At 71.6% G+C, this 112,880-nt stretch carries 105 protein-coding genes (2 of these 105 only partly in view); 66 read left to right on the forward strand and 39 right to left on the reverse strand.

What is annotated here, in order from left to right:
• The 4 genes in view from ACWDLG_RS15235 to ACWDLG_RS15250 are tightly spaced (at most 2 nt apart) and all read left to right on the forward strand, a layout consistent with a single transcriptional unit that may run on beyond the window.
• Window positions 1-667: the 3' portion of an ABC transporter permease gene (locus ACWDLG_RS15235; protein WP_449920099.1), read on the forward strand. It extends 476 nt beyond the left edge of the window; the window shows 667 of its 1,143 coding nt (coding positions 477-1,143); the start codon falls outside the window, past its left edge; the stop codon is at window positions 665-667.
• Window positions 664-1,962, forward strand: coding sequence for an ABC transporter permease (locus ACWDLG_RS15240; protein ID WP_449920102.1), 1,299 nt, complete (start codon window positions 664-666; stop codon window positions 1,960-1,962). Before ACWDLG_RS15235 ends, ACWDLG_RS15240 begins: the two co-directional genes overlap by 4 nt.
• Entirely contained in the window at window positions 1,959-2,354 is a 396-nt protein-coding gene (locus ACWDLG_RS15245) for a cytidine deaminase (RefSeq protein WP_449920104.1), read from the forward strand. Before ACWDLG_RS15240 ends, ACWDLG_RS15245 begins: the two co-directional genes overlap by 4 nt.
• A 2-nt stretch (window positions 2,355-2,356) precedes the next feature.
• The gene (locus ACWDLG_RS15250) at window positions 2,357-3,634 is read left to right on the forward strand and encodes a thymidine phosphorylase (RefSeq protein ID WP_449920575.1); all 1,278 of its coding nucleotides are present in this window, start codon (window positions 2,357-2,359) and stop codon (window positions 3,632-3,634) included.
• A 37-nt stretch (window positions 3,635-3,671) separates the two neighbouring features.
• Here ACWDLG_RS15250 and ACWDLG_RS15255 read toward each other — a convergent pair whose 3' ends face one another.
• From ACWDLG_RS15255 to ACWDLG_RS15265, 3 genes are all read right to left on the reverse strand, one after another.
• Window positions 3,672-4,511, reverse strand: a complete 840-nt coding sequence (locus ACWDLG_RS15255) for an MOSC domain-containing protein (RefSeq protein WP_449920106.1) — start codon at window positions 4,509-4,511, stop codon at window positions 3,672-3,674.
• Window positions 4,512-4,568: 57 nt separating this feature from the next.
• Window positions 4,569-5,387: an NmrA family NAD(P)-binding protein gene (locus ACWDLG_RS15260; RefSeq protein WP_449920109.1), complete on the reverse strand. Its 819-nt coding sequence runs from the start codon at window positions 5,385-5,387 to the stop codon at window positions 4,569-4,571.
• A gap of 90 nt (window positions 5,388-5,477) precedes the next feature.
• Entirely contained in the window at window positions 5,478-5,852 is a 375-nt protein-coding gene (locus ACWDLG_RS15265) for a MarR family winged helix-turn-helix transcriptional regulator (protein ID WP_449920112.1), read from the reverse strand.
• Window positions 5,853-5,939: 87 nt separating this feature from the next.
• Here ACWDLG_RS15265 and ACWDLG_RS15270 point away from each other — a divergent pair, with 87 nt between their 5' ends.
• Complete coding sequence (locus tag ACWDLG_RS15270) at window positions 5,940-7,358, forward strand: MFS transporter (protein WP_449920115.1); 1,419 nt, start codon at window positions 5,940-5,942, stop codon at window positions 7,356-7,358.
• Window positions 7,359-7,417: 59 nt separating this feature from the next.
• On the opposite strand, the gene ACWDLG_RS15275 is transcribed toward ACWDLG_RS15270, so the two are convergent.
• Window positions 7,418-7,963 (reverse strand): TetR/AcrR family transcriptional regulator, encoded by a 546-nt coding sequence (locus tag ACWDLG_RS15275; RefSeq protein ID WP_449920117.1) that lies wholly within the window; start codon window positions 7,961-7,963, stop codon window positions 7,418-7,420.
• Between the two features lie 49 nt (window positions 7,964-8,012).
• Here ACWDLG_RS15275 and ACWDLG_RS15280 point away from each other — a divergent pair, with 49 nt between their 5' ends.
• From ACWDLG_RS15280 to ACWDLG_RS15295, 4 genes are read left to right on the forward strand one after another with little or no spacing between them, the layout of a single operon-like run.
• Window positions 8,013-8,609: a flavodoxin family protein gene (locus ACWDLG_RS15280; RefSeq protein WP_449920120.1), complete on the forward strand. Its 597-nt coding sequence runs from the start codon at window positions 8,013-8,015 to the stop codon at window positions 8,607-8,609.
• Between the two features lie 2 nt (window positions 8,610-8,611).
• Window positions 8,612-9,637, forward strand: a complete 1,026-nt coding sequence (locus tag ACWDLG_RS15285) for an NAD(P)H-dependent flavin oxidoreductase (RefSeq protein ID WP_449920123.1) — start codon at window positions 8,612-8,614, stop codon at window positions 9,635-9,637.
• A 19-nt stretch (window positions 9,638-9,656) separates the two neighbouring features.
• A complete protein-coding gene (locus tag ACWDLG_RS15290; RefSeq protein ID WP_449920125.1) occupies window positions 9,657-10,259 on the forward strand; it encodes an AMIN-like domain-containing (lipo)protein in 603 nt (200 codons plus the stop codon).
• 5 nt (window positions 10,260-10,264) lie between these two features.
• Window positions 10,265-10,618: a cupin domain-containing protein gene (locus tag ACWDLG_RS15295; protein ID WP_379570950.1), complete on the forward strand. Its 354-nt coding sequence runs from the start codon at window positions 10,265-10,267 to the stop codon at window positions 10,616-10,618.
• Here the strand turns inward: ACWDLG_RS15295 and ACWDLG_RS15300 are convergent.
• The 3 genes from ACWDLG_RS15300 to ACWDLG_RS15310 all read right to left on the reverse strand — a co-directional run bounded on the left by ACWDLG_RS15300 (window position 10,534) and on the right by ACWDLG_RS15310 (window position 13,311).
• Window positions 10,534-12,663 (reverse strand): MMPL family transporter, encoded by a 2,130-nt coding sequence (locus ACWDLG_RS15300; RefSeq protein ID WP_449920129.1) that lies wholly within the window; start codon window positions 12,661-12,663, stop codon window positions 10,534-10,536. The genes ACWDLG_RS15295 and ACWDLG_RS15300 overlap by 85 nt on opposite strands.
• 121 nt (window positions 12,664-12,784) lie before the next feature.
• Entirely contained in the window at window positions 12,785-12,997 is a 213-nt protein-coding gene (locus tag ACWDLG_RS15305; protein WP_449920131.1) for a hypothetical protein, read from the reverse strand.
• A complete protein-coding gene (locus tag ACWDLG_RS15310; RefSeq protein ID WP_449920134.1) occupies window positions 12,994-13,311 on the reverse strand; it encodes an ArsR/SmtB family transcription factor in 318 nt (105 codons plus the stop codon). The genes ACWDLG_RS15305 and ACWDLG_RS15310 overlap by 4 nt, the downstream gene beginning before the upstream one ends.
• Window positions 13,312-13,390: 79 nt before the next feature.
• Between ACWDLG_RS15310 and ACWDLG_RS15315 the strand changes: the two genes are divergently transcribed.
• The 3 genes from ACWDLG_RS15315 (at window position 13,391) to ACWDLG_RS15325 (ending at window position 15,969) form a co-directional block, all read left to right on the forward strand.
• Complete coding sequence (locus tag ACWDLG_RS15315; RefSeq protein ID WP_354906200.1) at window positions 13,391-14,461, forward strand: adenosine deaminase; 1,071 nt, start codon at window positions 13,391-13,393, stop codon at window positions 14,459-14,461.
• Window positions 14,458-15,063 (forward strand): PH domain-containing protein, encoded by a 606-nt coding sequence (locus tag ACWDLG_RS15320; RefSeq protein WP_354906198.1) that lies wholly within the window; start codon window positions 14,458-14,460, stop codon window positions 15,061-15,063. The genes ACWDLG_RS15315 and ACWDLG_RS15320 overlap by 4 nt, the downstream gene beginning before the upstream one ends.
• 87 nt (window positions 15,064-15,150) lie before the next feature.
• Window positions 15,151-15,969, forward strand: a complete 819-nt coding sequence (locus tag ACWDLG_RS15325) for a MerR family transcriptional regulator (RefSeq protein ID WP_449920137.1) — start codon at window positions 15,151-15,153, stop codon at window positions 15,967-15,969.
• Window positions 15,970-15,973: 4 nt separating this feature from the next.
• On the opposite strand, the gene ACWDLG_RS15330 is transcribed toward ACWDLG_RS15325, so the two are convergent.
• From ACWDLG_RS15330 to ACWDLG_RS15345, 4 genes are read right to left on the reverse strand one after another with little or no spacing between them, the layout of a single operon-like run.
• Window positions 15,974-17,587, reverse strand: a complete 1,614-nt coding sequence (locus ACWDLG_RS15330; RefSeq protein WP_449920140.1) for a phospho-sugar mutase — start codon at window positions 17,585-17,587, stop codon at window positions 15,974-15,976.
• Window positions 17,584-18,378, reverse strand: coding sequence for a purine-nucleoside phosphorylase (locus tag ACWDLG_RS15335; RefSeq protein ID WP_354906193.1), 795 nt, complete (start codon window positions 18,376-18,378; stop codon window positions 17,584-17,586). Before ACWDLG_RS15335 ends, ACWDLG_RS15330 begins: the two co-directional genes overlap by 4 nt.
• A gap of 1 nt (window position 18,379) precedes the next feature.
• Window positions 18,380-19,684: a M20/M25/M40 family metallo-hydrolase gene (locus ACWDLG_RS15340; protein ID WP_449920143.1), complete on the reverse strand. Its 1,305-nt coding sequence runs from the start codon at window positions 19,682-19,684 to the stop codon at window positions 18,380-18,382.
• Entirely contained in the window at window positions 19,681-20,646 is a 966-nt protein-coding gene (locus ACWDLG_RS15345) for an Lrp/AsnC family transcriptional regulator (RefSeq protein ID WP_354906190.1), read from the reverse strand. Before ACWDLG_RS15345 ends, ACWDLG_RS15340 begins: the two co-directional genes overlap by 4 nt.
• 109 nt (window positions 20,647-20,755) lie before the next feature.
• On the opposite strand from ACWDLG_RS15345, the gene ACWDLG_RS15350 reads away from it, so the two are divergent.
• Window positions 20,756-22,057: an MFS transporter gene (locus tag ACWDLG_RS15350; protein ID WP_449920146.1), complete on the forward strand. Its 1,302-nt coding sequence runs from the start codon at window positions 20,756-20,758 to the stop codon at window positions 22,055-22,057.
• Here ACWDLG_RS15350 and ACWDLG_RS15355 read toward each other — a convergent pair whose 3' ends face one another.
• On the reverse strand, window positions 22,058-22,510 hold the full coding sequence (locus tag ACWDLG_RS15355; protein WP_354906187.1) for a gamma-glutamylcyclotransferase: 453 nt from the start codon (window positions 22,508-22,510) through the stop codon (window positions 22,058-22,060).
• A 58-nt stretch (window positions 22,511-22,568) separates the two neighbouring features.
• Here ACWDLG_RS15355 and ACWDLG_RS15360 point away from each other — a divergent pair, with 58 nt between their 5' ends.
• Window positions 22,569-23,963: an NAD(P)H-quinone dehydrogenase gene (locus ACWDLG_RS15360; RefSeq protein WP_449920148.1), complete on the forward strand. Its 1,395-nt coding sequence runs from the start codon at window positions 22,569-22,571 to the stop codon at window positions 23,961-23,963.
• Between the two features lie 40 nt (window positions 23,964-24,003).
• On the opposite strand, the gene ACWDLG_RS15365 is transcribed toward ACWDLG_RS15360, so the two are convergent.
• The 4 genes from ACWDLG_RS15365 to ACWDLG_RS15380 all read right to left on the reverse strand — a co-directional run bounded on the left by ACWDLG_RS15365 (window position 24,004) and on the right by ACWDLG_RS15380 (window position 29,155).
• Window positions 24,004-25,008 (reverse strand): pentapeptide repeat-containing protein, encoded by a 1,005-nt coding sequence (locus tag ACWDLG_RS15365; protein ID WP_449920150.1) that lies wholly within the window; start codon window positions 25,006-25,008, stop codon window positions 24,004-24,006.
• A 164-nt stretch (window positions 25,009-25,172) separates the two neighbouring features.
• Window positions 25,173-26,564, reverse strand: a complete 1,392-nt coding sequence (locus ACWDLG_RS15370; RefSeq protein ID WP_449920152.1) for a hypothetical protein — start codon at window positions 26,562-26,564, stop codon at window positions 25,173-25,175.
• Between the two features lie 72 nt (window positions 26,565-26,636).
• Window positions 26,637-28,382 (reverse strand): acetyl/propionyl/methylcrotonyl-CoA carboxylase subunit alpha, encoded by a 1,746-nt coding sequence (locus ACWDLG_RS15375; RefSeq protein WP_449920155.1) that lies wholly within the window; start codon window positions 28,380-28,382, stop codon window positions 26,637-26,639.
• Window positions 28,383-28,429: 47 nt separating this feature from the next.
• Window positions 28,430-29,155, reverse strand: a complete 726-nt coding sequence (locus ACWDLG_RS15380) for an SDR family oxidoreductase (protein ID WP_354906182.1) — start codon at window positions 29,153-29,155, stop codon at window positions 28,430-28,432.
• Window positions 29,156-29,277: 122 nt separating this feature from the next.
• On the opposite strand from ACWDLG_RS15380, the gene ACWDLG_RS15385 reads away from it, so the two are divergent.
• From ACWDLG_RS15385 to ACWDLG_RS15405, 5 genes are all read left to right on the forward strand, one after another.
• Complete coding sequence (locus ACWDLG_RS15385) at window positions 29,278-29,550, forward strand: WXG100 family type VII secretion target (protein WP_354906181.1); 273 nt, start codon at window positions 29,278-29,280, stop codon at window positions 29,548-29,550.
• Between the two features lie 202 nt (window positions 29,551-29,752).
• Window positions 29,753-30,889 (forward strand): type VII secretion-associated serine protease mycosin, encoded by a 1,137-nt coding sequence (mycP, locus tag ACWDLG_RS15390; RefSeq protein ID WP_449920158.1) that lies wholly within the window; start codon window positions 29,753-29,755, stop codon window positions 30,887-30,889.
• Between the two features lie 108 nt (window positions 30,890-30,997).
• Complete coding sequence (locus ACWDLG_RS15395; RefSeq protein ID WP_449920160.1) at window positions 30,998-33,181, forward strand: protein kinase domain-containing protein; 2,184 nt, start codon at window positions 30,998-31,000, stop codon at window positions 33,179-33,181.
• A 105-nt stretch (window positions 33,182-33,286) separates the two neighbouring features.
• Complete coding sequence (locus tag ACWDLG_RS15400) at window positions 33,287-33,664, forward strand: hypothetical protein (protein ID WP_449920162.1); 378 nt, start codon at window positions 33,287-33,289, stop codon at window positions 33,662-33,664.
• A gap of 41 nt (window positions 33,665-33,705) precedes the next feature.
• The gene (locus ACWDLG_RS15405) at window positions 33,706-34,620 is read left to right on the forward strand and encodes a hypothetical protein (protein WP_449920163.1); all 915 of its coding nucleotides are present in this window, start codon (window positions 33,706-33,708) and stop codon (window positions 34,618-34,620) included.
• Here the strand turns inward: ACWDLG_RS15405 and ACWDLG_RS15410 are convergent.
• Both ACWDLG_RS15410 and ACWDLG_RS15415 read right to left on the reverse strand, forming a co-directional pair.
• Complete coding sequence (locus ACWDLG_RS15410) at window positions 34,617-35,753, reverse strand: WXG100 family type VII secretion target (protein WP_449920164.1); 1,137 nt, start codon at window positions 35,751-35,753, stop codon at window positions 34,617-34,619. The genes ACWDLG_RS15405 and ACWDLG_RS15410 overlap by 4 nt on opposite strands.
• Window positions 35,750-36,184, reverse strand: a complete 435-nt coding sequence (locus ACWDLG_RS15415; protein WP_449920167.1) for a hypothetical protein — start codon at window positions 36,182-36,184, stop codon at window positions 35,750-35,752. The genes ACWDLG_RS15410 and ACWDLG_RS15415 overlap by 4 nt, the downstream gene beginning before the upstream one ends.
• Before the next feature lie 114 nt (window positions 36,185-36,298).
• Here ACWDLG_RS15415 and ACWDLG_RS15420 point away from each other — a divergent pair, with 114 nt between their 5' ends.
• The 3 genes from ACWDLG_RS15420 to ACWDLG_RS15430 are packed head-to-tail and all read left to right on the forward strand — an operon-like array spanning window position 36,299 to window position 44,082.
• Complete coding sequence (locus ACWDLG_RS15420; RefSeq protein ID WP_354906174.1) at window positions 36,299-36,589, forward strand: hypothetical protein; 291 nt, start codon at window positions 36,299-36,301, stop codon at window positions 36,587-36,589.
• Window positions 36,590-36,610: 21 nt separating this feature from the next.
• A complete protein-coding gene (locus tag ACWDLG_RS15425) occupies window positions 36,611-43,825 on the forward strand; it encodes a DUF3626 domain-containing protein (protein WP_449920169.1) in 7,215 nt (2,404 codons plus the stop codon).
• Entirely contained in the window at window positions 43,822-44,082 is a 261-nt protein-coding gene (locus ACWDLG_RS15430) for a hypothetical protein (RefSeq protein WP_449920172.1), read from the forward strand. The genes ACWDLG_RS15425 and ACWDLG_RS15430 overlap by 4 nt, the downstream gene beginning before the upstream one ends.
• Here the strand turns inward: ACWDLG_RS15430 and eccCa are convergent.
• A complete protein-coding gene (gene eccCa, locus ACWDLG_RS15435; protein WP_449920173.1) occupies window positions 44,070-48,059 on the reverse strand; it encodes a type VII secretion protein EccCa in 3,990 nt (1,329 codons plus the stop codon). The two genes, ACWDLG_RS15430 and eccCa, sit on opposite strands and share 13 nt — an antisense overlap.
• Before the next feature lie 39 nt (window positions 48,060-48,098).
• Here eccCa and eccD point away from each other — a divergent pair, with 39 nt between their 5' ends.
• Together eccD and ACWDLG_RS15445 are read left to right on the forward strand one after the other, a co-directional pair.
• Window positions 48,099-49,535 carry a type VII secretion integral membrane protein EccD gene (gene eccD, locus ACWDLG_RS15440; protein ID WP_449920175.1) on the forward strand — a complete coding sequence of 479 codons (1,437 nt, stop codon included), beginning with the start codon at window positions 48,099-48,101 and terminating at the stop codon, window positions 49,533-49,535.
• Between the two features lie 75 nt (window positions 49,536-49,610).
• Window positions 49,611-50,054 (forward strand): YbaB/EbfC family nucleoid-associated protein, encoded by a 444-nt coding sequence (locus ACWDLG_RS15445; RefSeq protein ID WP_354906168.1) that lies wholly within the window; start codon window positions 49,611-49,613, stop codon window positions 50,052-50,054.
• A 98-nt stretch (window positions 50,055-50,152) separates the two neighbouring features.
• Here the strand turns inward: ACWDLG_RS15445 and ACWDLG_RS15450 are convergent, their stop codons facing one another.
• Window positions 50,153-50,902, reverse strand: a complete 750-nt coding sequence (locus ACWDLG_RS15450; RefSeq protein WP_449920177.1) for a hypothetical protein — start codon at window positions 50,900-50,902, stop codon at window positions 50,153-50,155.
• Between the two features lie 405 nt (window positions 50,903-51,307).
• Here ACWDLG_RS15450 and ACWDLG_RS15455 point away from each other — a divergent pair, with 405 nt between their 5' ends.
• From ACWDLG_RS15455 to ACWDLG_RS15485, 7 genes are all read left to right on the forward strand, one after another.
• Window positions 51,308-52,204: a pentapeptide repeat-containing protein gene (locus tag ACWDLG_RS15455; RefSeq protein ID WP_449920577.1), complete on the forward strand. Its 897-nt coding sequence runs from the start codon at window positions 51,308-51,310 to the stop codon at window positions 52,202-52,204.
• Window positions 52,205-52,692: 488 nt separating this feature from the next.
• The gene (locus ACWDLG_RS15460; protein WP_449920180.1) at window positions 52,693-53,010 is read left to right on the forward strand and encodes a WXG100 family type VII secretion target; all 318 of its coding nucleotides are present in this window, start codon (window positions 52,693-52,695) and stop codon (window positions 53,008-53,010) included.
• Window positions 53,011-53,019: 9 nt separating this feature from the next.
• Window positions 53,020-53,385 carry a WXG100 family type VII secretion target gene (locus tag ACWDLG_RS15465; RefSeq protein WP_449920183.1) on the forward strand — a complete coding sequence of 122 codons (366 nt, stop codon included), beginning with the start codon at window positions 53,020-53,022 and terminating at the stop codon, window positions 53,383-53,385.
• A gap of 74 nt (window positions 53,386-53,459) precedes the next feature.
• Window positions 53,460-53,882 (forward strand): hypothetical protein, encoded by a 423-nt coding sequence (locus tag ACWDLG_RS15470; protein ID WP_449920185.1) that lies wholly within the window; start codon window positions 53,460-53,462, stop codon window positions 53,880-53,882.
• 24 nt (window positions 53,883-53,906) lie between these two features.
• Entirely contained in the window at window positions 53,907-55,388 is a 1,482-nt protein-coding gene (locus tag ACWDLG_RS15475; protein WP_449920188.1) for a hypothetical protein, read from the forward strand.
• Window positions 55,388-56,494, forward strand: coding sequence for a hypothetical protein (locus ACWDLG_RS15480; RefSeq protein ID WP_449920191.1), 1,107 nt, complete (start codon window positions 55,388-55,390; stop codon window positions 56,492-56,494). The genes ACWDLG_RS15475 and ACWDLG_RS15480 overlap by 1 nt, the downstream gene beginning before the upstream one ends.
• Before the next feature lie 2 nt (window positions 56,495-56,496).
• Entirely contained in the window at window positions 56,497-57,261 is a 765-nt protein-coding gene (locus ACWDLG_RS15485; RefSeq protein WP_449920193.1) for a hypothetical protein, read from the forward strand.
• A 17-nt stretch (window positions 57,262-57,278) separates the two neighbouring features.
• Here ACWDLG_RS15485 and ACWDLG_RS15490 read toward each other — a convergent pair whose 3' ends face one another.
• Together ACWDLG_RS15490 and ACWDLG_RS15495 are read right to left on the reverse strand one after the other, a co-directional pair.
• Complete coding sequence (locus ACWDLG_RS15490; protein WP_449920195.1) at window positions 57,279-58,598, reverse strand: LysM peptidoglycan-binding domain-containing protein; 1,320 nt, start codon at window positions 58,596-58,598, stop codon at window positions 57,279-57,281.
• Window positions 58,595-58,897 (reverse strand): hypothetical protein, encoded by a 303-nt coding sequence (locus tag ACWDLG_RS15495; protein WP_449920197.1) that lies wholly within the window; start codon window positions 58,895-58,897, stop codon window positions 58,595-58,597. The genes ACWDLG_RS15490 and ACWDLG_RS15495 overlap by 4 nt, the downstream gene beginning before the upstream one ends.
• A 90-nt stretch (window positions 58,898-58,987) precedes the next feature.
• On the opposite strand from ACWDLG_RS15495, the gene ACWDLG_RS15500 reads away from it, so the two are divergent.
• Window positions 58,988-59,656 carry a response regulator transcription factor gene (locus ACWDLG_RS15500; RefSeq protein ID WP_449920199.1) on the forward strand — a complete coding sequence of 223 codons (669 nt, stop codon included), beginning with the start codon at window positions 58,988-58,990 and terminating at the stop codon, window positions 59,654-59,656.
• Between the two features lies 1 nt (window position 59,657).
• Complete coding sequence (locus ACWDLG_RS15505) at window positions 59,658-61,052, forward strand: sensor histidine kinase (RefSeq protein WP_449920202.1); 1,395 nt, start codon at window positions 59,658-59,660, stop codon at window positions 61,050-61,052.
• Here ACWDLG_RS15505 and ACWDLG_RS15510 read toward each other — a convergent pair.
• Together ACWDLG_RS15510 and eccB are read right to left on the reverse strand one after the other, a co-directional pair.
• Window positions 60,976-61,923, reverse strand: coding sequence for a TAXI family TRAP transporter solute-binding subunit (locus ACWDLG_RS15510; RefSeq protein ID WP_449920204.1), 948 nt, complete (start codon window positions 61,921-61,923; stop codon window positions 60,976-60,978). The genes ACWDLG_RS15505 and ACWDLG_RS15510 overlap by 77 nt on opposite strands.
• A complete protein-coding gene (gene eccB, locus ACWDLG_RS15515; RefSeq protein WP_449920207.1) occupies window positions 61,907-63,337 on the reverse strand; it encodes a type VII secretion protein EccB in 1,431 nt (476 codons plus the stop codon). The genes ACWDLG_RS15510 and eccB overlap by 17 nt, the downstream gene beginning before the upstream one ends.
• An 88-nt stretch (window positions 63,338-63,425) precedes the next feature.
• Here eccB and ACWDLG_RS15520 point away from each other — a divergent pair, with 88 nt between their 5' ends.
• Both ACWDLG_RS15520 and ACWDLG_RS15525 read left to right on the forward strand, forming a co-directional pair.
• A complete protein-coding gene (locus tag ACWDLG_RS15520; RefSeq protein WP_449920209.1) occupies window positions 63,426-63,809 on the forward strand; it encodes a hypothetical protein in 384 nt (127 codons plus the stop codon).
• The gene (locus ACWDLG_RS15525) at window positions 63,809-65,182 is read left to right on the forward strand and encodes a hypothetical protein (RefSeq protein ID WP_449920211.1); all 1,374 of its coding nucleotides are present in this window, start codon (window positions 63,809-63,811) and stop codon (window positions 65,180-65,182) included. The genes ACWDLG_RS15520 and ACWDLG_RS15525 overlap by 1 nt, the downstream gene beginning before the upstream one ends.
• Here the strand turns inward: ACWDLG_RS15525 and ACWDLG_RS15530 are convergent.
• Window positions 65,179-69,645, reverse strand: coding sequence for an FtsK/SpoIIIE domain-containing protein (locus ACWDLG_RS15530; protein WP_449920213.1), 4,467 nt, complete (start codon window positions 69,643-69,645; stop codon window positions 65,179-65,181). The genes ACWDLG_RS15525 and ACWDLG_RS15530 overlap by 4 nt on opposite strands.
• A gap of 114 nt (window positions 69,646-69,759) precedes the next feature.
• Window positions 69,760-69,978 carry a hypothetical protein gene (locus ACWDLG_RS15535; RefSeq protein WP_449920215.1) on the reverse strand — a complete coding sequence of 73 codons (219 nt, stop codon included), beginning with the start codon at window positions 69,976-69,978 and terminating at the stop codon, window positions 69,760-69,762.
• Between the two features lie 238 nt (window positions 69,979-70,216).
• Between ACWDLG_RS15535 and ACWDLG_RS15540 the strand changes: the two genes are divergently transcribed.
• The 12 genes from ACWDLG_RS15540 (at window position 70,217) to ACWDLG_RS15595 (ending at window position 81,489) form a co-directional block, all read left to right on the forward strand.
• Entirely contained in the window at window positions 70,217-70,894 is a 678-nt protein-coding gene (locus ACWDLG_RS15540; RefSeq protein WP_449920216.1) for a hypothetical protein, read from the forward strand.
• Between the two features lies 1 nt (window position 70,895).
• Entirely contained in the window at window positions 70,896-71,630 is a 735-nt protein-coding gene (locus ACWDLG_RS15545) for a hypothetical protein (RefSeq protein WP_449920219.1), read from the forward strand.
• Entirely contained in the window at window positions 71,627-72,925 is a 1,299-nt protein-coding gene (locus ACWDLG_RS15550) for a CpaF family protein (RefSeq protein ID WP_449920222.1), read from the forward strand. The genes ACWDLG_RS15545 and ACWDLG_RS15550 overlap by 4 nt, the downstream gene beginning before the upstream one ends.
• Window positions 72,925-73,977 carry a type II secretion system F family protein gene (locus ACWDLG_RS15555; protein ID WP_449920224.1) on the forward strand — a complete coding sequence of 351 codons (1,053 nt, stop codon included), beginning with the start codon at window positions 72,925-72,927 and terminating at the stop codon, window positions 73,975-73,977. The genes ACWDLG_RS15550 and ACWDLG_RS15555 overlap by 1 nt, the downstream gene beginning before the upstream one ends.
• A complete protein-coding gene (locus tag ACWDLG_RS15560; RefSeq protein ID WP_449920226.1) occupies window positions 73,970-74,890 on the forward strand; it encodes a type II secretion system F family protein in 921 nt (306 codons plus the stop codon). Before ACWDLG_RS15555 ends, ACWDLG_RS15560 begins: the two co-directional genes overlap by 8 nt.
• The gene (locus ACWDLG_RS15565) at window positions 74,890-75,120 is read left to right on the forward strand and encodes a hypothetical protein (RefSeq protein ID WP_449920228.1); all 231 of its coding nucleotides are present in this window, start codon (window positions 74,890-74,892) and stop codon (window positions 75,118-75,120) included. The genes ACWDLG_RS15560 and ACWDLG_RS15565 overlap by 1 nt, the downstream gene beginning before the upstream one ends.
• Before the next feature lie 128 nt (window positions 75,121-75,248).
• Window positions 75,249-75,641 carry a TadE/TadG family type IV pilus assembly protein gene (locus ACWDLG_RS15570; RefSeq protein ID WP_449920231.1) on the forward strand — a complete coding sequence of 131 codons (393 nt, stop codon included), beginning with the start codon at window positions 75,249-75,251 and terminating at the stop codon, window positions 75,639-75,641.
• Complete coding sequence (locus tag ACWDLG_RS15575; protein ID WP_449920234.1) at window positions 75,638-76,036, forward strand: TadE/TadG family type IV pilus assembly protein; 399 nt, start codon at window positions 75,638-75,640, stop codon at window positions 76,034-76,036. Before ACWDLG_RS15570 ends, ACWDLG_RS15575 begins: the two co-directional genes overlap by 4 nt.
• Entirely contained in the window at window positions 76,033-76,467 is a 435-nt protein-coding gene (locus ACWDLG_RS15580; protein WP_449920236.1) for a TadE/TadG family type IV pilus assembly protein, read from the forward strand. The genes ACWDLG_RS15575 and ACWDLG_RS15580 overlap by 4 nt, the downstream gene beginning before the upstream one ends.
• A 495-nt stretch (window positions 76,468-76,962) precedes the next feature.
• A complete protein-coding gene (locus ACWDLG_RS15585) occupies window positions 76,963-79,923 on the forward strand; it encodes a hypothetical protein (RefSeq protein ID WP_449920238.1) in 2,961 nt (986 codons plus the stop codon).
• A gap of 61 nt (window positions 79,924-79,984) precedes the next feature.
• Window positions 79,985-80,572 (forward strand): hypothetical protein, encoded by a 588-nt coding sequence (locus ACWDLG_RS15590; protein ID WP_449920240.1) that lies wholly within the window; start codon window positions 79,985-79,987, stop codon window positions 80,570-80,572.
• Complete coding sequence (locus ACWDLG_RS15595; protein ID WP_449920243.1) at window positions 80,569-81,489, forward strand: hypothetical protein; 921 nt, start codon at window positions 80,569-80,571, stop codon at window positions 81,487-81,489. The genes ACWDLG_RS15590 and ACWDLG_RS15595 overlap by 4 nt, the downstream gene beginning before the upstream one ends.
• Before the next feature lie 64 nt (window positions 81,490-81,553).
• Here ACWDLG_RS15595 and ACWDLG_RS15600 read toward each other — a convergent pair whose 3' ends face one another.
• Complete coding sequence (locus ACWDLG_RS15600; RefSeq protein ID WP_449920246.1) at window positions 81,554-82,375, reverse strand: MarR family winged helix-turn-helix transcriptional regulator; 822 nt, start codon at window positions 82,373-82,375, stop codon at window positions 81,554-81,556.
• 72 nt (window positions 82,376-82,447) lie between these two features.
• Between ACWDLG_RS15600 and ACWDLG_RS15605 the strand changes: the two genes are divergently transcribed.
• The gene (locus tag ACWDLG_RS15605; protein WP_449920248.1) at window positions 82,448-83,089 is read left to right on the forward strand and encodes a hemerythrin domain-containing protein; all 642 of its coding nucleotides are present in this window, start codon (window positions 82,448-82,450) and stop codon (window positions 83,087-83,089) included.
• A gap of 90 nt (window positions 83,090-83,179) precedes the next feature.
• Window positions 83,180-84,151, forward strand: coding sequence for an ion transporter (locus ACWDLG_RS15610; protein WP_449920251.1), 972 nt, complete (start codon window positions 83,180-83,182; stop codon window positions 84,149-84,151).
• On the opposite strand, the gene ACWDLG_RS15615 is transcribed toward ACWDLG_RS15610, so the two are convergent.
• The 4 genes from ACWDLG_RS15615 to ACWDLG_RS15630 are packed head-to-tail and all read right to left on the reverse strand — an operon-like array spanning window position 84,124 to window position 87,867.
• Window positions 84,124-84,735 (reverse strand): AAA family ATPase, encoded by a 612-nt coding sequence (locus ACWDLG_RS15615; RefSeq protein ID WP_449920254.1) that lies wholly within the window; start codon window positions 84,733-84,735, stop codon window positions 84,124-84,126. The genes ACWDLG_RS15610 and ACWDLG_RS15615 overlap by 28 nt on opposite strands.
• 49 nt (window positions 84,736-84,784) lie before the next feature.
• Window positions 84,785-85,285, reverse strand: a complete 501-nt coding sequence (locus ACWDLG_RS15620) for a methylated-DNA--[protein]-cysteine S-methyltransferase (protein ID WP_354906122.1) — start codon at window positions 85,283-85,285, stop codon at window positions 84,785-84,787.
• On the reverse strand, window positions 85,282-86,649 hold the full coding sequence (locus ACWDLG_RS15625) for a DNA-3-methyladenine glycosylase 2 family protein (RefSeq protein WP_449920257.1): 1,368 nt from the start codon (window positions 86,647-86,649) through the stop codon (window positions 85,282-85,284). The genes ACWDLG_RS15620 and ACWDLG_RS15625 overlap by 4 nt, the downstream gene beginning before the upstream one ends.
• 9 nt (window positions 86,650-86,658) lie before the next feature.
• Window positions 86,659-87,867, reverse strand: a complete 1,209-nt coding sequence (locus ACWDLG_RS15630; protein WP_449920260.1) for an MFS transporter — start codon at window positions 87,865-87,867, stop codon at window positions 86,659-86,661.
• Between ACWDLG_RS15630 and ACWDLG_RS15635 the strand changes: the two genes are divergently transcribed.
• Window positions 87,855-88,880 carry an ArsR/SmtB family transcription factor gene (locus tag ACWDLG_RS15635; protein ID WP_449920262.1) on the forward strand — a complete coding sequence of 342 codons (1,026 nt, stop codon included), beginning with the start codon at window positions 87,855-87,857 and terminating at the stop codon, window positions 88,878-88,880. The two genes, ACWDLG_RS15630 and ACWDLG_RS15635, sit on opposite strands and share 13 nt — an antisense overlap.
• Before the next feature lie 114 nt (window positions 88,881-88,994).
• Here the strand turns inward: ACWDLG_RS15635 and ACWDLG_RS15640 are convergent, their stop codons facing one another.
• The 3 genes from ACWDLG_RS15640 to ACWDLG_RS15650 all read right to left on the reverse strand — a co-directional run bounded on the left by ACWDLG_RS15640 (window position 88,995) and on the right by ACWDLG_RS15650 (window position 91,840).
• Window positions 88,995-89,939, reverse strand: coding sequence for an NYN domain-containing protein (locus ACWDLG_RS15640; RefSeq protein ID WP_354906116.1), 945 nt, complete (start codon window positions 89,937-89,939; stop codon window positions 88,995-88,997).
• A 105-nt stretch (window positions 89,940-90,044) separates the two neighbouring features.
• Entirely contained in the window at window positions 90,045-90,245 is a 201-nt protein-coding gene (locus ACWDLG_RS15645; RefSeq protein WP_354906115.1) for an acyl-CoA carboxylase subunit epsilon, read from the reverse strand.
• Entirely contained in the window at window positions 90,242-91,840 is a 1,599-nt protein-coding gene (locus ACWDLG_RS15650) for an acyl-CoA carboxylase subunit beta (RefSeq protein ID WP_354906113.1), read from the reverse strand. The genes ACWDLG_RS15645 and ACWDLG_RS15650 overlap by 4 nt, the downstream gene beginning before the upstream one ends.
• A gap of 133 nt (window positions 91,841-91,973) precedes the next feature.
• On the opposite strand from ACWDLG_RS15650, the gene ACWDLG_RS15655 reads away from it, so the two are divergent.
• From ACWDLG_RS15655 to ACWDLG_RS15670, 4 genes are all read left to right on the forward strand, one after another.
• A complete protein-coding gene (locus ACWDLG_RS15655) occupies window positions 91,974-92,738 on the forward strand; it encodes an ABC transporter ATP-binding protein (protein WP_354906111.1) in 765 nt (254 codons plus the stop codon).
• Window positions 92,714-94,273: a hypothetical protein gene (locus ACWDLG_RS15660; RefSeq protein ID WP_449920266.1), complete on the forward strand. Its 1,560-nt coding sequence runs from the start codon at window positions 92,714-92,716 to the stop codon at window positions 94,271-94,273. Before ACWDLG_RS15655 ends, ACWDLG_RS15660 begins: the two co-directional genes overlap by 25 nt.
• Window positions 94,274-94,337: 64 nt before the next feature.
• The gene (locus ACWDLG_RS15665; RefSeq protein WP_449920269.1) at window positions 94,338-96,962 is read left to right on the forward strand and encodes a phosphoenolpyruvate carboxylase; all 2,625 of its coding nucleotides are present in this window, start codon (window positions 94,338-94,340) and stop codon (window positions 96,960-96,962) included.
• On the forward strand, window positions 96,959-97,390 hold the full coding sequence (locus tag ACWDLG_RS15670; RefSeq protein WP_449920272.1) for a GNAT family N-acetyltransferase: 432 nt from the start codon (window positions 96,959-96,961) through the stop codon (window positions 97,388-97,390). The genes ACWDLG_RS15665 and ACWDLG_RS15670 overlap by 4 nt, the downstream gene beginning before the upstream one ends.
• Before the next feature lie 196 nt (window positions 97,391-97,586).
• Here ACWDLG_RS15670 and ACWDLG_RS15675 read toward each other — a convergent pair whose 3' ends face one another.
• The 3 genes from ACWDLG_RS15675 to fdhD all read right to left on the reverse strand — a co-directional run bounded on the left by ACWDLG_RS15675 (window position 97,587) and on the right by fdhD (window position 100,250).
• On the reverse strand, window positions 97,587-98,726 hold the full coding sequence (locus ACWDLG_RS15675; protein WP_449920274.1) for a DUF418 domain-containing protein: 1,140 nt from the start codon (window positions 98,724-98,726) through the stop codon (window positions 97,587-97,589).
• Window positions 98,727-98,930: 204 nt separating this feature from the next.
• On the reverse strand, window positions 98,931-99,338 hold the full coding sequence (locus ACWDLG_RS15680; RefSeq protein WP_354906104.1) for a peptidase inhibitor family I36 protein: 408 nt from the start codon (window positions 99,336-99,338) through the stop codon (window positions 98,931-98,933).
• Between the two features lie 84 nt (window positions 99,339-99,422).
• Complete coding sequence (gene fdhD, locus ACWDLG_RS15685) at window positions 99,423-100,250, reverse strand: formate dehydrogenase accessory sulfurtransferase FdhD (protein WP_449920278.1); 828 nt, start codon at window positions 100,248-100,250, stop codon at window positions 99,423-99,425.
• Between the two features lie 168 nt (window positions 100,251-100,418).
• On the opposite strand from fdhD, the gene ACWDLG_RS15690 reads away from it, so the two are divergent.
• From ACWDLG_RS15690 to ACWDLG_RS15730, 9 genes are all read left to right on the forward strand, one after another.
• Window positions 100,419-101,264: a biotin--[acetyl-CoA-carboxylase] ligase gene (locus ACWDLG_RS15690; protein WP_449920281.1), complete on the forward strand. Its 846-nt coding sequence runs from the start codon at window positions 100,419-100,421 to the stop codon at window positions 101,262-101,264.
• A gap of 34 nt (window positions 101,265-101,298) precedes the next feature.
• Window positions 101,299-101,811: a PH domain-containing protein gene (locus ACWDLG_RS15695; RefSeq protein ID WP_449920284.1), complete on the forward strand. Its 513-nt coding sequence runs from the start codon at window positions 101,299-101,301 to the stop codon at window positions 101,809-101,811.
• Window positions 101,812-101,820: 9 nt separating this feature from the next.
• Window positions 101,821-102,777, forward strand: a complete 957-nt coding sequence (locus ACWDLG_RS15700; RefSeq protein ID WP_449920286.1) for an adenylate/guanylate cyclase domain-containing protein — start codon at window positions 101,821-101,823, stop codon at window positions 102,775-102,777.
• Window positions 102,778-102,793: 16 nt separating this feature from the next.
• Window positions 102,794-103,879: an S-(hydroxymethyl)mycothiol dehydrogenase gene (locus ACWDLG_RS15705; protein WP_449920288.1), complete on the forward strand. Its 1,086-nt coding sequence runs from the start codon at window positions 102,794-102,796 to the stop codon at window positions 103,877-103,879.
• On the forward strand, window positions 103,876-104,472 hold the full coding sequence (locus ACWDLG_RS15710) for an MBL fold metallo-hydrolase (protein ID WP_354906096.1): 597 nt from the start codon (window positions 103,876-103,878) through the stop codon (window positions 104,470-104,472). The genes ACWDLG_RS15705 and ACWDLG_RS15710 overlap by 4 nt, the downstream gene beginning before the upstream one ends.
• Before the next feature lie 337 nt (window positions 104,473-104,809).
• Complete coding sequence (locus ACWDLG_RS15715; RefSeq protein WP_354906094.1) at window positions 104,810-104,989, forward strand: (2Fe-2S)-binding protein; 180 nt, start codon at window positions 104,810-104,812, stop codon at window positions 104,987-104,989.
• An 18-nt stretch (window positions 104,990-105,007) separates the two neighbouring features.
• Window positions 105,008-105,487: a bacterioferritin gene (bfr, locus tag ACWDLG_RS15720; RefSeq protein ID WP_354906092.1), complete on the forward strand. Its 480-nt coding sequence runs from the start codon at window positions 105,008-105,010 to the stop codon at window positions 105,485-105,487.
• A 457-nt stretch (window positions 105,488-105,944) separates the two neighbouring features.
• Window positions 105,945-106,613, forward strand: a complete 669-nt coding sequence (locus ACWDLG_RS15725; protein ID WP_043620820.1) for a response regulator transcription factor — start codon at window positions 105,945-105,947, stop codon at window positions 106,611-106,613.
• Between the two features lie 3 nt (window positions 106,614-106,616).
• Window positions 106,617-107,891 (forward strand): ATP-binding protein, encoded by a 1,275-nt coding sequence (locus tag ACWDLG_RS15730; RefSeq protein WP_354906091.1) that lies wholly within the window; start codon window positions 106,617-106,619, stop codon window positions 107,889-107,891.
• A 232-nt stretch (window positions 107,892-108,123) separates the two neighbouring features.
• Here ACWDLG_RS15730 and ACWDLG_RS15735 read toward each other — a convergent pair whose 3' ends face one another.
• On the reverse strand, window positions 108,124-108,612 hold the full coding sequence (locus ACWDLG_RS15735; RefSeq protein ID WP_449920293.1) for a GtrA family protein: 489 nt from the start codon (window positions 108,610-108,612) through the stop codon (window positions 108,124-108,126).
• A gap of 312 nt (window positions 108,613-108,924) precedes the next feature.
• On the opposite strand from ACWDLG_RS15735, the gene ACWDLG_RS15740 reads away from it, so the two are divergent.
• Both ACWDLG_RS15740 and purE read left to right on the forward strand, forming a co-directional pair.
• Complete coding sequence (locus ACWDLG_RS15740; protein ID WP_449920296.1) at window positions 108,925-110,076, forward strand: 5-(carboxyamino)imidazole ribonucleotide synthase; 1,152 nt, start codon at window positions 108,925-108,927, stop codon at window positions 110,074-110,076.
• Window positions 110,073-110,570, forward strand: coding sequence for a 5-(carboxyamino)imidazole ribonucleotide mutase (gene purE, locus ACWDLG_RS15745; RefSeq protein ID WP_449920299.1), 498 nt, complete (start codon window positions 110,073-110,075; stop codon window positions 110,568-110,570). The genes ACWDLG_RS15740 and purE overlap by 4 nt, the downstream gene beginning before the upstream one ends.
• A gap of 231 nt (window positions 110,571-110,801) precedes the next feature.
• Here the strand turns inward: purE and ACWDLG_RS15750 are convergent, their stop codons facing one another.
• The gene (locus ACWDLG_RS15750) at window positions 110,802-112,115 is read right to left on the reverse strand and encodes a UDP-glucose dehydrogenase family protein (protein WP_449920301.1); all 1,314 of its coding nucleotides are present in this window, start codon (window positions 112,113-112,115) and stop codon (window positions 110,802-110,804) included.
• Window positions 112,116-112,239: 124 nt separating this feature from the next.
• On the opposite strand from ACWDLG_RS15750, the gene ACWDLG_RS15755 reads away from it, so the two are divergent.
• Window positions 112,240-112,880 carry the 5' portion of an acyl-CoA dehydrogenase family protein gene (locus ACWDLG_RS15755; RefSeq protein ID WP_449920303.1) on the forward strand. 514 nt of this gene lie beyond the right edge of the window, so only the first 641 of its 1,155 coding nucleotides appear in the window; its start codon is at window positions 112,240-112,242; its stop codon lies beyond the right edge, outside the window.

The raw sequence follows: 112,880 nt of genomic DNA on the forward strand, positions 1-112,880 counted from the left end.
CGCCTTCCTGGTGCGCGGGCCCTTCCAGGGGCCGCGGGCCGAGGGCCAGCTGACGGTGCAGACGGCCGACATCCCGCAGTCCGGCTGGTTCCCGGACGTCAACTTCCTGTTCACGATGTTCGGGCTGCCCGCGCCTCGTGGCGCGGGCCTGTGGGGCTTCCTCGGCGTGGCGGTCGTGCTCGGCATCGTGCTGTGGGTGGTGCTCGAACGCACCCGCTTCGGCTTCGACGTCAAGGCCAGCGGCCTGAACTCGATCGCCGCCCTCGCGTCGGGCGTCAAGCCGAAGAAGATGGTCATCTCGGCGATGGTGCTCTCCGGCGCCATCGCGGGGCTCATCGGCCTTCCCGAGATCCTCGGCCGCACCCACAACTACGGCACCAGCTTCACCGCCGGTCTCGGCTTCCTCGGCATCGCGGTCGCCCTGCTCGGCCGGAACAGGCCGGTCGGCATCGCGTTCGCCGCCCTGCTGTTCGGCTTCCTCGACCGGGCGCAGGGTCCGCTGCAGTTCGCGGACGTGCCGCCGTCGGTCATCATGATCATGCAGGGCACCATCGTGCTGCTGGTGGTCATCGCCAACGAGATCACCAGCAGGATGGCGCTCCGCCAGGAGGAACGGCGGGCCGCCCGCCAGCTCGCCACGACGAACCGCGTAGAGGTGGCCGCATGAGCGCCGTCGAGGCACGCAAGGTCAGGAAGTACCACCTCACGCTGATCGGCGTGGCGGTGCTCATCCTGCTGCTGTCCCTGGTGAGAGTCATCAGCGGCAAGGTCGACATCACCTCGTCCGGCACCTTCCAGGCGGCGCTGGTGCTGGCCGTACCCATCGGACTGGCCGGTCTGGGCGGGCTGTGGGCGGAGCGGGCCGGTGTGGTCAACATCGGTCTCGAGGGCATGATGGTGCTCGGCACCTGGTTCGCCGGCTGGGCCGGCTACCAGTGGGGCTGGCCCGCGGCCCTGCTCGCGGGCCTGGCGGCGGGAGCGGTCGGCGGCCTGCTGCACGCGATCGCCACGGTCGGCTTCGGCGTCGACCACATCATCAGCGGCGTCGCGATCAACCTGCTGGGCCCGGGCATCACCCGGTTCCTGTCCGAGGTCCTGTACGCCGAGGGCACGGCCGCCGCCGCCGCGGGAGCGGGCATCACCACCTCGCCCGCGCTGTCCTCCGAGCCGCCCGAGGTGAGCCTGCCCCTGTTCTCCTCGGGGCCCGACTGGCTCGGCGCGCTGGAGAACACGCACTGGTTTCTCATCTCGGACATCGCCGGCATCCTGCGCGGGCTCACCCACGACGTGGGCCTCCTGGTCATCGTGGCCGTCGCGCTGATCCCGCTGACCTATCTCGTGCTCTGGCACACGGCCTTCGGCCTCCGGCTGCGCTCGGCGGGCGAGAACCCGTGGGCGGCCGAGTCGCTGGGCGTGAACGTCTACCGCACCAAGTACGTCGCGACCGTCATCTCCGGCGCGATGGCCGGGCTCGGCGGCGTGTTCCTGGTCTTCTTCACCTCCAAGTACGTCGAGGGCCAGACGCAGGGCCGCGGCTTCATCGGCCTGGCCGCCATGATCTTCGGCAACTGGCGGCCCGGCGGGCTCGCGGCGGGCGCCTCGCTGTTCGGCTACGCCAACGGCCTGCAGCTGCGCAGCTCGGCGGCGGTGACCGGGTTCTTCCTGTTCGGCGCGATCCTGCTGTTCATCTACGTCGCCTACCGGATCAGGCAGCTGTTCCTGACCGGCCGCGAGACGCCGGCCGCGGCCGTCGCGGGGGCCAAGGACTACACCCTCATGGCGTTCGCCGCGGGCGGCGCGGTCGTGCTCATCTGGCTGTGGATCACCGTGGACCGCCTGCCGAACGAGTTCGTCTTCATCACCCCGCACGTCCTGACGCTGCTGGTCCTCCTGGTCGCCTCCCAGCGCCTGCGGATGCCCAAGGCGGACGGCGTGCGCTACCGCCGCGGGGAGCAGCATTGAGCATCGACTGGGACGCGCTCAGGGACGAGGCCACGCAGGCGATGCAGAACGCCTACGCGCCCTACTCCAAGTTCCCGGTGGGCGCCGCCGCCGTGGTCGACGACGGGCGTGTCGTCACCGGCTGCAACGTCGAGAACGCCTCCTACGGGCTCGGCCTGTGCGCCGAGTGCGGCCTCGTCTCGGCGCTGCACGCCACCGGCGGCGGCAGGCTGGTCGCCTTCACCTGCGTCGACGGCCACGGCGAGCTGCTCATGCCGTGCGGGCGCTGCCGCCAGTTGCTCTACGAGTTCGGCGGCGAGGAACTGCTGGTGGAGACGCCCGACGGACCCCGGCGGATGGGCGACATCCTGCCCTACGCCTTCGGACCCGACGACCTGTCCAGGGGGGCATGAGCATGGACGTCATCGACGTCATCGTCACCAAGCGGGGCCGCGGCGCGCTGACCACCGCGCAGATCGACTGGGTCATCGACGCCTACACCCGCGGCGACGTGGCCGACGAGCAGATGTCGGCTCTCGCGATGGCGATCCTGCTCAACGGCATGGACCGGCGCGAGATCGCCGACTGGACCCAGGCGATGATCCGCACCGGCGAGCGCATGGACTGGTCGGTGCTCGACCGCCCGACCGCGGACAAGCACTCCACCGGCGGCGTCGGCGACAAGATCACTCTGCCGCTCGCGCCGCTCGTGGCGGCGTGCGGCGCCTACGTCCCGCAGCTGTCGGGCCGCGGCCTCGGCCACACCGGCGGCACCCTGGACAAGCTGGAGTCGATCCCCGGCTGGCGGGCCTCGCTGTCCAACGGCGAGATGCTCGCCGTCCTGCGCGAGGCGGGCGCGGTCATCTGCGCGGCCGGCGCGGGGCTCGCCCCGGCCGACAAGAAGCTGTACGCCCTGCGCGACGTGACGGGAACCGTCGAGTCGATCCCGCTGATCGCTTCCTCGATCATGTCGAAGAAGATCGCCGAGGGGACCGGCTCGCTGGTCCTCGACGTCAAGGTGGGCTCCGGCGCGTTCATGAAGGACGTCGACTCGGCGCGCGAGCTGGCCGCCACCATGGTGTCGCTCGGCGCCGACGCGGGTGTGCGCACCGTCGCGCTGCTGACCGCGATGGACCGGCCGCTCGGCCTGGCCGTCGGCAACGCCCTGGAGGTCGCCGAGTCGGTCGAGGTCCTCGCCGGCGGCGGGCCCGCCGACGTGGTGGAGCTGACGGTACGGCTGGCCAGGGAGATGCTGGAGGCCGCGGGCGTGTCCGGCAAGGACCCCGCCGAGGCGTTGAAGGACGGCTCGGCGATGGACGCCTGGCGCCGCATGATCACCGCTCAGGGCGGCGACCCTGACGGGGTGCTGCCCAGGGCGGCCGAGACGATGACCGTGCAGTGTCCCGCCTCGGGCGTGCTGACCCGGCTGGACGCCTACGGGGTCGGGCTCGCCGCCTGGCGCCTGGGGGCGGGCCGGGCCCGCAAGGAGGACCCGGTCTCGTTCGGCGCGGGCATCACGCTGCACGCCAAGCCGGGCGACCTGGTCAGGGAGGGCCAGCCGCTGCTGACGCTGCACACGGACGAGACGGCCAGGTTCGCGCGGGCGCTGGAGGCGCTGGAGGGCGCCTACGAGGTCGGCCCGGCCTCCAGCCCGGAGCTGCTGCCCCTGGTCATCGACCGCATCACCGCCTGATCCCGCTGCCCCTCCCCGGCACGGCACCGGGGAGGGGTCAGAGCAGCCGGATCCGGTCGCCGACGCGGACCCGGCCGGGGCGGAGCACCTCGGCGTACGCGCCCACGCACGGCCGCGGCCCCATGCCCGGCAGCGGCTCGACCCTGTTGTGGACGGCGGGCACCTGGAGCGCGGAGGTGTCGCGGGGAAGCGGCCCGTGTTCGAGCGTGGGGACCGCGCACCGTGGCGTCGGGACGGTGACCCGCAGGACGACCTCGTCGCCGACGGCCACCTGCCTGCCGAGCCAGCCGTTCTCCACGTAGCCCTCGCCGCCCTCGCCTGCCGTACGGATGACCAGGTTGGGCCGGTAGCGGACGGCGTCGGCGGGCGCGCCGGTCGGTCCTGCGGCGCCGACGGCCGCGAGGGTGGAGGTGGCGAGCAGGTGGACGGGCGCGTAGTCGAAGAAGGTGCCGGGCGCCCCGCCGCCGAGCCTGCCCGGTTCGACGGCGACCTCGGCGGTGACGCCCGCGGCCAGCACCTCCTCGGGGACGGCCCGTTCCAGGGCGGCGCCCTCGGGCGGTGTGCCGGTGAGTGTCACCTTCCTGCCGACGGCCAGCGACAGCACCTCGTCGACGTCGGGGTCGTCGCTGTGCACGATCGTGCCGTCGGGCAGGGTGATCCTGGTACGGTCACCGTCCGTGACCGCCGACAGTGTGAGCATGCTCCGCCACAGGCGGGGGTTCTTGGGGCTGGCGACCTTTCCCGTCTCACGGTCGAGAAGGGCCAGGCGCCGGTCGCCGTCGAGCCCGAGCGAGGTGAGGGCGGCCTCGGCGACGTCCTCGCCGAGCAGGCCTTTGACGGGATGGCGGCGCATCCGTTCGATCGTGCCTAATTCCACGATCCTGTATTGTGCCATTAGTCATGACGGGATGAGCCCCGCCCCTTCCCTCAGGGCTCAGCGGAAGCTGTCGGCGTTCTCCGCGGCCCACTGCGCGAACGTCCGCGGGGCGCGGCCCGTGACGTCGAGCACCACGGAGTTGACGCGGTTGGCCTCCTCCGGGACGTTGCCGAAGACCTCGATCATGAAGTCGATCAACTCCTGCGGCGTCCCCTGCGCGGCCATCCGCTCCCTGGCCTGCTTCGGCGTCAGCTCGACGAACTCGATCTCCTTGCCGATCGCCGCGCCGATGATGCGGACCTTGTCGCGCGTGGTCAGCCGCTCGGGCCCGGTGAGGGGGTAGACCTTGCCCCCGTGGCCGTCCTCGACCAGGGCGGTGGCCGCCACGGCGGCGATGTCGGCCTCGTGCACCAGCGCCGTGGTGGCCTCGCCGAACGGCTCCCGCACCACGCCCTCGGCCCGTACGTCGTCGGTCCACTTCAGCAGGTTCGACATGAACTCGGTCGGCCGGATGTGCGTCCAGGCCAGATCGCTCTCCCTGAGGGCGGGCTCCAGCGTGCTCTCGTCCCAGCCGCCGAGCACGGTCACCCTGCGCACGCCGGCCTTCCTGGCCAGGTCGACGATCTCCTTGCCGTTCGGCAGCGGCGCGTAGTCGTCACCGCCGAAGTTGATCAGGTGGACGGCCGTCACGCCCTCGAAGGCGGCCTGCAGCGTGTCGGTGGCGGCCAGGTCGCCGCCCACGACCTCGACGCCCTCGGGGAAGGAGGCCTTGCCCGGGTTCCTGGTCAGGGCGCGTACGGCATGGCCGGCCTCGACGAGGTGGCTGACGATGTGGCGGCCGACGGTGCCGGTGGCTCCGGTCACGAGAATGGTCATCGCGTGCTCCCTGACGCTTCGGTTGCGGTGTCAGGAACAACAGTAGGAACCATCGCGGAAAGGACGGTTCCGCAATAGGGAGCCGATGCGTTAGGCGTTCGCGAAGACGTCGCAGAGGACCGCGCGGTGGGTCGGGCGGGCGGCGGCGTGGCGGCCGAGGCCCTCGTCGGTGATCCAGACGAAGACGCCGCGCCGGTCCATGTCGCAGACCCCGCGGCTGACCAGGCCGGCCTTCTCCAGGCGGGCCACGACGCGGGACAGGGCGCTCTGGCTCAGGTGCACCTCGTCGGCGAGCTCCTGCACGCGGAACTTCCGGCAGTCGGAGGAGACGATGCGATCGAGCACCTCGAACTCGCTGGCGCCGAGATCGTGCTTCTCGCCGAGCTCGCGCTCGAGCGCGCACTGCGCCTTCGCGTGCTTGGCCAGCACATCGTGCCAGGCCCTGACCACGGCCTCCTCGTTCATGACGCGGAGAATACCACCAGGTAAATATCTATGCAACCACATTAAATTCGCTTGCATCTAATGCAGGTGCATGTAGTCTCGGTGTCCATGTCCTCCACTTCTGCTCGTACTGCTGGGTGGGGCGCGCTCGCCGTGCTCTGCGCTGTGATCTTCCTTGACGCTCTTGACGTGTCGATGGTCGGTGTCGCCCTGCCGGCCATCCAGACGGATCTGGGGCTCTCTCCTTCGTCGTTGCAATGGGTGGTCAGCGGCTACGTGCTGGGATACGGCGGTCTTCTGCTTCTCGGGGGCAGGACCGCCGACCTGCTCGGGCGGCGCAGGGTGTTCCTGGTCGCGCTGGGCGTCTTCGCCGTGGCCTCGCTGCTCGGTGGCATCGTCGACGACGGCACGTTGCTGATCGTCGCCCGCTTCATCAAGGGCATGAGCGCGGCGTTCACCGCGCCGGCGGCGTTGTCGATCATCACGACGTCCTTTCCCGAGGGGCCCGAGCGCAACAGGGCGCTGAGCGTCTTCACCGCCTCGGGGGCCAGCGGGTTCTCCCTCGGCCTGGTGCTGTCCGGCCTGCTGACCGAGCTCGACTGGCGGGCGACGTTCCTGATGCCCGTGCCGGTCGCGATCCTCGCCCTGGTCGCCGCGCTCAAGGTGCTGCCCAAGGGCCACGAGGAGCGGGCCGAGGGCGGCTACGACCTGATCGGCGCGGTCCTGATCACGGCCTCGATGCTGCTGCTGGTGTTCACGGTGGTCCAGGCTCCGGAGGCGGGCTGGCTGTCGGTCCGCACCATCGGCTCGCTGCTGGCCTCCTTCGTCCTGCTCGGCCTGTTCGTCTTCGCCGAGCTGAGGGTCAAGCACCCGCTGGTGCGGCTCGGCCTGCTGCGCTCGGCTCCGATCGTGCGGGCCAACCTGGGCCTGGTCATCCTGTTCGGCTCCTACGTCGGCTTCCAGTTCGTGGCCATGCAGTACTTCCAGAACCTGCTGCACTGGTCGGCGATGCAGACCGCGCTCGCGTTCCTGCCCGCCGGTCTGCTCGTGGCGCTGACCTCCACCAAGATGGGCGACTTCGCCGACAGGTTCGGCACGGCCAAGCTCATCGTCATCGGCTCGGCCGCGCTGGCCGGCGGCTACGCCGTCTTCCTCGGGATCGACGAGAGCCCGAGCCTGGGCGGCCTGGTCATCCCCGGCATGGTGCTGCTGGGCATCGCCTTCGCGCTGTCCTTCCCGTCGCTCAACATCCAGGCGACCAACGGCGTGCACGACGACGAGCAGGGCCTTGCCTCCGGCCTGCTCAACACCTCGGGCCAGGTCGGCGGCGCGGTCGTGCTGGCCGTGGTCACGGCGGTGCTGACCTCCGGCTCGGCCGGCGGCATCACCATCGAGTCGCTCAAGACCTCGATCATCGTGCCGCTGATCCTGGCGGTGGTGGGCCTGCTGATCTCGGCCACGGGGCTGAGCTTCCGCCGGGCGCCCGCCGTCGAGGCCGACGAGGTCAAGGTCTACGAGACGGTCTGAGACGGTCCGCCCGTCCCGGCCGACAACGGCCTCCCCGCCGCGCGGGGAGGCCGTTCTCGTCATGTCATGAGCAGGCGCGCCTGCCGCCACAGGTCGTCCAGGACCGCGGGGTCGTTGGAGATCTTGGCGAAGAGCACCATGCCCTCCAGCTGGGCGACCAGCGCCCTGGCCGTGGCGCGCTCGGCGCCCGGCCCGAGCGCGCCGTGCACCAGGTCGACCTGCTCGTCGAAGATCTGCTCGAGCCTGGCCCTGACGACCTCGTCCTGGTTGCTCAGCTCCAGCGCCAGGTTGGCCAGCAGGCAGCCGTTGATGACGCCGCTGGTCTCCTTGGAGCGTCGCTGGGCCTCGGTCTGGTCGCGGAAGAGCTGTTCCAGCCCCGCGCCGGCGAGCGTGTCCACCCAGTCGGCCCGCTGCCTGCGCCAGTGCTCGTCGATCACCTCGAGCGTGAGCGCCTGCTTCGACTCGAAGAAGTGGTAGAAGCTGCCCTTCCTGACGTCGGCCTTCGCGCAGATCTCCGCGACGCCGATGCTGCCGTAGCCACGGCTGTGGATCAGCTCGCAGGCGGCGTCGAGAAGGCGCTCGCGGGCGTTGCTCTGTCGTCCCATGCGAGGAGCATACTTGAAAAATAGTTGACCGGTCGTCTACTGTGACCGCATGATCAAGGTTGCGATCGCGTATCACAGTGGCTCCGGCCACACCGCCCGCCAGGCCCGCGCAGTGGCGGCGGGCGTCGGCTCCGTTCCCGGCGCCACGGCCGACCTCCTGGAGGTGGCCGCCATGGACGACGGCCTGTGGCAGGCGCTGGCCGAGGCCGACGCCATCGTGTTCGGCTCGCCCACCTACATGGGCAGCCAGTCGGCGGCCTTCCAGGCCTTCGCGGAGGCCAGCTCCAAGGTCTGGGCCGAGATGGGCTGGCGGGACAAGGTCGGCGCGGCGTTCACCAACTCCGCCGGCGTCAACGGCGACAAGCTGCACACCCTGACGTCGATGGCGCTTCTGGCCGCCCAGCACGGCATGCACTGGGTGACGCTCGGGCTGCCGCCCGGCTGGCTCTACAGCTCGGCCGGTTCCCCCGAGGACCTCAACCGCCTCGGCGCCTTCATCGGCGCGATGGCCCAGTCCCCCTCCGACCTCGGCCCCGACGCGGCCCCGCTGGAGTCCGACCTGCGCACCGCCGAGCACCTCGGCTGCAGGGTGGCCACCACGGCCCTCCAGCTCGCCCACGGCCGGCGCGTTCAGGCGGTGGCGTGACCATGGGACGGTTGGAAGAGCTGCTCGGCCTCGACCACCCCGTCGTCCAGGGCCCGTTCGGCGGCGGCCTGTCGTCGGTGGCGCTGGCGGCCGCCGTCTCCAACGCCGGAGGCCTCGGCTCGTACGGCGGGCACATCCTGCCCCCCGACCGGCTCACCGCCCTCGTCGCCGAACTGAAGGCGGCGACGGACCGGTCCTTCGCCGTCAACCTCTGGGTCCCGCACCCCGAGGAGGAGGGCGCGGTCGCGACCGAGGCCGACGTGGAGCGGCTGCGGCCCTACTACGACGCGCTCGGCCTCACCCCGCCCACCCCGTCGCCCGCCCCCGACTTCACCGAGCAGGCCGCCGCCCTGCTGGACGCCGCCCCACCCGCGATCAGCTTCGTGATGGGCGTCCCGCCCGCCGAGGTGCTGGCCGAGGCCAGGCGCAAGGGCGTCGTGACGATCGGCACCGCCACGACCGTCGACGAGGCCGTCGCGCTGGAGGCGGCGGGGCTCGACGCGATCGTCGCCTCCGGCAGCGACGCGGGCGGCCACAGGGGAGCGTTCCTGCGGCCGGTACGCGAGTCGCTGGTCGGCACCTTCTCCCTGATCCCGCAGGTGGCCGACAAGGTCTCGGTCCCGGTCATCGCCGCGGGCGGGATCGCCGACCGGCGGGGCGTCGTGGCGGCGCTGGCCCTCGGCGCCGACGCCGTCCAGGTCGGCACCGGCTTCCTCGTCACCGAGGAGTCGGCGGTGGGGGAGGCGCACCTGCGGGCGCTGCTCGGCGACGAGGCCAGGGTGACCGTCCTGACCAGGCTCTTCTCCGGCCGTACGGCACGCACCATCCCCAACACGTTCGTCAGGGAGATGGCCGCCTTCGAGGACGTGGTGCCGCCCTATCCCGCGCAGAACCAGCTCATGCTGCCGATCCGCAGGGCGGGCGGCGCCGAGCACGCCAACCTGTGGTCGGGACAGGCCGCGCCGCTCGTCAGGAGGCACAAGGCCGCCGCGTACCTGTCCGATCTGGCCGGGCTTACCGCGGAGTGAGCCAGGGCATCTAGGAGGTATGCGGTCTTCGCGCGTTGGCGTCCTCGTGGTCGGGCTGGCCGTTCTGGCCGGATGTGGCACGGGCGCGCCGCCCACCGCCTCGGTGGCGCCCAGCGCCGGCCCTTCGGCCTCCACCGCCGCCGCCGGTGACACGTCCTCCGCCACGTCGGCTCCGAGCGCGGCCATGCCCGTGCCCACCGGCACCGCCGACGTCGAGGTGGAGGGCGATCCCGGTGAGGCCGTCCAGGTCAAGGCGGTCAGGTTCGCCGACCACGGATCCCTCGACAGGGTCGTCATCGACCTCGACGGCGACGTCGCCAACTACAGCGTCAGCTGGGTCGACGAACTGGTCCAGGACGGCTCGGGCGAGCCGATCGACGTGAAGGGCGGCGCCTACCTCCAGGTGACGCTCAAGCCCGCCCGCGCCCACACCGACAAGGGCGCGCCGACCTGGACCGGCGGGCCCGTCTTCCAGGCCGGGCTCGGCAACGTGCAGAACGTCGTCAAGACCGGCGACTTCGAGGGCGTGGTCGGCGTGGGCCTGGTGCTCGACCACCGGGCCCCGTTCTCGGTGGCGAAGCTGACCGGCCCCGATCGCCTGGTGATAGACGTGGCACACTGACAGGTGTGGTGAGAAAGATCGAAGGGGCGACCCGCATCCCCGTTCCCGGCGGCAAGGTCATCGACGAGCACATCGGCCGCGTCAACAGCGGCGACGAGGCCGTCTCCATCGCGCACATGACGGCGCCGCCAGGATGGGAGGAGCCCGCGCAGACGCCCGAGTTCACCGAGTACACGGTCGTGCTGCGCGGGACCGTCGTGATCGAGCACGCCGAAGGTGTCACGGAGGTTTCGGCGGGCCAGTCGTTCGTGTCCGAACCGGGGGAGAAGATCCGTTACAGCGTGGGGCCCGACGGCGCCGAGTACGTCGCGGTCTGCCTGCCGGCGTTCTCGCCCGACACCGCCAACCGCGACGAGTAGGGCCCCGGCCACCAGCTCCTCCTGCCCAGCAGCAGCAACGCCGCGGGCAGGATCAGCACGCGCACCACGACCGCGTCCAGCAGGACGGCGACAGCCAGGCTGAAGCCGATCTGCTTCATCTCGGCCAGGTGCAGGAAGACGAAGCTGGCGAACACCGTCACCATCACGACCGCCGCGCTCGTCACGACGCTCGCCGAGCGGGCGACGCCGTCGATGACCGCCTCCCTGGTCGTCAGGCCCCGCTCGACCGCCTCCTTGATCCTGCTGACGACGAACACCTGGTAGTCCATCGACAGCCCGAACAGGATGACCAGCAGGAACAGCGGCACCCGCGAGCCGACGGTGTGGAAGACCAGCGCGAGCACGCCCATGGAGGCGGACGCCGACAGCACGTTCAGCACGACCCCGATCGCCCCGATGACCACCGAGCGGAACACCGCCACCGTCATCACGAAGGTCACCACCAGCAGCGCCCCGCCGACCAGCGGCAGCTTGGCGTTCTGGTGGGCGAGGTAGTCGACGTCGCGGGCGATGTCCCCTGACACGTGCGCCTCGACGCCCTGGACGCCGCCGAGCGTCGCGGGCACGTGGACGCTCCTGAGGCGGTCGAGCGAGCGCGTCGCCTCGGCCGAACTGAGCCGGTACGGCGCGGCCAGGTCGAGCACCGCGACCGTGCCGTCCTCCGACGCGCGGGGCACGGGCTTCCCGGTGAACAGCGGGTCGTGCTGCGCCCGCCGTCCCAGCTCGCGAAGGGCGGCCGCCATCTCCTCCCGCCGGCCGGGTGCCGCCTTGGCCACGACCTGGTGGCGGATCCGCAGGTCGGGGAAGGCCGTCGTCAGCCGGTCGTAGGTCTGCAGGGCGGGGATCTCGCGCGAGTGGCTGTCCTTGTTGAGCACCCGCTGCTCCATGCCGAGGAGCGGCAGGGACAGCACCACCATGACCAGCGTGGAGACGGCCAGCGTGATCCCTGGACGCCTGGCGGCGGGTGTGAGGAGGGCGTTCCACAATCGCCCTTCACGCACCTTCCTCGTCCGCCCCCCGCTCCGCCGCCCGATGAGCACCAGCAGGGCGGGCAGCGCGGTCAGCGAGCTGACCACGGCGGCGAGGACGACCACGATCGTGCCGGTGGCCAGCGAGGAGAAGACCACGTCGGCGGCGAGGTAGAGGGTCGCGCTCGAGACGATCACCGCGATGCCCGAGACGACGATCATCCTGCCAGAGGTGGCGGCGGCCAGCTCGACCAGCGCCTCCGAACTGAGGCTGCCGCCCGCCTTCGCCCGCTCCTCGCGCTCGCGCTTGAGGTAGAACAGGGTGTAGTCGACGCCGACGGCCATGCCGATCAGCAGGATGACGTTGGTGCCCACACCCGCGTCCGGCGAGAGATGTGAGACCAGCATCGACAGGCCGACGGCTGCGGCGATCGACGAGAGCGCCAGCAGGAGCGGCACTCCCGCCATGACCACCGAGCCGAACACCACCAGCAGCGTGACCAGCGTGACGGGGAAGGTGATCGCCTCCGACAGCGCCAGGTCCGCGCCGCGCTGCTGATCCACGCCCTTGCCGATGGAGGCCGTGCCGGTCTGCTCGACGCGCAGCGCAGGATGGGCCTGCCGCACCGCCTCTGTCTGGGCGATGAGGGCGGCGACCTTGGCCTTGCCGTCCAGCTCGGCGCCCTTCATGGCGACCGAGACCAGGAGCGCCGCGCCGTCCGCCGACCTGACCGGCCTGGCGACGTCCTCGACCTCGGGCAGCGCCGCCATCCTGGCGGTGAGCTCGCGGGCGGCCGCGTCCGCCTCCTTGGCGGGGCCGGAGATCAGCACCCGCTCGACGGGTCTGTTCTCCAGGCCCGCGGCCTCGGCGATCGACTCGGCGCGGCCTGCCTCGCCGACGCGGTAGTCGGCGCTCGTGGCGGTCCTCGTGCCGACGGCCGAGCCGAGGGCCAGGCAGAGCGCCACGAACAGGAACCAGCAGCCGATCGCCCGCCACGGATGCGTGGCGCTCCACATCGCCGCTCTGACGGTCGGCGGTTTGCGTTCGAGCAGCATGAGCTGCTCTCCTTTCCTTGGAGGTTCGTGCGCGTTGAAGGCACGCCATAGCGGCGTGGGTCGCGCGACTTCCTGAACCGGGGCGGCGAGCGGCAACTCGCCGCCCCGGGCTTGTCCTGCGTCAGTCGACGCTGCGCAGGAGCTGTTCCACGGCGGCCACCCGGTCGGTCAGCTCGGCCAGCCTGGCGTTGGTCTGGTCGGCCAGCTCCCGGTAGCGCTGTTCGGCGGCCGTCTCGGCGCGCTGCCGTACGAGCCTGAAGTAGAACCCCAGGCTGCCCAGGGCGACCGCGCCGAGGGTCACCATGACCATGCCGGGGATGATGATTTCCTTCAAGCGGTCGGTCCTTCCTGGTCATCGGCTTGCAGCACGTCGAGGATCGTCCCCGCCGTCAGGTGGATGTCGAAGGGGAGCAGCCGGTAAAGCTTCATGGCCTTGCCGTCCAGGGACAGCTCCAGTTCCCCTGCGACCAGCCCGGCCTTCTCCATGCGTTCCAGGTGCATGTAGAGCAGCGGGCGCGAGATGCCCAGGCGCCTGGCCAGCTCGCTGACATGCACCCTGCCCTCTGCCAGCTCGGCCACGACCCGCAGGCGCAGCGGGTGGCCCACGGCGGCCAGCACCGCCAGCAGCTCTTCACTGGTCAGCGCCATCTCCTTTCACCTGTAAGAAAAGACTGACATGTGGAAGTGTGGCCGTCAAATGCCGGATGGGGAGCGATAGGATGACGAGATGAGCCAGCGACCCAGCCTTGCCGAGATCCGCCGGGCCCCGAAGGTGCTCCTGCACGACCACCTCGACGGTGGCCTGCGGGCGGAGACCATCGTCGATCTGGCCCGCGAGTCGGGCTACGACCGGCTGCCCACCACCGACCCTGACAACCTCAGGCAGTGGTTCGAGGAGGCCGCCGACTCCGGTTCGCTGGTGCGCTACCTGGAGACCTTCGACCACACGGTCGGGGTCATGCAGACCCGCGAGTCGCTGGTCAGGGTGGCCGCCGAGTGCGCCGAGGACCTGGCGGCCGACGGCGTCGTCTACGCCGAGGTGCGCTACGCGCCCGAGCAGCACACCACCACGGGGCTCAGTCTCGACCAGGTCGTGGAGGCGGTGCTCGAAGGCTTCCGGCAGGTGCCCGGCATCAAGGTCGGCACCCTGCTGACCGCGATGCGCCACCAGGCGCGCTCGATGGAGATCGCCGAGCTCGCCGTCCGCTACCGCGACGTCGGCGTGGTGGGCTTCGACATCGCCGGCGCCGAGGCCGGCTACCCGCCCACCCGGCACCTCGACGCGTTCGAATACCTCCAGCGGGAGAACGCCCACTTCACCATCCACGCCGGCGAGGCGTTCGGCCTGCCGTCGATCTGGCAGGCCATCCAGTGGTGCGGCGCCGACCGGCTCGGCCACGGCGTGCGGATCATCGACGACATCTCGGTGGCCGGCGACGGCACCGCCAAGCTCGGCCGGCTGGCCGCCTACGTCCGCGACAAGCGCATCCCGCTGGAGATGTGCCCGACCTCCAACCTGCAGACGGGGGCCGCCGCCTCGATCGCCGAGCACCCGATCGGGCTGCTGCGCAGCCTCCACTTCCGGGTGACGGTCAACACCGACAACCGGCTGATGAGCTCCACCACGGTCTCCCAGGAGTTCGCCAAGCTGGTCGAGGCGTTCGGCTACGGCTGGGACGACCTGCAGTGGTTCACGGTCAACGCGATGAAGTCGGCCTTCCTGCCCTTCGACGAGCGGCTCTCGCTCATCAACGGCGTCATCAAGCCGGGGTTCGCGCAGCTCAAGTGGCAGGCATGAAACAGACCTACCGCTCGGCGACCGCCTTCGTCCTCGGCTGGATCTGGCTCGCGTTCGTGGCGTTCAACGCCGTCGACCTGATCGTCCGCTACAGCGGCAAGTCGTCACTCGTGGCGGCGGCGGTGCTGGGCGTGCTGACCGCCGTCGTCTACGTCACGGCGTTGCGTCCCGCCACGATCCTCGTGGAGGACGGGCTGCGGGTGCGCAACCCGCTGCGCACCACGTTCCTGCCGTGGCCGGCGATCGACGACGTGCACGTCTCCCACACCATCAGCATCACCCACGGCGACGACGTGCTGCGCGCGTGGACACCGCAGGCCTCGGCGAGGGAGCGGGCCAAGGCCGGTCGCCGCGGCGCCCCCCGCCGGCAGCGCGGGCGCTTCCAGACCGAGCCCGTCCTGTCCAAGGGGGAGCAGGCCGCCCAGCAGGCCATGGCGGGCCGGACGCACGCCGACTGGGTGGCCGAGCAGATCACCGAGCGCGCCGAGAGCGCCAAGCGGCGCGGCGCGGCGCCCGGCCAGGTCCGCGCGGTCTGGGCGCCCGACGCGCTCGCGGCCTGCGCGGCCGCGCTGGTCCTGGTCGTGGTCGCCATCCTGCTCTGACCGCCGCGGGCTGATCTGACGTCGCGGGCTGACCGGACGTCGCGGGTTGACCCTGACACGGTGTGAGGCCCTACACCTGGAGCAGCCATGTTCAGCATCGGAGACTTCGCCAGGCTCGGCCTCGTGTCGGTGCGGATGCTGCGCCACTACGACGCCATCGGCCTGCTACGCCCCGCGCACGTCGACCCGGTCACCGGCTACCGCTCCTACCAGGCCGGGCAGCTGGCCAGGCTCAACCGCGTCGTCGCGCTCAAGGATCTCGGCTTCACCCTGGAGCAGGTGGGCTCGATCCTCGACGACAGGGTGAGCACCGAGGAACTGCACGGCATGGTACGGCTGCGCCGCGCCCAGCTGGCGGCGCGGATCAGCGCCGACCTGGCCAGGCTGCGCGGGGTGGAGGCGAGGCTCCGCGCCATCGAGAAGGAGGGCGCCATGAGCGCCGACGACGTCGTGGTCAAGAAGGTGGCGCCGGTCAGGGTGGCGCAGCTCAGCGCGCGGGCGGCCAGTTACGACACCGAGGACATCGGCCCCGTCATCAAGCCGCTCTACCGGCAGATCCGCGAACGCCTCGGTGCGGTCGGCGTGCCGATGCAGGGGCCCGGCATCGCCTACTACCTGGCCGAGGAGGACGGCTCGGTGACGGTGCACGCGACGTTCCCCGTCAACCTCGACGCGGGCGAGGTCCACGACTTCGAGGTCGTGGACCTGCCCGGCATCGAGACGGTCGCGACCATCATCCACCGGGGGCCGATGGAGAACGTCGGCCCGACCTTCCAGACGCTCGCCCACTGGGTCGAGGAGAACGGCTACCAGGCGCTCGGCCTGGCCCGCGAGGTCTCCCTGCACTGCCCGCCCGACATGGACGAGTGGGTGCACGAGCTGCAGATGGAGATCGCGAAGACCTGACGCCTCACAGCGCCAGGACCGAGCGCAGGTCCGCCTTGAGCGTCTCCAGGTCCGCCGCCGCCTCGGCGCGGGCGTCGGCGACCTCGCCCGTCACGGGGACGACGACCTCCAGGTAGCACTTGAGCTTCGGCTCGGTGCCCGAGGGCCGCACGACCACCCGGGCGCCCCCCGCCAGGTGGTAACGCAGGCCGTCGGTCGGCGGCAGCCCGCCCTCGCCCGCCGCCAGGTCGTCCCACGACTCCACGGTCCTGCCGCCCAGCGTCGCCGGCGGTGTCGCGCGCAACCGTGCCATGGCGCCGCCGATGAGCGCCAGGTCCGCCACGCGGAAGGACAGCTGCGACGTGGCGTGCAGGCCGTACCGCCTGGCCTGCTCGTCGAGCAGGTCGAGCAGCGTGCGCCCGGCGCGCTTGGCCGTGGCGGCGATGCCGGCGACGGTGAGCGCGGCGCCGATCCCGTCCTTGTCGTGGACGGGCAGGCCGTGCTCGCCGCCGACGCTGTGGCCGAGCGCCTCCTCGTAGCCGTAGACCAGCCCCTCACCAGCCCGCATGATCCACTTGAACCCGGTGAGCGTCTCGGCGTACCGCACGCCGTGCGCCTCGGCGATCTTGCCGAGCAGCGTCGAGGACACGATCGTGGTGGCCACCAGCCGGTCGCCGCGAGTGTGCGTGATCACGTGCTCGCCGAGCAGCGCGCCCACCTCGTCGCCCGTCAGCATCCTGAACCCGCCGCCGGCGAGCGGCACGCCCACCGCGCAGCGGTCGGCGTCGGGGTCGTTGGCCAGCACCAGGTCGGCCTCGATCTTCGCGGCCAGATCCAGCGCGAGGTCCATCGCGCCGGGCTCCTCCGGGTTGGGGAAGGCCACGGTGGGGAAGTCAGGGTCGGGGTCGCGCTGCTCGGCGACCGTCGCAGGCTCGTCGAAGCCGGTCCCGCGGAAGGCGCTGACAAGCGTCCGGTGGCCCACCCCGTGCATCGGCGTGTACGCGACGCGCAGGTCACGCGCCTCGCCCAGCGGCAGCTCGGCGAGCGCCGCCAGATAGGCCTCGACGACGGTCGCGTCGAGCACCTCGCCCTCGCCGAGCGGCAAGGAGCCGACGGGGGCGGCCGCGTCGATCGCGGCCGAGATCCAGCCGTCCACCGGCGGGACGATCTGCGACCCGTCACCCCAGTAGACCTTGTAGCCGTTGTCGCGGGGCGGGTTGTGGCTCGCCGTGACCGTCACACCCGCGTCGGCGCCCAGATGCCGTACGGCGAAGGCGAGCACGGGCGTGGGCAGCGGCTCGGGCAGCAACGAGGCGCGCAGCCCGGCGCCCGCCAGCACGGCAGCGGTGTCCCTGGCGAAGACGTCGGACTTGTGGCGGGCGTCGTAGCCGATGACCACGTGCTTGCCGGGGCCGAGCACGGCGGCCAGGCCGGCCGCGGCGCGCATCACGGTGACGCGGTTCATCCGGTTCGGGCCGGCGCCGAGCTCGCCGCGCAGGCCGGCCGTACCGAACTCGAGCTTGGCGCCGAAACGGTCGGTGAGCGCCGCGGGATCGTCGAGCAGGCTCTCCAGCTCCGCCCTGGTCTCGGGGTCAGGATCCTGGGCGAGCCAGGCCAGCGCCTGGTCCCTCAGCTTCACAGTTTGTCGACCACCTTGGCCAGCAGCACGCCCATCCGCGCCGCCGTGGCGCGGCCGACCTCGAGGACCTCCTCGTGGTTGAGCGGCTCGCCGACCAGGCCGGCGCCGGGGTTGGTGACCAGTGAGATGCCCAGCACCTCCGCGCCGCCCTCGCGCGCCGCGATGGCCTCCAGGACCGTGGACATGCCGACCATGTCGCCGCCGAGCGTGCGCAGCATCCTGATCTCGGCCGGCGTCTCGTAGGTCGGGCCGCGGAAGGCGACGTAGACGCCCTCCGCCAGCGACGGGTCGACCTCCCGGGCCAGCGTGCGCAGCCGCACGGAGTAGACCTCGGTGAGGTCGATGAAGGTGGCGCCGGTCAGCGGGTTGGCACCGGTCAGGTTGATGTGGTCGCTGATCAGAACCGGGTCGCCGACGTTCTGGGTCTCGGGCCGCAGCCCGCCGGCCGCGTTGGTGAGCACCACCGTGCGCACCCCGGCCGCCAATGCCGTGCGTACGCCGTGGACGACCGGCTCGACGCCGAGGCCCTCGTACAGGTGGGTGCGGCCGAGGAAGATCAGCGCGTGGCGCCCGGAGGGGGTGCGCACGACGCGGATCTTCCCGGCGTGGCCGGCCACGGCGGGCGGGGCGAAGCCCGGCAGGTCGGTCACCGGCAGCTCGACGAGCGTGTCGCCGATCGCGTCCGCGGCGGGCACCCAGCCCGATCCCATCACGAGCGCCACGTCGAAAACGTCGAGCCCGGTGGCCTTCCTCAGCGCGGCGGCGGCCTCCTGGGCGTGCACATAGGTCATCTCAGTAGTTTAGGAGGAGCCGGTCAAGCACCCGCACTCCGAACTGGAGCGACTCAACCGGGACACGCTCATCCACACCGTGGAACATCGCCGCGAAGTCCATGTCCTTCGGCAGACGCAGCGGAACGAACCCGAACCCGCGCACCCCCAGGTCGGCGAAGAAGGTCTTGTTGTCGGTGCCGCCCGACATGCAGTACGGCACCGCCCGCGCGGTCGGGTCCTCCGCCTTCAGCGCCGCGATCATCGCCTCGACCAGCGCGCCGTCGAACGTCGTCTCCAACGCGATGTCGTGCTGCACGAACTCGCGGCGCACGTTCGGGCCGAGCAGCTCGTCGACGGTCTTGAAGAAGTCGTCCTCGTAGCCGGGCAGGAAGCGACCGTCCACGACCGCGCTCGCCTGGCCGGGGATGACGTTGGCCTTGTAGCCCGCCCCCAGCATCGTCGGGTTGGTCGTGTGGTGCAGCGTCGCGCCGACGAAGCGGACCAGCGGGCCCAGCCTGTCCAGGACGGGACCCGGGTCCTCGGGGTCGAAGGGCAGGCCGAACGCCTCGGACACCTCGGTCAGGAACCGCCGCACGGTCGGAGTGAGCGTGATCGGCCACTCGTGGCCGCCCAGCCGCGCCACCGCCTTGGCCACCTCGGTCACCGCGTTGTCGGCGTTGAGCATGGAGCCGTGGCCGGCCGTGCCGTCGGCGACCAGCCGCATCCAGGCCAGGCCCTTCTGCGCCGTCTCGATGAGGTAGAGCCGCAGCGACGGGTCGACCTCCAGCGAGTAGCCGCCCACCTCGCTGATCGACTCGGTCACGCCGTCGAACAGGTCCCGGTGGTTGGCGGTGAGGTACTTGGCGCCGTAGACACCGCCCGCCTCCTCGTCGGCCACCCACGCGAAGACCAGGTCACGCCTGGGCCGCCGGCCCTCGCGGACCATCTGGCGCAGGACGGCCAGCATCATCGCGTCCATGTCCTTCATGTCGACCGCGCCGCGGCCCCAGATGTAGCCGTCGCGGACCTCGCCGGCGAACGGGTCGACGCTCCAGTCGGCGGCGTTGGCCGGCACCACGTCCAGGTGCCCGTGGACCAGCAGGGCGGGCAGGGACGGGTCGGTGCCCTCGATCCTGGTGACCACGTTGCCCCGGCCGGGAGCGCTCTCGCTGTAGTGGGCCTCGACGCCGACCTCGGCCAGCCGGGCCATGACGACCTCGGCGGCGGCGCGCTCGCCGGGTCCGCTCCCGTCGCCGTAGTTGCTGCTGTCCACGCGGATCAGCTCGGCGGTCAGCTCGGCGACTTCCAGTTCGGCGGGGGTCATGAGTACTCCAGGCTCTTGCGCAGGAATCCGCGCTTGTAGGCGCGGGTGATGAGGGTGACGTTGACGTCGGTGACGTCGTCCAGCGGGCCGACGACCTCCGTCAGGAACCGGTAGAGGTCGGCCTCGTGAGCGACCGCCACCTGGACGAGCATGGTGTAGGTGCCCGAGGTGGCCGCGCAGTAACGGACCCCGGGGTCGCCGGTGAGCCGCTCACCGACCTGGTCGAGGCCGTGCGGGCGGACCCGCAGCCACAGCTGCGCCTCGACGTCCAGGCCCAGCAGCGAGGGCTCGACCTCCGCTCGCAGCATCAGCAGCCGCCGCTCCAGCAGCGAGGCGACCCGGCGCCGGGCGGTCGGCACCGAGACGCCCAGCTCGTCGGCGATCGCGGTGAACCCGATCCGGCCGTCGCTGACCAGCAGCTCGGCCACCTCGCTCTCCAGCGGGGACAGCCCGTCGTGGTCGGGCAGCTCCACCGGCGGCGACGGGGGACGCAGCAGCGCCACCTCCTGCTCGGTGAGGTACGGCGCGTGCCACTCGGCCACCGTGCGGAAGGTGTGCAGCACCACCTGCGTCTGGGTGCCCGCGACGCCGTCGATGCCGTGCACCTCGACGTTGAGGATCTCGTGCAGCGCGGTCCTGCTGGGGGCGACGAGCTCGGCGCCGATGTCGGCCGCGCCGGTCACCGAGTAGACCGAACGCGTGTCGGGCCTGCTCGCCAGGGCGTCGGCGACCGCGGCCGCGGTGCCGGGCCGTACCTGGACGTGCAGGTGGACCGGACGGCCGTGGCCGGAGCGCAGGTCGTCGTAGATCGCTGTGACCTGTACCGCGCCCTCGGCGATCAGCCGTTGGAGCCGCCGGGCGACCGTGCGCTCGTGTTCGCCCACCGCCCTGCCGATCTCACCCCACGACGCGCGCGGGCTGACCTGCAGCGCGGCGACCAGGCGCCGGTCGAGAACGTCCACCTCGGGCTGTCTCCATGTCGGGTTTGTAAATATGTGGCGAGATATTTGACTGTTTCGGTCGTCCGGATGCACAGTAAGCCATCCCCGCACGCGAAGCAAAGGAGCCCCAGTGGCAACCCCCTCCCTTGAGCATTCGCCACTCGGCATCCCCCGAAGCCGCGGCCGCCAGCTCCTGGCGGCCAACGTCGGCAACGTGGTCGAGTGGTACGACTGGTACGCCTACAGCTTCCTGGCCGTGTACTTCTCCGAGCAGGTCTTCCCCAAGAACGACAACCCTCTCGTCCCCGTGCTGAGCGCGTTCGCGATCTTCGCTGTGGGCTTCTTCATGCGACCGCTCGGCGGCCTGCTGGTCGGCTCCTTCGCTGACAGGTTCGGCCGCAAGGCCGCGATGACGTTCACGATCGTGCTCATGGGCGCCGGCTCGCTCCTGCTGGCCGTCACCCCGACCTACACGGCCGCGGGCGTGCTGGCGCCGATCATCCTGACCCTCGCCAGGCTCATCCAGGGCCTGTCGGTCGGCGGCGAGTTCGCCGCCGCCACGACGTTCCTGGTCGAGTCGGCCCCTCCGGGCCGCAGAGGCCTGTTCTCCAGCTTCCAGTACGTCAGCACCACCATCGGCCAGCTCCTCGCCTCCGGCCTGGCCGCCCTGCTGGCGACCATGCTGGTCAAGGAGGACATGGACGCCTACGGCTGGCGCATCCCGTTCCTCATCGGCGCCGTCATCAGCCTGGTCGGCCTGTGGATCCGCAAGGGCGCCGACGAGACCTCCGCCGTGGCGCAGGAGATCCAGGAGGGCAGGGCCGAACGGCCCAAGCTCTTCGAGTTCCTGACCCGCTACCCGAGCAAGGCCGCCCTGATCGTCGGCATCACCGTGGCCGGCACCGTCGCCTACTACACCTGGACCACCTTCCTGCCCACCTACGCCCAGCAGAACGTCGGCTTCGACAAGGCCATGTCCCTGCAGGTCGGCACGATCTCGCTGCTGTTCTTCATGGTGCTGCAGCCCGTGCTCGGCATGCTGTCGGACCGGATCGGCCGCAGGCCGATGCTCATCGCCTTCGGCCTGGCCTTCACCCTGCTGCCGGTGCCGCTGCTCAGCGCGCTGTCGAACTCCTTCGCCAGCCTGCTGACCATCCAGCTCATCGGCATGGTCTTCCTCGGCTGCTTCACCTCGATCTCGGCCGCGGTGAACTCCGAGCTCTTCCCGACACGCGTGCGGGCCTCGGGTGCGGGCTTCCCGTACTCGCTGACCGTCGCCATCTTCGGCGGTACGGCGCCGCTGATCGGCACCGCGCTGAAGGACGCCGGCAACTCGGCACTGTTCCCCTGGTACATGTCGGCCCTTGCGTTGGTGTCGACCCTGGTCTACGTCTTCGCGCTGAAGGAGACCAAGGACCAGCCGCTGTCCTAGCTAGCCGCCCAGCGACGTGCAGGGCCTGCCGCGCAGGTCCTTCACGTAGTCGTCGGGGGCGCCTGCCTTCTCCGCCGCGTCGGCCAGGATGCCGAGGTAGCGGGCGGAGGGCAGGCCGCCCTCGTAGCTGTCGAGGACGTAGAACCAGGCGACGACCTCACCGTCGAGCGTCTGCACCCGCAGCCGCACCTTGTGGTAGAGGCCGCCGGCGGCGCCCTCCCACTGGTCGAGGGAGTTCTCGTCCCACTCGGGCACGTCGTAGAGGACGACGAAGACGTGCTCCTCGGGATCTTCCACGATCGTGGAGAGCGCGCCCTCCCAGCCGATGTCCTCCCCGCCGAACGTCAGGCGCCAGCCCTGCAACCAGCCGACGCCGCGCATCGGTGAGTGGGGGGCGCGCACGGCCATCTGCTTCGGGTCCATGTTGGAGCCATAGGCGGCGTAGACAGGCACAGCCACCAAGGGTAGCCCCGTTCGTCGGCGGGTTGCGAGATGCGGGACAATAGGACACGTGACAAGGATCGTGATCATCGGTGGCGGACCAGGTGGCTACGAAGCGGCCCTCGTGGCCGCGCAACTCGGCGCACAAGTCACGATGGTCGAAGAGGACGGCCCCGGCGGCGCGTGCGTGCTGACCGACTGCGTGCCGTCCAAGACCCTGATCGCGACCTCGGTCCGCAAGCAGGCGCTGCTCGACGCGCCGTCCCTGGGCGTCCACTACAGCGGCGGCTCCGACGGTGACGTCGGGGCGGCCGAAGTCGACATGCCGCTGGTCAACAAGCGGGTCAAGGAGCTGGCGCAGGCGCAGTCGGCCGACATCGGGACACGGGTCGCCGCCGAGGGCGTCGAGATCGTCAAGGCTCGCGGGCGCCTGGTCGACCCGCAGGTCGTGCGCGCGGGTGACCGTACGATCAGGGCCGACGTGGTGATCGTGGCGACGGGCGCCACCCCGCGCATCCTGCCGGGCGCCGAGCCCGACGGCGAGCGCATCCTCACCTGGCGGCAGCTCTACGACCTCGACGAGCTGCCCGAGCACCTCATCGTGGTCGGCTCCGGTGTCACGGGGGCCGAGTTCGCCGGCGCCTACCGCTCGCTCGGCTCCGAGGTCACGCTGGTCTCCTCCCGCGACCGCATGATGCCCAACGAGGACGCCGACGCGGCCGAGGCCCTCGAAGAGGTCTACCGGCGCCGCGGCATGAACGTCATGGGCCGCTCCCGCGCCGCGTCCGTCAAGCGCACCGCCGACGGCGTCGTGGTCACGCTGGAGGACGGGCGCACCGCCGAGGGCACCCACGCTCTGATGACGGTCGGCATGGTCCCCAACACCTCAGGACTCGGGCTCGAGGAGGCGGGCGTGACCCTCGACCGGGGCGGGTTCATCCAGGTCGACAAGGTGTCGCGGACCTCCGCTCCCGGCGTGTACGCCGCGGGCGACTGCACGGGCGTGCTCATGCTGGCCTCCGTCGCGGCCATGCAGGGCCGCATCGCCGTCTGGCACGCGCTCGGCGAGGCGGTGCAGCCGCTGCGGCTGGCGACCGTCGCCTCCAACATCTTCACCGACCCCGAGATCGCCTCCGTCGGCGTGTCGCAGAAGCAGATCGAGGCGGGGGAGATCGAGGCCAACGTCGTCAAGCTGCCGCTGTCGACCAACGCCCGGGCGAAGATGCAGGGCTTCAACGACGGCTTCGTCAAGCTCTTCTGCCGCCCGCACACCGGGATCGTGCTCGGCGGCGTCGTGGTGGCGCCCAGGGCCTCCGAGCTGATCCTCGCGGTGTCCGTCGCGGTGCAGCAGCGGCTCACGGTCGACCAGCTCGCCCACACCTTCGCGGTCTACCCGTCGCTGTCCGGGTCGATCACCGAGGCGGCGCGCAGGCTGATGCAGCCGACCGCCGCGATCGGCATCTGACACCCGGGCCGTCCGGCGGGCGTCCGGCGAGCGGGTGTGGTCAGGCGCGGTAGGCGCGCGGGCGCCGGGCGGCGCTCGCCCAGAGGGTGAGGGTGACGGCCAGCCCGAGAGAGCCGACGACCACCAGCACGAGCCCGACGGAGATCCTGGGCCCCGCCTGCGGCTGCGATTCGACGTCCAGGCGCATGGCGCTCTGCTCCTCGGGGGTCGGCGACGGCGTCGCCGTGGAGTAGCCCTTCACGCCCTCGGGAAGTGTCTTCGGCCTGCCGGTGGCGCCCGTCAGGTCGAGGTCGTCGGCGAAGGTGAAGTCGGCGTCCTGGACGTTGGCGCCGCGCAGGACGGCCCCGTCCATCTCGGCGGAGCTGAAACGCGCCTCGCGCAGGTCGGCGTCGCGGAAGACGGCGTTCGGCGCCTCGATCGAGATGAGCTCGGCCTCGTGCAGCTTCGCCTTCGTGAAGTCCGCCTTGCGGGCGTTGGCCTGACCGAGCTTGGCGTCGGCGAGGTCGGCGCCGACCAGCTTGGCCAGCGTGAGGTTCGACTGGCCGAGCACGGCCCTGGTGAGCCTGGCGCCGCTCAGGTTCGCTCGCGGGAACTGCGCCTGGGTGGCGCCCACGTCCACGAGGATCGCGTTCCGCAGGTCGGCGTAGTCGGCGTGCATCTGACCCAGGTCGGCCTCGCTCAGGTCGGCCTCCCTGAAGTCGGTGTACTTGGCGGTGACCTGGGTGAAGTCGGCCTGCTTCAGCGAGGCCCGCCGCAGGATCGCCCCCGTCAGGTCCTTCTGGGCGAGGTCGACGCCGTCGAGCTTGGCGCGCGTAAGGTCGGCGCAGCGCAGCGTCGAGGGCAGCGCGCGGCCCTTGGTGAAGTCGGCTCCGCGCAGGTTCACCCGGTCGCCGGGACGGCACGGCCCCGCCTGGGCGAGCGCGGGAGCAGCCGGCGCCAGCGCGAGAACGGGCACCAGAGCCACGGCGGTGCATAAGGCGAGGGCGATCAGACGGCACGGCAGAGCCACGGCGGTGCGCGGGGCGAGGGCGATCAGACGGCGCAACAGGGCCTCCTAGACACTGGCCCCGAGGTCTGCCAGGCGGGTGGTTTTGCCCCTACTTTACAAAGCGGACCCCCGTCCGCGCGCGGCGAGCCCGGCCGTGCACGCGAAAGCCCCCGGTGACGTTCACCGGGGGCCTTCGCTGTCAGATCAGGAGGCGGAGCCTGTCACCAGTCGCCGCCGCCGAAGTCGCCACCACCGAAGTCGCCGCCGCCGAAGTCACTCCAGCCGCCGCCGCCGCCGAAGTCGCCGCCACCGCCGAAGTCACCTCCGCCACCGAAGTCGCCGCCGCTCGCGTCGGAGTAGCCCTCGGCGTAGCCGGCGCCGTAGCCGCCGTAACCCCAGCCGCCGCCGAGCAGGCTGCCCATCATGGTGCCGACGAACATCATGGTCATGATGTCGCCGAAACCGCCGTAGTAGCCGTAGGCGTAGGGCTGGTAGGCGGGACCCGCGTCGTAGTACGGCCGGTACTGGCCGTTGACCATGACCTGGCGGGTCTGCGGGTCGTAGCCGCTCTCCACCGCCATGGCGTCGGCCGCGCAGGCGGGCACGTCGCGCGGGGCGCCGCCGGGCGGGGCCCAGCGCACATCGCGCACCGAGGGGCCGTGCTGCGGGTTGAAGAAGCAGGGCGCCCGCCGCTCGGGCACGGGCTGGTTGTTGACCTTGGCCTTCACCACGGCCAGCGCGTAGCGGCCGTCCTCGAGCGTCGTGGTGACGTCGCGGACCTGCTCGGCCTGCGTCACCGCGGCGAGCTGCGTCTTGGCCTTCTCGTAGGAGTCGAGGGCGGTCTGCCACTCGGTGATGTTCTGGCCGCCCTGGCCGGCGAGCTTGACGTCGGTGTCGAGCACGGTGATCTCCTCACCGAACTTGGTGACGTCCTCCTCGACGGTCGTCTTGACCGCGGCGAGCTCGGCGGCGCGCTGCGCGGCGAGCTTCTTCTTGCGGTTCTTGGAGTACAGGAAGTAGCCGCCACCGCCGGCGAGAGCCAGCACGCCGATGCCGATCAGCGCGCCCGTGCCCGAACCGCCGGAGCCGGCGGAGCTGCCCGAGTCGAGAGCGGAGGACTTGCCCTGAGCGGCCGCGTTGACGCGGTTGACGAAGTCGCTCATGCCGGTGACGACGTCGTCGTTGCTGCTCGTCGAGAGGTTGGCGAGCTGGCCGGCCAGCCCGCGCTTACCGAAGTTGGCCGCGGCGAGCAGCGAGTTGCCGTCGAGCACCGCGACCGCGTACTTGCCCGTCTTGCCCGCGGACTTCAGCCCGTTGCCGAGGGCGGGAAGGTAGGCGGCGGGGTCGGTGACGGTGCCGTCGGGGAAGGCAGCCACGTAGACGGGCGTGCCGGCGTCCTTCAGCGTGGAGCGGATCTCCGCCTGCTGGTCCGACGTCAGGGTGGCGCCGGAGCCGACGTACAGCCGGTCCTTCTGGTTCTTCCAGTAGGAAACCACCGTGTCGGCGTCGGGTGGAGCCGCGGCGTGCGCGGCGGGCGAAAACGCGAAGACAGCGAACAGACCGGCGATCAGAGCCGCGATCGCGGCCGTCGTCCGGCGCAGCGGATGGGTCATGGGCAGCAAGCCTCCTTCGTCCTTCAGGACGAATGAGCGGTTGGCAAAGTTCCTCTTCTGCGAAACTACCCGCTATGCGTCCTTGATCTCGCAGATGGTCGCGCCCGCGGTGACGGTCTGCCCCACGGTGGCGGCCAGGCCGGTGATCGTGCCGGACTTGTGGGCGGCGAGCGGCTGCTCCATCTTCATCGCCTCGAGCACCACCACCGTGTCGCCCTCCGCCACGCTGTCGCCGTCGGCGGCCACGATCTTGACGATCGTGCCCTGCATGGGGCTGACCAGCGCGTCGCCGCTCGCCGCCGCCTTCTTGGCGCCGCCGGCGGCACGCCGCGCCGGCTTGTTCGCGGCCGGCGCGCGGCTCCCTGAGGCCAACCCGGCGGGCAGTACGACCTCCAGGCGCTTGCCCCCGACCTCCACGGTCACCGTCTCCCTGGCGGCCGGCTCGGCGACCTCGGCGGCCCCCTCGTACGGCGGGATGCCGCCCGCCCACTCGGTCTCGATCCACCGGGTGTGGACGGAGAACGGCTCGGCCGTGAAGGCGGGGTCGTGCACCACCGCCCGGTGGAAGGGCAGCACGGTCGGCATGCCGTCGATCTCGAACTCGGCGAGGGCGCGGCGCGAGCGTTCGAGGGCCTCCTTGCGGGTGCGGCCCGTGACGATCAGCTTGGCGATCAGCGAGTCGAACGTCTGCGGAACGGTCATCCCGGCCTCGTAGCCCGCGTCGAGCCGCACGCCGGGCCCGGCAGGGGCGCGCATGGCGGTCAGCGTGCCGGGCGCGGGCAGGAAGTTCCTGCCCGGATCCTCGGCGTTGATCCGGAACTCGATCGAGTGGCCGCGCAGGACCGGGTCGTCGTAGCCGATCGCCTCGCCGGCGGCGACGCGGAACATCTCGCGCACCAGGTCGACGCCCGCGACCTCCTCGGTGACCGGGTGCTCGACCTGGAGGCGGGTGTTGACCTCGAGGAAGGAGATCGTGCCGTCCTGGCCGACGAGGAACTCACAGGTGCCGGCGCCGACGTAGCCGGCCTCGCGCAGGATCGCCTTGGAGCTGCTGTAGAGCAGCTCGACCTGCTCCTCGGACAGGAACGGCGCGGGCGCCTCCTCGACGAGCTTCTGGTGGCGCCGCTGCAGCGAGCAGTCGCGGGTGCTGACCACGACGACGTTGCCGTGGGAGTCGGCCAGGCACTGGGTCTCGACGTGGCGCGGGCGGTCGAGGTAGCGCTCGACGAAGCACTCGCCGCGGCCGAACGCCGTGACGGCCTCGCGGACCGCCGAGTCGTACAGGTCGGGGATCTCCTCGAGGGTCCTGGCGACCTTGAGGCCGCGGCCGCCGCCGCCGTACGCGGCCTTGATCGCGATGGGCAGGCCGTGCTCCTCGGCGAACGCGGCGACCTCCTCGACGCCCGCGACCGGGTCCTTGGTGCCCGCGACCAGGGGCGCGCCGACCTTCTGCGCGATGTGCCTGGCCTGCACCTTGTCGCCGAGCGCGGCGATGGCGGCCGGCGGCGGGCCGATCCAGACCAGCCCGGCGTCGATGACGGCCTGGGCGAAGGCGGCGTTCTCGGCGAGGAAGCCGTAGCCGGGATGGACGGCGTCCGCGCCGGTCTCCGCGGCGACGCGCAGCAGCTTGTCGATGTCGAGGTAGGTCTCGGCGGGTGACTGGCCGCCCAGCGCGTGGGCCTCTCCGGCGACCTTGACGTGGAGCGCGTCGAGATCCTGCTCGGCGTAGACGGCGACGCTGGCCAGGCCGGCGTCCTCACACGCCCTGGCGATCCGGACGGCGATCTCGCCACGGTTGGCGATCAGAACTTTCCGCACCGACGTCTTTCCTTTCTCCACCGGCCTGCAAAGGAGTCTAGGGGCGGTCACCTGCCCAGGTACGCGCCACCGTTCACATGGAGGACCTGCCCGGTGAAGTGGCCCGCGCCGGGGGAGGCGAGGAAGAGCACCGTCTGCGCGATGTCGTCAGGGGTGCCCGCGCGGCCGTTGCGGGTGCTGTCCACCCGGTGCCTGACGCCCTCGGGGGTCAGCCGGCCGCGGAAGAACTCGGTGTCGAGGACCAGCCCAGGGGCCACGACGTTGGCGGTGCCCCTGGAGCCCAGCTCCGCCGCCAGGTCGGCGGTCCACGACTCGAGGGCGGCCTTGGCCGCGCCGTACGAGCCTGAGCCGGTGCCGCGCGCCGCGATGGAGCCGAGCGAGATGATCCTGCCGCCCTTGACCAGGCGGGGCAGGAGGGCGGTGGTGACCAGGACTGCCGACAGCAGGTTGGCGTTGAGGTTGGCCCACCAGGCCTCCGCCAGGTCCATCAGGTCGTCCTCGCGCTTCTGCCTGTCGAGGTTGGTGTTGCCGCCCGCGTTGTTGACCAGCACGTCGACGGTGCTGGGCAGGTGCGGCAGCGCCTCCTGCACGGCGACGGGGCTGGCGGCGTTGAAGGCGACGTAGGAGGCGCCGCCCCCGAGCCTCTCGGCGGCCTCCTTCAGCACGTGCTCACGGCGACCGGTGATGGTGACCCTGTCGCCCTGGGCGGCGAACGCGGCCGCGATGGCGTAGCCGATGCCGGTTCCGCCGCCGGTGACCACGACCTCGCGCATGGTTGTCCCCCTTATATCCGAACAATCCTCTGGAGGACCATAGCCGCTCGGCATAACGGAGGGCGACGGCGGGGCCGGATGCCTATCGTGAGGGCGCCCGTCGGTCGATCCTGGAGGAGCGTATGACGCACAACTTGCTCGGTGGCAACCCTGCGGAGATGCAGCAGATGGCCACCCAGTTCACCCAGCAGGCCGAGGCGGTGCGCAGCACGATGGCGGTGCTGGACCGGGAGGCGGCCAAGGTCGGCACCGCCTGGACGGGGCCGGGGGCCGAGCGGTTCGGCGGGGCGTGGCAGAACTACCGGGCCGCGTTCCAGCGGATGTCGGAGGAGCTGCAGGAGGCGGCTCGGGTGATCAACACCTATCGCGGCAACATCGAGTCGGCCACCCGCTGACCCCGCTGCCCTCTCGGACACTCCGGCCCGGCGGACAGGTGACTGCCGGGCCGGGGCCTTCTCGCGGAGCGTTTTCAGGGGCGTTTTCAGGGGCGTTCCTGTGCGCGGGCGGGGGTCTTTCCGGTTTTTCCTGGAGGGTCTTCGCCGGTTCTGCCGGAAACGGCTACAGCGCGGCAAAAGGGGCAGGCTAGGCTCTGACTCCGTGATCGGAAGGGTCCTTTTCGCGCTCAGCGTGGCGATGACGTTCACGCTCGTGCCGGTCGCCGCCCAGGCCGCCCCTGCCAGATGCGAGGAGAGGCTGGACGAGGGCCTGACCGAGATCGGCACACCGTGGGCGCTGACCCGCCTCGACCCGCGAAGGGTCTGGCATCTCACCAGGGGCGCGAACGTCACGGTCGCGGTGATCGACAGCGGCGTCGCGCGGCATCCGCTGATCCCGCTCCGCAAGGAGATCGACTACAGCGGCACGGGCAACGGCGACTGCGTGGGCCACGGCACCGCGGTGGCGGGCATCATCGCCGGCCGCTACCGCGGCGACTTCCCCTTCTACGGCGTGGCCCCCGACGTCAGGCTCGTGTCGCTCAAGCAGACCAACAAGAAGACCGGCGACGTCGGCGTCCTCGTCCGGACCATCAAGGACGCGGCCGACATGGGCGTCAAAGTGATCAACATCTCCACTCAGACCACCGACCAGCCGGACCTGAGGGCGGCGGTCTACTACGCCCTCGACAAGGACGTCGTGATCGTGGCAGCCGCGGGCAACTCCGACCCCAAGGAGAAGGACAGCAAGGAGTACCCCGCCGCCTACGAGGGTGTGCTGTCGGTGGGTTCGGTGTCGGCGCAGGGCCAGCGTTCCGACTTCTCCAACACCGAGTCCAAGGTCGATGTCATGGCGCCGGGCCAGGACGTCACCAGTACGTGGCCCGACGGGCTCCTGATGGAGGGGCTCGACGGGACCAGTTTCGCCGCGCCGTACGTGGCCGGGGTGGCCGCGCTGGTGCGCTCTCGTTACCCCAGCCTCACCCAGGAGCAGGTACGGCGGCGCATCGAGGTGACCGCGGACGGCGCGCTCGGCGTCGGCACGGGAGCGGGCATCGTCAACCCGTTGCTGGCCGTCACGGCGGTGCTGCCGGCCGAGCAGGTGGAGCTGGCCCCTCCGCTGCCGCCGCCGCTGCCGAAGGACGCCGTGGCGAAGGTGCCCCCGGTCGACGGACGGGTGATCACGGTGGCCGCGATCGTTGCGGCGTCGGCGCTGGCACTCGCGGGCGCGATCATGGCCGTGCGGCTGGTCATGCCGTTGGGCAGAGCCAGGCGCTGGCGGGCCGGCCGGCCGAATTGATTACGACTTGACGGTGAACTGTCAGGATATGCGGCGAAACTATCGTTACGGGTGGGGCAAATTTGGTTCAATGTGCTCCGATCATGATTTGTCGTTGAAAGGTGGATCATGGACGCCTTGTCGCCGGGAGACCCGGAGCGCTTCGGTGACTACGCCATCGTCGGACGGCTGGGCGAGGGCCCGCGCGGCGTGGTCTACCTTGGGCGCGAGTCCGATGACGGAGAACTGCGCGCCATCAAGCCGCTGACCGGCGAGTCCGCGGAAGACAGCGAGACCCTCGACCGGTTGCGCAGCGTCAAGCGGATCTCCAGCGCCTACGTGGCCCGCGTGTTCGACGTGGGAGTCGAGGACGGCACGCCGTACGTGGTGCGCGAGCACATCGAGGGCCGCACGCTGGCGGAGACCGTCGAAGAAGAAGGCCCGCTCACGGATGACGCGCTCGAGCGGGTCGCCGTCGGCGTGCTCACCGCGCTGACCTCAGCGCATCTGGCGGGGGTCACCCACAGGGGCCTCACCCCGCACAACGTCATCCTCAGCGCGGACGGCCCGCGCGTGACCGACGCGGCCATCGGCGAGCCCGCCGGCGAGCTCGGTTACCGCTCGCCCGAGCAGCTGAAGGAGCTGCGGTACGGCCCGCCGTCCGACGTCTTCTCGTGGGCGGCGACCGTGGTGTACGCGGCCACGGGGCGGGCGCCGTTCGAGCACGAGACGCAGGCCGTGCTGAACGAGAAGCCCGACGTGGGCCCGCTGCCCCAGCCGCTGCGCAGGGTCGTGGTGTCGGCGCTGTCGAAGGAGGTCGCCAAGCGGCCGACCACCTACACCGCGCTGCTGCAGCTCCTGGGGGACAAGAACGCCGACAAGCTCGTGGCGGGCGCGCCCCTGCCCGCGGTGGTCGTCCCCGACCCCGCGCCGCCCCTGGAGGGCACGCTCAGGCTGCCGATGTACCGGACGCCAGAGCCCGAGCCCGCCGCGGCACCGCCTGTGCCGGCCGCGCCCCAGGCGTGGGGCCCGCCGCCGGCCGAGGCGCCGGAGCAGCCCGCGCCGCCGCAGGGCCCGCACCCTGTCGTCTCGGTGCCGGCGCAGGCGCCGCCGCCGAACCGCAGGCCGTTCCCCGTGGGTCTGGTCGCCGCGATGGCGGCGGTCGTGACGATCTCCGCGGTCGGGCTGTGGGGTGCCAACCGGTACGCGGGCACGCAGACCATCACCGCGGTGGCGGCTGAGGGCAGGCAGCCCGCCGACGCCGTACCGAGCCCGAACGGCGAGAGCGCGGTCACCACCTCAGGTAACGGGGTCGGGCAGCCGCAGCCCCAGCCGCAGGGCACGCAGCAGGGCCAGGGCCAGGGTCAGGGCCAGGGCAAGGTGGCGGTGCCGTGGGCCAAGACGCCGGCGCCGGACTCGACGGACGTCATGCCGTTCGAGCTGCCGACCGACGACCCGAACAGCCCGCTGCCCGAGCCGGAGCTGACCTCGGTCAGCTCGCCGGCGCCCGTGCCGACCCAGAACATCGCCGTGCCGCCCCAGACGGTCGCGCCCGTGCCCAGCCCGGCGGTGACGGTGACGGTCGAGCCCACGCGCAAGGCCGAGGACAAGCGCGAGGACAAGCGGGAGGACAAGCCCGAGCACAAGCCCACCAAGACAAAGGAGGGCGAGCCCGAGCCGCCGGCGGACGAGCGTCCGACGCCGACACCCGCCGAGGACCGGCGGCCGCCGCAGCAGGACCCGACGCCGACGCCGACCCGCACGGAGGAGCCGCCGAGCAGGACGCCGGAGCCGAAGCCGACGGAGACGAGGACGGCCGACCCCAGGCCCACCGAGCCGAGGCCGACGGTGACCGTGACCAAGCCGGCGGAGCCCCAGCCCACGGTGACGGTGACCAAACCGTCCGAGCCCAAGCCCACGGCGACGCCGACCAAACCGTCCGAGCCCCAGCCGACGCCGACCAAGCCTTCGGAGCCACCCGCCGAGACGACCAACCCGTACACGCCGGCCCAGGCCTGCGGCGGCGGCGGGTTCTACGTCCAGCGTCAGGCGAGCTTCGCCGGTGGCACGACCTACCAGCTGTACAGCGACAGCACCGGCTACAACTGTGTGGTCACCATGAAGACCGCCAAGATCGGTCAGCTGACCAGCGTCAGCGCGACCCTGGAGGTTCAGGGCAAGTCTCCCGTCACCGACAGCGGCTCGTACAAGTACTACGCGGTCGCCAAGGCGTACGGGAAGGGCAGCTGCGTGAAGTTCTCCGGCAGCACGGACCAGGGCAGCACCAGCTCCGGTTTCGCCAACTGCGGGTGAGCCGCCTGATACACGTAAGTAACCAGAGCTCGACTTCTGCGAAATGAACCGGGCGGATCATGGCCGAAAGGCGTGATCCGCCCGATTCATTTCCTGGGAGATCCTATGAGCGAGCCGCCACAGCTGGACGCGGACTTATCCCAGCACACCGTCGCCGCAACCACCTTCCGCGACATCGGCGCCGACTTCGTCGCGGCCGTGAACCACGCCGTCAGGGAACTGGAGGAGCTCGGCAACTGGCCGATCGAGGAGGAGTCGGATCGGAAGTTCGCCGAGTGGTACGCGCCCAAGCGCGTGGAGATGATGAAGCTGCTCGGCCAGTTCGGGCTGGCCTACGGCGACGTCGGCGACAAGCTGTCCATCATGCGGGACAACGTGGCGGTGGCCGACTGGGCCAGCGCCGACGACATGACGGTCCAGGACGTCCCCGTCTACGAGCTGCCGGACCTGCAGGGCTTCATGCCGAAGGGCCCGATGCCGTGATCGCCGCCGCCTTTCCCGTCAACCGCCTGATGATGACGTTCATGGCAGGCACCGCAGGCACGCTGGTGGGCCTGCGCGTGTGGGCGGGAGTCGTCGCCCCCGAGGCCTCGCCGGACAAGCTGCGCCGCGCCGCGCAGATCTTCGACGAGCTCGCCGACGCGATCGACGGAGGCGACGACCCGAAGAGCGGGCTCGCCTACCGGGCCGACCAGGCCTACGCCTCGGTGGTCAAGGACAACACGGGCGCCGGGATCGACTCTTTCTCCACCGTCTACAACACCAACATCAGGCCGCTGCCCGCCGCTTTCGTGGCCGACCTGCGGGTCGTGGCGATGGTCTGCACGGCCTACGCCAAGATCGTCGACGATGTGCGCCGCCGCTTCGCCGAGGTCGAGAACGACCTGCTGCAGATGGTGTGGATGGTCATGTTCCAGCCGATGACCACGTGGCTGTACGCCGTGGCCACCGTCAGGATCGTCAAGCTGATCAAGACGGCGCGGCTGCTCAAGGCCCTCTTCGGGGCGAACGCGGCCAAGATCTTCAGCGCGGGGTTCCCCTCGTACGCGCTGACCACTCTCGTCTACGCGACGGTGGACGGCATCGCCTACGCCGGTGGTTCCGTCGGCATCAAGGCCATGGTCAACCTCGCCCACGGCCAGCCGGTCGGCTCGGCGAAGGAGAACGGCGCCGAGTTCATGCGGATCTGGGCGGGCAACACTGGTTATGTCCTGGGTTACGACGCCGCCAAGTTCCCTCTGCGGAACCTGCCGTCCAGCCGTCTCACCGAGTTGTACGCCAGGCTGGCCGGCTCCGGCCTCGGCTACACCCCCACCTACAACCTGTCCGACGGCACGGACGGCCCGATCGCCACCACGCCCGAGGAGTGGGCGGGCAAGATCGAGGGACACGGGCTGCGCGCGCTGATCTTCCCGCCCGGCTGGCTGCCCGGCCGCTAGTACGGCCGGTAGCCGCCGCCCCGCTCCAGGGACGCGATGCCCGGATGGTGGGCCAGGTCGCCGTAGCGCTGGTAGGTGTAGAGGACGCCGGCGATGATGTTGTCGACCGGCTCCAGGATCCGCTTGTGGCCCGGCAGGCTGTGGGTGTCGAAGGTGGGCGGGATCGTCTGCATGAGCCCCTGTGAAGGCACGCCGTTGCGGGCGTTGATGTCCCAGTTGTTGATCGCGCTCGGGTTGCCGCCGGACTCGTGGTGGATGATCGTCCAGATCCGCTCGATGTCCTTGGGGTCGTTGGGGTCGAGGTCGCTCACGTCGATGCCGCGCCTGCGCATGATGCCGGCCATCTCCTCCGATCTGATGACCCGCAACGCCTCCTTGATCCACTCGACCACCTGGGCGCGCGGCGCGGGCACGTCACCCGCCGAGGAGACGCCACCTCCGCCGTAGCCGCCACCGCCACCGCTGCCGCCCGCGCCCCCGCCGCCCGTCGTGCCGGCGCCCGCGAGGTCGGTGGTCCGGCTCAGGTCGGTGCGCGTCCACTGTGTCTTGGTCCCGTTGCCGGGGACGAAGTCACGCTCGAGCGGGTTCTTGATGTTCTTGAACGTCTCCTTGCGCAGCTTCAGGGCGTTGCCGATGGCGGTCCTGGCGTCGTTGACGGCGGTGTTCGCCTTCGTGACCTCGCTCTCGGCATCGGACACCGCCTTGGTGCCTATGTCCGTCAACCCCTTGGTCACGCCGTCCGGGTCGTCGGGGTTGAGCTTGGCCCAGTCGCGCCTGTACTCGCCCGCGCGGACGAGCAGGTCCTCGCGGATCCACCTGACCTTGCCCTCCACGGTCTCGAGCACACCGGCCGCCGCCTCCACGGCGTTGGCGCAGCCCGCCAGCGCGTCGTGCATCCCGTCGCCGGCCTTGCCGTAGCCCTCCATGTACGACTGGAAGGAGGTCGCCGAATCGCCGTGCCACACCCGGCCCACTTCCACGACGGCCTTGCCGAGCTTGCCGGTCTCGTCCAGGGCCTCACTGGCGATCGTCCGCCATTGCGAGGCCATCGTGCGGATCGCCCCTGGGTCGCAGGTGACCTTGGTCACCAGCGCGTCGAGCTTGGCCAGGCCGGGAACGCTCGCGTCGCTCATGGCTGGTCGGCCGCGCGGATGTTCGCCTGCACCTTGTCGAGGGCGCGCTCGACGCCCCCCAGCTTCTCCCTCGCCTCGCCGAGTTCGCCGGTGATGTGGTCGCGCCAGATGGCGTCGATGTCCGCCGCCAGGTTCTGCGAGTTGTCGTACTTGCCGAAGATGTCGGCGTCGGTCACCTTGCTGGGCGGCGGCGTCTTGTCGGGCAGAATGTCGGCGGGAATGAGCACCTTGGCCGCGTTCGCCGCGACACCGGCGCATTCGTCCAAGGCTTGGAAGTAGACATCGAGACCCGCCACCGGCTGCGCCTCCCCGAGATGCGTATCTGGACAAGATCGAGCATAGCGGTCAGGGAGTTTCGTCAACATTCGCGCAGAGAAGCCGTTGTCCGAGGTCGTCCCCGCGGACGAGCCCGAGCCGATCGTCGTGCGCACCTGACCCGGCGAGCTCGCGGCGGGACGAGGACCTGTGCGGAATTCTCGACCGGCTTCGTCGAGAGTCTGGCAGTATTGCCCGCTAATGAGTCTTATGTGGTCGATGGGGCTGGTGTGACAGGCTTCACCGTTCGTTGGAACAGTGTCAGGCGACGCGGCTCCGACGCGAGGGAGGAGGCCGCGTTCATCAGGGACGTCAGGGACAAGGTGCTGGCCGCCTTCGCCGAGGCCGGCCGTCCGATGGGTCACGACCGGTACGGAGCCGAGGTGGAGAAGGCCTACCCCGCGATGCGCGACGGCATCCTCGACGCCCTCAAGAACTACGCCGACGAGGTGGAGCGCTCCGGCGACGGGCTGAAGGGCACCTCGCACACCTACGAGACGGCCGAGCGGCCCGAGGCCTGATCGCCGGTGTGGCTCGACGGTGTGCCCATCCCGGGGTTCGCGCGGCCGTGGATCGGCTGGGTGGTCGGCATGGACTGGCCCCAGGGCGACGAGAAGGCCCTGTTCCGGCTCGCCGACGCGCTCGTGGCGGCGCTCTACGAGGTGGTCGGCGGCCCGGACGGTGACCCGTCGAGGAGCCTGCTGGGCAGACGGCCGCCCGACGCGGACGAATGGGACGGCGACGCGCTGCAGGCCTTCGTCAAGCACGTCCTGACCACGACGCGGGGACACCAGGCCGACGCCGTCAACCGCCTGGCCGCCATGGCGCTCGCCCTGAACGATCTCGGGGTCCAGCTCGAGTACACCAAGCGCATGATCAAGTTGACCGTCGTGCTGCTGGTCGTGCAGATCGGCGCGGTGATCCTGCTGCTCGGCACCCCGCTGGCCGGGCCCACGTTCAAGTGGATCGGCTTCCGGGCGCTGCTGAGCCGCGCCGTGATCGCGCAACTGGCCAAGCGGCTGCTGTTCTGCTGCGGGCTCTTCGGCACGATCATGGGCGTGATGGACTACGCCATCCAGGCGAGCCAGTCACGCAGGGACCACGTCGACGTCGGCCAGGTCCTCACGTCCGCGGGCACCGGGGCGCTGTCCGGGGCGCTCATGGGCCTCGGCGCCGGGCTGCTGCCGACCCGGTCGATGCTGATCTTCATGGCCCAGTCGGGCGTGGTCGGCGGCATCACCGCGCTCGTCACGGAGGTGTGGAGCGCGGTCGGCAGCGGCCGGCCCGTGGACTGGAAGCTGGTGGCGGAGGGGCTGACCTCCGGCTTCGTCGGCGGCATCGACCGCACCGGCGCGGGCGGCGGCGCGCACTCCGGCCCCGGCAAGACCGGCGCCCACCTCTTTCCCCCCGACGTTCCCACCGACGGTACGGCGGGGCCGGCCGCGAGCTCGCTCGACGGCGTCGCCGCGGCGACCAAGCGCCTCGACGAGGACGGCCCGGCCACCTCGAAGCCGGCCGCCGATCCCTTCCTGGACGGCATGCGCACGGCGGCGCACGAGACGGACCGCGTGGCCGATGGCGACATGACCACCCTGGCGCGGGCCACGACCGACCGGGCGGCCGACGGGGCGCGGGCCGTGGGCGGGCAGGCGGCGGACGTCGCGCGAGCCGTACCCGACGAGATCAGGACGAGCCCGCACCGCGCGGACGACGGGACCCAGCCCGCGCCCCCGGTCAGGAGCGACCAGGTCCGCCCGCCTGTCCGCGCCGAGACGGCTGCCCGTGCGGAAGCCCCCGCGCGTGCGGAGGCTCGTGCGGAGACGCCTGCCCGGGGCGAGGCCGGGACGGCGTCGAGACCGGCGGCCGTGCCGGAGCGTGGGGCCGGGGGCGAGGTGACCCACGAACGGGCCGGACGCGCGGACGCCGATCCGGATCCCGGCGGCAGGCCGGACGCGCGCCCCGAGCGGACGGGCAGGCCGTCCGGCGACCCCGAACGGCCCTTCACGCATGCCAGGTCGACGGACCGGGGCGACGGCCCCGCCTCGCACGGCGACGGGTCCGCCGGCCGTACCGAGTCGACCGGGAGCCGGGGCGAGGGGGCGGGCCCGCGGACGCCGGAGAGCGGTGGCGGGGCCCGCGCGGACGGGCCCGTCACCCGGATGGCCGAGAGCACCGGCGCCCACGCCGACGGGCCGGTGGCGCGAGCAGGCGAGACCTCCTCCGCGATGGCGGAGCGCAGGCCCGAGCCGGCCAACCGGATCGAGGGCCTGATCAACTGGAGCACCACCCGCGCCGAGCCGCCACCGTCGTGGCACGGCATGACGCAGGAGCAGTTCGCCGCGCTGGCCGCCAAGGGCACCGTCGGCGACCCCGTCGTGCTGTCCAGCGGCACGGAGTCGGTCAAGGTCGAGCGGGTCACGCTGACCGACGGAGGACCGGCGGCCAGGAAGGAGACCGCCACCACCGAGATGCGCGACGCCGAGCACCTGTCCTCGATGCTCCTGCGCTCGCTGGGTCTGGACGTGCCCCCGACCCACCTCGTCGACGAGCACACGCTGATCACCGGCTGGGTCGAGGGCGAGCGGCCGGAACTCCGCTGGCACGGGGACCGCTGGGAGCTGCCCGAGCACGTCATGCACAGCCGTGACGCCGTGCTCATGGGCCTGGGCGACGCGCTCATCGGCAACTACGACCGGGCGCACGGCGACGGCATGCGGGTCGGCGACGACGGCCGTCTCCGCGGCTTCGACCACGACAAGACCTTCCGGCCGATGATGCCCGATCCGAACAGCCCGCTGACGAGGCTGTTCTTCCGGGAGGTGGAACCGGGCAGGTTCGACTGGGCACCGAACCCGATGTCGGTGCGGGACATGGCCACCCTCAAGGCCGCGGTCGAACGGTTACGGCCGGAGTTCGAACGCCTGGGCAGGGGCGACTGGTTCGCCAACGTCCAGTTCGTCCTGGACAAGGTGGCCGAGCACGCGGGCGGCGCCGACTCGGTGCTCAAGGCCCCGGTGGACAGGCCGTTCTTCTGGGCGGCCGACGAGGATCTCGCCGCGCGGGCGCGCGCCCATCGCGCGGTCACCGACCTGTCGACGGACCTGAGCCGTCCCCTGGTGGACCCGCGCGAGCAGCTCGCCGCGAGGACCGGGCGCGGGAGCGCGGGGGACCGGTTCGTCAACGGCGACGAGGGGTTCGCGGAGCTGGTCGTCCACCGCGACGGTTCGGAGGCGCTGGTCCTCCGTGACGAAGCCGCGAGGCGCGCAGAGGCCGAGGCGCTGCTGCGCGACGCCCTCGGCCTGGACGGCCCCGCCGTCCTCAGGATCGACGACGACACGGTCCACCAGGCATACGGCAGTGACCGGCTCAGGGCCGCCGTCCAGTCGGGCGTGCGGAACTCCCTCGTGATCGACACCATGCGGGGCCTCGAGGAGGTCGTCGAGTTCAACGACGGCACGTTCGCCATCCGCCGCGAGTTCGACGACATCGAGACGGCCGACCGGGCGGAACTGGCCGCGCTCGAGCTCGGCGCGGTCAAGGACGGCACGTCGGGGGTGTACCGGGCGGACACGACCGTCATGTACGAGCACCGGCTGGGCGCGAACCAGGGAGAGCTGGCCAGACGCGGCCTCCACACGCTGCTGATGGCCGACGGCCCCATTCCCGCCGAGCTGTTCCAGCGGATGGTGGCCGACAATCCGCTGCTTGAGCGGATCAGCGGGGACAAGGGGTTGTGGTCCCAGCGCGACATCGACGCGGTCACCACGAAGCTTCAGGAGCTCGGCCCCGAATTCGCCAGGCGCGGCCTGGCCGACCTGCACGAGCGGATCAGCGACAACTGGGCCGGCCTCGCGCGGCCTGCGCAGGACGCGCCCGTCCCGCTGGGTTCCCTGGACCACGGCCCCCGCCTGGTGCCCGACTACTCCGGTACGCCGTGGCGCCCGCCGGACCAGCCGATCCCCGCCCTGCCGCACCTGCTGGAGGGCACCAACCTGCGGCAGGTCAACGAGCTGGCGCACGGCGGCGATCCGCTGGCCGACGCGATGCTGCGCCAGGCCAGTGCCGAGCTGGCCCTCCTGCCGCGACAGGAGGGGACCGTCACGGTCAGGGTGCCGGAGGAGTGGGTCCCCGCGAACCTCGCGCCGGGCGCGGAGTTCGCCTTCAAGGGCATCCTGGAGGGCGTCGACGACCCCCGCTTCCTCGGCGACGAGCCGCGTACCGTGCGCCTGACCATCCGGGCCGGCGACTACGTGGCGGCGGAAGCGCTGTCCGGCCGGCCCCACCACGCGCTGTTCCGCGTCGACGCGCCCTTCAAGGTGCTCGCGTTGCAGGAGTTCTCCCACGGGGAGCGGCACTACTTCCTCGTCCAGGCGCCCGACGGGATGGGCACCGCCGCCTTCGCCGAGCCGGTCCACCGGGCCACGCCCGAACTGAGCCCGGCCGCCCGGCACCATTACGACCACCACCGGGTGGAGACGGGGGCGGGTATCTGGCTGCGCGATCCGGCCTTCTCCCACGACATGGGGATCGAGCGGTCCGCTCTAGAGGTGCGCTCCATCGACGGTGCCTACTACGTGGACGGACACGGCGGCCCTGACGGGCTGATGGTCGGCGGCAGGACCGTCAGGGCCGAGGATCTGGCGGCGATCATCCTGAACGATTCCTTTCTCCAACACGACGATCTGGTCATCCTCGCCAACTGCAACGTGGGCGCCCACACCTACGCGCAGGAGGTGGCCAGGCTCACCGGCCATGTCGTGGTGGCGGCCGACTCGCGGGTCAGGGTGGGCCCCTACGGCGACATGTTCGCGATGGACGCCGAGCACGGCGCCCTGGGCGGTCGCGGGAACCTGCGGATCTTCCTGCCGGACGACGTCGTGCCGCCCACCGCCTGGGAGCGGGTCAAGTCGGCGGTGCGCGGGTTCTTCGGCGTCGACGACTCGGTGACGCGTTCGGCCGAGCCGTACGCGCGGACGCTGGAGGGCGTCAGGGCCGGCATCGCGGGCTACGAGAGGTTCGCGGCCCGGGTGGAGGCCATGGTCCGCGACCTTCCCGAGAGCTCGCCGTTCCGGCGGCTGGCGATCGAGGAACTGGTGGCCCTGCACACCTACGCCAACGGGCTCGACGCGCCCATCGACAGGGCGATGGGCGACCCGAGGCTGCTGCCGCCGTACGAGGAGCACGTGCGCGGCATCCTCGGCGCGCTCGACACGCTGGGGGAGTACCAGGCGCCGTTCACCGGGCAGGCCCACCTCAGCGTGGTGCTGTCCGAGGCCGACAGAGCGGCCTACACGCAGGGGGCGGTCGTCTCCGACCCCAGGTTCACCACCGCCTACCGCGAGCCGCGCGAGCCCGTCGCGGTGCCCGGCCGCGTGGACTTCGTCATCACCTCCAGGACGGCCCACGACATCAGCGTCGCCGCCGGCGACCCCGCCGAAGGCAGGCTGATCTTCCGGCCGGACACCGAGTTCCGCGTGGACCGGGTCGACGGTGACACCGTCTACGTCAGCGAGGTGGCCAGGTCGGGCGACGGCTGGGTGCCCTGCGCGTGCGCGGAGGGCACCCACTGGGGCACCAACGGCGCCGCCGGGCTGCTGCTGCTCAGCAAGGGCGGCGACGGCGAGACGTACGTGCTCATGCAGCACCGCGCCGCCACCTCCGACGGCGGCGGCACCTGGTCGCTGCTCGGCGGTGCCAGGGACCTGAACGAGGGCGCCGTGGCCGCCGCGCTGCGGGAGGCCGCCGAGGAGAGCACGCTGGACCCCGCCACGGTGCGGATCCACGGCCGCCACGTCAACGACCACGGCGGCTGGTCCTACGAGACGGTCATCGCCACCCTGCCCGAACCGGTGGACATCAGGCCGTCCTCGTGGGAGTCGCAGGGCATCCGGTGGGTACGGCTCGACGAGCTGGCCACCCTCGACCTGCATCCAGGCTTCGCCGAGAGCTGGCCGGACGTGCAGGCGGAGAGCCACCGGGCCATCGACTGGGACACGGCCGCGCCCAGGGACGTGTCGCGCACCCTCTACCGCCACGACAAACTTCCGGCCGGCGACGTCGACGCCCTCCTGGCCAGGTTCGCCGAGGAGGGCGTCTCAGGAGAGCTCGTCCGCGGGAACAGCCGGCTGCCGGGGGAGGGCGTGCCGGTCGAGAGCGTCATCCGCACCGCCTCGGGTGACACGCTGCCGCCCGGCACGGCGCTGCGGGTGATCGCGGTGGAGCGCGACGCGACCATGCCGGACGGCAGGCGGGGGATCAGGCTCTACCTGACGGAGGGGAACGCCCCGGCCCGCGTGCCGGACCTGAGCCACCGGGTGCTCAGCGTGGACCAGCAGCGCTTCACCGCCGCGACACGGACGGAGTCGCCGGTGGGCGTCGGCTTCAGAGTCTTCGGCGACCTGGAGGACGCGGCCGTGACCAACAGGATGGCGGGGGCACGTCCGGTCGAGGGCGCGGTCACGGTCGGCATCAGGTCGGACTACCACGCCTTCCGGGTGGGCGACGTCCCGGTCCCGGTCAGGGACCTGGCCACCATGCTGGCGCTGGACCCGCGGCTGGTGGCCGAGCCCGGCGCCGCGATCGTGCTGAGGGGGCCGCACGCCGCCCACGACAAGCTGCTCATCCAGGAGCTGGCGGACCTGACGGGCCGCGTCGTGATCGCCTTCGAGGACCCCACCAGGCGGTGGCCGACGGACGGGGCCGCGAAGATCTTCCTTCCGGAGGCGGACCAGCCGGCCCCCGCGCACCCGCACCAGCCGGTCCCGGCGGGAGACCCGCCCACCCTCGGCGGGCTGGGTGCGGAGTGGCCGGAGGGACCGGCTCCGGTGCGGCCTGCACCCGACCTCCAGACGGTCAGGGAGTTCGCCCGCCTTCGCGAGCTGAGCAGCACAACGTACAACCTCGACTTCCAGGGCAGGACCGACACCGTCGAGTACGCCAGGGCGGTCGCCGAACGCGACTGGCTGGAGGCCAGGCTGGCCGAACGGATGCGGGATCGCGCCGAGGCCGCCTACATCGACCAGCACGCCGCCATCCTCCTCGAGACCAGGGCGCTGGCCGACGAGCTGGGCATGGACGTCGAACGGCTGCGCGCGCACCTTCGCGACGAGCTGGTCACCATGCTGGCGGACCGGCCGATCTCGATGCGGGTCAGCCCAGAGACGCTGCGGGCCGTACTGGCCGAGGGGCGGTTCAAGACGCAGTTCGAGGTCGCGAGCTCGGGCGGGGTCTACGACAACGTCCTGCGCTCCGCCTACGAGGAGAGCTGGTTCGGCTATCCCGCCGACCTGACCCCCGAACTGCGGCCGGTCTACGGCTACGTCAACCTGTACGAGCGGATCTCCGACCCGTCCCTGATCGGGATGGGCACCACGAACCGGGTGTCCGAGTACGGTGAGGTCCAGGTCACCCTGCGCCCCGAGGTCAGGGACAGGTCGACCTTCTGCGTCGGCGACTCCATCGAGGTCACCGAGACCGCGGTGCCCAGCAGGATCAACGACCCACGCCCCGAGTCGTACGCCGCGGCTCCCCTCCGCGGGTTCGACCCCGCGAAGGAACCGCTACGCGGTGTGCGGCGGGACTACGCGGGTCTGGACTGGCAGAACAACGCCTACGTCGAGGCGCAGATGCACGGCGGCGTGAGGGTGAGCGACATCAGCCATGTCGTCTTCACCGTCCGGCCCGACGCCGGCCTGGTGGCGGCGCTGGAGGCGGCGGGCATCGACTGGTACTACGTCTATCCCGGGAGTACGCGATGATCAGAACGGTGGGTCGCAGGTCCGACGGGGCGATCCTGGTGGCGCTCGGCGAGGCGGCGGTGATCCTGCCGCCCGGCACGCACGTGCTGCCGCTGGCCTCCGCGCTGGCGCACGCCGAGTGGGAGCCGGTCGACGAGCAGCCCCCCGACCTCCCCGCGCGCCTGGTCGAGGCGCTGACGAGGAAGGACGGGGAGCTGCGCGCGGCCGTCAGCCCGTTCATCCGCGAGCTCATGGAGCGGCGGCGTCAGGGGAGGTAGGCGGTCTGGATCAGCCGCGCGCCGGACTTCCGGTCGACGAAGTAGCCACGGCCGACCGGCAGCGGCTGCGGGCGGATGTTGCCGAAGACGTAGCCCTCGTCCTTGTTGCCGGACATGACCAGCGCGGGGCTCGCCATGTCCTTGATCTTGGTGATGATCGGGTCGAACATCGCCCTGCCGACGCCGCCCATCTGCCGCGACATGATCAGGTGCAGGCCGATGTCGCGGGCCTGCGGGAGCAGGTCGGCCAGCGGCTGCAGCGGGTTGTTCGAGGTGGCGACCAGGTCGTAGTCGTCGACCACGATGTACAGGTCCGAACCCTGCCACCAGCTGCGGGACCGCAGCTGCTCGGGCGTCAGGTCGGCGGGCGGCAGACGCTTCAGCAGCGCCTGCCTGGCGTCGTTGATCAGGCCGGCGGCGGCGGCGCTCGACGCGGCGTAGCCGATCCGGTGCTCGGTGGCCGCCGAGTCGAGCAGCGACCTGCGGTAGTCGATCACGATCATCATCGCCTCGCGCGGCGTCTGCCTGGACACCACGCTCTCGGCGATGAGCCGCAGCAGGTTCGACTTCCCGCTCTCGGTGTCGCCCACCACGATGAAGTGCGGATCGGCCTCCAGGTCGAGCAGGACGGGCGCGAGCATGGCCTCGTCGATGCCGATCGGGATGAGCTTGCGCCCCGTCTCCTCGATCCCGGGCAGCATCTCGGCGGGCAGCACCGAGGGCAGCAGCCGCACGCCCGGCGCCGGGGGACCCTGCCAGGCATCCCTGACCGTCTGCACCAGCGCGCGCACGCCCACCGACAGGTCCTCGGCGCTCTGCACGCCGTCGATCCTCGGCAGCGCGGACAGGAAGTGCATGCCTTCCTTGGTGAGCCCGCGTCCGGGCGTCCCCTCCGGTACGGCGAGCGCCGTCTTGCGGTTGATCTCCGACTCGTAGGCGTCGCCCAGCTTGAGCTCGATCCTGGTGCCGAACAGGTCGCGGATACCCGGCCGGAACTCCGACCACTTGTTGGTGGCGGCCACGATGTGGATGCCGTAGCCGAGGCCGCGCCCCGCCAGGTCGGTGATCGTCGGCTCCAGCGAGTCGAACTCCTGCCTGATGGTCAGCCAGCCGTCCACGACGAGGAAGATGTCGCCCCAGCCGTCGCCCTCGAACGAGCCCTCGGCGACCATCCGGCGATAGGTGGCGATCGAGTCGATGCCGTGGTCGGCGAACATGCGCTCGCGCTGCTGGAGGACTGTGGCGACCTCGGCGACCGTCCGGCGGACGCGGTCGGCGTCGAGGCGGCTGGCCACGCCGCCGATGTGCGGCAGGCCGTCGAGGCCCGCGAGCGAGCCGCCACCGAAGTCGAGGCAGTAGAACTGCACCTCGCGGGGGGTGTGCGTGAGCGCCATGCTGGTGATGAGCGTGCGCAGCACCGTGCTCTTGCCGCTCTGCGTGCCGCCCGCGACGCCGACGTGTCCCGACGCGCCCGACAGGTCCAGCCAGAACGGGTCACGCCGCTGCTCGAACGGCTTGTCGATGATGCCGATCACGGCGTGGAGCCTGCCGCGGCCCGACCAGTCGGTGGTCGACAGCCCGTAGGCGGGCGTGACCGACAGCGGCGGGAGCAGCTGCGCCAGGGTCGGCGCCTGGCCGAGCGGCGGCAGCCAGATGCGGTGCGCGGCGGGCCCCCGGTCGTGCAGCCGTCCCACCATGATGTCGAGCAGGCTGACCTGCGGCGTCTTCTCCTCCGCCGCGGCCAGCTCCTTGGGGGGCGTCTCCACCACGGGGACGGGCACGAAGGCCGGGCCGTACTCCACGACCTCGCGGACGGGCCCGCCGGCGGCGGAGGCCGCCGACTGGTAGGGGTCCGGCTGGTAGGGACCGGAGACGTAGGCGGCCTTGAACCGCGTCATGCCGGTGGTGTCGAACTTCAGGTAGCCGTTGCCGGGCGCGGACGGCAGCTCGTAGGCGTCGGCGACGCCGAGCACGACGCGGCTCTCCATGGCGGAGAAGGTGCGCAGACCGATCCGGTAGGACAGATGCGTGTCCAGGCCGCGCAGCCGGCCCTCCTCCAGCCGCTGGGAGGCGAGCAGCAGGTGGACGCCGAGCGAACGGCCGAGCCGGCCGATCATCACGAACAGGTCGATGAACTCGGGCTTGGCCGACAGCAGCTCGCTGAACTCGTCGAGCACGACGAACAGCGTGGGCATCGGCGCCAGCTCCGCGCCCTGCTCCCTGGCCCGCTCGTAGTCGCGCAGCGAGGCGTAGTTGCCGGCCGCGCGCAGCAGCTCCTGGCGGCGGACCATCTCGCCGTGCAACGCGTCGTGCATGCGGTCGACCAGCGGCAGCTCGTCCTCGAGGTTGGTGATGACCGCCGAGACGTGCGAGAGCGACTCGAGGCCGAGGAAGGTCGCGCCACCCTTGAAGTCGACCAGGACGAAGTTGAGGATCTCGGAGGAGTGCGTGACGGCCAGGCCGAGCACCAGCGTGCGCAGCAGCTCGCTCTTGCCGGAACCGGTGGCGCCGATGACCAGGCCGTGCGGGCCCATGCCGCCCTGCGCCGACTCCTTGATGTCGAGCTCCACCACGCGGCCGTCGGCGCCGAGGCCGATCGGCACGCGCAGCCGGTTGCGGCCCGCCCGTGGCCGCCAGGTGTGCTCGGTGTCGAGCCTGGTCGGATCGCCGACGCCGAGCAGGTCGGTGAGCGTGGTGTTGATCGACAGCACGTCCTGCGACTCGCCCCCTGCGGACCCCGACGAGAGCCTGAGCGGTGCCAGCTGCCTGGCCAGCCCCTCGCACATCAGGTAGTCGAGCTGGTCGGGATCGCCGAGACGGGTGCTGGTCGCCTTGCCTGCGTGGTCCAGCTTGATCATGTGGAAGGCGTCGCCCTGGATGTCCAGCCGCAGCATCGCCTTCTCCTCCACCAGCCCCGCGGCGTCGGACAGGTCGATCAGCGTCACACCCTGGATGGCGTCCATGCCGAGCTGGGAGTCGTGCGGCACGTACCCGCCGTCCACGATCACCACGTGGTACGGCAGGGAGTCGGCGGGCGCGCCCGGCTTGAACCTGGCCCGCTCCTTCAGCTCCCCCCCGACCAGCCGGTCGAGCTCGCTGAGATTCTCGGCCATCAGCCTGACCTGCCCCGCCAGGTCGGTCTGGTCGGGATGCAGGGCGTGCGGGAGCCACTTGACCCAGTCCCAGTGCGCCATCGACTCCTTGCCCGCGCAGACCAGGATCCGCAGGTCGTCGGGGGAGTGGAAGACGACCATCTGCGCGATCATCGCCCTGACCAGCCCGCGGATCGCCTGCTGGTCACCGCTCAGCTTGATGCGGGCGAAGGAGCCGAGCGCCACGGAGACGGGCAGCTCGGAGACCGTCGCATGCGCCCTGACGAACCGCCGCAGCGCGCCGGCCGTCAGGGCGTCGAGGTCCTCGACCGGCTTGGAGTCCGGCGGGATGAGCTGGATGGCCAGCTTCTGCATGCCGGTGCCGAGCCGTACGGTGCCGAAGTCGGGGTCGCGCGGCCGGCGCTCCCACAGGCGTGGGCTCATGGCGATCCACCAGAGCGAGTCGGGCGCGGGGCCGCTCCACTCCAGCGCCTCGCGCTGCTGCCTGGCGGCCCTGCGGGCCTTCCTGCGGACCTGTGACAGGTAACGGAAGTAGTCGCGGCGCAGGCCGTTGAGCCGGTGCTTGCGCTCGCCCGACTGCCTGCCGAGCTGCCCGATGGTCATGCCCATCATGGAAAAGGCGAACAGGCCGCTGGCCACGTACATGAGCGGGTTGGAATTTCCTCCCGCGGTGAACATCAACCCCATCGCCGCCCCGCCGGCCACCATCGGCAGGTAGGTCAGAACCCCCATGAAGCCTTGACCCTGGACTTCGGGGATCTCGGGTGGGCTTTCGAGCAGGACCTCGCCACGAGGTGGCTTGGGGCTGGCACGGCGTTCGGGCCGTCGCACAATCACGATGCTCACACGGCAATTTCTTACCATCAATGCGGGTCTTTCCGCTTGCCCGATATGTTTCCTTCCGTGAAGTCGCTTGCTCATGGACCATCCCCGCAAGGCCCGATGCAGCAGGGCGCTCTCGCGCAGATCCCCGCGCCGATGCCGGCCTTGTGCCACGTCACAATCGTCGGCCCGCGCAAGAGAGCCGATCTCGCGCTGCCCGCGGACATCCCGCTGCCGCACGTCCTGCCCGGCCTCCTCCGCGCGATGGACGAAGTGGGCGGCGAGGCCACGTCCGCCGCGGGATGGATGCTGCAGCGCCTCGGCGGCGCGCCGCTCGACATCGGCCAGAGCCTCGGCGCCCTCGGCGTCCTCGACGGCGAGGTGCTCTACCTCAGGCCGCGCGACGCCGTCCTGCCGCCGGCCCTCTACGACGACGTCGCCGACGTGGTCGCGGGCGGGGTCAAGGAGGGGGCGGGCAAGTGGACGCCCGACCACACCCGCCTGGCGGGCACCAGCGCCGCGTGCGGGCTGCTGGTCATGGGGGCGCTCGCGCTCTACGCGGCCGGTCCGCCGTGGACGATCAGGGCGATCGTCGCGGGCGTGCTGGCGCTGCTGCTCCTGGTGACGGGCGCGGTCATGTCGCGCGCGATCGGCGACTCGAAGGTGGGCGCGCCGATCGGATGGGCGGCGCTGCCGTACGGGTTCCTGGCGGGCCTGCTGGCCCCCGGCGGCGCAGGCTTCTCCGCGCCCAACCTGCTCGCCGCCTTCGCCTGCACGGCGCTGGTGGCCGCCTTCGGCGGCGCGCTGACCGCCGACGGCCAGTCCGGATTCCTCGGTACGGCCATCGCCTCGGTCACCGGGGCGGCGGGAGCGGCGGTCGTCATGATCTGGGGCACCTCGCCCGCGGGCGTGGCGGCGGTGTCGGCGACCGTCCTGCTGGCCTTCACCCCGCTCATCCCCACGCTGTCCTTCCGGATGGCGAAGCTGCCGCTGCCGAACATGCCGACGACCGCGGAGGAGCTGCGCAACGACAACCAGCTTCTCGACGCCACGCAGGTCAAGGAGCGCACCGCCAAGGCGCAGTCCTTCGTGACCAGCCTGATCGCCGCGGCGTGCCTGGTGGCGATGGGCGCGCTGTTCCTGCTGGTCATGGAGGGCGGGTGGGCCGCGAGGGTCATGGTCGTGGTGCTCGCGCTGACCCTGATCATGCGGGCGCGGGTCTTCCACGGGCTGGGCCAGCGGATCTGGCTGCTCGTGTCAGGACTGGCCGGGCTCGCGGCGCTGGGGTTGTCCGTGAGCGCCGGCATGGGCGACATCGCGGCCGTCGCCGTGGGCGTCGGGCTGCTGTGGGTCGCGCTCGTCGCGGCCGGACTCGGGACCTGGCTGCCCACGGGCAAGCCCTCGCCGTTCTGGGGCCGCGCGGGCGACATCGTGGACCTCATGCTGATCGCGGCGCTGTTCCCGCTCGCGCTCGGCGTCCTCGACGTCTACACGTGGGTGCGCGGCCTCTCGGGCTGAGCGTTTCCATGATTGCGGAGTAAACCGGCAACCGATACGTTGCTGGACGTTTCCCCCTCCAGGACGGAGTAGCCAGTGCAGGACTTCGGGGACTTCGCGAACCTCGACATCGACAAGCTCCTCAAGACCGCCGACGAGCAGTTCGCGCGCGTCGAGGAGATGCAGAAGACCATGGGCGAGCTCGTGGGCCGGGCGCAGGACGAGGACGGCCTGGTCAGCGCGGAGTACACCAGCGCCGGCCTGACCGGGCTCGAACTGCACCCCAAGGCCATGCGGCTGAGCTCGGGCGAACTGGCGGAGAAGGTCAAGGCCGTCGTCCAGGACGCGACGGCCGACCTGCAGCGTCAGGTCAACGAGACGATGGGGGAGGTCTTCGGCGAGGACGAGAACCCCATGAAGTTCATCAACAACCCGGACGCCGCCCTGGAGCAGGTCAAGAACGCCGAGGCCGCCTACAACAGGACGTTCGAAGACGTGATGGGCGAACTCGACAAGATCCGCCGCCGCCTCGACCTCTAGAGCCGTGCGGGATGGGGGAACGACCAGGGTGTTGACGATCAGCTCGCGAAGGCGGACCTCAACACCCTTCTCGCCGCGTTCCGAGGGCCGGCGGGGTGCTATGCCTGCGCCGGTGCCTTCTCGTTCAGCTTCTTCTCCCAGTTCGCCTCAGGCAGATTGAACGTGGCCTCGCCGCCGCCGTGGGGATCGTTGACCTTGGTGTCGAGCTGTGCGGCATTCGCGATGTGCCACGCTTCACCGGCGGCGAAGATCGCTGCGGCTGCGGAGATCACAATCACTCTTTTGTTGAGTAGGTTGAGAGCGATTTGCTCCAGCGTCGCGTTGGCGAGCCAGCCCTTGATTCCGGCCGCCGCCGTCCCGACCCCGGGCAGCGCCTTGATGGCCAGCAACACCATGGCGATGGTGAGGGCAGTGGTTGCGAGGGTCAGCGCTGCGTAGGCCATGACCTTGCCCTCGAGGCTGGTCTGACCGACAGTGCCGGACCTGCTCGTGCAGATCGCCTTATCTCTTTCGGCGTCCTTGAGAAACGCCTCGACGTTCTTTTTGAACTCTTCCTTGTCCTCGCTGGTCCAGTCCGCAGGCGGCTTGGCGTTCAGGGCCTTCGTCAATGCCGCGGTGGCCGTGTCCAGCAGCTTGACGGTCTCGTCCCATTTCTCGGTCAGCGCCTTCTGCTTTTCAGGTTCGCAGGCCAATGTCTCGATGGCGCCAGGAAGGCCGAAAGCAGCCTTCGGATTCATCTTGATCGCCGCGTTTGCCGAGGATCTCGGGTTCGGCCCGAATTTCATGTTGATGAGGGCGGCGAACGTGGCGAGTGTCGCTGCTGTGTGATAGACGCTGAGATAGCCCATTGGCTCAGCCCTTCTTGTACTCGCTGGCGTTGTCGGCGCCCTCCCAGACCAGGCCGGACTTCTTCAACGCGGTGTTCCAACGGCCAAGGAGCTCGACGCCGGAGTTCGTGTATTTAGCCGCCGCGTCGCGCGAGCTGTCGTGCTGCATCCGCATGGGTGTGCCCGCGAGGCCGAAGGTCATGAGGTCGACATGATTGCCCTTGAGCATGTCGTGGACCTTCTTCATATGGGGAGCGGCTTCATTGATCACGATGTTGGCCACATTGTTGTAGTCCTCCTTGGAGACGACCTTGGTCTGGCCGTCCGAGCCCCCTTTGTTCTTGCCGTCGTCCTTGTTCTTGCCGTCGTCCTTGTTCTGGTTGCCGTTCTTCGGGTTGTCCTTCTTTCCGTCGGGGTTTCCCGTCCCTGGGGGGTTGCCGCTGGGCCCTCCGCCACCGCTGGGCCCTCCGCCGCCTCCGCTGGGGCCGCCGCCACCGCCACCCGGGATGTTCGGCGTCTCCGGGGCAGGGGTGTCCCCGGTACCGTCGCCTTCCCCGGGCTTTTCCTCGCCGGGCTTCTCTTCGCCCGGCTTTTCCTCACCGGGCTTCTCTTCGCCCGGCTTCTCTTCACCGGGCTTCTCTTCACCGGGCTTCTCTTCGCCCGGCTTCTCTTCACCGGGCTTCTCTTCGCCCGGCTTCTCTTCACCGGGCTTCTCTTCACCGGGCTTTTCCTCGCCCGGCTTTTCCTCGCCCGGCTTCTCTTCGCCCGGCTTGTCGTCGCCTGGTTTGTTGTCGCCGGGCTTGTCGCCGCCCGGGTTCATGGGGTCTCCGCCGGGGTTGGTCGGGTCGCCGGTCCCGTTGTCACCGGGGGTCTCGCCGGGCTGCTGGTCCGAGCCGTCGCCGCCGGAGTTCCCCTGGTCGGAGTCGTTCTGTCCTGAGCCGTCGCCGTTGCCGTCGCCGCCGTTGCCGTCCTGGTCGCCCTGGCTGTCGGAGCCGGTGTCCGGGTCGTCGATGTCGTCCAGGCCGCCCTCGAGATCGGCGGGGTCGGCGTCGCCGCTGCCCTCGACGTAGCCGTCGTCCCCGGACGGGTCGACGCCGGCTTCGTCGGCCGGGTCCCAGGCGGGATCTCCCTCGGCCGCCTCGGGCTCGACGAGCCCCGGCTCGGTGTCCTCCGGCTCGCCCGGGTCGACGGCGCCGGAGTCGGTGGCCTCGCCCGAGCCGTCGGGCTGACCGGACGGGCCGGACTGGGCGGGATCGCTGGAGGCCAGTTCCGTCTCGGCCGCGCTCGACCCTTCCAGGTCGGCCGGCGCGGCGGGGCCCGTGACGGGCGCGCCGCTCGTGTCGACGGGCGACGAGGGCGCCGGTTCGCCGAACGCTATGGTTGCACCGCTCGCGCCCCGCGCGTCGTCGATGTCCCGTAAGCGATCAGGCTCGGCGGCCAGCCCCCAGTTCAGAAGGCTGTCCATGCTGCGTTGTTCGCTCACCCGGCCTCCGTCCCCCGGCTTTCAGTGATCCGAAACAGTAGCTCAAGTCGGGGCACTCCGGGCAGGCGGAGGGGCCGATCGTCCTTTTCGTTGACTCCGAATCGACAGCCGGGGTCAATGGCCCGCAATCCACCTACCTGCGCGTTTGCCGCCGAGCCGCCGTGTCGTTATCGAGCTGTGATCTGCATGCTTGTTAGTTATGTTGCGACGGGGGTCCTATGTGCCCTTTGATGTTGGATGCGGTGATCGCTCCCCGTCTCTTGACGGCTGAGGCCGTAAGGGGGGTGGCACTGCTCTTGCACAGGGCCACACGGCACAGGAGGTACCAGTGGCGGACATCGACTTCTATCAGGCGAGCAAAAGCCAGCTCGTTCGGGCCAGGGACCTCGTGGTCGCCGCGCACGAGGAGATGGAGGGCCTGCGCCAGGCCGTCATCATGACGGGCGAGAACCTCGCGACCGGCTGGGCGGGCAAGGCGGCGCAGACGTTCGGCCAGGCCATGATCGGCTGGGACGACAACATGATTCTCGTCCGCGACGACCTCTTCACCGTCGCCGAGAGGCTGGGCGCGAACGCCGAGACCTATCAGAAGGCGGACGACGAAGCCGACGGCGCGAACTTCGTCCAGGGTCTCATCAACCGGTAGGAGATCATCATGCCTCAGCACAACGATATCGGCGCGCACGGAGCAAGCGACCGCGTCAAGGTCAACTTCGGGACGATGGACGTCGTCACCGGTGACCTCACGGCGATGGTGAACAGGTTCGAGCAGATCACCACCGACCTGCTGCGCGACCTCGCGCTGGTCCTCGGCACCGGCGACGGCCAGGACGAGAAGGGCGACGTCAACGCCTGGGCCGGTGGCGCGAAGACCTTCTTCGAGGAGAAGAAGGTCAAGTGGAACCAGCAGGCCGAGCAGATGCGCAACGAACTGCTCGCCGCCAAGAACCACGTCAACCAGGCCAGCGAGAACTACCAGATCGCCGAGCGCCACAACAAGGCCATGTGGTCGCAGTACTGAGGCCGGTCGACTCACCGGTCACCGCTTTCGGGTGGTGGCCGGATTTGTCGTCGTCATGAGGATGGAAGGGCATCATGGCAGGACCTGACGGCGGGTGGCCGGGTCTCAAGGGTGACGAGAACACCGTCGAGTTCAGCGTCGAGCGGATGCGCGCGATCGCCAAGGAGATGCGCGGCATCCTCACGGTCATGAACGGCAGGGGCATGGGCGGCCCGGCCAACCCCGGCGACCGGTACATGACCGGCGCCCTGGAGAGCGTTCAGGGGCACGCCAGGATCAGCCACAACGAGATCGGCAGCTGGTCCACGGCGAGCAGGTTCGCCCACGCGGTCGGCTCGACCGACCCGGACCCCGGCGGCGTGGTCAGTCTCGAAGGCAATTCGCGCGGCTTCGAAGCGGTCTACGCGAAGTTCGTCTCGACGTTCGAGAAGGTCGTGCAGGCGCTCGAGGACCACGCGGTCGAGTACGAGAAGAGCAACGTCTTCAACGGCGGCTGACGTCCGCCAATTGGAAGGTGCAGGGTGGCCAGCGAGTCGAACACCTACACGATCAAGACCGGCGAGGCTCCCGAAGCCGGTCAGGTGACGGCGTCCGCGGACCAGATCAAGGTCTGGCTGGACAACACCGATTCCGCTGCCGTGGTCCGGGCCGCCGACGCCTACTCCAGCGCCGCCTCGATGATCGGGCTGGCGAGGGAGTCGCTGATGGCCGCGGCCAAGGGGCTCAGCGAGATGTGGGGCGGCCCCACCGCCGCGCTCTTCCAGGCCGGGCTGCACAAGCTCGACACCACGGGCGACGAGCTGGCCACCAAGATGAAGGCGGTCTCGACGGCGCTCAGCGACTACGGCGGCACGCACCTTCCCGACGCGGTCACCAAGGTGAACGCCATCGAGCCGCTGCCCGGCACGTCTTCGGGCAGCTCGGAGCCCGCGCCGACGCCCACGGTCACCACCACGCCCAGTCCGACGTCGAAGCCCTCGGCGACCGCCACGCCCAAGCCCTCGCCGGGCCCGACGCCGCTCCCGCCGGGCTCGGACCCGGTGGCGGAGGCCAAGGCCAGGCGGGACGAGAAGGCGCGGCAGATCCTGGAGGATCTGAACAAGCAGATCGTCTCCCTCTACGCCCAGGTGCCGGACGAGGTCTCCTACGACCTGGAGATCCCGGCCCCGCCCAGCGCGACCGACGGATACCAGTCCACCAGCTACACCTCCCGGGACCGGTACCAGCCCGCCTTCAGGGGCGGCACCCCCGACGCGCCGGCCTTCGAGGACGGCGACACGCGACCCGGCACGGGTGGCGGTGTCGACCGGCCCGGCACCGGCGGATCCGGGCAGGGCCCTGGCACGGGCTCCGGTGAGGGTGACAGTGACGGTGACGGATCCACGCCGACGAACCCCGAGAAGCCGGGCACGCCCCCGGGTACCCCGCCGGGCACCGGCACTCCGCCGCCCGGAGGCGACCCGACCGTTCCCGGCGGCAACGGCGACCCCGGCACGGGGACGGGCCCGGGTGGCACGGGCAGGGGCGACGGCACCACGCCACCGGTGATCGGCCAGGACGACGGCTCCCGCCAGACGGAGACGGCCTCCTACAGGCCGCTCCAGACCCCCCCGACCACACCGTCGACCACGCCGACGACCACGCCGACGCTGACCACGCCGACGACGCCGTACACCCAGATCCCGGCGACCACGCCGCCCACCATCTCCACCACGCCGGGGCTGCCGAACACCGTCGTCGGGCCGACGAACGGCGCGCCCGGCGTTCCCTCGGTGATCGGCGGCGGGACCCTCGGCGGGCAGAACGCGGTGACCTCGGCGGCCGCCCGCGCCGGCTACGGCACGGGCATGCCGCACCTGATGGGCGGCTTGGGGGGCACCATCGGCGGCGGTGGCGAAAACGAGGAGAACACACACACGACGAACCTGCGGGAGGACCGCAACCCGTGGGCTTCCTCGCATGACGTGACCACGGACCTCCTCGGCAGGACGGGCGAGGCCTGATGGCTTCCCCCACCGGCCAGTGGCCGGAGATGACGACCGTGGGCGCGGTGAACCAGTCGCCGTCCTCCGGCATCCGCTTCGTCAAGGATCAGCTGAAGCCGACGTCGGCCGGTCTGGAGGACAACGCGGAGACGGCCGACGCGCTGGCCACGCGGACGAGCAGCGTCAGCATCTACTACCCCATGGCGCTCATGGGCGTGAAGAGCGCCCACGAGCAGGCCCGCGACCAGGAGGCCGAGTCGGCCAGGGTCGCCGGCGAGGCGCTCAAGACGTGGCGCACCGCGCTCACGATGGCCGACGCCAACTACCGCAAGTCGGATGAAGACAGCCAGTTCAAGCCGCCTGGCATCACCCCGGCGGGGCTCGGTGACCTCGGCGGTCTCGGGAATCTGGGCGGCCTGGGCAACCTTGGCGGCGCCGGCCTGAACCCGGGCGGCATCAACACCCCCGGTCTCGACCGGCCGGACCTCCACACGCCCAAGCTGCCGCTCGACGACCCGAACCTCAAGACCCCCGATCTCAAGACCCCTGACCTCAAGACTCCCGATCTCAAGACCCCCGATCTCAAGACCCCCGATCTCAAGACTCCGGACCTGAACAACCCGGATCTGAAGACGCCGGATCTCAGGACACCGGACCTCAACAGTCCCGACCTCAACCGGCCGGACCTCAAGACCCCGGACCTGAACAACCCGAACCTCAAGACCCCGGACCTGAACGACCCGCGGTCGACGGGCCTGGCGGACTACCAGCCGCCGAACCTGCAGACACCGAACCTGCGCACCCCTGAAGTCACGCCGACCACCTACACGGGCGACCCGACCGCGTCGTACGGCAGGACAGGCACGGGCATGGGGACGGGCACGGGTACCGGCACGGGGCCCGGCTCCGGCCTCGGTGGCGCGGGCGCCGGCCTGGGCGGCGCGCGTGGCCTCAACGGCGCGGGCGGCGCGCCGATGATGCCGATGATGCCGCCGATGGGCGCGGGCGGCGGCCAGGGCGACAACAAGGAAAGGGAAAGGGACACCTACGAGCTTCGCGAGGACGAGGGTGTCTGGATGGACCAGGACGGTATCGCGCCCCAGACGCTGACTCACGAGGTGTGACCATGGGACCCACTTTGACGCGCTACGTGACCGCGATCAGCATCATGGCGGGCGCCGCCTTGTGGATCAGGCGGCTGTGGGCGGGGGCGGTTCCCCTGGCGTTCGCGGCGTGCGCCGCGGACACCGAACCCATCGATGGTGGCGGGCGGGCGTACAAGTCCACGGAGAACGGCGGCGAGACGACGGAGATCGCCGCCGTGCGCGACGCGCTGGCCAAGTTCGAGAAGGACCTGCAGGAACGCGCCGAGTGGGAGGGCCCGGCCTGGGCCTCCTTCAAGCCGTACCTCGACGACTTCAAGAATGAATGGAACAAGAAGGGCGAACATCGCAACACCTTGGGCGAGGCGGTCGGCTCCCCCAAGGGGCTGATCGAGGCCGGCGCCTACCTCGCCGAGGTCACCTCTCTGGCCATGCTGTCTCTGGCCGTCTTCATGCGGGGGACGTGGGCGGCAGGCCCCGCGGGAGTGGTGGCGGGTGAGACGGCCGCGAGCACCGTGGGTCCGCAGATCGGCCGGATCTCCACCGGGGCGCTCAAGAAGATGACGCTCGTCGGCCTCGCCATCACCCCCATCGTGATGGCCGTCATGCAGCTCGGCCAGCAGCAGGCGGCGAAGTTCCAGGACATGAAGGCGATGCCCGCCTTCGACGCCCTCGGCCTGCAGTACGACAAGGCCTCGGGCCGCATCATGCCGAAGACGGTCGGCAACCAGACCTTGCCGGGGATGCCCCAGGGGTCGACGGGCCTGCCGGACACGTTCCCGGTCTGAGCACGGCGGGGCGGGCCTCAGCCGGGAATGGTGAGGACCTGCCCCACCCGCAGGACCGTCGGGTCGGGGCCGATCAGGTCGCGGTTGGCGTTGTAGATCTCCCGCCACCGGGAGCCGTCGCCCCACACCTTGTCGGCGACCTCCCACAGCGAGCCCTCGTTCACCGACCACCGGTCGACGGTGGGCCGCTCCCACGACGGCAGTTGCTCGGGCACGTCCGACGTGTGCAGCGGCCGCCACACCCGGAACACGGCCGTCGGCGTGAAGCCGAGCGCCTGCTTCTGCGCGTCGGGCCCCAGCTTGGCCAGCCACGGAAGCTTCGAGGTGGCCCAGTTGCGCGCCGCGACGAAGCTGCCGAAGGCCATGCCGGACTCGGCGACCGCCGTACCGCTCTTGGTCAGCGTGGCCGCCCAGGAGGCGGCCGAGCCGCCCTGGAACAGGCCCTTGCTGAACGGCCCTGCGATGGGCAGGAAGACGCCCGCGAGGGTGGCCGCCGTGGTGATGCGCCCTGCCTGCGCGAACGTGAGGGGGGAGAGGTTGAAGATGCTCTCGCCCTTCATTCCCTGCGCGGCCATCTGGGTGCCGATGACGCCGCCGTAGACCCAGGCGGAGGTCTTGGCGTAGGAGCTGAAGCTCGCCGAGGCCAGCTTGGTCATGACCTTGACGTCGAAGGGGCGCAGAGCGGCCGTCTTGAGCATGTTCCCGATCTTCGGCACGACGGTCAGCCGGCCGGCGAGCGGCAGCCTGGACAGGACCATTCCCGCGGCCTTGAGCAACCCAGAGAGCCGTTGCAGCAGCGCGACCGCGGCCATGACCAGCCTGGTGGTCCTGAGGTAGGCCAGGTAGGCGGCCCAGAGGGAGGCGGCCAGCCGCAGCGCGAAGAACAGCGCCGCCCAGAGCACGGCCGTCCTGACCAGCTCGACGATGGCCTGCTTGGTCATCTTGGTGGCGGAGAGGACGGCCTCGAGAACCTCCGCGACGCCGACGCAGCTCTGCTTGAGGGCGGCGCGGGCCTTCGGGTCGACGACCTTGCCCCACGCCGTTCTGAACTGGTCGGCGGCCCCGCCCTGCCACTCCTGCACGATCTTGGCCACCGCCGGGTCGATCGCCTGGTGCAGGCGATCGAGGTCGCGGTCGAGCTGGCGGTGGGCGCCGGCGGCCCCCATCAGGCGGTCCTCGATGCGGTCGTCGAACATCCGGGGCAGCGCGTGCCACATGGCGGCCAGCGTGCTGAACAGCGGCCCGGGATTGAGCACCGTGCCCGGATCGAAGTCCCAGCCCCACGAGGCGGGGTTCCAGTTCCAGGTGAACGGGTTGACGCTGGGCTCTCGCGTCATCGGGGCGCCGCCTTCTCGTAGGCGTCCTCGGACCGGTCGAGCGCGACGGCGATGAACTGCAGCGCCTGAAGGAGGTCGGACAGGTAGGTGTCCACGCTCTCGTAGCGTCCCGGCTCGCCGACGTAGGCGTCGGCGACCTCCTCGGCGCCCGGGGCGAGCCCGAAGTCCTGCCGGGTCAGCGCGGCCGGAGCGAAGGCGTGCCGCATCGCGGCGACGTCGTCCACCTGATCGGCACACACCCGCATGGCCCTGCGGAGCGAGTCCGGCAGGTAGGTGAACCCTTGTGAATCCTGCCCCACAAACACTCCTCATCCGTTTTACGGGGGAGGATAGGAACTCGAGTTAACGGTGGTGAAATATTCGGTGTCAGATTTGAGGAGTTGTTGAGCATGCGGATCCTGCTCGTCGAGGACGACGACAGGTTCGCCGACGCGCTCGCGACCGCGTTACGGCGGCACGGACACCATGTCGAGCGGGCCCGTTCGGCCGCCGAGGCGCAGGCCGCGGCGGAGGACGCGGCGCGGGAGCTCGTCCTGCTCGACCTCGGACTGCCCGACCTGGACGGGGTGGACCTCCTGCGCCGCCTGCGCGCCGACTCGCAGATCGGGATCATCGTGGTCACGGCGCGGGGCGAGGAGGCGCAGCGGGTGCGCGGCCTGCGCGCCGGGGCCGACGACTACATCGTCAAACCGTTCGGCGTGGCCGAGCTGGAGGCGCGGATGGAGGCGGTCATGCGCAGGGTGCGCAGCCACCGCCCCACCGCGCGCGGCACCAGCACGTACGGCCCGCTCGACGTGGACGAGGTCGGCCGCGCGGTCAGGGTGAACGGCGTCGACGTCCGCCTCACCCGCAAGGAGTTCGACCTGCTGAACGCCCTGGTCCGCGCCGACGGCGCGGTGATCGGCAGGGACGGCCTGCTGGCCGAGGTCTGGCAGACCACCTGGCAGGGCGGGGCGCGCACGCTCGAGGTCCACATCGCCAGCCTGCGCGCCAAGCTCGGCGACCCCGGCCTGATCGAGACCGTTCGCGGCATGGGCTACCGCATGCGAACGCTGTGACATGCGCCGCCGCCTGCTGATCAGCTACATGTCGCTGCTGGCGCTGTCGCTGGCCGTCCTCATGGTGCCGCTGGCGGTCAACCTGGCCGTGCGCGAGACGCACGAGTCGTTCATCGAGCAGCAGGGCGACACCCAGCGCTTCGCCTCGCAGGCCGACCCGGCGCTCGGCCCGGCCAAGAACGTGGGGCTACGGGCCGAGCTGATCCGCTACCACGAGCTGTTCGGCATCGGCGCCGCCGTCCTCGACGCGGAGGGCAAGATCGTCGCGGTGGCCCCGCCGACGCTGTCGCTCGGCGCGGCGCGCAGGCCCGTCGAGCGGGCCCTGTCGGCCGACCAGCGGCCCCCCGAGACGATCTGGCCGTGGCAGGCCGCCGACCTCGTCGTCGCGGTTCCGGTGATCCAGGAGGGCGAGGTGGTCGGCGCCGCGGTGACGATCGCGCCCACCGGCACGCTGCGCGCGCGGATCGCCGGTACCTGGGTGGTCCTGTTCGCCGGCTACCTGCTCGCCCTGGCGCTGACCTGGCTGGCGGCCAGACGGCTGGCCCGATGGACGCTCCGCCCGGTGCTCGAGCTCGACGCCGTCACCCACGACATCATCCACGGACGGCTGACCGCCAGGGTCGCCAGGATGGACGGACCACCGGAGCTGCGGCGCCTGGCACGCTCGTTCAACCGCATGGCCGACACCGTCACGGACCTGCTCGAACGCCAGCAGGCCTTCGTCTCGGACGCCAGCCACCAGCTGCGCACCCCGCTGGGCGTGCTGCGGCTGCGCGTGGAGAACCTGGCCGACCACCTGAACGAGAGCGGGCTGCGCGAGCACGCGCTCACGGTGGAGGAGACCGAGCGCCTCACCCGCATCCTGGAGGGGCTGCTGGCGCTGGCCACGGCGGAGCGCCACGACGGCCCCGGGCAGGTCGAGGTCGACGCGGAGGAGGTCGTGGACGGGCGTGTGGCGGCATGGCAGGGCCAGGGCGCGGTGCTGCGCCGTACGGGCGGGCTGGACGCGCCGGTCCTCGCGCTGCCCGAGGCGCTGGACCAGATCCTCGACGCGTTGATCGACAACGCGCTCAAGTTCGGCGCCCGCACGGTCACCGTCCACCTGGAGCGGGTGGCGGGACAGGCCGTGATCCGCGTGATGGACGACGGGCCCGGACTGCCGGAGGAGGAGCTCGCGCGGGCCACGGAGCGGTTCTGGCGCTCGGCCAGGCACCAGAACGTGGACGGCACGGGCCTCGGCCTGTCGATCGTCAACGTGCTGGCCGGTGCCTCGGGCGGCTGCGTCGAACTCCAGGCCCGCGAGCCCACGGGCCTGGAGGTCAGGATCTGCTTTCCCGGTAGTAGCGGATCGCGCCCTGATGCAGCGGCACGGGATGGGTGGCGAAAGCGGACCTGACGTTGAGCCTGCGCGCCTCCGGGTGTGCCCGCTCGAGCGCGTCCCTGTCGCTGAACAGCAGGCGCGTCAGGTCGTAGGCGAGGTCCTCGGCCATGCCCCGCCGGACGACCAGGTAGTCGGGCACGCCGATCGAGCCGCAGGCGGGCAGGCCGTACGTGGAGGCGGGGATGGTGCGCGGGCTGTAGAACTCGCCGTGCCTGCGCCGCATCGGCTCGGCGTGGTCGCGCAGGTCCACCAGGCGGACCAGCCGGCGCGCGGCCAGCTGGCTGATCGTCTGGGTGGGCAGCCCGCCGGAGAAGAAGAAGGCGTCGATCGACCCCGACGCCAGCGCCGCGGCCGACGATGCCAGGTCGAGCCGGTCGACCGCGCGTGGCCTGACCCTGGCGAGGGACAGCAGCCGCCTGGCGATGATCTCGGTGCCCGAGCCGGCGGCGCCGCACGAGACCCGCCGTCCGCGCAGGCCGGCGAGCGCCACGATGCCCGAGCCCGTACGCACCACCAGATGGAGGTAGTTGTCGTACAGCCTGGCCAGCGCGCGCACCGGCTGCGGCGCCTCGAACGGCGGCTCGCCGGCGACGGCGAGCGCGGCCGAGTCGGCCAGCGTGAAGGCCACGTCGGCCTGGCCGGCGGACACGAGCCTGAGGTTGTCCAGCGACGCGCCCGTGGCGATCACCTTCGGCCGCAGGCCGGAGCCCTCCGCGGCGATCGCCGAGGCCAGGCCCTCGCCGTAGTCGAAGTACACGCCGCCGCGCTGGCCCGTGGCGATCACCAGCGGCGTCGTCCCGTGCCCGCCCGCGCAGCCGGCCGGCGCGCCGAGCGGGGCCGCGAGCAGGGCGGCCAGCACCGCCCTGCGGCTACTGCCCGACCGCAACGGGGTTCAGCGCCTTGGCCGGATCGAGCGTCGGGCCGGGCGGGATGGCGTGGAGCAGATGGGTCGGCACCGGGGTCACGTCGGCGGCGTCGTAGCCGAGCTTGCCCACCAGGTCGCCCGACTGCAGCGGGAACTTGCGGCCCTGGTCGGTGATGAGCTCGTAGGTGTTGATCGCGGCCTGCTGGTTCTCTCCCGGCAGCAGCCCGGCCAGCGCGGCTCCGCCCGCAGGGAGGATCACCTGGTCGAAGTACTGCTCGCTGCCCGTCACCGCGGGCGGCTTGATGGTGATGGTGCTGCCGATCGTCAGCTTGGCCTTGACCGAGCCCTTGGCGGTGTCGGAGTAGACCGCGCACAGCGGCGACGTGCCCGGCACCGTGACGACCTTGGGGAGGGTTTGCGGCAGGCCGTTGCTCGTCCAGTTCTTCGTCGCCGACAGCCTGCTGTTGGCGGTGGCCGCGTCGATCTCGCGCTCGACGGCCCTGCCGCCGGGGTAGGCCGCCTTGATCCTGGTGTCCTGGAGGAACAGGCTCGCCTGGGTCTGGCTGATGGGCGCCAGGCCGTCGGACAGCAGGACGAACCACCGGTCGGGGCTGCCCGCGACGCCGGACGTGGTGAAGATCTGGCCGATCCTCGCGGTGCGCCCGTCCGGGCCCTTCGTCCGCCTGCCCAGGCCGTCGACGGCCGGCGCGCGGAAGTCGGGGCCGTCGGGGATGGCGTTCAGCCAGGAGGCCGGCACCTTCCGGGTGGCGCTCGCGCCCAGCGCCTGCAGGCCCTCGGGCCCCACCCGCATCTTCTGGTCGTTGAAGATCACGTATGCGGTCGGCCGGCCGGTGCGCCGGGCCTCCGCCACCACCATGGCGTCCGACCCGACCGGCCTTCCGCCCACCGGGATGCCGCCCAGCAGCGACACGAACTGCTTGCGGTCGCTCGACAGCGTGGGGTTGTCCATGACACAGGCCGACCACGGCCCCTTGACCAGCTTGTCCTTGGCCGGCAGGGAGTCGGGCAGGCCCGGGATGCCGACCATCGGGCCGCGCTCGAACGTCGCCAGCGAGGCGGCCTTCACGCTGCGCACCTGGACGTCCGTGCTGTCGAGCAGCAGCCGCGCGGAGACGTAGTTGGCGACGGGCAGCAACCTGCCCTGCTGCTGGCTGTAGACGAACGTGGCGCCGCTGTCCTCCTCGACGAGCAACTGCCCCGGGTCGGTGAGGTTGGTGGCGTGGCCCGGCTTGATCAGACCCCAGATCCCGAACCCGGCGACGACCAGCACCCCGATGAGCACGCCGCAGAACATCGCCACGTTCTGCCTGCGCATCGGCGACTCGGGGACGTCCGGTTCGGCCTGCAGGAGGGCCATGCCCATCCGCTGCATCATCAGCCGGTGGGCCTGGTAGAGATCCTTTCGGGTCTGCATGAAGGCCAGCATAGGAGGCTATGTCCAAGTTCCACATGACTTGGTCAGGTTCCACTACAGTCGAGATCACGATGACGGAGGTGGGCACATGGCAGAGCCAAGAGAAACGGTAAGCGTCGAGGACAGGTGGCCCGGTCTGGACCCGAAGCCCGGCGAGATCGACCTGACGTCGAAAGAGCAGCTTGTCAACATCCTCAAGGATCTGGCCGGTGCGCTGGAACGCCTCGAAGGACTGGAGGTCGGCTCGCTGCCCGACCTCAAGCGTCGTGCCCTGCTCATGAAGCCGGTCGTCATGGGGGGCTGGCCGGCGGGCGATGACTTCTTCGACGCGACCACCAATGCCTATACCTATGTCAGCCATATCTACGAGTCCATCAACTACAAGTTGCGAGCCGCGATCCAGAAGATCAACGACGGGGGCGGCCTCCTCGTGGACGTCGATGATCTGAACAAGGGGAGGCAGAGCGTCTGATGGTGGATGTCACGCCGAAGGAATACCCCGTCAAGGTCAAGGGCGCTGACTTCGAAGTCCACGGCGACCAGGCGGTGGAAAAGGTCAAGAGCATCATCGAGGGCCTGGACGCGCGCGCCATCGAGAAGGCCGGGGCCGCGTACCTCAGCGCCGGCACCATGCTGGCGCAGCTCATGAAGACGATCGAGGACGCCGCCTTCGCGATGGCGAAGATCTGGGGCGAGAAGTCGTCCGTCGACGCGCAGCAGTCCCTGCGCGCGATCTACGTCACCACGAAAAACCTGACGGGCTCCTGCAATGTGATAGGTCGTCAGCTCGAATCGCTCGGCAAGACCGTGATTCCCGCCTACCGCGATTACGGCGGGGATTACTCCTGGGCCGAGGGGCCCTCATGGACGCACGGCATCCCGGACCTCTGGGTCAACACCAAGGGCGACGGCGGCATGTGGTTCACCTCCGACAACGGCGCCGCCAAGGAGCATCTCAAGAACTTCCAGAAAGAACTCCAGACCATTCACGACCTGCTCCCGGAGTCGGTGCGCGAAGACCTGCCGGACATCACGCAGCAGAACGTACCGCCTCCCCAGATCACGCCCCCCAAGATCCCGAACCCCACCGTTCCGACGCCCAACTTCGCCAACACGGGCTACGACCCGAACACCGGTGGCTACAAGCCAGGGAACGGCGACTCCACGGGCAAGTGGCCGGACTACACCTTCCCTGACGGCAACGGGTCCGGCGGGAACGGGTCCGGCGGCAACGGCTCAGGCGGGAACGGGTCCGGTGGCAACGGGTCTGGTGGCAACGGGTCCGGCGGCAACGACCCGAAGTACCCCGACTACCCCGGATCGGGCGACGGCTCGTCCACTGCTCCTCCAGGCGGAAGCGGAGTCAACCCCGTGAAGCTGCCCCACGACCCCACAGCAGGTATGAACACTCCCGACGCGCGCACCACCGAACTGGCCGACTTCCAGCGGCCCAACTTCGACAACCCGTCGAACAACCAGCAGATCGACGCCCGCACCGGGCTGCCCACGAACACCGGCACGAACACCGGGACGAACACCGGCACGAACACTGGTACCGGCTCGAACACCGGCACCGGCACGGGAACGGGCACCGGCACGGGATCGGGAGCGGGATCGGGCGGCTACGGCTCGGTCGCCCCGGCGAGCGCGCGCGGCGCCAACGGCCTCGGCACGGGCATGCCGATGCCGCTGGGCGGCGGAGCGCCGCACGGCCAGCAGGCGCAGCAGAGCGACCACTCGACCTGGCTGCTCGAGGATGAGGACGTGTGGGGCGGCGCCGCCGACGGCGTCACCAACCACACCCTGGGCCACCAGAACCCCAACCCGAGCCAGCAACAGGTCTAGCCGGGCAGCGCCGCCTGGACGGGGGTGACGGTGCCGAGCGTCACCAGCAGCCCCCGTCCCGGCGGCCCGCCGACCGCGCCGCGCGGCAGCCGTACGGTGAACAGGTCGCCGTCGGCGGGGCTCTGCACCGACAGCAGCAGTCCCGTGCGCGACTTGCGGGTCTCGGCGACGAAGCCGCGGTAGGCGGTCGCCAGGTCGGCCGTCGCGCCCGCGATGATCAGGCCGTGCTCGCCGTCCCTGCCGGTTCTGAGCGTCTCCTCCAGGAGCTGTCCCAGGGGCGAGTCGGGGTTGACCAGCTCGGCGTCGTCGACGACCAGGACGTACCGGTCACGGCCGGACAGCAGCTCGCCCAGCCCGGCGGCGTCGCCGTCGAGGACGGCCAGCGCGCCCTCCAGACCGCGCAGCGGGCTGCGGCGGGGACAGACGGCGGCGACGGGCGTGCCGGTGGCGACCAGCGACCGGGCCGCGGTCAGCAGCGAGGAGGAGCGCCCCGACCGGGGCGGGCCGGCGATCACCGCGCCGGGGCCGTGCGCCAGCAGGTCCACGCCGACCGGGGCGAGCGCGTCGCCGCCCACCCCGAGCAGGGCCCACAGCGGACCCTTCGGCGCGGGGCCGAGCTCCAGGGCCTGGCTCGCGGTCACGCGCATCGGCAGCGCGTCGACGCGCAGCGGCGGCTCGCCCTCGGGCTCGCGGGCGCGGGCCAGCTTCTGCAGCGCGGCGACCTGCGCGGGACCTGACGGGTCGGGGTCGAGCAGCGCGATCTGGCTCTCCACGACGCCCTGCTCCCGCACGGACAGCGCGCGGCCCTGCGGCATCGCGGCGGGCAGGTCCTTCACCGGCAGCCCGGCCAGGCCGTAGTCGGCCGGATCGGCCAGGCGGAGGACCAGCCGCTCGTCGAAGACCGTCGACACCTGGCCGAGCAGCGCCGAACGGTCGCCCGTCACCACCGCTCGCAGCCCCACCGCCGGCCCCTCCCTGAGCAGCTGCAACAGCCCCTCGGTGAGCCTGCCGTAGTCGTAGCCCTCGAACGCGGCGACGTATCCCTCCCACCTGTCGAGCATCAGCACCAGCCACGGCAGCCGGTGGCCCGCCGCCCGGTACTCGGCCAGCGAGGCGTGACCCGCCTCGGCCAGCAGTTGCTGCCTGCGGCCGATCTCCTCGCGCAACCCGGCGAGCAGCCGTTCGACCCGGTCGAGCTGGTCGCGCGTCACGACCGCGCCGCAGTGCGGCAGCGCGACCAGCGGCAGCAGCGCGCCGGACCCGCAGTCGACGGCGTGGACGTGCACGTCGGCGGGGGAGTACCCGGCGGCGATGGCGCCCGCGATCGTGCGCAGCGCGGTGGACCGGCCGCTGCGCGCGGCGCCCGCGATCAGCAGGTGCCCGCCCCGCTCGAGGTCGAGCCGCAGCGGCCGCCGCGCCTGCGCCCACGGCAGGTCGCTCACCCCGAAGGCCAGCCCCTCCGGCCGATCGAGGACCACCTGCTCGGGCAGCGGCGGCAGCCACGGGCTCGGCTGCTCGGGCACGCCGGCCCGCTCCGCCGCCACCGCGATCGTGTCGGCCAGGATCGCCAGGTCGCTGATCGCCGGCCCCTCGAGGGGTTCGGGCGGCGGCGGCAGCGCCCTTCCCAGCGCGTGCCAGCCCAGCTCGACCGCCCGCAGCCGCGCCTGCGCGTCGCCGGGCGCCCGGCCGCCCACCCGCGCCGCCTGGACGGCGACCGCCGCCCCCGCGCCCGACCTGACGTAGCACCGGCCCGGCGTCGCCTTGGAGATGTGCGCGGCGTCGGGAAGGCCGATCACGTCGGCCGACTCGGCCGCCTCGGTCACCCTGAGCGCGATCCGCAGCGAGGTGTTGGCCTGGATCTCGGCCGTCACCACACCGGCCGGCCGCTGCGTGGCCAGGATCAGGTGGACGCCGAGCGACCGCCCCCTGCGCGCGATGTCGACCAGCCCCGCAACGAAGTCGGGCAGCTCGGCGACCAGCGCCGCGAACTCGTCGATGATCAGCACCAGGCGCGGCAGCGTGCCGTCGTGGTCGTCGATGTCCTTGACGCCCGCCTCCAGCAGCAGCCGCTCCCTGCGCCTGAGCTCGGCGGCCAGCGAGGTGAGGGCGCGCTGGGTGAGGTGGCCGTCGAGGTCGCTGACCATGCCGACAGTGTGCGGGAGCCTGGCGCAGTCCTTGAACGCCGCCCCGCCCTTGTAGTCGATCAGCACGAACGACAGCTGGTCGGGCCGGTTGCGCGCGGCCAGCGCGCAGATGAGGGTCTGCAGCAGCTCCGACTTGCCCGCGCCCGTCGTGCCGGCGACCAGGGCGTGGGGGCCGTCGGCGGCGAGGTCGACGGTGAACGGGCCCTCGGGTCCGACGCCGAGCACCGCCCGCGTGGTCGGCGCGGACCACTGGACCGGCGGGTCGAGCAGGTCGAGCAGGCGCACGGCCTCGGGCAGGCTGCCCGACGGGTCGTCGCGGGAGACGTCGCGAAGCGGCGACAGCGCCCTGGCCAGGCGCTCGCACCACGACGGCGGCACCCGGTCGGCGAGCGCGGCGCCGAGAGCGTCGAGGCCGCCGCCGCGCAGCCGTACCAGGCCGTCGGGGCCGCACGTGGCGACGGTCTCGCACTCCTCGGGCAGCAGCCGCTGCTCGTCGTCGACGGCCAGGGTGTACACGCCGGCGCGCGGGCCCTGCCGCAGCACCTGCGGCATGCCGGGCAGGCCGCGCAGCACCTGCGCGCCGTCGAGCACGACCAGCACGTCGTAGGGCCGTTCGTCGTAGGCGGGCCGCCGGTCGGCCGCCTCGGGGCCGCCCAGGTCGTCCCAGCCGGTCGGGACCTTCCCGAACTCGGGGATCGAGGTGCTGAGCCGTTCGTCGACCAGCGCGGTCAGCTCCGCCACCCGCCTGCCCGCCGACTCGGGGTCGGCGCCGACCAGCGCCACGCAGTCCTCGCCACGGTGCGGCGCGCAGTGCGGCAGCCAGCGGACCCAGCCCCACCGCTCCCGCGCGTCGGTGCTCGCCGAGAGCACCACGATCGCCAGGTCGCGCGGGCTGTGCAGCGCCGCCGCCTGGGCGACCAGCCAGGCCACCAGGCCGGCGGCCTCCTCGCGCGGCCCCGTGACGCCCGCGACCCCGAGCCTGCGCATCGGCAGCGCCACCGGCACCTTCTCGCACACCGGAACGGGGTACGGCACGTCGAAGTCCAGCTCGGCCGGCAGGTCGGCGAGCCCGACGCGCAGCCGGAGCGCGTCGGCGTCGTGGATCCTGCGCTCCCACAGCCGCCCGCGCGGCCCGGTCGCCGTCAACAGCACCTCGGCCGGGTCGGGGGCCGCCGCCCTCCTGGCCCGCTGGTCGTTCCTGCGGGCCAGCTCGACCTCCTCCTGGAAGAGGGCCAGCTCCTCGCGGTACCGCCTGACGGAGCGCTTGTGCTGCCTGCGCCCGTGGCGCCGCTCGCTCCACCACTGACCGACCATGATGAGCGGTGTCATGAGCGCGATGAGCAGGTAGTACCACTGGCCGGTGACCAGCATCATCGTCACGCCCAGCACCGCGGGCAGGAACGCGGCCAGCAGCTGCAGCCGCATCGTCTCCACGCGCCCTGGCTCCCGCGGCACCTCGAACCCGCGCGCCGTGTCGGGCCGCTTCAGCCGTGGCGGGCGGTTGTAGGACAGGCCGCCGTCGGGGTGCGGCGCCAGGTGCGCGTCGGCGGGCTCGATCGCGGTCAGCGTGAAGATCGAGGAGCCGGCGGTGAGGAAGGCGTGCTCGGGCCATTCGACGGCGGCCGTGACGGGCTCGCCGTCCAGCAGGATGCCGGGGGGCTCGCCCGCCGGCGGGGTATCCCGCAGCGCCAGCTCGTCGAGCTCCTCGGCGTACCTGCCTTTCGCCTTCTTCCTGGGCGGCTCGGCGGGCGGGCGTGGCGGTGGCTCGACGGTGATCTCGGCGGGGGTGATCCTCACGACCGCGGCCTCGGCGGCCAGCGCCGGATCCCGTACGGCCATCGCGCACGTGAGGTCGGCGCCGATGACGTGCACGCCCAGGCCCAGGCGGTGGACGGCGCCCGCGTCGGGGCCGCCGACGACCCTGACCTCGGCCACCCCGCCGGGCTCGGCCACCACGGTCAGGCCGGCCAGGCGGGGGTCGAGGGTGATCGTGTCGCCGTCACGCAGGACCGCTCGGGCGGGCGCCCTCGGGTCGGCGGGCCGGCCGTCGCGCCACACCGTCGGCCCCCCGAACCCGAGACCGGTGTCGCTCACCGGAGGGGCCGCCACGCGCGGCGCGTCACGCTGCCGGGGGATGCGGGGCGGTTCGCCGAGTCCGTACGGCGCGCGGCTCCTGGGCAGGCGGACCACCTTGGCCAGCGGCTCGCCGGGCGGCTCGGCCAGCGCCTCGGCCACCTGGGCGACCGTCGTGGCCGCGGTGCCCTCGATCACGACGTCACGGTCGCCGCGCTCGTCGAGCACGGTGAGCATGATCCGCATGTGCCGTCTCCTCGGGATCGGACCGGCGGCCACGCTAACGCGCGCCTGCCGTACCCGCCGCCCGGACGACGACATCGGCATGAATCCTCGCGGGACCCGACCCCGCGCCCCGGGTCAGGAAGGGGGGCGCCGGTGCGCCCGCGTGCGGTCCTTCAGCTCCTCGGCCTTCTCCTCCAGCAGCCCGGCGTACGCGTTCACCTCGGCCGTCACCTCGACCAGGTTCGACGCCGCGCGGTGCAGCCGCCCGACCACCCGCGAGGTCGCTGGAGCGCCGGCGACCCGCGCCACCCAACGCCGGCGGAGCCGGGTGAAGAACCCACCCATCCTGCTCATGTCGCCCAGCATCGCACAGTTTGAACAGGTTCAGGGTGACGGGCGCGTGAATTCTGTGACCAATGTGGTTGCTATCACTGAATAACGGGGCAATTCAAGTGACTTTAATGAACGGGTCTGGTTGACAGCCTCCCACCTGCGAAACGAGCATTAGTCCTCGCATTCGGGCCCCGCGCCAGGCCGGTAGATGCACATAATGGCCTGAATTCCGCAAATTCATCATGGGAGCCCCCCACCTATGAGGACCAGCGAAAAACCCGCCGCCAACGCGGCGGGACCCGCAGGCGCGCTCTCCAGCAGCACGTCACGCAAGCTCCCCGTGCCGCCCCGCGAGCGGAAACCCGCGCTCGCCGCGCTCGCCGTCCTCCTCATTCTCGGTGGCGCGCTGGCCACCACCCTGCTGGTGATGCGCAGCGGCGACCGCATTTCCGCGATCAGAGTCGTGCAACAGATCGGCGCGGGTCAGAAGATCTCCCCGAACGCGCTGGAAGAAGTGCAGATAGCCGATACGGGCATCGATTATGTGGCGTGGTCGCGGCGGTTCGCGGTGATCGAGACCTACGCGAGCGTGACCCTCCTGCCCGGCACCCTCCTCACCGACGAGATGACCGTCACCGCCAGCCAGGAGCTCGGCCCCGGCAAGGCGAAGGTGGGGCTCGCGCTCAAGCCGGGACAGGCGCCCGCCGGGCTGAAGGAGGGCGACCGCGTGCAGGTCATCCACGTGCCCGGCAGGTCGGCGACCGCGCAGGGCAGGGTGCTGGCCCCCAATGCCCTGGTCCACATCGTGGGCGCGCCCACCAGGTCAGGATCGGCCGGACTGGTCACGGTGATCGTCGACGCCACCGTGTCGCCGCAGATCGCCGCCTACGCCTCCAGCGGCGAGATCGCGGTGGCCGAGCTGCCGGGAGCGCGCTGACGTGGCGCTGATCGTGCTGGCCGCCGACAAGGGCGCGCCGGGCGTCACCACCGCGGCGACCGCGCTCGGCGCCGTCTGGCCGCGCGCCGTCCTGCTGGCCGAGTGCGACCTGGCCGGCGGCGACCTCGCCTACCGGCTGCCCGCCGCCGACGGCGGCATGCTCAACCCCGGCAGGGGCCTGCTCACCCTCGGCGCGACCGCCAGGCGCGGGCTCGAACCAGGGCAGATCCACGAGCACACGCAGAAGATCATCGGCGGGCTCGACGTCCTGGCCGGGCTGACCCACGGCGAGCAGGCGGCGGGGCTCACCTGGATGTGGGGGCCGCTCGGCCGCGCGCTGGCCGGCCTGCCGTACGCGGACGTGCTGGCCGACTGCGGCAGGCTCGGCGGCCACCCGCAAATGGACGAGCTGATCGCCGAGGCCGAACTCCTCGTGCTGTTCACCAGGGCCAGCCTCGACCACGTCGCCCACCTGCGCGAACGCCTCGCCGTCCGGCCCAGAGGGCCACAGGTCGGGGTGGTCGTCATCGCCGACCCGCGCAGCTACCGCGCCTCCGTCGACGAGGTGCGCAGGATCGTCGGCGGCCAGGCGGCGTTCGTGGCGGGGCTCGCGCACGACCCCAAGGGGGCCGAACTGCTGCGCGGCCAGTGGGGCGGCAGGCTCGACCGCTCCCTGCTCATCCGTACGGCCCGCGAGCTCGCCGGACGCCTGTCCGCCCAGGTGAGGGTGCCATGACGCTCGACCACGCGCTGGTGAAGCGCTTCCGCCAGGAGGTCGGCGACCGGCTGGCCCACCAGCGCCGCCTCGACCAGGCCAACGGCATGCCCGCGATGACCGGCGAGGACGAGCGGCAGTTCGCCAGGGCGCTGATCTCCCAGGTGCTGGAGGAGTTCGCGCGCGGCGAGATCGGCTCCGGCCGTACCCCTCCGACGCTGGAGGAGGAGGAGGCGCTGGCGGCCGGGATCCACGCCGCGCTGTTCGGCGTCGGCCGCCTCCAGCCGCTGCTCGACGACCCCGACGTCGAGAACATCGACATCAACGGCTGCGACCGCGTCTTCGTCGGCTACGCCGACGGCCAGGAGCTCACCCACGAGCCCGTCGCCGAGTCCGACGAGGAGCTGATCGAGCTCATCCAGATCCTGGCCGCCTACTCCGGGCTGTCCAGCCGGCCGTTCGACACCGCCAACCCGCAGCTCGACCTGCGCCTGCCCGACGGATCGCGGCTCTCGGCCGTCATGGACGTGACGGTCAGGCCAGCCGTGTCGATCCGGCGCGCCAGGCTCGGCAAGGTCTTCCTGTCCGACCTGGTGGGCAACGGCACGCTGAGCCCCGCCCTGGCGCGCTTCCTCACCGCCGCGGTCGCCGCCAGGAAGAACATCATGATCGCCGGGTCCACCAACGCGGGCAAGACGACGCTCCTGCGGGCCCTGGCCAACGAGATCCCCGCCGCCGAGCGGCTGATCACCGTCGAACGCGCGCTGGAGCTCGGCCTCGACCAGTTCCCCGACCTGCACCCCAACGTCGTCGCCTGCGAGCAGCGCCTGCCCAACGCCGAGGGCCAGGGCGAGATCACCATGGCCGAGCTGGTGCGCAGGTCGCTGCGGATGAACCCGTCCCGCGTGATCGTCGGCGAGGTGCTCGGCGACGAGATCGTCACCATGCTCAACGCCATGACGCAGGGCAACGACGGCTCCCTGTCGACCATCCACGCCAACTCCAGCATGGAGGTCTTCAACCGCATCGCCACCTACGCGCTCCAGGCCGCCGAACGGCTCCCGGTCGACGCCACCCACATGCTCATCGCCGGCGCGATCGACTTCGTCGTCTTCATCGAGAAGCGCAACGACTACGCCTCCGGCGGCACGCTGCGGCGCTTCGTCTCCAGCGTCAGGGAGGTGAACGGCGTCGACGGGCGCGTCCTGTCCAGCGAGATCTTCGCGGCAGGGCCGGACGGCTCCGCCGTACCGCACGCGCCCGTCTCCTGCCTCGACGAGCTCACCCCCCACGGCTACGTCCCGGGAGCATGGTGATGATCGGCCTCGACCCCCTGGCCATGTTCGCCGGCGCCGGCGCCGGCGGCGGCCTCTTCCTGCTGGTCCTCTCCATCCACGGCGTCCGCCCCCGCCCCCGGCCGGCCTCGCGCGGGCTGCTCCGCACGCTGTCCACGCGTACGGCGGTGGCCGCGGTCCTCGCCACGGTGATCCTGGCCGTCACCCAGTGGCCGGTGATGGCGGTGGGCGCCGCGCTGCTCGTCTTCGCCTGGCGCGGCCTGTCCGGCGGCGCGGCCTCCGAACGGGCCGCCATGGTGCGCCTGGAGGGCCTGGCAGCCTGGACCGAGTCACTGCGCGACACGATCGCCGGCGCCGCCGGACTGGAGCAGGCCATCCCCTCCTCGATCCGGGCCGCCGCGCCGATGCTGCGGCCCCACCTGCGGGCCATGGTCGACCGGCTGCACACGAGGATGGCGCTGCCGCAGGCCCTGCGGCTGTTCGCCGACGAGCTCGACGACCCCTCCGCCGACCTGGTCGTCGCGGCGCTCATCCTCAACGCCAGGCTGCGCGGGCCCGGCCTGCGCGACGTGCTGGGGGCGCTGGCGGTCTCGGCCAGGGAGGAGCTGGACATGCGCCGCCGGGTCGAGGCGGAGCGCCGCTCCACCCGCAGGTCCGTGCAGATCGTCGTGCTCACCGCGCTCGGGTTCGCGGCGGCGCTGGTGGTGTTCAACCCGTCCTACGTGGCCGAGTACCGCTCGTGGCTGGGCCAGGCGGTTCTCGTCGTGGTGGCGGGGCTGTTCGGGGCGGGGTTCGCGTGGATGCGGCGGCTGGCCCGCTTCGACAAGCCGACCCGCCTGCTCGCCCTCGACCCGCCCAAGCCCGCCGCGCACCGCCCGCCGAGCGCCTCGGACGCCTCAGGCGCCGCAGGCGACTCGGGGGTCGGCTCGGCCGGTCCGGTCGGTCCCGGTCCGGTCGGCCCGGTCGGTTCCGGCTCGGGCGGTGTCGGTCCCGGTCCGGGCGGTCCCGTCGGCTTGGGTGGCTTGGGCGGTCCGGGCGGCTCGCCGTACCTGAGAGGAGGCCTGGATGGTTGAGGGCGTGCTGGCCGGAGGGGCCCTCGGGCTCGGGGTCTTCCTCCTGACGCGGGCGATCTTCCCGGCCCGCCCCGGGCTCGTCGCCCGCCTGATGGCCCTCGACGCCGCCAGGCAGGACGCCGACGCCCCGCGGCTCCCGCTGATCCTGCCCGAGGAGGAGGTCAGCGCGTTCCGGCGCGGCCTCGGGGTACGGCTGGCCCGGTTCTACGCCACGCGGGGCTGGGAGGTCCGCTCGATCAAGGCCGACCTCGCGCTCGTCGGACGCTCGTTCGAGGGTTTCCTGGCCACCAAGGCGCTGCTGGCCGCCTCGGGGCTGCTCGCCTTCCCCGTGCTCGTCGGGTGGCTGACGCTGATGGAGTGGGGCGTCTCGCTGACCGTCCCGTTCTGGGCGGCGCTGGCGGTGTCGCTGGTCTTCTTCCTGCTGCCCGACCTGCAGATCAGACGCGACGCCGCGGCCAAGCGGCGCGACTTCCGCCACGTCGTCGGCGCGTTCCTCGACCTGGTCGCCATGAACCTGGCCGGCGGGCGCGGCGTCCCCGAGGCGCTCATGATGGCCGTCTCGGTCAGCGGCGAGTCGCCGAACTGGGCGATGTCCCGCATCAGGGAGGCGCTCAGCGGCGCGCGGATCGTCGGCATCACCCCGTGGCAGGCGCTCGGCCAGCTCGGCGAGGAGATCAACGTCGACGAGCTGCGCGACCTGTCGGCGGCGCTCGGGCTGGTCGCCGACGACGGCGCGAAGGTGCGCGCCTCCCTGACCGCCCGCGCCGCCACCCTGCGCCGCCGCGAGCTCGCCGAGATCGAGGGGCGGGCGGGCGAGCGGTCCCAGTCCATGCTCGTCGCCCAGCTCCTGCTGTGCGCCGGGTTCGTGATCTTTCTCAGTTTTCCCGCCGCGATGAAGATGTTGGGGTCCTGATGAACCATCCCTGGATCGTTTACCTGACGGCCTACCTCGGGGTTCGCCTGCACCGCGCCCGCACCGCCCCCACCCGCGGGGCGTCCGCCGTCGAGTGGGTGATCATCACCGCGATCATCGCGGGAGTGGCGCTCGGGCTCGCGACGCTCATCAAGACGCTGGTGGAGCAGAAGCAGTCCGACCTCCAGAACAGCTTCGGCGGCGGCGGCGGGTCCGGCGGCGACGAGTGAACCCTGGTGGCGCGAGGCGGCGGCGGGTCCGGCGCCGGCGAGTGCGCCCCGGTGGCGCGGGGCGGTGGCAGGTCCGGCGGCGACGCGTGAACCCCGGAGGCGTGGGGCGGCGGGAACGAGGGGCCACGGTGGTCGAGCTGGCGCTCGTCATGCCGGTCGTGCTCGCCGTGGTCCTGCTCATCGTGCAGGTCGCGCTCTGGTTCCACGGACGGCAGGTGGCCGACGCCGCCGCGCGGGAGGGGGCGAGGGTCGCCAGGTCGGCCCCGTTCGACTCGACGGGCTGGCAGGACGAGGCCGTCGCCAGAGCCGAGGACGTCGCGCGCGCCATCGGTCCTCGCATCCTCGGCGGCGCCGCCGCGTCGGCCGTACCGAGGGGGACCGACGAACGGTGGGTGACGGTGACGGGCAGCGCCGTCCAGGTGATCCCGCTGCTCCCCGACCTGTCGTTCACGATCACGGCGACGTCGGGTGGCCCGGTGGAGTGCTTCCGCCCCGACAACGGAGGCGAGGACTGCCGTTGAGCACGACGAACGCCGACAGCGGCTCGATGGCCGTGGAGACCGTGCTGCTGGCCCCGGTCTTCCTGTTGTTCCTGCTGTTCCTGGCGGGCGCGGGACGGCTGGTCGAGGCGCAGGGCGAGGTGAACGGCGCGGCCATGGACGCCGCGCGGGCCGCCTCCGTCCAGCGCACGCTCGATGCCGCCGAGGCCGCCGCCACGGACAGCGCCCGGTCGGCGCTGGAAGGCGAGTGCGACGCCCCGCGGGTCTCGCTGTCGGGAACCCGGTGGGAGGAGGGCGGCCATGTGCAGGCCGCCGTCACCTGCGAGCTGGACCTGGAGTTCCTGGGCTTCGGGGCCGGCAAACGGATGACCGGCACTTCGGTCGTCCCCCTGGAGCAGTTCAGGAGGGTCGAGTGAGCGGCGAGCGCGGGTCGATGTCGGTGTTCACCGTGCTGTTCTCGGTGGTGGTCTTCCTGCTGGCGGGCCTGCTCGTGGACGGCGGCGCGGCGATCAACGCCAGGCTGCGCGCCGCCGACGTGGCCGAGCAGGCGGCCAGGGCGGGCGCGGACCGGATCGACGTGGAGCACCTGCGCCAGACCGGCCAGGCCCGCCTGCTGGGCCAGGACGAGGTGTGCGCCCGTGCCGCGGAGGTGGTCGAGGCCTACTCCGCCGCCGCCTCCTCGGCCGCCTCCTCCGATGTACGGCCCGCCGCCTGCACGGTCACCGACGCGCAGACGCAGGTGACGGTCGCGGTACGGGTGCGGTGGACGGCGTACTTCCTCGGAGCGCTGGGCTTCCCAGGCGCGCAGATGGAGGGGCAGGCCACCGCCGCGCCCGACGCCCGCTGAACCAGACCCAACCACGTCACCCGCCGGCCCGGCCCGCGGCGGGTGACGACGCTGGATGTGAAGGAGGGAGAGGCCATGCCGACGCGAGAACCCGCGCGCGCGGACGGTCCCGCACACCCCGAAGACGGTACGGCCTCTGCCGCGCCCGGTCCCGCGAAACCAGCGGAGCGGCCGGTGCGACCGACCGACGACCTCGGACGTTCCTTGGGACCCGCGGAAGACCTCGGGCCGCCAGTGGGATCGGGGGACGCCCCCGGCCGGCCGGCGGGATCGGCGGATGGGTTGGGGCGGCAGACGAGACCGGCCGGCGATCCCGGCCGGCCGGTGCGCGGTTCGGAGGGTCCCCCGGGTGGTGCGGGGCGTCCCCTGGCTGGTGCCATGCGTCCTCCGGGTGGTGCCATGCGTCCTTCGGGTGGTGTCGGGCGTCCTTCGGGTGGTGTTGGGCGGCCGGCTGACCGGTCGAGGGGGGCCGGTCAGCGGCCGAGGCCCGCTCCCGTGCGCATCCCGTCGAAACGGACGCCCGGTGACATCGTCGCGGGGCTCGGCGCGCTCGTGGTGCTGGTCACGCTCGTGGGCGGCGTGCCGTACGCGCTGCTGACGCTGGCGGGCCCGCCGATCTCGCCAGAACTGCTCGACCTCGACCTCCTGACCAGCCAGGTCGGGCCCGGCACGGTCGTCGCGCTGATGGTGCTGCTGGTGTGGCTGGCCTGGTTCCAGCTGTTCGTGTGCGTGGTCGTCGAGGTCTACGGCGGGGTGCGCCGGGTCGGCATGCCGGCGCGCGTGCCGCTGTCGGGGGCGACGCAGGCGCTGGCCAACAGGCTGGTGTCGGCGGTGCTGCTGCTGTTCACGGCGGGGGCGGTGGTCGTGCCGGTGTCCGGGCTGGGCGCACCGGTCGCGCGGCCCGCGATGACCGCGGTGGCGTACGCGGCCCCGGTGCCCGAGGCGGAGACGGTCGCCTACAAGGCCAAGAAGGTCTACACCGTGCAGCCGCCGCACGGCAGGCACCACGAGAGCCTGTGGGAGATCGCGGAGAAGTGCCTGGGCGACGGGCGGCGATATCCGGAGATCTTCCAGCTGAACCAGCACAAGGAGCAGCCCGACGGGTCCCGCCTGCGGATGGCGGACCTGATCAGGCCGGGCTGGGTGCTGGACATGCCGGACGACGCGGTCAACGTGCACATCGTGCCCGCCGGGCAGTCGAGGGAGCGGACGCTGGAGGAGCACCCCGGCCCGCCCCGCGAGACGCCGGCCACGGTGGGGGAGAAGGCCGGACCCGGCCGCCAGGACTCACGGACCCAGCAGCCGAAACCCGAGGCCACCAAGCGGGCCGAGGCCACCAAGCAAGCAGAGGACGCCAAACGGGCCGAGGCGGCCAAGCAGGCAGAGGCCACCAAGCGGGCCGAGGCCAAGCAAGCAGAGGACGCCAAGCAGGCAGAGGCAGAGGACGCCAAGCGCGCGGAGGCGGCCGAGCAGGCGAGGGAGGCAAAGCAGGCGGAGGAGGCCAAGCGCGCCGAGGAGGCGAAGCGGGCGGCCAACGCCGAGCACGCGAAGGAGGCCGAGCGGGCGAACGAGGCCAAGCAGGCGGAGGCGGCCAACCAGGCGGAGGCGGCGAAGCGGGCTGACGAGGCCGCGCGAGCGAACGAGGCCAACCGGTCCGATCGCGCCGACCTGAATCCCGGGCTGGACCTCGTCGACTACCTCGCGGGCGCGTCACTGGCCGCCGCCGGTCTGCTGGTGATCCTCGGCGGCAGGCGGCGCCGCCAGCTCTGGCATCGCGCCTTCGGCCACCGCATCGCCCGCCCCCGCGACGACGCCGCCAAGGCCGAGGTGGCGCTCCGCCTCGGCGCCGACGCCCCCGGCGCCCGCATGCTGGACATCGGCCTGCGCCTGCTCGGCGCCGAGCTGGCCGCCCAGGACCGTGTCCCGCCCACCGTCTACGCCGCGCACCTGTCCGCCAGGACCCTCGACCTGTGGATCCATCCGGCCGGCCAGGACGCCCCCGAGCCGTGGGAGGCGCAGGACGGCGGGCAGGTCTGGCGGCTGGCCGCCCACGCGGGCAGGCTGCTGGAGGAGCAGCACGGCGGCGCGCCGTACCCGGGGCTGGTCTCGCTGGGCACGGACGGCGGCGGCCGCGTCCTCGTCGACCTGGAGGCCGCCCACGGGCTGATCAACATCCGCGGCCCGCACACCACCGCCGCCCTGGCCGCCCTGGCGGTCGAGCTGGCCACCAACAGGTGGTCGGACGAGATGCGGGTCACGCTGGTCGGCTTCGGCGAGGAGCTGACCGCGATCGCCCCTGGCCGGGTCAGGTCCGTGGGAAGCCTGTCGGAGGTCCTTCCGGAGCTGGAGAGGTCGGCAGCGCCGCGCCAGGAGGTGCTGACCGGGCGGGTCAACGGCCGCTCGCATCTGGCCCACTACCTGCTCAGCACCGTCGCGCCCACCCAGGAGGAGGCCCGCCGCCTGGCGTTGCTCGCCAGGAAGGACACGGCGGGCTTCGTGGTCACGGGGGAGGTGCCGCACGCCACCTGGACCATGGAGATCACCGAGGACGGCCGCGCCCGCGTCCCCGAGCTGGGCCTGGAGGTGACGGCGCAGCTGCTGCCCCGCCGCCACTACCACGCGCTGCTGGACCTGTTCGACACCGCCGGGCGCCACGAGGGCGAGGCGATGCCGGACCCCGAACCGCTGGAGGACCTGCACCCGCCCGCCGTCGAGATCAGGCTGCTCGGCCCGGTCGAGGTCATCGGCCCGGAGGCGATGGAGGAGGGGCGGATGGAGCTGGCCACCGAGCTGCTGGTCTACCTGGCCACGCACCCGGGCGGGGTCCATCCCGTCGTGCTCGGCGGCGTGCTGTGGCCGCGCGGCGTGCAGGCGCTGGTCCGCGACGCCACGATCGCGCGGGTTGCGCACTGGCTCGGCGAGGAGCACCTGCACACCGACGCGGCGGGCCGTCTCAGGCTCGGCCCGGAGGTGCGTACCGACTGGATGCTCTTCCGCGAGCTGGTCAGGCGCTCGCACGACGACCCGACCGCGCGCGCCGTCCTGCTGGAGAGGGCGCTCGGGCTGGTCAGGGGGCCGCTGCTGGCGGGCAGGCCGGCCGGCAGGTACGCGTGGCTGGCCGCCGACGAGCTGGAGTACGACGTGGCGGCGGCCGTCGCCGACGCCGCCCACCGGCTGTGCGAGGTCAGGCTGGCCCACGGCGACGCGGACGCGGCGGTGGCGGCGGTGCGGGCGGGACTGCTGCTCGCCGCCGACGACGAGGGCCTCTGGCGTGACCTGTTGCGCGCCACGCACGCCACGGCCGACCCGGTACGGCTGCGCGCCGTCGTCGAGGGCCTGACGCGCCGGGCCGCCTCGCACCCGTACGGCGGCGGCATGGCGCCCGAGACCGAGGCGCTCATCGACGACCTGCTTCCGTCATGGCGGATCCACGTGGTCAGGGAGTCGTCGGCATGACCCATACCGAAACCCGCACCTCATTGGCTCCCGGACGGCGGGGAGACCTAGCGTGATCCGCATGCGTGGGCTGATCGCACCGGTGGTCGCCGCCCTGCTCGGGGCCGGTTGCGCGGCCTCCGGCGGCGACCGGCCCTTCGCGCCGCGCCAGGCGGTCGCCCCCGCGACGGACGCCGCCGTCCCCTCGACCGTGACGATCCCGGTGGGGCCGAGGACGAAGGTGCTGGTGGAACGGCCCGCCACCGCCGACCCGCGGCAGGCCGCGCTGCTGACGGCGTTCACCGACATCTACGCCGGCATGTGGAAGGCGGTTCTCACCGGCGACGACGCCTACCTGGCGAGGGTGGCGGACCCTGGCGGCCGCGCGGCGCTCGACTGGGTGGAGAGCTTCGCCGGACGGTCGGTGCGCGGCACCGCGCGGATCTACGCGATGAACGTGACGGCCGTCATGGACGGCGGCGCCGAGGTCGCCGCCTGCGTGGACGAGACGCGCCTGCGGCTGCTGACGGGCAGGGGCGGCGTCGCCGTACCGACCCAGCCCGCCTGGACGCGCGCCGCCTACCTGCAGGCCATGATCCTCGCCCGGGGCGACGACGGCGTCTGGCGGGTCAAGGACTTCAGACACGGCAACGAAGGGTGCGCCCGATGAACCGCCTCCTCTCCGCCGCCGCCGCGGGACTCCTGCTGCTCGACCCGGGAGGTCCGCGCGGCGACGGCTTCCAGGACGGCCGGACGGCCGGCGTCCGCCTCGAGAACTCCAAGATCGTGATCACCGGGAACGGCGCCAGGGGCGGGAAGGGCGACGGCTACCAGCTCGACCGCCCCTGCTGGTACGAGCCGGGGCCGGACGCCTCGGAGATGTTCAGGACCCAGGAGGACGTCAGGGCCTACTGGTTCCGGATGCACCCCGACGGCACGGAGGCGCAGTTCCAGGCCTTCCTCAAGCAGTTCAAGGACAAGATCGGGCAGCCGGGCCGCTGGTGGACCCCCGCCTACAACGAGGCCGACGCGCGGGGCAGGGCCTGCTGGGGCGCGCTCGACCAGTTCGTGTGGGTGCCGCCGGGCACCACACCGCCGGCCGGCATCACGCTGGCCGAGCTGGTGGAGATCGCCAGGGCCGCGCTGACCGTGCCGGAGCCGCAGGTGCGGCTGAACCCCGACGCCAAGAGCTACGTCAACCTGCCGACCTGGGTGTGGCTCGGCGGGGTGGGGGAGAGCACGCGTTCGGTGACCGCGTCCATCCCTGGGGTGATGAGCGCGACCGTCACCGCTTCGCTCCAGGACATCAAGATCGACCCGGGCACGTCGCCGGACCGGGCCGAAGTGCGCGAGGACTGCGGGACGTCGGGCCGGCCGTACCGGAAGGGCGGCGAGTTCACCTGCGGCGTGCGCTACCTGCGGGCCTCCGTCGACCAGCCGCGGGAGGTGTACGTGCTGACGGTCACCACGGTCTGGCCCGTCGAGGTGGAGGACGACGTGGTGCCGTTCGCCTACGACCCGGTCGAGGTGGGCGCCAGTCGCGACGTCCCCGTCGGCGAGGTCCAGAGCACCGTCAGGCGCCGCTGACCGTGTGCACCGTCAGGCGTCGCTGACCGTGTGCACCGTCAGGCGTCGCTGACCGTGTGCGCCGTCAGGCGTCGCTGACCAGTTTCTGGAGGAGCTCGCGCAGTTCCCGCTCGGGCTCGGGGCCGCCGAGCAGCTCGCGTACCTGCGCCTGGAGCGCCTGCTGCGCCTCGCCGGCCGTGGCGAGCCGCCGCCTGCCGAGGTCGGTGAGATCCAGCGCGTAGCGGCGGCGGTCGTGCGGGTCTCTGCCGCGCGCCACGAGGCCCGCGTCGACCAGCTCGTTGACCACCTCCGCCGCGGCCGGTTCGGTGATCCCGAGGTGGCGGGCGAGCCGGTGCTGGGGGCAGGGCGCGAGCTCGTCGAGCCCGGCGAGGGGGCCGAAGTGCCTGGTCCGCAGCCCGCTGTCGGCCAGCAGGGCGTCGCCGAGCCGGCGCAGCCGGTAGTGCGCCTGGGTGATCAGGTACGCGGTGCTCTGGACCTGCTCGGGCTCGGGGAGCAGCAGGGTCAGCAGCTCGTTCAGCCGGGTGCGCTCGGCCGGCGTCAGGGCGGCGGTCACCTCGGCGTCGTGGGCGGCCGCGGCCTCGCGCATGCCTTTCAGCGCCTCGCGGCCCTTGGCGGTCAGGCGCAGCTCGTTGGAGCGGCGGTTGCGGAGGTTGCGGGTCCTGGTGACGTGGCCCGCCTCCTCCAGCGCGTCGACGAGCCGCACCATGATCGTCCGGTTGATGCCCAGCCGCTCCACCAGGTCCTGCTGCGAGCAGCCGTCCTGGTCGGCCAGGACGTCGAGCACCACGAACTCGCGCGAGCGCGACTCGCCGGCCAGCCGTACGGACGCCTGGCGCAGCAGGTTGCCGAGGGAGAGTTTGAGCAGGTCGGACAGCGTCGTGGACACGAGAATCATCATATCAGCACATTGATAGTTGGAATGTTGACAGTTAGGCATGTGTCGCTTTACGGTTCCGGCATGACGTACAAGCTGGACATGACGATGATGGTCACGGTGCACGACGCCCTCCGGCGCGAAGCGGAGCGCATCGCCCGCATCACCGCCCGCACGGACGACGACCCGCGGCGGCTGCTCGGCGCGGCCGTGGGCTGGGAGATGTTCAAGACCTACCTGCGGGTGCACCACACCACCGAGGACGACATGCTGTGGCCGGTGATGGAACGCGCCCTCGCCGGCCGGACCGACGAGCTGGCCCTCCTCGCCGCCATGGAGGCCGAGCACGCGCTCATCGACCCCCTCCTGGAGTCCTTCGACGCGGCCATCGCCGACCCCGACACGGGCCACGAACGGCTCGGCGACCTCGCCGACAGCCTGACCACGGTGCTCGGCGGCCACCTCCGGCACGAGGAGCGTGAGGCGCTCGCGGTGATCGACCTGAGCGTCACCGAGGAGCAGTGGCGGACCTTCGGCCAGGAGCACTCCAGGCGGATCGGCGCCGACGCGTCCCGCTACCTGCCCTGGGTGCTGGACAGCGCGGGCGAGGAGCGGACCGCGCTCATCCTCGGCCGCATGCCCGACCACATCCGGGCCGCCTACCGCGACGAGTGGCGTGCCGCCTACGACGCGTTGAAGATCTGGGAACCGTCCGGAAGACGATGATCGTCGGCACTCGCCCGCACCCCTACGATGATCATCGATTGGTGTCCTTCGTCCCTTGGGGGAGCGGTTCCGGTGTTTCGTCAGGAACGCGTGCGTGCGGTCCTCGAAAGCTCGCTCGTGCAGCGAGCGGTCATCCTGGTGATCGTGATCAACGCGATCACCATCGGATGCGAGACCAGTTCATTCCTGATGGAGCGGTTCGGGGGGCTGCTGCACACGATCGACAGGATCGCGCTGGCGATCTTCGCCGTCGAGATCGCCGCGCGCCTGTACGCCTACCGCAGGTCCTTCTTCGCCGACCCCTGGAACTGGTTCGACACCGTGATCGTGGCGGTCGCGCTGGTGCCCGCCTCCGGACCCACCTCGGTGCTCAGGGCGCTGCGCATCCTGCGGGCGCTGCGCCTGGTGTCGGCGGTGCCGAGCATGCGCCGCGTGGTCGGCGCCCTGCTCGCCGCGGTGCCGGGGATGGCCTCCATCATCGGCCTGCTGGTGCTGATGATCTACATCGCCGCGGTGATCGCGACCAAGCTCTTCGGCGAGATCGTGCCCGAGCGCTTCGACGAGCTGCCGCGCTCGCTGTTCACGCTGTTCCAGATCATGACGGGGGACGACTGGGGCAACGTGGCGCAGGAGGTGATGAAGGAGAAGCCGTGGGCGTGGCTCTTCTTCATCGTCTACATCCTGATGTCGACCTTCGTCGCGCTCAACCTGTTCATCGCGGTCGTCGTCAACGCCATGAACGACACCGAGCCGTCCGCCGCGGAGACGCGGACCCAGGTCGAGCTCGCGGCGGTCAAGGAGGAACTGGCCGTCCTGCACGCCAAACTCGACCAGCTGCTCCTGCGGCCGGAGCCCGAGCCCGCCACCGGCCCGCGCCGCCGGTCCCCGAAGACCGCCTCGGCCGTGGGTCCGGGCCGCCAGTCGCAGAAGACGGTCACCATCCAGGAGTCCCGCCGTCAGCCCTCGGAGACCGCCGCGGCAGGGGGTGCGCGTCGCCGATCCCCCGAGGCGGCCGCCGTCTCCGAGACGCGCCGTCAGCCGCCGGAGACCGCCAGCCCCTGATGGTCGCCGAAGTGGATGCCGATCAGCCGGTCGGCGTCCGCGCGGTCGAGCACGAGCGCGCCCGCCGCGGGGTCCGGGTCGCCCGCGCGCACCCGGTCGAGGAGCGCGCGCCAGTGGCGGCGGTGCCGGGTGAAGGTCGCGCCCGCCACGACCCTGCCCCTGGCGTACTGCCCGGCGAGAGCGACCTCAGGGGGCGCGTCGAGCAGCAGCAGGTGCAGCTGCGCGCGATGGCGGCGGGCCAGCCACGCGAAGCCCCGCAGCACGCGTGGCCCGCAGCCCCTGTTGTGCGCGATCACCGGGCCGCCCACGCGCAGGCCGCGGCTGATCCGCCACACGTGCGTGGCGAACACCACACCGGTGCGCACCGGTTTGGGCGCCCAGCGCAGCCTGCCGTCCCATCGGGCGCGTGACTGCTGCGAGTCGATCACCGTCACCGGCCCCGCGGTGAACGGGACGCGCTCGGTGCCGTCCATGCCGTACAGGCGGCGCAGGAGGGTCGTCTTGCCCGCGCCCGGCAGGCCGGTGACGATCACCAACGACTTGACTGGGTAGCGCAGGGTGCCGATCGCCCCGGGGACGGTCATGCGCGCCAGCATACGTCGCGCGATCAGTAACCGGCGCCGCGAGCGCCGGTCAGGCGCGCGACGACTCGTGCTCCAGCAGCCACTCCTTGACCGGCACGCCGTAGTAGTAGCCGCCGAACCCGCCCGTGCTGGGCAGCACCCGGTGGCAGGGCACGAACGGCGCGATCAGGTTCTGGGCGCAGGCCGACCCCGCCGCCCTGGCCGCGGTCCGGGGCAGCCCCGCCCGCTCGGCCAGCTCCGCGTACGACACCGTGGTCCCCGCCTTCACCTCGCGCAGCGCCTGGTGCAGCCGCTTGCGGGTGGGGGAGCCCGGCTGCTCGACGGGAACGGTGTCGAGGGCGTCGAGGTCGCCCGCCAGGTAGGCGCGTACCGCCTCCGCCGGGGCGCCGAGGTCGGCCACGACGTCGAGGCCGAGCGCCTGCAGCTCGGGCGAGAGCCGGGCGAACATGTCGGCGGGCTCGGCGGTGAACCCAGCGGCCACGATCACGCCGTCCCGCGCCAGCAGCGCGAGCGGGCCGGCAGGGGTGGGCAGCAGCTGTGCTTCGATCATGAAGAGCTCCAGAGGTGAAGGGCGGCGTAGGCCCGCCAGGGCCGCCACCGCTCGAGATGGTCCTGAGGGATGCCGAGCGCGGCCATGCGCTTGTCCAGGACGAGGTCGCCGGCCGGCCACGCGTCGGGGTCGCGCAGCGCGCGCAGGGAGATGTAGCCGGCCGTCCACGGGCCGATGCCCGGCACCGTGAGCAGCTCGGCGACCGCGTCGGCGGGGTCCTGGCCGCCGTCGAGGTCGATGGCGCCGGCGGCCACGCGGCCCGCCAGGTCCTTCAGCGTGGCCACGCGCCGGGTGGTCATGCCGAGCCCCGACAGGTCCATGTCGGCGAGTTGCGGTGCGGTGGGGAATCCGCCCGCCCTGTCGACGATCCTGCCGAGCAGCGTCCTTGCGCCCGCGACCGAGATCTGCTGGCCGACGATCGCCCGTACGGCCAGCTCGAACCCGTCGAACGCGCCAGGCACGCGCAGCCCGGGACGGGCGGCCACCAGCGGGGCCAGCGACGTCGCGCCGAGCGCCTCGCTGATCGCGGCGGGGTCGGCGTCGAGGTCGAGCAGCCTGCGGCAGCGCGCCACGAGCCTGGCCAGATGCCTGGTGTCGTCGAGCGACGCCTCGAGCAGGACGTGCCCGTCTCCCGGCGTCAGCGTGATCGAGCCGCCCCGCACCGCCCGGTGGTAGGAGCCGTGCTCGACGCGCTCCAGCCCGGGGACGGCACGCGCGGCCAGGAAGGCGAACAGCCCCTCCACGTCGTACGGCTCCCGCCAGTTCAGCCGGAGCCTGAGCGCCGCGGGGGCGCCGGGCCGGTGCGCGGTGGCGCGCATCTCCGACGGCGTGAAGCCGTAGGTCTCCTGCATGGTGGCGTTGAACTGCCGCACGCTGCCGAAGCCCGCCGCGAACGCCACCTCCGTCACCGGCAGCGCGGTCTCGGTCAGCAGCTGCTTGGCCAGCAGCAGCCGCTTGGTGCGGGCCACCGCCAGCGGGCCGACGCCCAGCTCGGCGACGAACAGCCGGTGCAGGTGCCGTTCGGTGATGTGCAGCCGCGTCGCCAGCCCCGCCACGCCGTGGTCGTCGGCCGCGCCGTCGTCGATCAGCCGCAGCGCCCGCCCCACGAGGTCGCCGCGCACGTCCCAGCCCGGGTCGCCGGGCGACAGCTCGGGGCGGCACCGCTTGCACGGCCGGAAGCCCGCGGCCTCGGCCGAGGCCGCGTGCCGGTAGAAGCGCACGTTGCGCGAAGCGGGGGTGCGCGCCGGGCAGATCGGCCGGCAGTAGATGCCGGTGGTCTTCACCGCCGTGTAGAAGCGCCCGTCGAACCTGGAGTCCCGCGCGGACACCGCGCGGTAGCAGGCGTCGAAGTCCAACGTTTCCATGCCACGACGCTATCCCCTGCTGGGTGCCCCCAACTGGCGGATTTCAGACCTTACCGTGATCAGCGGTGTCCACGACAGCGCGGTGAGGATCGCGCCTGCCCAGAGCGTGGCGCGCACCCCCCACAGCTCGCCGATGCCCGCCGCCAGCAGCCCGCCGAGCCCCACCGCGCCCATCAAAATCACCTGCATGATCGAGGTCATCCGGCCCAGCATGTGGTCGGGTGTGAGCTGCTGCCTGAAGCTCACCAGCAGCACGTTGTTCACCCCCGTCCGCACGGACTGGACGAAGAAGCCCGCGGCTGACAGCCAGATCCAGACGCCCTGGTCGAGCAGCGGCACCAGCAGGGAGAACGGCCCGGTCAGCACGCCAACCAGCCAGACCGCGCGGCCCTGGCCGAGCCACTTGGCGCACAGGTGCGCGCAGGCCGATCCCACCAGCGATCCCACCCCGCTGGCCGCCAGGAAGGCGCCGTACACCCACGCGGGGAAGCCGAGATCCCGCACCAGCAGCACCGGCAGCAGCACCGTGGCCAGCGGGAAGCCGAGGTTGGCCAGCGCCCCCTGGGCCGCGATCGGCACCAGTATCCGGTTGCCGAACAGGAACCGCAGGCCCTCGCGCAGCTGCCGCCCGACCGGCTCCCGTACGGCAGGCGGCGGCCCGGCCGCGGGGATCCCCCGCAGCCACAGGGCCGACCATACGTACGTCACCGCGTCGAGCAGCAGCACCAGCGGCGCGCCGAGCACCTGGGTGAGCAGGCCGGAGACGCTGCGTCCCGAGATGTACATCGCCGAGGCCGTCCCGACCAGCAGCGAGTTGGCGGAGGTGAGCCGGTCGCGGCCGACCAGCGCGGGCACCAGGCTGTGCGAGGCGACGTCGAAGAACAGGGTGCCGACGCCCGAGACGATCGCGACCAGGTACAGCTGCTCCATCGTCAGCGCGTCCAGCCACCAGGCCGCCGTGACCGAGACGAGCGCCGCCGCGCGGAGGAGGTCCATGGCCACCATGACGGGGCGCCGCCGTACCCTGTCGACCCATACGCCCGCGGGCAGGCCCATCACCAGCACGACCAGTGTCGCCAGCGAGCTGAGCAGGCCGACCTCGCCCGCGCTCGCGTCGAGCACGGTCACGGCCAGCAGCGGCAGCGCCACGTGGGAGAGCTGGGTGCCGAACTGGCTGCCGAACGCGGCCACGTACAGCCGCCGGAATGCGCGATCCATGCCTGGCACCCTGCCTGCGGCGATGGTCTAATGGCGATGGATTAAGGAGACAGCGAATCGAACTCACCTTCACCGTCCAGGACATCGCCAACACGCGCTTCGCCCTCTCGCCCCTGTGGGAGGTGGTCGCGAGCGTCAGGGTGGTGAAGGAGCCGGCGGGCGTCAACCGGCCGTGGGCCGAGCGGGTGCGCCGCCGGCTGGCCGACGTCGACTGGCGGCTGCTGTCGGACCTCGTGCCCGTGCCGACCATCTCGCTGGTCGCCTTCATCGCCCCGCCGCCCACCACCTCGGTGCCCGACCTGGAGCTGGAGCTGGCGGGCATGCTGGCGCGCGCCGCCGACGTCCGCGCCGAGCTCGACGCGTGGGACGTCCCCCGCACGCCGCGCCTGCGGGCCCTGTACGACGACCCCGAGAAGGGCCTGGACCGGCTGGCCGGCGAGATCAGGGCGTACTGGGCGGCGGCCATCGAGCCGTACTGGCCGCGCATCCGCACGCTCATGGAAGGCGACCTGCTCTACCGCGCCCGCATGCTGGCCGAGGGCGGCGTCCACCGGATGCTGTCCGACCTCGACGCGAACGTGAGCTGGCAGGGCGAGCGGCTGCACCTGGCGCACCGCTTCTGCCGGGGCGTGCGGCCGCTCGACGGGCGGGGGCTGCTGCTGGTGCCCTCCGTCTTCGCCTGGCCGCGGATCTTCTCGATCACGGTGCCGCCGTTCCAGCCGACGCTGCGCTACCCGCCCCGCGGGGTGGCGACGCTGTGGGAGAGCGAGCGGAGGGACCCGCCGGCCGCGCTGGCGGCGGTGCTCGGGCCGACCAGGGCCCGGCTGCTGGCCGAGCTGGACCAGCCCGCCTCGACCAGGGAGCTGGCGGTGCGGACCGGGCTGTCGGAGCCCGGGGCCAACCAGCACCTGACGGCGCTGCGGAAGGCGGGGTTGTGCAGCGCCCACCGCACCGGCCGCTACGTCCTGTACGCCCGCACGACCGTCGCCGAAGCCCTCCTCAACCCCGCGTGACCCCTGCCGGGCGGAAGGGCCGCGCCTCGTCCGCCGGCGGGATCCCCGGCCGGGATCCCGCAGGACGCCGGAGTCCCGCTCCAGGCCGCCCGACCCGGTCGGCGGCACCGGGCGTTACTTGGAGGAGACCCCGACTCCCAGGTCGAACTCGCGGTAGACCCGCGCCCAGAACCCGTCGCGCAGCCACACCCGCGCCTCGGGGTAGGGCCGCAGCGAGTGGCCGAGCTCCTTCTCCGCCTCGATCAGCAGCTCCGTGTCGATGACCGTCGGCAGGATCGGTCCGGGCAGCAGGTCCCTGATGTTGTCGCGACCGCGGGTCAGTATCCACTTCTGCGCCACGTGCTCGCCGACGTCCTCCACGCGAGGCCGCGACGGGCCGAGCTTGGCCACCTGGCCGGGCTTGACGTGCGGCTTGGGCGCGGCCGTACGGCCCGCGAACACCTGGGCGGGCGACGGCGCCGTCACCGGCGGCACCACGGCCACGGGCTGCGGCGCACGGCTGAAAAACGGCCTCAGGAAGTCAGCGGAGATCACTTCGACGGTGTCGGACTCCCACACCAGGCGCTCGGCCTGGTTGGTGCCGTACGGCGGCTCGACGCCCCACAGGTGGATCCGCACGCCGTAGGCCTGCGCGGCCTCGACGGCGGGCACCATGTCCTCGTCGCCCGCCAGCAGGATCGTGTCCGTCACCGCGTGGTGGCGGGCCAGCGCCTCCAGGTCGCTCCTGATCTGGGCGTCCACGCCCTTCTGCTGGCCACGTGCGTTCAGGTTGCCAAGCCGTACCTTGACCCAGGGGAGCTGGGCGATGACCCGCTGGTCCACGGTCGGCACGCGGTCACGGGCGGCGTCATACCAATAGATCCGCAGGAGCTCCCCGGAAATGCGTTGCTCAGCATGCTTCTGCAAGGATTGGATGAGCTCGTCGGCGGCAACCCGGTATTCCTTGCGCTCCTTGGCGCCGAGCAGTACTTCACCTGCGGCGGCATAGAGATAACCGACGTCCACTAGGACGGCGTACTTTGCCGCGACAGGGTGCGGCGTGAGGTCTGGGATGGCCATGTCGTCCTCCAGGCCGCGGTGCTCGTTGATCGGCTGACTATATACGCCTACTTTTCTAGATAGTCCCAACTCCCGGCGAACTTGACACCCGTTTCTCAGGATCCTCTACGGCAAGGCGCTGTTTCGCCACGCCGACTTCCCAGGTACGAGAGGTTTACGCATGGCTCTGGCCGGGTTTCGCCATGTTTCGCGCTTCGGCTCCGCCGGGCGATCGGGTTCGGCGGAGCGGGAAGCGAGAACCGCCACCAGAGCCGCGATCTCCTCGGCGGTGGCGTCACCGCGAATAATTCGCAGATGCACCGTCATAGTGGGATGTTCCCATGCTTCTTCGGGGGAAGCGACGCCCGCTTGTTCCGCAGCGCGCGCAGCGCCCTGACGATCTGCACCCGGGTGTCGGAGGGCCGGATGACCGCGTCGACGTAGCCGCGCTCGGCGGCTAGGAACGGATTGGCCAGAGTGTCCTCGTACGCGGTGACCAGTCGGGCCCGCTCGGCGTCGGGATTCTCGGCGGCGGCCAGCTCGCGCCGGTAGAGGATGTTGACGGCGCCCTGCGCGCCCATGACCGCGATCTGCGCGGTGGGCCAGGCCAGGTTGATGTCGGCGCCGAGGTGCTTGGAGCCCATGACGTCGTAGGCGCCGCCATAGGCCTTGCGGGTGATGACCGTGACCAGCGGCACGGTGGCCTCGGCGTAGGCGTAGAGGAGCTTGGCGCCGCGCCTGATGATTCCGTTCCATTCCTGGTCGGTGCCCGGCAGGAATCCCGGGACGTCCACAAATGTCACTACGGGAATATTGAAAGCATCACAGGTCCGTACGAATCGTGCCGCCTTTTCGGACGCCGCAATATCGAGTGTTCCGGCGAAACTCATCGGCTGGTTGGCGACGATCCCGACCGAGCGTCCCTCGACCCGGCCGAAACCCACCACGATGTTCGGCGCGAACCTGGCATGGACCTCGAGGAACTCGCCGTCGTCGAGCACGTGCCCGATCACGGTGTGCATGTCGTAGGGCTGGTTGGCCGAGTCGGGGATGAGCGTGTCGAGCTCGCGGTCCTCGTCGGTGACCGTCAGCTCGGCCTCGGCGTCGTAGACGGGCGCCTCGTCCAGGTTGTTGGAGGGCAGGTAGGACAGCAGCGCCTTGGCCAGCTCGAGGCAGTCGGCCTCGTCGGCGGCCTCGAAGTGCGCCACGCCCGACCGGGAGTTGTGGGTGTGGGCGCCGCCGAGCTCCTCGAAGCTCACCTCCTCGCCGGTGACCGTCTTGATCACGTCGGGGCCGGTGATGAACATGTGCGACTTCTCCTGCACCATCAGGATGAAGTCGGTCAGCGCCGGGGAGTAGACCGCACCGCCCGCGCACGGGCCCATGATCAGCGAGATCTGCGGCACCACGCCCGAGGCGTGGACGTTGCGCTTGAAGATCTCGGCGAACAGCCCGAGCGCGACCACGCCCTCCTGGATCCGCGCCCCGCCGCCGTCGTTGATGCCGACGATCGGGCAGCCGACCTTGAGCGCGTGGTCCATGACCTTGACGATCTTCTCGCCGTAGACCTCGCCGAGCGAGCCGCCGAAGACCGTGAAGTCCTGGCTGTAGACGGCGACCGGACGGCCGTCCACGGTGCCGTGGCCGGTGACCACGCCGTCGCCGTAGGGCCGGTTGTCCTCGATGCCGAAGGCCGTCGCGCGGTGCCTGGCGAACTCGTCGAACTCGACGAAGGACCCCTCGTCGAGGAAGGCCGCCAGGCGCTCGCGCGCGGTCAGCTTGCCCTTGGCGTGCTGCTTCTCGACGGCGCGGGCCGAGCCCGCGTGCACGGCCTCGTCCTGCCGCCGCTCGAAGTCGGCGAGCTTGCCCGCCGTGGTGTGGATGTCGATCTCTGGGGGCCCGGACGGCAGCGCGGCACTCATGCCGTAAGACTAGCCCTGGGATCACGATGACACCCAGACCCGCACCGGCGCCCACCTCGGCGTGGACGAACTGTGATTCTTCCCAAGCGGTACGGTTGCCCACAAGGCCCCCCAAAGCACCAGACTGGTGGGCATGACGGAGGCGGTGCGTACAGAGGGCCTGTTCAAACGGTTCGGCCAGCAGGTGGCGGTGGCCGGGATCGACTTCACGGTGCCCGCGGGGAGCTTCGCGGGACTGGTCGGACCCAACGGCGCGGGCAAGACGACCACGCTGAGCATGATCACCGGCCTGCTCCGCCCCGACGGCGGCGTCGCGACGGTCGGCGGCGTCGACGTGTGGCGCGACCCCGTCCAGGTCAAGGCCCGCATCGGCGTCTTGCCCGAGGGCCTGCGACTGTTCGAGCGGCTGTCGGGCCGCGAACTGCTGCACTACAACGGCCGCCTGCGCGGCATCCCCAAGGCCGACGTCGAGCAGCGCGCCGAGGAACTGCTCCGCGTCATGGACCTGACCGATTCCGCCGACAAGCTCGTCGTCGACTACTCCACCGGCATGCGCAAGAAGATCGGCCTGGCCGCCGCGCTGCTGCACAACCCGGCGGTGCTCTTCCTCGACGAGCCCTTCGAGGGAGTCGACCCGGTCAGCGCCAACACCCTGACCGAGGTGCTCCGCCGCTACACCGCCTCCGGCTCCACCGTCATCTTCTCCAGCCACGTCATGGACCTGGTCGAGCGGCTGTGCGACTGGGTGTCGGTGATGAGCGGCGGCCGGATCGTCGCCCAGGGCCCGACCGCCGAGGTCCGCGCGGGCCGCAGCCTCAACCAGGCCTTCCTCGACCTCGTCGGCGTACGGCAGAGCGGGGAGGAGGGGCTGACGTGGTTGGGCTCTTCGTCGAACTGAAGCTCAGGCTGATCGCGGGCGGCCTGCGCGGCGACACCCAGCGCATCCTCGGCTTCGTCTTCTCCTTGCTGGCCGCGCTCGTGGTGGCGGCGGGCGGCTTCCTGCTGCTGGCGCTGCTCAGGGCGGCGCCGTCGGACATCGCCGCCGACATCGGCGTGATCGCCTTCACCGGGCTGCTGGTCTGCTGGGCCACCGTGCCCCTGCTGGCCTTCGGCCTCGACGACACCCTGGACCCGGCCAGGCTCGCCCTCTTCCCGCTGCGCACGCGGCAGCTGGCGGCCGGCATGTTCGCCGCGTCGGTCACCGGCGTGTGGCCGATCGTCTCTCTCGTGGTGACGGCGGGCGCGCTGGTGGGCCTCGCGCGCGGAGCGGGTGGCTTCCTGCTCGGCGTCGTCGCGGTGGTCCTGCAGTTCGCGCTCTGCATCGTCACCTCCCGGCTGATCACCACCGCGCTGTCCGGGCTGCTGCGCTCGCGCAGGGGCCGCGACCTGCTGGCCGTCGGCGTCATCGTCGTCGTGCTGCTGGCCCAGCTGCCCAACCTGATCGTCAACCGCGGCCTGAGCGGCGACCCGCGCGCGATTCTCGACAGCCTGGCGGCCGTGCTGCGCTGGACCCCGCCGGGCTGGGCCGCCCACGCCATCAGCGACGGCGGCGCGACCGCCGCGCTCGAGCTGGCCCTCCTCGCCCTGCTCGTCCTGGCGCTCGGCTGGCTGTGGATCAGGGCGCTGGGCCGCGCCCTGGTCACCACCGACGCCTCCACCCAGGCCGCCTCCGTGCGCCGCTCCAGCGGCCTGCTCGACCGGCTCCTGCCCGACGGCCGGGTGGCGGCCGTGGCGTCGAAGGAGCTGAAGTACGCCAGGCGCGACCCGCGCGGTCGCGTCGGCTGGTTCGCGTCGATCGCGGTGACGTGCGTGCTGGCCTTCTCCATCAACGGGCAGGGCTCGGGCGGCGGAGCGGGCGCCGCGATCGGCCCGGCCTGCGTCGGGGCGCTGATGATCGCCATGCAGCAGTGCAACAGCTTCGGCATCGACGGCCGGTCCCTGTGGATGAACGCCGTCGTCTACGGCGACGCCCGTGACCTGCGCGGCGACCTGGCGGGACGGCACCTGGCCGTGGCGGTCATCGCGGTCCCTGTCCTGGTGGCGCTCGCCGTGGTCGGCGGGCTGTTCGCCGGCAGCCTGGCGTGGGCGGTGCCCGCCGCGCTGACCGCGTGGGGCGTGCTCGGCGTCGGGCTCGGCGTCGGCGCGGTGACCAGCGTGCTGGTGCCGTACACGGTGCCGGACCGGCTCAACGCCTTCACCGGCGCGGCGCCGGGCCAGGGCGGGGTGGCCTTCGTCGCCTCCTTCGCCGCCATGATCGCCACCGCCGTGCTCGCCCTCCCCGTCGCGCTGCCCGTCCTGCTGGGCGCCGGCTGGGTGAGCGTCGTGGCGCTGCCGTACGGCGTCGCGCTGGCGTGGGCGGGCAGGCACGTGGCGGGCCGGGCGGGCTATCCGCGGATGCCGGAGCTGCTCGCGGCGGTCTCCAGGCCCACCTAATGGTCTAGTCCATTTGGTGAGACCGGTCTCCAGTCACGCGAGACGAGTGGATATCGTGCGAAGCATGATTGACCAGGCCATCCCGCGCCACAGTGCCGTCAGCGAGATGCCCGACGAGCTCCGCCGCGACGTGCGGCTGCTCGGCGAGCTGCTGGGCCAGGTGATCGCCGAGCAGGGCGGTCCCGGCCTCCTGGAGGATGTCGAACGCCTGCGCAAAGCGGTCATCGGCGCGCGCCGCGGCGAGGTGTCCCACGAGGACGTCGCGGCGATCGTAGGCGCATGGGAGATCGACCGGGCGGTCCAGATCGCCCGGGCGTTCACCTGCTACTTCCATCTGGCCAACCTGGCCGAGGAGCACTACCGCATCCGCACCCTGCGCGAGCGCGACACGGGTGAGGCCGTCCAGCGCGAGTCGCTGGCCTCCGCCGTCGAGGAACTGGGCAGCGACCGCGTCGCCGAGCTGGTCGAGGGCCTCGAACTGCACCCCGTGCTCACCGCGCACCCCACCGAGGCGCGCAGGCGCGCGGTCGTCACCGCCATCCAGCGCGTCAGCGGCCAGCTCACCGAGTACAACACCCCGGGGCGCGGCTCCTCCGAGCGGGCCGAGAGCAGGCGCAGGCTGCTGGAGGAGATCGACCTCCTCTGGCGTACGGCCCAGCTGCGCAACACCAAGCTCGACCCGCTCGACGAGGTGCGCACCGCGATGGCCGCCTTCGACGAGACGCTCTTCCGGGTGGTGCCCCAGGTCTACCGCTCGCTCGACGCCGCCCTCGGCCCCGGCACGGGCACCCGCGCGCCGCTGGCCAGGCCGTTCATTCGCTACGGGTCGTGGATCGGCGGCGACCGCGACGGCAACCCCAACGTCACCGCCAAGGTCACCCGCGAGGCCGTCCTCATCCAGGCCGAGCACGTGCTGACGGCGCTGGAGACCGCCACCGTCCGCATCGCCCGCACGCTCACCCCGGCCGCCCAGTTCACCCCGCCCTCCGCCGAGCTGCGCAAGGCGCTGGCCGCCGCCCAGGACTCCCACCCCGACCTGGTCTCCGAGCTGGCCACCCGCTCGCCGTCCGAGCCGCACCGGCAGTGGCTGCTGTTCGTCGGCGCCCGCGTGGGCGCCACCCGCAGGCGCGACCTCGACCTCGCCTACCGCGCGCCGTCCGACCTGCTGGCCGACCTGCGCCTCGCCCAGCAGTCGCTGATCGAGGCGGGCGCCGCCAGGCAGGCCTACGGCGAGCTGCAGCACCTCGTCTGGCAGGTCGAGACGTTCGGCTTCCACCTGGCCGAGCTGGAGGTGCGCCAGCACTCCCAGGTCCACGCCGCCGCGCTGGAGGAGATCCGCGCCGGCGGGCCGCTGTCGGAGCGCACCGAGGAGGTCCTGGCCACCATCCGGGTGATCGCCTGGATCCAGGAGCGCTTCGGCACCACCGCCTGCTCCCGCTACGTGGTGTCGTTCACCCGCGGCGCCGACGACATCGCCGCCGTCCACGAGCTGGCCTTCCACGCGCTGGGCGAGCGCGCGCCCGTCCTCGACGTGGTGCCGCTGTTCGAGTCGGGCCAGGACCTCGACAACTCCGCCGACGTGCTGGCCGGCATGCTCGACCTGCCCCAGGTGCGGCGCCGGCTGGCCGACAACGACCGCCGCCTGGAGGTCATGCTCGGCTACTCCGACTCCGCCAAGGAGCTCGGCCCCGCGGCGGCGACGATGAAGCTCTACGAGGCGCAGGAACGGCTGACCGCGTGGGCGCTGGCCAACGACGTCAAGCTCAGGCTCTTCCACGGTCGCGGCGGCGCGCTCGGCCGCGGCGGCGGCCCGGCCAACCGGGCGGTGCTCGCCCAGGCGCCCGGCTCGGTGGCGGGCAGGTTCAAGGTGACCGAGCAGGGCGAGGTCATCTTCGCCCGCTACGGCCACCAGGCCATCGCCCGCCGCCACATGGAGCAGGTCGCCAACGCCGTCCTGCTGGCCTCCTCGCCGACCGTCGGGGCGCGCACCGCGGCCGCCGCCGCCCGCTTCCGCGGCCTGGCCTCGCAGGTGGCCGCCGCCTCCGAGCGCGCCTACCGCGCGCTCACCGAGGCGCCCGGCTTCCCCGAGTGGTTCGCGCTGGTCAGCCCGCTGGAGGAGATCGGCTCGCTGCGTCTTGGCTCCCGTCCTGCGCGCCGCGGGCTCGGCGCCCCCCGCTCCCTCGACGACCTGCGCGCCATTCCGTGGGTGTTCGCCTGGGCGCAGACGCGGGTCAACCTGCCCGGCTGGTACGGCCTGGGCAGCGGCCTGGCCGCCGTCGAGGACCTTGGCGAGCTGCAGGCGGCCTACCGGGAGTGGCCGCTGTTCGCCTCGCTGCTCGACAACGTCGAGATGTCGCTGGCCAAGACCGACCGGTCCATCGCGGCCCGCTACCTCGCTCTGGGCGGCAGGACGGACTTCGCGGCGCAGGTGCTGGAGGAGTACGACAGGACCAGGCGCCTGGTGCTGTCGGTGACCGGGCACTCCCGGCTGCTGGAGAACAGGAAGGTCCTGTCGCGGGCCGTCCAGCTGCGCGACCCGTACGTGGACGCGCTCTCCCACCTGCAGCTGCGCGCGCTCACCGCCCTGCGGACCACCGACGACCTGACCGAGACCGAACGAGAACGGCTGTCGACGCTGCTGCTGCTGTCGGTGAACGGCGTCGCCGCGGGATTGCAGAACACCGGATGATCAGACTCGCCCACCCCGACGACCTGCCCGCCATCGAGAAGATCGTCGCCGCCGCCTACCAGCCGTGGGCGGAGGTCATCGGCATCCGCCCCAAGCCGATGGACGACGACTACGCCGCCCACCTCGCGGCCGGTCACGTGTTCGTCCTCGACGACCTGCGCGGCCTGATCGTGCTGGTGCCCGAGGACGGCGTGCTGTACGTGGACAACGTGGCGGTCCGGCCCGACCAGCACGGCCAGGGCCTGGGGAAACGGTTGCTCGCCTTCGCCGAGTCGCGGGCCGTGGCGTTGGGCCTGCCCGCGCTGCGGCTGATCACCAACGCCAAGATGACCCCGAACATCGCGCTCTACCGGCGGCTCGGCTACACCGTCACCTCGGTGGAGGCCGTCGGGCCGCGCGAGGTGGTCTTCATGCGCAAGGAGCTCTAGCCGGCCGAGCCGGCGAAAAACCCAACTACCGAAATATCCGGAAAAGCGGACGCTTGGCGTGCTTCCGGACCACAATGGCGGTGAGCGCCCGCACGCCAGGGCGCGATCCGCGCGTGCCCCAGGCCCTTCCCCCTCGCCCGGGGCCCGCGCGGCCTTCCGCAGGGCGGCCACCGGTCAGCGGCGGCCGCCCCGGGCGTCACCGCAGGTTCGTCAGGGCGCGCAGGCCGTACTCGACGGGGCCGTAGCGGTGCCCGCGCAGCCACCAGGCGCTCAGCGCCGCCAGCACCGCGTAGATCAGCGCGGCCACCCCCATCACCGCGATCGGTTCGAGCCGGCCGGCCAGCGCCAGGCCGTACCCGGTGAAGACCAGGCACATCAGCACCGACTGGCCGATGTAGTTGGACGCCGCCACCCGGCCGGGGCCGGACAGCACCGTGCCCACCAGGGGGAAGCGCCTGACCAGCTGGAGCAACGTGACCACGTAGGCGGCCGACAGGAACAGCGACGTGACGTTGTTGACCGCGACGCCGACCAGCACCCAGCTCCCCGACGCGGTGCTCGACCAGGTGAAGAACGCCGCCGCCGGCAGGCCGACGCCGAAGCCGACGAGCTGGATGCGCGGCACCAGGCGCGCCCACCGCTCCGGCTCCTCGAACAGCCGAGACTTGCCGGCCGCCATCCCGAACAGGAACAACGCCATCGCCATCGGCCCCTGCCCGAGCCAGACGAACAGCGCCAGCATCGGGTAGGTCTCGGCCTGGTAGGTCAGGAAGTCCAGCGGGCTCCCGGTGAACAGCGCCAGCGCCCTCGCGGCCTCGGTGGGGTCGGCGGCCTGGTCCGCGGCGGCGGTGGGGTCGAGCAGGGTCAGCCCGGCCAGCGCCAGCCAGAGCACCGTCAGCACACCGATGATCGTCACACCGGTGATGACGGCGGTTCGCGGGCGGACGTTGCGCATGGCCAGCAGGATCAACCCCAGGGCGGCGTAGAGGGTGAGGATGTCGCCGATCCACAGCAGGAAGCCCTGCGCCACGCCCAGCGCGAACAGGCCGAGGCAGCGGCGCAGCATGCGCCCCCTGACCTGGTCGCCCCACGAGCGCATCTGGAGGGTGAAGGAGTAGCCGAACAGGAAGGAGAAGATCACGTAGAACTTCGTCAGGACCAGAGTGGTGACGACCGAGGCCACGGCGCCTTCGGGGATCTGCGCCGCGCCTCCGGCGGCGGCGCCGGGGTCGGCGAAGAAGCCGATGTTCGCCAGCAGGATGCCGGCGAGGGCGAAGCCGCGGACGGCGTCTATCTCGTGGATGCGCCTGGTCGGGGGTGCCACGGTCTGCGTCATGACGACGACGCTAGAGATCGCCCGCGGCACGGCACATCGAACCTCGGGCCCTCGCGCATCCGACCAAAGTCGTCCCCGCCTTCGCCCTTCGGATCGCCAGGGACGCGCGGGTAGCCGTGGACGCGGAGCCCCCGGACACCCGCCACGGGTGCCCACAGAAGAACGGCCCGGCATCTCGCCATGCCGGGCCGTTCTCCGCCTGTGTCAGTGGGCCTTCACCAGGACCTCGGGCTCGTAGCAGGAGGGACCGTTCGGGCCACCGATCCGGACGGAGTCGAAGAAGTCGCGGTAGGTGCTGAAGAAGTTGCCCTTGCCGCCCGGAGAGGTCACCGCCGAGCAGCCGCCGTAGTTTGCCTCGGAGTACAGGTGGATGATCGAACTCGTACGGTTCCAGTCGGACTTGGCCCGGTCGGCCATGTTCAAAGCGGCGAGATCCGGCGTGTTGGCCTGGATCTCGATGATGTCACCCGTGCCGTCGAGGCCGGAGAACATGCAGTAGTAGCCGGCGCGGCAGCGGTCGTAGCCGTCGGCGGCGTGGGCGGGAGTGGTGGGCAGGATGGACAGCGCAACGGCCGCGATGGGAAACGCCAGCATGTGAAGCTTCTTGTCCACTACCTCTCCTTACCTGAAACTTTTCTTCGGCGAACGCCACGACCATACATGACCCGATCTTGCGGGAGAAGGGGCCGCGAACGGCTAGAGGGCGATGCGCTCCCTGCCGGCGTAGACGTTGCACCGCTCCTCGCGCAGGAACCCGACCAGCGTCATCCCGAACTCCCTGGCCAGCTCCACCGCCAGCGACGACGGCGCCGACACCGCGCACACCATCGGGATGCCGGCGGCCAGCGCCTTCTGCATGATCTCGTAGCTGGCCCTGCCGCTGACCATCAGCACGTGCCCGGCCAGGTCCGCGCCGGTCAGGGACGCCCATCCGACCAGCTTGTCGACCGCGTTGTGCCTGCCGACGTCCTCCCTGAGCGCCACCAGCGCGCCGTCGGCCGAGAACAGCCCGGCCGCGTGCAGGCCACCGGTCTTGCCGAAGCCGCCCTGAGCCTCCCTGAGCCGGTGCGGCATGCCGTACAGGGTCTCGGGGGTGATCGACAGCTCCCCCTGCGGCAGCGGGCGGCAGCGGTCGCGCAGCGCGTCGAGGCTGGCCGAGCCGCAGACCCCGCAGGCGCTGGAGGTGACGAAGTGCCGGTCGAGGGCCGGCAGGTCGGGAATCGGGCGGTCCAGCGCCACCGTGACGGTGTTGTAGCGGGCCTCCGGCGGCACGTCCTCGTCGGTGCAGTAGCCGATGGCTCTGATCTCGCCACGCCCGGCCACCCCCTCGCCGTGCAGGAACCCGGCCGCCAGCTCGAAGTCGTGGCCGGGCGTGCGCATGGTGATCGCCACGGTCCTGCGCTCGCCACCCGGGGAGGTGACGCGGATCTCCATGGGTTCCTCGGTGGCGAGGTGATCGCGCCGATCCCGGGCGGTCTTCCCGGACAGGACGGTGATCTGGGCGCGCGTGGTGGGCGTTGTCACCTTTCGTACCCTACGCAGGACCGTTCGCCGAGGTCGCCCCGTCCCCGCCGTCGAGCCGGCGAGGCTGCCGCCGGAGGTCCGTCGGAGTGGTCAGGGGCGCACGACCTTGGGGAAAGGTTGTGGTGCGCCCCGATACAGCGGCGCAGGGCGATGGGAGAGGATGGACAGGTGTCCGACTCACCTTTCACCGACCTCGACCGCCCGCCGCTGAACCAGGCGGCGCTCAGCCGCGCCCTGGTCAGGCCCGGCGGCCTGTGGACCGAGATCGCCGTCGTGGACCGTACCGGCTCCACCAACGCGGACCTCACCGAGCGTGCCAGGGCGGGTGCGCCGGAGGGCACGGTGCTGATCGCCGAGACGCAGGTCAAGGGCAGGGGCAGGCTGGGCAGGACCTGGAACGCGCCACCCCGGTCCGGGCTCACCTTCTCCGTGCTCCTGCGCCCCGGCGTGCCGCCCTCCCGGCAGGGCTGGCTGTCGCTGCTGTTCGGCGTGGCCGCCGCCTCCGCCGTCCGGCGTGTCGCCGAGCTGGACGTCAGGCTGAAGTGGCCGAACGACCTGCTGGTCGGCGATCGGAAGCTGGCGGGCATCCTGGCCGAGCGGATCGAGGACGGCGCGGTGATCATCGGCATGGGGCTGAACGTCTCGCTCCGCCCCGAGGAGTTGCCCGTCGAGACCGCCACCTCCATCGCCATCGAGCTCGGCGCCTCCACGGCCGAGCCCGACCGGGAGCGCGCCAGAGGCACCGACCGGGATCCCCTGATCAGGGCCATCCTGCGGGAGATCGAGACCCACTACCGCGACTGGATCGCGGTCGGCGGCGACCCCGACGCCGCGGGCCTGCGCGCCGCCTACCAGGCCTCGAGCGCCACGATCGGCCGCGAGGTGCGGGTGGAGCTGCCCGGCGAGCGCACGCTGACCGGCACGGCCACGGGCATCGACCCGTCCGGGCGACTGCAGGTCGGCGAGCAGACGCTCAGCGCGGGGGACGTGGTCCACGTTCGCCCGTCGTCATAGCGTTCGGCGAGGGGTCCGTGCCACGATTTCTGCCATGACTCTCCCGGATCACCACCTGACTCAGGGCGAACGCCGCATCCGGTCGTTCCACCCGCACTGGAAGCGGCTCGTCGGGCCCGCGGTCGCGCTCGTGCTCATCCTCGCCGCCATGGGCGCGGGCCTCTACCTGATCCCCGGCGACTGGGAGTTCGCGTTCTACGGCAGGGCGACGGTGATCGTCATCGCGGTCATCCTGCTGACGATCTGGTCGTTCGTCCCCTACCTGCAGTGGAAGAACACCGGCTACGTGCTCACCACGCACCGGTTCACGATCAGCACCGGCGTGCTGAACAAGTCGACCGACGAGATCCCCCTCACCAAGGTCAACTCGGTCAGCTCCGACCAGTCATTCGTCGAGCGCATCCTGGGCTGCGGCACGCTGACCGTCGAGTCGGCCAGCGACCAGGGCCAGCTCGCGCTGCGCGACATCCCGAAGATCCAGGATGTGCGGGCGGACCTGTTCCGCGCCGTCGAGGACGTCTCCGACGGTGCCGTCGACGGAAAGTAGACCTGCGCGATGAGGCCCACGGCGGAGGAGATCGAACGCCTGCTGGTCGGCACCACCGCCCGCTACACCAGGAGCGAGGTGGCCGGCGGGGCGGGCGTGTCGCAGGAGCTGGCCGAGCGGATCTGGCGCGCGCTCGGGTTCGCGACGCTCGCCGACGACGCCGTCGCCTTCTCCGACGCCGACGTGGTCACGCTGCGCAGGGTGCGCACGATGCTCGACAGCGGCCTGCTCGACGAGCCCACGGTGATCCGCCTGGCCAGGGCGCTGGGCCAGACCACCGCGCGGCTCGCCCAGTGGCAGGCCGAGATCATGATCGGGGCGCTGATGCCGGGCGAGAAGCCGTCCGACGGCGACCTCGCCAGGATCCTGGAGACGTCACAGCGGCTTCTTCCCGACTTCGAGCAGGTGCTCGTGCACGTCTGGCGGGCCCAGCTGGCCGCGGCCGGCACCCGCCTGCTCGCGATGGCCGACATCAACGACGAGCGGGTCCTCACCCGCGTGTCGATGGCCGTGGGCTTCGCCGACCTCGTCTCCTTCACCCGGCGGTCGAGGGAGCTGTCGGAGCGGGAGCTGGCCGAGCTCGTCGAGGGGTTCGAGTCGCGCGCCGCCGACGTGGTCGCCGCCCACGGCGCCCGGCTGGTCAAGACGCTGGGCGACGAGGTGCTGTTCACCGCGCCCACGCCCGCGCAGGCCGCCGAGATCGCGCTGGACCTCGTCGAGACGGGGGAGCTGCGCATCGGCATGGCCTACGGTCCCGTGCTGCCGATGATGGGCGACGTGTTCGGCACGACCGTCAACCTGGCCGCCAGGCTGACGGCCATCGCGCGGCCGGGCACCATCGTCATCGACGCCGAGCTGGCCGACGGGCTGGAAGGCGAGAACGTCGATCTGCACAGGATTCGCCGCCGGCCCGCACGAGGGCTCGGCGTGGTGCAGCCGTATGTCTTGCGAAGATCTTCGTCCTGAGCGGATGATGAGCGGCATGCCGTACGAAGTTCAGGGCGTCGTCGCCCGAGGTAAGGGGCAGGACGTCACCGTCGAGACGGTGCTGGTGCCGGATCCGGGGCCGGGCGAGGCGGTCGTGGCCGTGAAGGCGTGCGGGGTCTGCCACACCGACCTCCACTACCGGGAGGGCGGCATCAGCGACGACTACCCGTTCCTGCTCGGTCACGAGGCCGCCGGTGTCGTCGAGGCGGTCGGGGAGGGGGTCACCGGCCTGGCGCCCGGCGACTACGTGATCCTCAACTGGCGCGCGGTCTGCGGCAACTGCCGCGCCTGCCTGCGCGGCCGGCCCTGGTACTGCTTCGCCACCCACAACGCCGCGCAGAAGATGACGCTGAAGGACGGCACCGAGCTCAGCCCCGCGCTCGGCATCGGCGCGTTCATCGAGAAGACGCTGGTCGCGGCGGGGCAGTGCACCAAGGTGTCCGCCGAGGCGCCGCCCGAGGTGGCCGGCCTGCTCGGCTGCGGCGTGATGGCGGGCCTCGGCGCCGCGCTCAACACGGGCAACGTCTCGCGCGGCGACAGCGTGGCCGTCATCGGCTGTGGCGGCGTCGGCGACGCGGCCATCCTGGGCGCCTCCCTCGCCGGAGCCTCGAAGATCATCGCGATCGACGTCGACGACCGGAAGCTGGGCTGGGCCCGCGACTTCGGCGCCACCGACGTCGTGAACTCGCGCACGCAGGACCCCGTCGCCGCCGTCCGTGAGCTGACCGGCGGGTTCGGCGCCGACGTCGTCATCGAGGCGGTCGGCCGCCCCGAGACCTACGAGCAGGCCTTCTACGCCCGCGACCTGGCGGGCGTCGTCGTCCTGGTGGGCGTGCCGACGCCGGACATGCGGCTGGAGCTGCCCCTGCTGGACGTCTTCGGCCGCGGCGGCGCGCTGAAGTCCTCCTGGTACGGCGACTGCCTGCCCTCCCGCGACTTCCCCATGCTCATCGACCTCTACCTGCAGGGACGGCTCCCGCTCGACCGGTTCGTGTCGGAGACCATCGCCCTCGACCAGGTCGAGGACGCTTTCGCCCGGATGCACAGGGGCGAGGTCCTGCGCTCGGTGGTGACGCTGTGATCGACAGGGTCATCACCTCGGGCACGTTCTCCCTCGACGGCGGCACCTGGGATGTCGACAACAACGTCTGGCTGGTCGGCGACGCCCGCTCGGTGGTCGTCATCGACGCGGCCCACTCCGCCGACAGGATCGCCGAGCGGGTGGGCGGCAGGACCGTCACGGCGATCGTCTGCACCCACGCCCACAACGACCACATCAACGCCGCCGCCGCGCTGTCGGAGCTGACGGGCGCGCCGATCCTGCTGCATCCCGCCGACCAGCCGCTGTGGGAGATGGAGTACGGCGACGCGGTGCCGTACCGGCCGCTGGAGGACGGGCAGGTGCTGTCGGCGGGCGGGGTGGAGCTCCAGGTCATCCACACGCCGGGGCACGCGCCGGGCGCGGTGTGCCTCTACGCGCCCGAGCTCGGCGCGGTCTTCACCGGCGACACGCTGTTCGAGGGCGGTCCCGGCGCGACCGGCAGGTCGTTCTCCTCCAGGGAGACGCTGGTCGACTCGATCAGGACCAGGCTGCTGCCGCTGCCGAAGGAGACCGTCGTCCACACCGGGCACGGCGCCTCCACCACCATCGGCGCGGAGAGCGCGTCCTTCTAGGGGCTTCCTGAGTCCCTCTCCACACCTCCGGGGGGAGTGGCACCTCCCTCCGGAGGCGCACGCCGCGCGGCGCGGACGTCGTGGGCCGGCGTGTGCCGCCGGTGACGGGTACGCATGCGTGCCGGATCGCGCGAGAGCCGACGGGGATCATGAGGGCGCCGGCCGGGCGCTGCGTAGCCGGCTCGCTACCTGGCGAAACCTATCCCTGGAGGAGCAATGTCCTCTTATGGGGGATTTATGCCTGTGTCGCACCTCATGTAGGCAAGCCTAACCAACGTGAGTTATCTTAGGTGTGCCTAACCTTAAGGCTCCGTTCCTGCGAGAGGTCTGTCCCCCAATGTACGTATGCGTCTGCCGAGCCGTGACCGAGAACGAGGTCCACGACTGCATCGCCGCGGGCGCCAAGAGTGCACGGCAGATCCGCGACACCACGGGTGCCGGCAGCGACTGTGCCTCTTGCGTTCGCAAGATCTGTGCGATCCTGAAGCGGTCCGAGGACCTGATTCCGACCGCATAGCACGAGGGGCCCAGTTCAATGCAGGGCGACAAGCAGATCATCGAGCTGCTCAACGAGCAGCTGACCGCGGAGCTCACCGCTATCAACCAGTACTTCCTGCACGCGAAGATGCAGGAGAACTGGGGATACACGAGGCTGGCCAAGCACACGCGCGACGAGTCGATCGACGAGATGCGCCATGCCGAGAGGCTCACCGACCGCATCCTCTTTCTCGAAGGACTGCCCAACTACCAGCGGCTCGGCACCCTCCACATCGGCCAGACCGTGGAGGAGCAGCTCAGGGCCGACCTCGAGGTCGAGCTGAGCGTGGTCAACCGGCTCAAGCCGGCCATCCAGCTGATGCGCGAGAAGGGCGACACGACCTCCGCCCGCCTCTTCGAGGACATCCTCGAGGACGAAGAGCAGCACATCGACTACCTCGAGACCGAGCTGGGGCTCATCCAGAGCCTGGGCGAGCAGCTCTACCTCGCCCGCTACGCCGAGCCGCCGTCCGACTAGCCCGCACCAGGTCGCACCAGGCCGCCCCGCCCGCCGTGACGTCCGTTCCGGCGGGCGTTCGGCTGCCTTGGGTCTGCTATGCGTGACATGTCGGTTTTACTTTCGGCCCCGACACGCCGGTCCGGCCTCCCTCGGGCCGCCGTCCAGCCGTCCGGGCAAACCAGGCGCTTCCGGACGGCGTAGCGGCGGGAAGCGGAGTCCGCGGGAGTGGCGTGAAGGACGGACGGCCTGCGGTGACCACGGTGGCCGTGGGACGGCTTGCCGTACCGGAGGGAGGGACGGGGGCTTGCCGTACCGCAGACAAGAGCGGACGCTGGAGACCGGGGAATGTGTGGGGCATTAAACCCGCACTAGCCGTCATTTATCAGCGTTTGCCCAGGTCAATAGATAGGTCAAACGCGAGTCAAACCGCGCGCTGTGCCCGGGAAACGATCGCCTAAGGTCCTACGATCGCTTCATGACCTGCGTACTTCTCGCCGAGGATGACACCTCGATTTCCGAGCCACTCGCGCGCGCCCTGCGCCGCGAGGGCTACCAGGTTGAGGTGAGCCCCGACGGCCCGCAGGCCCTCGAGAGGGCTCTGTCGGGAGGCATCGACCTCATCGTTCTCGACCTTGGCCTGCCCGAGATGGACGGCCTCGAGGTCGCCCGCCGGATCCGCGCCGAAGGGCACGGCACGCCGGTGCTCATCCTCACCGCACGCGTCGACGAAGTCGACACCGTCGTCGGCCTCGACGCCGGTGCCGACGACTACGTCACCAAGCCCTTCCGCCTCGCCGAACTCCTCGCCCGCGTCCGGGCGCTGCTCCGGCGCGGCACGTCCGAGACCCCTGTCGTCCAGGGAGTCCGCATCGACGCCGACTCCCGTCGCGCGTGGATGGGCGAGAAGGAGCTCCACCTGACCACCAAGGAGTTCGACCTGCTGCGCGTCCTCGTGCGCGACGCCGGCAAGGTCGTCACCCGCGAACAGATCATGCGTGAAGTCTGGGACACCAACTGGTGGGGTTCCACCAAGACCCTCGACATGCACATCTCCTGGCTCCGGCGCAAGCTCGGCGACGATGCCGCCAAGCCGCGCTACATCACCACTGTCAGGGGAGTCGGCTTCCGATTCGAGCGAGAGTAGGCAGTGCGCCGCCGCCTACTCTCCTCCACCCTGGTCGTCGCGGTCATCGCGGTCCTCCTGCTCGGGGTGCCCCTGGGCGTGGTGGTCAGCCGGCTGATCGTCGAGGACGCCAACCAGCAGCTGAGGGCGGAGGCGACCCGCCTCGTGGGTGAGGTGGAATACGCCCGCATCCAGGAGACACCGCTCGACCCGCAGCAGCTGAAACAGAAGTATCCGGACCGATACATCCAGATCTATGTGAACGGCAACCCGCCGACGGCTACCGTCGTCGGCGCCTCCCCGCCGTCCGGCCACTCCATGCACGAGGAAGCCAAGTCGGACAGCGGCATCTACGTCAGGGTGAGCCGCGACAGGGACCAGGTGGAGCGAGACGTTCGTGCTCGCCTGCTCCTCATCGTGGCACTGGCCGCCGCGGCACTCGCGGTCGCGGTGGGTCTCGCCATCGTGCAGTCCCGCCGGCTCACCCTTCCCCTGCAGGACCTCGCCAAGATCGCTGACCGGCTGGGTTCCGGAGACGCTCGGCCCAGCAAGCACCGCTACGGCATCCCCGAGCTCGACCGCGTCGCCGAGGTGCTCGACCGCAGCGCCACCCGCATCTCCGACCTGATCACCCGCGAGCGCGAGTTCGCCACCGACGCCTCCCACCAGCTGCGCACCCCCCTCACCGGGCTCACCATGCGCCTGGAGGAGATCGTCGCCGCCTCCCACGATCCCGCGATCGTCCGCGAGGAGGGCGAGGCCGCCATCATCCAGGCCGAACGCCTCACCGCGGTCATCGACGAGCTGCTTGCCGCCGCCCGCCGCCAGCGGATCGCCCAGGCCGAGCCGATCTCCGTCGACGAGGTCCTCGTCCAGCAGGTCACCGAGTGGGAGCCCGCCTTCCGCCGCGCCGGCCGGTCGCTGTCCCTCGGCGGTGCCCGCGGCCTCAAGGCCCTCGCCACCGGCGGCGGTCTCGGCCAGGTCATCGCCTCGCTGCTGGAGAACTCCATCCAGCACGGCGGCGGCGCCGTCTCGGTGTCGACCAGCAGCAGCGACAACTACATCGTCATCGAGGTGGCCGACGAAGGGCCCGGCATCTCCGACGAGATCGCGCCCAAGGTCTTCGAACGGAACGTCAGCGGTGGCGGCGGCACCGGCCTCGGGCTCACGCTGGCCCGCGCGCTGGCCGCCGCGGACGGCGGGCGGCTCGAACTCGTGCGCCGCAGGCCGGCGGTGTTCGCGATCTTCCTGCGCCCGGCCGACAACCCGAGCCGCCGCGTGGTGACCGGCCCGGCCTGAACCGCTCGACACCCGGGCGCGCCGCCATGGAACGGCAGGTCATGGAGGGGGCGGCGCCCGGGCCCGTTTCGTGCGGCGAAGACCGGCGCCCGGGCCGCCGGAGCGCCGGAGACCGGCTCGACGCCGGAGGGCGGGGCAGTGGGGCTGACTGGCTCACGGCCCGGCGTCCGGATCTTCGGGGAGGCGACGTCCGGGGGCGGGTGATTCCGGGCAGCCGGAGTCCGGGGGAGGGCTAGCGTCGGGGGGAGACGGCCTCGGGCAGGCCGGTCGCGGGCTCGACGGGCGGGTCCTCGGGAGCGAGGAAGACCCACCGCTTGTAGGACCAGAACCGGAACAGCGTGCCGAACGCGACGCCGACGATCTTGGCGATGTTGTAGCTGAGCGGGTCCTGCAGGCCCAGCGTGTAGGTCGTGAACCCGATGCAGATCAGCGCGATCAGCAGCCCGATCCCGTTGAGCAGGAAGAACAGCGCGTACTCCCTGGCCAGCCCGCTCTGCTCCCGGTCCCGGAAGGTCCAGTAGCGGTTGCCGATGTAGGCGAACGTCGCCGAGATGCAGGTTGCCAGCACCGCGGAGACCAGCGGACCCCAGCCGAAGCCGAACCGGAAGAGGTTGGTCGCCCCCATGTCGACGAAGAAGGCGATGCCACCGATCGTCCCGAACTTCGCGAGCTCATGGATCAGGTGGACGACCCGGCTGTAGGCGCGTTTGAGGAACTCCACGTCTCCTGCACGGTCCTTTCCGGGTTCGCCAGCCGCACCCTCGAGCCGGCTCCGACGGCACCAGGTTACCGGCCACGGGTGGCGGCCGGGCGCGAAGACCCTGCAAAGCTACCCAGAGCACCATGCATCGCACACGCTCAACCAGCATTTCTTGAAATATCGTCTCATGGCGGTTGTGTGAACCGCCTGGCCGTTACGCCGGCGCGCAGGTCGCGCGGACAGGCGTTCCGCGACGGACGGCGCGCGACCACCCTTACGCCGGCGCGCAGGTCGCGGGGACCGAGGTTCCGCCGGACGGTATGCTTCGGGCACGTGAGCAGCACCTCTTCGCATGTCGGCCCCGTGGTGGGCGTTGTCGGGGCGGGCCAGCTGGCCCGCATGATGCAGCAGGCCGCCATCCCGCTCGGTGTCGAGCTGCGCCTCCTCGCCAACGCGCGGGACGAGAGCGCGGCCAAGGTGATCGTCGACACCAGGCTGGGCGACTACCGTGATCTGGCCGTCCTGCGCGAGTTCGCCGCGGGCTGCGACGCCGTCACCTTCGACCACGAGCACGTCCCGACCGAGCACATCAAGGCGCTGGCCGACGAGGGCGTCGAGGTGCATCCCGGTGCCGACGCGCTGGTCCACGCCCAGGACAAGGCGGAGATGCGCAGGCGGCTGAGCGAGTTCGGCGCGCCGTGCCCCGCCTGGCGGACCGTGGAGACGGTCGCCGACGTCGAGGAGTTCGCCGGGGAGAACGGCTGGCCGGTCGTGCTCAAGGCGGTCAGGGGCGGCTACGACGGTCGCGGCGTGTGGGTGTGCGCCGACGCGGCCGAGGCCGCCGAGGTGGTCGCGACCGGCGTCGCGCTGCTCGCCGAGGCGTTCGTGCCGTTCGAGCGGGAGCTGGCCGTGCTGGTCGCGCGCTCGCCCCACGGTCAGGGCGTCAGCTATCCGGTGGTGGAGACCGTCCAGGAGAACGGCATCTGCGTCGAGGTCCTGGCCCCCGCGCCGAACCTCGACCCCGAGGACGCCGCCCAGGCCCAGCGCATCGCGCTGAAGATCGCCGACGAGCTGGACGTGACCGGCCTGCTGGCGGTCGAGATGTTCGAGACGGCCGACGGGCTCGTGGTCAACGAGCTGGCCATGCGTCCGCACAACAGCGGCCACTGGACGATCGAGGGCGCCCGCACCTCACAGTTCGAGCAGCACCTGCGGGCGGTGCTCGACCTGCCGCTCGGCTCACCCTCGCTGGCCGCGCCCTACGTCGTCATGGCGAACCTGCTCGGCGGCGACGACCCCGCCATCTTCAAGCGCTACGAGCACGTGATGGCCCACGACCCGGGCGTCAAAGTGCACTTCTACGGCAAGGAGGTACGGCCGGGGCGCAAGATCGGGCATGTCACCGTTCTCGGCACCGACCTCGACGACGCGCGGGCCCGCGCCAAGCACGCGGCCGTCTACCTCACCACCGGAGAGTACGCATGATCGGCATCGTGATGGGCAGCGACTCCGACTGGCCGGTCATGAGGCTGGCCGCGGAGGCCGTGGCCGAGTTCGGCGTGCCGTTCGAGGCCGACGTGGTCTCCGCGCACCGCATGCCGGCCGAGATGATCGAGTACGGCAGGCAGGCCGCGGCCCGCGGCGTCCAGGTGATCATCGCGGGCGCCGGTGGCGCGGCGCACCTGCCCGGCATGCTGGCCTCGGTCACGCCGTTGCCGGTGATCGGTGTGCCGGTGCCGCTGAAGTACCTCGACGGCATGGACTCCCTGCTGTCCATCGTGCAGATGCCCGCGGGCGTGCCCGTGGCGACGGTCGCGATCGGCGGGGCGCGCAACGCGGGGCTGCTGGCCGTCCGCATTCTGGCCGCCTCCGACGCGGCGCTGCGCGGGCGGATGGAGGCCTTCCAGGAGACCCTGCGCGACCAGGCGCACGCCAAGGGCGAGAAGCTGCGCGCCGAGGCGGCGGAGATGGGCCGCTAGCTCAGCGGTCGTGGCCGAGCGCGGATCGCCGCGCGGCACCGCGGCTCCCGTGGGCGCAGGATCGGCGGGAAAGCCGTCGGGCGGCGGGCGCAGGGTCGGCCGGAAAGCCGCCGGCCGGAAAGCCGCCGGCCGGAAAGCCGCTGGGGGAAAGCCGTCGGCCGGAAAGCCGTCGGCCGGAAAGCCGTCGGGCGGCGGGCGCAGGGTGCGCCGCCGCCCGGGGAACGAAAGGGACTACGGGCGGCCGAGGGCGCGGTAGTGCCAGCCGGCGGAGCGCCAGGCCTCGGAGTTGAGCGCGTTGCGCCCGTCGACGATCTTGCGGGTGGCGACCACCTCGCCGAGCTCCTCCGGGTCCAGCTCGACGAACTCCTGCCACTCGGTCAGCAGCAGCACCACGTGGGCGCCGCGCACCGCGTCGAGCGCCGACTCGCCGTAGGACAGCTCGGGGTGCGCCTTGCGGGCGTTGGTCAGCGCGATCGGGTCGTAGACGGTGACCTGCCCGCCCTGCTGCCCGATCGTCACGGCGACGTCGAGCGCGGGGGAGTCGCGGATGTCGTCCGAGTTCGGCTTGAAGGCCGCGCCCAGCACGCCGACCGTGCACCCGCGGAACGAGCCGCCCGCCAGCTCCCGTGCCAGGTCGACCATCCGCGCCCGCCGGCGCATGTTGATGGCGTCGACCTCGCGCAGGAACGTCAGCGCCTGGTCGGCGCCCAGCTCGCCGGCCCGCGCCATGAACGCGCGGATGTCCTTGGGCAGGCAGCCGCCGCCGAACCCGAGGCCCGGGTTGAGGAAGCGGCCGCCGATCCTGTCGTCGAACGACAGCGCCCTGGACAGCTGCTGCACGTCGGCGTGGGAGGCCTCACACACCTCGGCCATCGCGTTGATGAAGGAGATCTTGGTGGCCAGGAACGCGTTGGCCGCGCTCTTGACCAGCTCGGACGTCGGGTAGTCGGTGACCACCATCGGGATGTCGCCGAGCGGCTCGTAAACCTCGCGCAGGATCTTCTCGGCGTGCGCGGAGGCGACGCCGATGACGATGCGGTCGGGCTTGAGCGTGTCCTGGACGGCGAAGCCCTCGCGCAGGAACTCGGGGTTCCAGGCCAGTTCGGCGGCGGCGTTGACCGGCGCCAGGCGCGCGAGCTTGGCGGCCAGGCGGGCCGCGGTGCCGACGGGGACCGTCGACTTACCGACGACCAGGCACTCCCTTTCCAGGTACGGCGCGAGCGACTCGACGGCCGCGTCGAGGAAGGACACGTCGGCGGCGTATTCGCCCTGCTTCTGCGGTGTGCCCAGGCAGAGGAAATGAACGTCACCGAACGCGCCGGCCTCCTCGTAGGAGGTGGTGAAGCGCAACCGTCCCGACGCGAGCCCTCGCCTCAGGATCTCTTCCAGACCGGGTTCGTGGATCGGCAGCTCACCGCTCTGCAGCCGGCGGATCTTGTCCGCGTCGATGTCAAGGCCGAGAACCTCGAAGCCGAGGTCCGCCATACAGGCCGCGTGAGTGATGCCGAGATACCCGGTTCCGATCACCGTAAGGCGATATGGCACGAGTGAGCTCCTTTCATCGCCAAGGCATGTTACCGGTCCCCGTAACTTCCACTGTGCCACCTGGGTAAACCGACAAATCGTACCGACTGGTAACAAGATGCTTGGACGTCCTAGTATTCGAGGTATGACCTACGCCCTCACCGAGGAGCACGAGATGCTCCGCGAGACCGTCCGTGCCCTCGCCGCTGAGAAGATCGCGCCCCGCGCCGCCGAGGCCGACGAGCGCGAGGAGTTCCCGTGGGACGTCTACAAGTCGCTCGTGGCCGCTGACCTCCACGCGATCCATGTCCCCGAGGAGTACGGCGGTGCGGGCGGCGACGCGCTCGCCGCGGTCATCGTCATCGAGGAGGTGGCCCGCGCCTGCGCCTCCTCGTCGCTGATCCCCGCCGTCAACAAGCTGGGCACCGTCCCGCTGCTGCTGTCGGCCTCGGAGGAACTGAAGGCCGCTTACCTGAGGCCGGTCGCGACGGGTGAGGCGATGTTCTCGTACGCCCTGTCCGAGCCCGAGGCGGGATCCGACGCGGCGGCCATGAAGACCCGCGCGGTCCTCGACGGCGACCACTACGTCCTCAACGGCGTCAAGATGTGGATCACCAACGCGGGCATCTCCGAGTACTACACGGTCATGGCCGTCACCGACCCCTCCGCGGGCGCGCGCGGCATCTCCGCCTTCGTCGTCGAGAAGTCGGACGAGGGCGTCTCCTTCGGGCCCAAGGAGCGCAAGCTCGGCATCAAGGCCTCGCCGACGCGCCAGGTCATCCTCGA

It is taken from the genome of Nonomuraea sp. NPDC003727 (assembly GCF_053586935.1).

Bases quoted from the DNA above. Each gene is read 5' to 3' on its own strand.
- ACWDLG_RS15240 (WP_449920102.1), top strand. From the start codon at position 664: ATGAGCGCCGTCGAGGCACGCAAGGTCAGGAAGTACCACCTCACGCTG.
- ACWDLG_RS15250 (WP_449920575.1), top strand. From the start codon at position 2,357: ATGGACGTCATCGACGTCATCGTCACCAAGCGGGGCCGCGGCGCGCTG.
- ACWDLG_RS15260 (WP_449920109.1), bottom strand. From the start codon at position 5,387: ATGACCATTCTCGTGACCGGAGCCACCGGCACCGTCGGCCGCCACATC.
- ACWDLG_RS15265 (WP_449920112.1), bottom strand. From the start codon at position 5,852: ATGAACGAGGAGGCCGTGGTCAGGGCCTGGCACGATGTGCTGGCCAAG.
- ACWDLG_RS15270 (WP_449920115.1), top strand. From the start codon at position 5,940: ATGTCCTCCACTTCTGCTCGTACTGCTGGGTGGGGCGCGCTCGCCGTG.
- ACWDLG_RS15275 (WP_449920117.1), bottom strand. From the start codon at position 7,963: ATGGGACGACAGAGCAACGCCCGCGAGCGCCTTCTCGACGCCGCCTGC.
- ACWDLG_RS15280 (WP_449920120.1), top strand. From the start codon at position 8,013: ATGATCAAGGTTGCGATCGCGTATCACAGTGGCTCCGGCCACACCGCC.
- ACWDLG_RS15285 (WP_449920123.1), top strand. From the start codon at position 8,612: ATGGGACGGTTGGAAGAGCTGCTCGGCCTCGACCACCCCGTCGTCCAG.
- ACWDLG_RS15290 (WP_449920125.1), top strand. From the start codon at position 9,657: ATGCGGTCTTCGCGCGTTGGCGTCCTCGTGGTCGGGCTGGCCGTTCTG.
- ACWDLG_RS15300 (WP_449920129.1), bottom strand. From the start codon at position 12,663: ATGCTGCTCGAACGCAAACCGCCGACCGTCAGAGCGGCGATGTGGAGC.
- ACWDLG_RS15310 (WP_449920134.1), bottom strand. From the start codon at position 13,311: ATGGCGCTGACCAGTGAAGAGCTGCTGGCGGTGCTGGCCGCCGTGGGC.
- ACWDLG_RS15315 (WP_354906200.1), top strand. From the start codon at position 13,391: ATGAGCCAGCGACCCAGCCTTGCCGAGATCCGCCGGGCCCCGAAGGTG.
- ACWDLG_RS15320 (WP_354906198.1), top strand. From the start codon at position 14,458: ATGAAACAGACCTACCGCTCGGCGACCGCCTTCGTCCTCGGCTGGATC.
- ACWDLG_RS15325 (WP_449920137.1), top strand. From the start codon at position 15,151: ATGTTCAGCATCGGAGACTTCGCCAGGCTCGGCCTCGTGTCGGTGCGG.
- ACWDLG_RS15335 (WP_354906193.1), bottom strand. From the start codon at position 18,378: ATGACCTATGTGCACGCCCAGGAGGCCGCCGCCGCGCTGAGGAAGGCC.
- ACWDLG_RS15340 (WP_449920143.1), bottom strand. From the start codon at position 19,684: ATGACCCCCGCCGAACTGGAAGTCGCCGAGCTGACCGCCGAGCTGATC.
- ACWDLG_RS15370 (WP_449920152.1), bottom strand. From the start codon at position 26,564: ATGACCCATCCGCTGCGCCGGACGACGGCCGCGATCGCGGCTCTGATC.
- ACWDLG_RS15380 (WP_354906182.1), bottom strand. From the start codon at position 29,155: ATGCGCGAGGTCGTGGTCACCGGCGGCGGAACCGGCATCGGCTACGCC.
- ACWDLG_RS15385 (WP_354906181.1), top strand. From the start codon at position 29,278: ATGACGCACAACTTGCTCGGTGGCAACCCTGCGGAGATGCAGCAGATG.
- ACWDLG_RS15395 (WP_449920160.1), top strand. From the start codon at position 30,998: ATGGACGCCTTGTCGCCGGGAGACCCGGAGCGCTTCGGTGACTACGCC.
- ACWDLG_RS15400 (WP_449920162.1), top strand. From the start codon at position 33,287: ATGAGCGAGCCGCCACAGCTGGACGCGGACTTATCCCAGCACACCGTC.
- ACWDLG_RS15405 (WP_449920163.1), top strand. From the start codon at position 33,706: ATGGCAGGCACCGCAGGCACGCTGGTGGGCCTGCGCGTGTGGGCGGGA.
- ACWDLG_RS15410 (WP_449920164.1), bottom strand. From the start codon at position 35,753: ATGAGCGACGCGAGCGTTCCCGGCCTGGCCAAGCTCGACGCGCTGGTG.
- ACWDLG_RS15430 (WP_449920172.1), top strand. From the start codon at position 43,822: ATGATCAGAACGGTGGGTCGCAGGTCCGACGGGGCGATCCTGGTGGCG.
- eccCa (WP_449920173.1), bottom strand. From the start codon at position 48,059: ATGGTAAGAAATTGCCGTGTGAGCATCGTGATTGTGCGACGGCCCGAA.
- ACWDLG_RS15450 (WP_449920177.1), bottom strand. From the start codon at position 50,902: ATGGGCTATCTCAGCGTCTATCACACAGCAGCGACACTCGCCACGTTC.
- ACWDLG_RS15465 (WP_449920183.1), top strand. From the start codon at position 53,020: ATGCCTCAGCACAACGATATCGGCGCGCACGGAGCAAGCGACCGCGTC.
- ACWDLG_RS15470 (WP_449920185.1), top strand. From the start codon at position 53,460: ATGGCAGGACCTGACGGCGGGTGGCCGGGTCTCAAGGGTGACGAGAAC.
- ACWDLG_RS15480 (WP_449920191.1), top strand. From the start codon at position 55,388: ATGGCTTCCCCCACCGGCCAGTGGCCGGAGATGACGACCGTGGGCGCG.
- ACWDLG_RS15485 (WP_449920193.1), top strand. From the start codon at position 56,497: ATGGGACCCACTTTGACGCGCTACGTGACCGCGATCAGCATCATGGCG.
- ACWDLG_RS15490 (WP_449920195.1), bottom strand. From the start codon at position 58,598: ATGACGCGAGAGCCCAGCGTCAACCCGTTCACCTGGAACTGGAACCCC.
- ACWDLG_RS15500 (WP_449920199.1), top strand. From the start codon at position 58,988: ATGCGGATCCTGCTCGTCGAGGACGACGACAGGTTCGCCGACGCGCTC.
- ACWDLG_RS15505 (WP_449920202.1), top strand. From the start codon at position 59,658: ATGCGCCGCCGCCTGCTGATCAGCTACATGTCGCTGCTGGCGCTGTCG.
- eccB (WP_449920207.1), bottom strand. From the start codon at position 63,337: ATGCAGACCCGAAAGGATCTCTACCAGGCCCACCGGCTGATGATGCAG.
- ACWDLG_RS15520 (WP_449920209.1), top strand. From the start codon at position 63,426: ATGGCAGAGCCAAGAGAAACGGTAAGCGTCGAGGACAGGTGGCCCGGT.
- ACWDLG_RS15525 (WP_449920211.1), top strand. From the start codon at position 63,809: ATGGTGGATGTCACGCCGAAGGAATACCCCGTCAAGGTCAAGGGCGCT.
- ACWDLG_RS15530 (WP_449920213.1), bottom strand. From the start codon at position 69,645: ATGCGGATCATGCTCACCGTGCTCGACGAGCGCGGCGACCGTGACGTC.
- ACWDLG_RS15535 (WP_449920215.1), bottom strand. From the start codon at position 69,978: ATGAGCAGGATGGGTGGGTTCTTCACCCGGCTCCGCCGGCGTTGGGTG.
- ACWDLG_RS15540 (WP_449920216.1), top strand. From the start codon at position 70,217: ATGAGGACCAGCGAAAAACCCGCCGCCAACGCGGCGGGACCCGCAGGC.
- ACWDLG_RS15550 (WP_449920222.1), top strand. From the start codon at position 71,627: ATGACGCTCGACCACGCGCTGGTGAAGCGCTTCCGCCAGGAGGTCGGC.
- ACWDLG_RS15555 (WP_449920224.1), top strand. From the start codon at position 72,925: ATGATCGGCCTCGACCCCCTGGCCATGTTCGCCGGCGCCGGCGCCGGC.
- ACWDLG_RS15560 (WP_449920226.1), top strand. From the start codon at position 73,970: ATGGTTGAGGGCGTGCTGGCCGGAGGGGCCCTCGGGCTCGGGGTCTTC.
- ACWDLG_RS15565 (WP_449920228.1), top strand. From the start codon at position 74,890: ATGAACCATCCCTGGATCGTTTACCTGACGGCCTACCTCGGGGTTCGC.
- ACWDLG_RS15590 (WP_449920240.1), top strand. From the start codon at position 79,985: ATGCGTGGGCTGATCGCACCGGTGGTCGCCGCCCTGCTCGGGGCCGGT.
- ACWDLG_RS15595 (WP_449920243.1), top strand. From the start codon at position 80,569: ATGAACCGCCTCCTCTCCGCCGCCGCCGCGGGACTCCTGCTGCTCGAC.
- ACWDLG_RS15605 (WP_449920248.1), top strand. From the start codon at position 82,448: ATGACGTACAAGCTGGACATGACGATGATGGTCACGGTGCACGACGCC.
- ACWDLG_RS15615 (WP_449920254.1), bottom strand. From the start codon at position 84,735: ATGACCGTCCCCGGGGCGATCGGCACCCTGCGCTACCCAGTCAAGTCG.
- ACWDLG_RS15620 (WP_354906122.1), bottom strand. From the start codon at position 85,285: ATGATCGAAGCACAGCTGCTGCCCACCCCTGCCGGCCCGCTCGCGCTG.
- ACWDLG_RS15625 (WP_449920257.1), bottom strand. From the start codon at position 86,649: ATGGAAACGTTGGACTTCGACGCCTGCTACCGCGCGGTGTCCGCGCGG.
- ACWDLG_RS15635 (WP_449920262.1), top strand. From the start codon at position 87,855: ATGCGCGATCCATGCCTGGCACCCTGCCTGCGGCGATGGTCTAATGGC.
- ACWDLG_RS15630 (WP_449920260.1), bottom strand. From the start codon at position 87,867: ATGGATCGCGCATTCCGGCGGCTGTACGTGGCCGCGTTCGGCAGCCAG.
- ACWDLG_RS15640 (WP_354906116.1), bottom strand. From the start codon at position 89,939: ATGGCCATCCCAGACCTCACGCCGCACCCTGTCGCGGCAAAGTACGCC.
- ACWDLG_RS15645 (WP_354906115.1), bottom strand. From the start codon at position 90,245: ATGACGGTGCATCTGCGAATTATTCGCGGTGACGCCACCGCCGAGGAG.
- ACWDLG_RS15650 (WP_354906113.1), bottom strand. From the start codon at position 91,840: ATGAGTGCCGCGCTGCCGTCCGGGCCCCCAGAGATCGACATCCACACC.
- ACWDLG_RS15655 (WP_354906111.1), top strand. From the start codon at position 91,974: ATGACGGAGGCGGTGCGTACAGAGGGCCTGTTCAAACGGTTCGGCCAG.
- ACWDLG_RS15665 (WP_449920269.1), top strand. From the start codon at position 94,338: ATGATTGACCAGGCCATCCCGCGCCACAGTGCCGTCAGCGAGATGCCC.
- ACWDLG_RS15670 (WP_449920272.1), top strand. From the start codon at position 96,959: ATGATCAGACTCGCCCACCCCGACGACCTGCCCGCCATCGAGAAGATC.
- ACWDLG_RS15675 (WP_449920274.1), bottom strand. From the start codon at position 98,726: ATGACGCAGACCGTGGCACCCCCGACCAGGCGCATCCACGAGATAGAC.
- ACWDLG_RS15695 (WP_449920284.1), top strand. From the start codon at position 101,299: ATGACTCTCCCGGATCACCACCTGACTCAGGGCGAACGCCGCATCCGG.
- ACWDLG_RS15700 (WP_449920286.1), top strand. From the start codon at position 101,821: ATGAGGCCCACGGCGGAGGAGATCGAACGCCTGCTGGTCGGCACCACC.
- ACWDLG_RS15705 (WP_449920288.1), top strand. From the start codon at position 102,794: ATGCCGTACGAAGTTCAGGGCGTCGTCGCCCGAGGTAAGGGGCAGGAC.
- ACWDLG_RS15715 (WP_354906094.1), top strand. From the start codon at position 104,810: ATGTACGTATGCGTCTGCCGAGCCGTGACCGAGAACGAGGTCCACGAC.
- bfr (WP_354906092.1), top strand. From the start codon at position 105,008: ATGCAGGGCGACAAGCAGATCATCGAGCTGCTCAACGAGCAGCTGACC.
- ACWDLG_RS15725 (WP_043620820.1), top strand. From the start codon at position 105,945: ATGACCTGCGTACTTCTCGCCGAGGATGACACCTCGATTTCCGAGCCA.
- purE (WP_449920299.1), top strand. From the start codon at position 110,073: ATGATCGGCATCGTGATGGGCAGCGACTCCGACTGGCCGGTCATGAGG.